At 72.7% G+C, this 112,655-nt stretch carries 112 protein-coding genes, 2 tRNA genes and 1 pseudogene (1 of these 115 running past the window's edge); 84 read left to right on the top strand and 31 right to left on the bottom strand.

Annotated features, from left to right (window positions below; genetic code table 11):
- Positions 1-552, bottom strand: partial view of a sulfatase family protein gene (locus tag DAE25_RS18815; protein ID WP_107767663.1) — the 5' end (the start) only. 1,149 nt of this gene lie to the left of the window's left edge; only the first 552 of its 1,701 coding nucleotides appear in the window; its start codon is at positions 550-552; its stop codon lies beyond the left edge, outside the window.
- Positions 553-672: 120 nt separating this feature from the next.
- Entirely contained in the window at positions 673-1,248 is a 576-nt protein-coding gene (locus DAE25_RS18810; protein ID WP_107767662.1) for a YdeI/OmpD-associated family protein, read from the bottom strand.
- A gap of 71 nt (positions 1,249-1,319) precedes the next feature.
- Here DAE25_RS18810 and DAE25_RS18805 point away from each other — a divergent pair, with 71 nt between their 5' ends.
- Together DAE25_RS18805 and DAE25_RS18800 are read left to right on the top strand one after the other, a co-directional pair.
- Positions 1,320-2,813, top strand: a complete 1,494-nt coding sequence (locus DAE25_RS18805) for a purine-cytosine permease family protein (RefSeq protein ID WP_107767661.1) — start codon at positions 1,320-1,322, stop codon at positions 2,811-2,813.
- 22 nt (positions 2,814-2,835) lie between these two features.
- Positions 2,836-3,495, top strand: coding sequence for an SDR family oxidoreductase (locus tag DAE25_RS18800; protein ID WP_107767702.1), 660 nt, complete (start codon positions 2,836-2,838; stop codon positions 3,493-3,495).
- On the opposite strand, the gene DAE25_RS18795 is transcribed toward DAE25_RS18800, so the two are convergent.
- On the bottom strand, positions 3,412-4,656 hold the full coding sequence (locus DAE25_RS18795; RefSeq protein ID WP_234411139.1) for an MFS transporter: 1,245 nt from the start codon (positions 4,654-4,656) through the stop codon (positions 3,412-3,414). The two genes, DAE25_RS18800 and DAE25_RS18795, sit on opposite strands and share 84 nt — an antisense overlap.
- 53 nt (positions 4,657-4,709) lie before the next feature.
- On the opposite strand from DAE25_RS18795, the gene DAE25_RS18790 reads away from it, so the two are divergent.
- Positions 4,710-5,258 (top strand): CGNR zinc finger domain-containing protein, encoded by a 549-nt coding sequence (locus DAE25_RS18790; RefSeq protein ID WP_234411138.1) that lies wholly within the window; start codon positions 4,710-4,712, stop codon positions 5,256-5,258.
- Positions 5,259-5,388: 130 nt separating this feature from the next.
- Positions 5,389-6,978, top strand: coding sequence for a phosphoglycerate dehydrogenase (gene serA / locus DAE25_RS18785; protein ID WP_107767659.1), 1,590 nt, complete (start codon positions 5,389-5,391; stop codon positions 6,976-6,978).
- Positions 6,979-7,057: 79 nt separating this feature from the next.
- On the opposite strand, the gene yczR is transcribed toward serA, so the two are convergent.
- Positions 7,058-8,500: a MocR-like transcription factor YczR gene (yczR, locus tag DAE25_RS18780; protein WP_107767658.1), complete on the bottom strand. Its 1,443-nt coding sequence runs from the start codon at positions 8,498-8,500 to the stop codon at positions 7,058-7,060.
- Positions 8,501-8,562: 62 nt separating this feature from the next.
- Between yczR and yczE the strand changes: the two genes are divergently transcribed.
- On the top strand, positions 8,563-9,240 hold the full coding sequence (gene yczE / locus DAE25_RS18775) for a membrane protein YczE (protein WP_107767657.1): 678 nt from the start codon (positions 8,563-8,565) through the stop codon (positions 9,238-9,240).
- On the opposite strand, the gene DAE25_RS18770 is transcribed toward yczE, so the two are convergent.
- A complete protein-coding gene (locus tag DAE25_RS18770) occupies positions 9,214-9,780 on the bottom strand; it encodes an O-methyltransferase (protein ID WP_107767656.1) in 567 nt (188 codons plus the stop codon). The genes yczE and DAE25_RS18770 overlap by 27 nt on opposite strands.
- Positions 9,781-10,150: 370 nt before the next feature.
- Between DAE25_RS18770 and DAE25_RS23275 the strand changes: the two genes are divergently transcribed.
- The 7 genes from DAE25_RS23275 (at position 10,151) to DAE25_RS18740 (ending at position 17,257) form a co-directional block, all read left to right on the top strand.
- Entirely contained in the window at positions 10,151-10,288 is a 138-nt protein-coding gene (locus DAE25_RS23275) for a hypothetical protein (protein ID WP_157559506.1), read from the top strand.
- Positions 10,289-10,298: 10 nt separating this feature from the next.
- Positions 10,299-11,369 (top strand): 3-isopropylmalate dehydrogenase, encoded by a 1,071-nt coding sequence (locus DAE25_RS18765; protein WP_056885675.1) that lies wholly within the window; start codon positions 10,299-10,301, stop codon positions 11,367-11,369.
- Positions 11,370-11,391: 22 nt separating this feature from the next.
- On the top strand, positions 11,392-12,471 hold the full coding sequence (locus tag DAE25_RS18760) for a branched-chain amino acid aminotransferase (RefSeq protein ID WP_107767655.1): 1,080 nt from the start codon (positions 11,392-11,394) through the stop codon (positions 12,469-12,471).
- A 45-nt stretch (positions 12,472-12,516) separates the two neighbouring features.
- Entirely contained in the window at positions 12,517-13,311 is a 795-nt protein-coding gene (locus DAE25_RS18755) for an AMP-binding protein (protein ID WP_159083839.1), read from the top strand.
- A gap of 62 nt (positions 13,312-13,373) precedes the next feature.
- On the top strand, positions 13,374-15,092 hold the full coding sequence (locus DAE25_RS18750) for a serine/threonine-protein kinase (RefSeq protein ID WP_107767653.1): 1,719 nt from the start codon (positions 13,374-13,376) through the stop codon (positions 15,090-15,092).
- A 212-nt stretch (positions 15,093-15,304) separates the two neighbouring features.
- The gene (gene cimA / locus DAE25_RS18745) at positions 15,305-16,885 is read left to right on the top strand and encodes a citramalate synthase (protein ID WP_107767652.1); all 1,581 of its coding nucleotides are present in this window, start codon (positions 15,305-15,307) and stop codon (positions 16,883-16,885) included.
- A 9-nt stretch (positions 16,886-16,894) separates the two neighbouring features.
- Positions 16,895-17,257: a hypothetical protein gene (locus DAE25_RS18740; RefSeq protein ID WP_107767651.1), complete on the top strand. Its 363-nt coding sequence runs from the start codon at positions 16,895-16,897 to the stop codon at positions 17,255-17,257.
- 7 nt (positions 17,258-17,264) lie between these two features.
- Here the strand turns inward: DAE25_RS18740 and DAE25_RS18735 are convergent, their stop codons facing one another.
- Complete coding sequence (locus DAE25_RS18735; protein ID WP_234411137.1) at positions 17,265-17,852, bottom strand: TetR/AcrR family transcriptional regulator; 588 nt, start codon at positions 17,850-17,852, stop codon at positions 17,265-17,267.
- Positions 17,853-17,943: 91 nt separating this feature from the next.
- Here DAE25_RS18735 and DAE25_RS18730 point away from each other — a divergent pair, with 91 nt between their 5' ends.
- The 3 genes from DAE25_RS18730 to DAE25_RS18720 are packed head-to-tail and all read left to right on the top strand — an operon-like array spanning position 17,944 to position 20,337.
- Positions 17,944-18,489: an NAD(P)H-dependent oxidoreductase gene (locus DAE25_RS18730; protein ID WP_107767650.1), complete on the top strand. Its 546-nt coding sequence runs from the start codon at positions 17,944-17,946 to the stop codon at positions 18,487-18,489.
- Between the two features lie 26 nt (positions 18,490-18,515).
- The gene (locus DAE25_RS18725) at positions 18,516-19,907 is read left to right on the top strand and encodes an amidase (protein WP_107767649.1); all 1,392 of its coding nucleotides are present in this window, start codon (positions 18,516-18,518) and stop codon (positions 19,905-19,907) included.
- Positions 19,908-19,950: 43 nt separating this feature from the next.
- Complete coding sequence (locus DAE25_RS18720) at positions 19,951-20,337, top strand: VOC family protein (RefSeq protein ID WP_107767648.1); 387 nt, start codon at positions 19,951-19,953, stop codon at positions 20,335-20,337.
- Between the two features lie 54 nt (positions 20,338-20,391).
- Here the strand turns inward: DAE25_RS18720 and DAE25_RS18715 are convergent, their stop codons facing one another.
- The 3 genes from DAE25_RS18715 to DAE25_RS18705 are packed head-to-tail and all read right to left on the bottom strand — an operon-like array spanning position 20,392 to position 22,300.
- Positions 20,392-21,006: an energy-coupling factor transporter transmembrane component T family protein gene (locus DAE25_RS18715; protein WP_107767647.1), complete on the bottom strand. Its 615-nt coding sequence runs from the start codon at positions 21,004-21,006 to the stop codon at positions 20,392-20,394.
- Positions 21,003-21,692, bottom strand: a complete 690-nt coding sequence (locus DAE25_RS18710; protein WP_107767646.1) for an energy-coupling factor ABC transporter ATP-binding protein — start codon at positions 21,690-21,692, stop codon at positions 21,003-21,005. Before DAE25_RS18710 ends, DAE25_RS18715 begins: the two co-directional genes overlap by 4 nt.
- Positions 21,689-22,300 (bottom strand): biotin transporter BioY, encoded by a 612-nt coding sequence (locus DAE25_RS18705; protein WP_107767645.1) that lies wholly within the window; start codon positions 22,298-22,300, stop codon positions 21,689-21,691. The genes DAE25_RS18710 and DAE25_RS18705 overlap by 4 nt, the downstream gene beginning before the upstream one ends.
- Before the next feature lie 108 nt (positions 22,301-22,408).
- Here DAE25_RS18705 and DAE25_RS18700 point away from each other — a divergent pair, with 108 nt between their 5' ends.
- On the top strand, positions 22,409-22,987 hold the full coding sequence (locus DAE25_RS18700; protein WP_107767644.1) for a TetR/AcrR family transcriptional regulator C-terminal domain-containing protein: 579 nt from the start codon (positions 22,409-22,411) through the stop codon (positions 22,985-22,987).
- Here DAE25_RS18700 and DAE25_RS18695 read toward each other — a convergent pair.
- Together DAE25_RS18695 and DAE25_RS18690 are read right to left on the bottom strand one after the other, a co-directional pair.
- Positions 22,977-23,585: a pentapeptide repeat-containing protein gene (locus tag DAE25_RS18695; protein WP_107767643.1), complete on the bottom strand. Its 609-nt coding sequence runs from the start codon at positions 23,583-23,585 to the stop codon at positions 22,977-22,979. The two genes, DAE25_RS18700 and DAE25_RS18695, sit on opposite strands and share 11 nt — an antisense overlap.
- The gene (locus tag DAE25_RS18690; protein ID WP_234411136.1) at positions 23,578-23,865 is read right to left on the bottom strand and encodes a DUF2087 domain-containing protein; all 288 of its coding nucleotides are present in this window, start codon (positions 23,863-23,865) and stop codon (positions 23,578-23,580) included. Before DAE25_RS18690 ends, DAE25_RS18695 begins: the two co-directional genes overlap by 8 nt.
- Before the next feature lie 52 nt (positions 23,866-23,917).
- Between DAE25_RS18690 and DAE25_RS18685 the strand changes: the two genes are divergently transcribed.
- Both DAE25_RS18685 and DAE25_RS18680 read left to right on the top strand, forming a co-directional pair.
- Complete coding sequence (locus DAE25_RS18685; protein WP_159083838.1) at positions 23,918-24,559, top strand: sulfotransferase family protein; 642 nt, start codon at positions 23,918-23,920, stop codon at positions 24,557-24,559.
- Positions 24,560-24,570: 11 nt separating this feature from the next.
- Complete coding sequence (locus tag DAE25_RS18680; RefSeq protein ID WP_159083837.1) at positions 24,571-26,079, top strand: CYTH and CHAD domain-containing protein; 1,509 nt, start codon at positions 24,571-24,573, stop codon at positions 26,077-26,079.
- Here DAE25_RS18680 and DAE25_RS18675 read toward each other — a convergent pair.
- On the bottom strand, positions 26,069-26,938 hold the full coding sequence (locus DAE25_RS18675) for a 3-methyladenine DNA glycosylase (RefSeq protein ID WP_234411135.1): 870 nt from the start codon (positions 26,936-26,938) through the stop codon (positions 26,069-26,071). The two genes, DAE25_RS18680 and DAE25_RS18675, sit on opposite strands and share 11 nt — an antisense overlap.
- A gap of 56 nt (positions 26,939-26,994) precedes the next feature.
- Between DAE25_RS18675 and DAE25_RS18670 the strand changes: the two genes are divergently transcribed.
- The 8 genes from DAE25_RS18670 to DAE25_RS18635 all read left to right on the top strand — a co-directional run bounded on the left by DAE25_RS18670 (position 26,995) and on the right by DAE25_RS18635 (position 33,993).
- Entirely contained in the window at positions 26,995-28,365 is a 1,371-nt protein-coding gene (locus tag DAE25_RS18670) for a pyridoxal phosphate-dependent decarboxylase family protein (RefSeq protein WP_107767640.1), read from the top strand.
- A gap of 9 nt (positions 28,366-28,374) precedes the next feature.
- Positions 28,375-29,184, top strand: coding sequence for a fumarylacetoacetate hydrolase family protein (locus tag DAE25_RS18665; protein ID WP_107767639.1), 810 nt, complete (start codon positions 28,375-28,377; stop codon positions 29,182-29,184).
- A complete protein-coding gene (gltX, locus tag DAE25_RS18660) occupies positions 29,181-30,632 on the top strand; it encodes a glutamate--tRNA ligase (RefSeq protein ID WP_107767638.1) in 1,452 nt (483 codons plus the stop codon). Before DAE25_RS18665 ends, gltX begins: the two co-directional genes overlap by 4 nt.
- A gap of 9 nt (positions 30,633-30,641) precedes the next feature.
- Positions 30,642-31,592, top strand: a complete 951-nt coding sequence (locus DAE25_RS18655; RefSeq protein ID WP_107767637.1) for a CPBP family intramembrane glutamic endopeptidase — start codon at positions 30,642-30,644, stop codon at positions 31,590-31,592.
- Between the two features lie 54 nt (positions 31,593-31,646).
- Positions 31,647-31,718: transfer RNA gene (locus DAE25_RS18650), tRNA-Gln, on the top strand.
- An 85-nt stretch (positions 31,719-31,803) separates the two neighbouring features.
- Positions 31,804-31,876 (top strand) — tRNA-Glu (locus tag DAE25_RS18645).
- Positions 31,877-32,003: 127 nt separating this feature from the next.
- Positions 32,004-33,509 carry an AlkA N-terminal domain-containing protein gene (locus DAE25_RS18640; RefSeq protein ID WP_325050378.1) on the top strand — a complete coding sequence of 502 codons (1,506 nt, stop codon included), beginning with the start codon at positions 32,004-32,006 and terminating at the stop codon, positions 33,507-33,509.
- A gap of 1 nt (position 33,510) precedes the next feature.
- Positions 33,511-33,993, top strand: coding sequence for a methylated-DNA--[protein]-cysteine S-methyltransferase (locus DAE25_RS18635; RefSeq protein WP_107767636.1), 483 nt, complete (start codon positions 33,511-33,513; stop codon positions 33,991-33,993).
- Between the two features lie 86 nt (positions 33,994-34,079).
- Here DAE25_RS18635 and DAE25_RS18630 read toward each other — a convergent pair whose 3' ends face one another.
- Positions 34,080-34,802, bottom strand: coding sequence for an IclR family transcriptional regulator (locus DAE25_RS18630; RefSeq protein WP_056885655.1), 723 nt, complete (start codon positions 34,800-34,802; stop codon positions 34,080-34,082).
- Between the two features lie 122 nt (positions 34,803-34,924).
- Here DAE25_RS18630 and leuC point away from each other — a divergent pair, with 122 nt between their 5' ends.
- From leuC to DAE25_RS18615, 3 genes are all read left to right on the top strand, one after another.
- On the top strand, positions 34,925-36,355 hold the full coding sequence (gene leuC / locus DAE25_RS18625) for a 3-isopropylmalate dehydratase large subunit (protein ID WP_107767635.1): 1,431 nt from the start codon (positions 34,925-34,927) through the stop codon (positions 36,353-36,355).
- A 3-nt stretch (positions 36,356-36,358) separates the two neighbouring features.
- Positions 36,359-36,964 carry a 3-isopropylmalate dehydratase small subunit gene (leuD, locus tag DAE25_RS18620; protein ID WP_107767634.1) on the top strand — a complete coding sequence of 202 codons (606 nt, stop codon included), beginning with the start codon at positions 36,359-36,361 and terminating at the stop codon, positions 36,962-36,964.
- Between the two features lie 154 nt (positions 36,965-37,118).
- Positions 37,119-37,865 (top strand): HU family DNA-binding protein, encoded by a 747-nt coding sequence (locus tag DAE25_RS18615; RefSeq protein ID WP_107767633.1) that lies wholly within the window; start codon positions 37,119-37,121, stop codon positions 37,863-37,865.
- A 22-nt stretch (positions 37,866-37,887) separates the two neighbouring features.
- Here the strand turns inward: DAE25_RS18615 and cofC are convergent, their stop codons facing one another.
- Positions 37,888-38,544: a 2-phospho-L-lactate guanylyltransferase gene (gene cofC, locus DAE25_RS18610; protein WP_107767632.1), complete on the bottom strand. Its 657-nt coding sequence runs from the start codon at positions 38,542-38,544 to the stop codon at positions 37,888-37,890.
- A 140-nt stretch (positions 38,545-38,684) separates the two neighbouring features.
- Here cofC and DAE25_RS18605 point away from each other — a divergent pair, with 140 nt between their 5' ends.
- Both DAE25_RS18605 and DAE25_RS18600 read left to right on the top strand, forming a co-directional pair.
- Complete coding sequence (locus DAE25_RS18605; protein ID WP_234411134.1) at positions 38,685-39,362, top strand: lysophospholipid acyltransferase family protein; 678 nt, start codon at positions 38,685-38,687, stop codon at positions 39,360-39,362.
- A complete protein-coding gene (locus DAE25_RS18600) occupies positions 39,359-40,360 on the top strand; it encodes an NAD(P)H-dependent glycerol-3-phosphate dehydrogenase (RefSeq protein ID WP_107767630.1) in 1,002 nt (333 codons plus the stop codon). The genes DAE25_RS18605 and DAE25_RS18600 overlap by 4 nt, the downstream gene beginning before the upstream one ends.
- On the opposite strand, the gene DAE25_RS18595 is transcribed toward DAE25_RS18600, so the two are convergent.
- Positions 40,361-41,458, bottom strand: coding sequence for a trans-sulfuration enzyme family protein (locus tag DAE25_RS18595; RefSeq protein WP_107767629.1), 1,098 nt, complete (start codon positions 41,456-41,458; stop codon positions 40,361-40,363).
- 32 nt (positions 41,459-41,490) lie between these two features.
- On the opposite strand from DAE25_RS18595, the gene DAE25_RS18590 reads away from it, so the two are divergent.
- Positions 41,491-42,606 (top strand): D-alanine--D-alanine ligase family protein, encoded by a 1,116-nt coding sequence (locus DAE25_RS18590; protein WP_107767628.1) that lies wholly within the window; start codon positions 41,491-41,493, stop codon positions 42,604-42,606.
- Positions 42,607-42,627: 21 nt separating this feature from the next.
- On the opposite strand, the gene DAE25_RS18585 is transcribed toward DAE25_RS18590, so the two are convergent.
- Together DAE25_RS18585 and DAE25_RS18580 are read right to left on the bottom strand one after the other, a co-directional pair.
- Positions 42,628-43,077: a DUF3515 family protein gene (locus DAE25_RS18585; protein ID WP_159083836.1), complete on the bottom strand. Its 450-nt coding sequence runs from the start codon at positions 43,075-43,077 to the stop codon at positions 42,628-42,630.
- A gap of 47 nt (positions 43,078-43,124) precedes the next feature.
- Complete coding sequence (locus DAE25_RS18580; protein WP_056885646.1) at positions 43,125-43,361, bottom strand: Lrp/AsnC ligand binding domain-containing protein; 237 nt, start codon at positions 43,359-43,361, stop codon at positions 43,125-43,127.
- A 66-nt stretch (positions 43,362-43,427) separates the two neighbouring features.
- Between DAE25_RS18580 and DAE25_RS18575 the strand changes: the two genes are divergently transcribed.
- Positions 43,428-44,390 carry a thiamine-phosphate kinase gene (locus DAE25_RS18575; protein WP_107767626.1) on the top strand — a complete coding sequence of 321 codons (963 nt, stop codon included), beginning with the start codon at positions 43,428-43,430 and terminating at the stop codon, positions 44,388-44,390.
- 79 nt (positions 44,391-44,469) lie between these two features.
- On the opposite strand, the gene rpmB is transcribed toward DAE25_RS18575, so the two are convergent.
- Positions 44,470-44,655, bottom strand: coding sequence for a 50S ribosomal protein L28 (rpmB, locus tag DAE25_RS18570; RefSeq protein WP_056885645.1), 186 nt, complete (start codon positions 44,653-44,655; stop codon positions 44,470-44,472).
- Between the two features lie 173 nt (positions 44,656-44,828).
- Between rpmB and DAE25_RS18565 the strand changes: the two genes are divergently transcribed.
- From DAE25_RS18565 to DAE25_RS18510, 12 genes are all read left to right on the top strand, one after another.
- A complete protein-coding gene (locus DAE25_RS18565) occupies positions 44,829-46,463 on the top strand; it encodes a DAK2 domain-containing protein (RefSeq protein ID WP_107767625.1) in 1,635 nt (544 codons plus the stop codon).
- Between the two features lie 3 nt (positions 46,464-46,466).
- Positions 46,467-48,674, top strand: a complete 2,208-nt coding sequence (locus DAE25_RS18560) for an ATP-dependent DNA helicase RecG (protein WP_107767624.1) — start codon at positions 46,467-46,469, stop codon at positions 48,672-48,674.
- Positions 48,671-49,270, top strand: coding sequence for a 16S rRNA (guanine(966)-N(2))-methyltransferase RsmD (gene rsmD, locus DAE25_RS18555; RefSeq protein ID WP_107767623.1), 600 nt, complete (start codon positions 48,671-48,673; stop codon positions 49,268-49,270). Before DAE25_RS18560 ends, rsmD begins: the two co-directional genes overlap by 4 nt.
- Positions 49,271-49,277: 7 nt before the next feature.
- A complete protein-coding gene (gene coaD, locus DAE25_RS18550) occupies positions 49,278-49,766 on the top strand; it encodes a pantetheine-phosphate adenylyltransferase (RefSeq protein ID WP_107767696.1) in 489 nt (162 codons plus the stop codon).
- Positions 49,767-49,860: 94 nt separating this feature from the next.
- The gene (locus DAE25_RS18545; protein ID WP_056885641.1) at positions 49,861-50,436 is read left to right on the top strand and encodes a YceD family protein; all 576 of its coding nucleotides are present in this window, start codon (positions 49,861-49,863) and stop codon (positions 50,434-50,436) included.
- Between the two features lie 43 nt (positions 50,437-50,479).
- On the top strand, positions 50,480-50,665 hold the full coding sequence (rpmF, locus tag DAE25_RS18540) for a 50S ribosomal protein L32 (protein WP_107767622.1): 186 nt from the start codon (positions 50,480-50,482) through the stop codon (positions 50,663-50,665).
- Complete coding sequence (gene rnc / locus DAE25_RS18535) at positions 50,586-51,398, top strand: ribonuclease III (protein WP_107767621.1); 813 nt, start codon at positions 50,586-50,588, stop codon at positions 51,396-51,398. Before rpmF ends, rnc begins: the two co-directional genes overlap by 80 nt.
- Positions 51,399-51,407: 9 nt before the next feature.
- On the top strand, positions 51,408-52,313 hold the full coding sequence (gene mutM / locus DAE25_RS18530) for a bifunctional DNA-formamidopyrimidine glycosylase/DNA-(apurinic or apyrimidinic site) lyase (RefSeq protein WP_107767620.1): 906 nt from the start codon (positions 51,408-51,410) through the stop codon (positions 52,311-52,313).
- Between the two features lie 70 nt (positions 52,314-52,383).
- On the top strand, positions 52,384-52,587 hold the full coding sequence (locus DAE25_RS18525) for a hypothetical protein (RefSeq protein WP_056885638.1): 204 nt from the start codon (positions 52,384-52,386) through the stop codon (positions 52,585-52,587).
- Positions 52,588-52,640: 53 nt separating this feature from the next.
- Entirely contained in the window at positions 52,641-53,897 is a 1,257-nt protein-coding gene (locus tag DAE25_RS18520) for an MFS transporter (RefSeq protein ID WP_199907675.1), read from the top strand.
- A 34-nt stretch (positions 53,898-53,931) separates the two neighbouring features.
- The gene (locus DAE25_RS18515) at positions 53,932-55,338 is read left to right on the top strand and encodes an FAD-binding oxidoreductase (RefSeq protein WP_107767619.1); all 1,407 of its coding nucleotides are present in this window, start codon (positions 53,932-53,934) and stop codon (positions 55,336-55,338) included.
- Between the two features lie 146 nt (positions 55,339-55,484).
- Positions 55,485-57,110 carry a vWA domain-containing protein gene (locus DAE25_RS18510; protein ID WP_107767618.1) on the top strand — a complete coding sequence of 542 codons (1,626 nt, stop codon included), beginning with the start codon at positions 55,485-55,487 and terminating at the stop codon, positions 57,108-57,110.
- A 31-nt stretch (positions 57,111-57,141) separates the two neighbouring features.
- On the opposite strand, the gene DAE25_RS18505 is transcribed toward DAE25_RS18510, so the two are convergent.
- Positions 57,142-57,969 (bottom strand): class I SAM-dependent methyltransferase, encoded by an 828-nt coding sequence (locus DAE25_RS18505; protein WP_107767617.1) that lies wholly within the window; start codon positions 57,967-57,969, stop codon positions 57,142-57,144.
- A 159-nt stretch (positions 57,970-58,128) separates the two neighbouring features.
- Between DAE25_RS18505 and smc the strand changes: the two genes are divergently transcribed.
- The 4 genes from smc (at position 58,129) to ftsY (ending at position 63,721) form a co-directional block, all read left to right on the top strand.
- Entirely contained in the window at positions 58,129-61,680 is a 3,552-nt protein-coding gene (gene smc, locus DAE25_RS18500; protein ID WP_107767616.1) for a chromosome segregation protein SMC, read from the top strand.
- A 93-nt stretch (positions 61,681-61,773) separates the two neighbouring features.
- The gene (locus tag DAE25_RS18495) at positions 61,774-62,226 is read left to right on the top strand and encodes an acyl-CoA thioesterase (protein WP_056886016.1); all 453 of its coding nucleotides are present in this window, start codon (positions 61,774-61,776) and stop codon (positions 62,224-62,226) included.
- Between the two features lie 114 nt (positions 62,227-62,340).
- Positions 62,341-62,520, top strand: coding sequence for a hypothetical protein (locus DAE25_RS18490; RefSeq protein WP_107767615.1), 180 nt, complete (start codon positions 62,341-62,343; stop codon positions 62,518-62,520).
- Between the two features lie 31 nt (positions 62,521-62,551).
- Positions 62,552-63,721 carry a signal recognition particle-docking protein FtsY gene (gene ftsY / locus DAE25_RS18485; protein WP_107767614.1) on the top strand — a complete coding sequence of 390 codons (1,170 nt, stop codon included), beginning with the start codon at positions 62,552-62,554 and terminating at the stop codon, positions 63,719-63,721.
- A 23-nt stretch (positions 63,722-63,744) separates the two neighbouring features.
- Here ftsY and DAE25_RS24175 read toward each other — a convergent pair whose 3' ends face one another.
- From DAE25_RS24175 to DAE25_RS18465, 4 genes are read right to left on the bottom strand one after another with little or no spacing between them, the layout of a single operon-like run.
- Positions 63,745-66,648 (bottom strand): glycosyltransferase, encoded by a 2,904-nt coding sequence (locus tag DAE25_RS24175; protein WP_107767613.1) that lies wholly within the window; start codon positions 66,646-66,648, stop codon positions 63,745-63,747.
- A 22-nt stretch (positions 66,649-66,670) separates the two neighbouring features.
- Positions 66,671-68,788 carry a glycosyltransferase gene (locus DAE25_RS18475; RefSeq protein WP_159083835.1) on the bottom strand — a complete coding sequence of 706 codons (2,118 nt, stop codon included), beginning with the start codon at positions 68,786-68,788 and terminating at the stop codon, positions 66,671-66,673.
- The gene (locus DAE25_RS18470) at positions 68,785-69,615 is read right to left on the bottom strand and encodes a hypothetical protein (protein WP_107767611.1); all 831 of its coding nucleotides are present in this window, start codon (positions 69,613-69,615) and stop codon (positions 68,785-68,787) included. The genes DAE25_RS18475 and DAE25_RS18470 overlap by 4 nt, the downstream gene beginning before the upstream one ends.
- Positions 69,612-70,613, bottom strand: coding sequence for a glycosyltransferase family 2 protein (locus DAE25_RS18465; protein ID WP_107767610.1), 1,002 nt, complete (start codon positions 70,611-70,613; stop codon positions 69,612-69,614). Before DAE25_RS18465 ends, DAE25_RS18470 begins: the two co-directional genes overlap by 4 nt.
- A 214-nt stretch (positions 70,614-70,827) precedes the next feature.
- Here DAE25_RS18465 and DAE25_RS18460 point away from each other — a divergent pair, with 214 nt between their 5' ends.
- From DAE25_RS18460 to DAE25_RS18450, 3 genes are all read left to right on the top strand, one after another.
- Positions 70,828-72,150, top strand: a complete 1,323-nt coding sequence (locus tag DAE25_RS18460) for an ammonium transporter (protein ID WP_056885626.1) — start codon at positions 70,828-70,830, stop codon at positions 72,148-72,150.
- Entirely contained in the window at positions 72,147-72,485 is a 339-nt protein-coding gene (locus tag DAE25_RS18455; protein ID WP_056885625.1) for a P-II family nitrogen regulator, read from the top strand. The genes DAE25_RS18460 and DAE25_RS18455 overlap by 4 nt, the downstream gene beginning before the upstream one ends.
- Positions 72,486-72,570: 85 nt before the next feature.
- Complete coding sequence (locus DAE25_RS18450) at positions 72,571-74,823, top strand: [protein-PII] uridylyltransferase (RefSeq protein ID WP_107767609.1); 2,253 nt, start codon at positions 72,571-72,573, stop codon at positions 74,821-74,823.
- A gap of 83 nt (positions 74,824-74,906) precedes the next feature.
- On the opposite strand, the gene DAE25_RS18445 is transcribed toward DAE25_RS18450, so the two are convergent.
- The 3 genes from DAE25_RS18445 to DAE25_RS18435 all read right to left on the bottom strand — a co-directional run bounded on the left by DAE25_RS18445 (position 74,907) and on the right by DAE25_RS18435 (position 79,035).
- Positions 74,907-76,277 carry an MFS transporter gene (locus tag DAE25_RS18445; RefSeq protein ID WP_107767608.1) on the bottom strand — a complete coding sequence of 457 codons (1,371 nt, stop codon included), beginning with the start codon at positions 76,275-76,277 and terminating at the stop codon, positions 74,907-74,909.
- A 42-nt stretch (positions 76,278-76,319) separates the two neighbouring features.
- Positions 76,320-77,111 carry a 3-hydroxybutyrate dehydrogenase gene (locus DAE25_RS18440; RefSeq protein ID WP_107767607.1) on the bottom strand — a complete coding sequence of 264 codons (792 nt, stop codon included), beginning with the start codon at positions 77,109-77,111 and terminating at the stop codon, positions 76,320-76,322.
- Positions 77,112-77,208: 97 nt separating this feature from the next.
- Positions 77,209-79,035, bottom strand: a complete 1,827-nt coding sequence (locus tag DAE25_RS18435; RefSeq protein WP_234411133.1) for a helix-turn-helix domain-containing protein — start codon at positions 79,033-79,035, stop codon at positions 77,209-77,211.
- 138 nt (positions 79,036-79,173) lie between these two features.
- On the opposite strand from DAE25_RS18435, the gene ffh reads away from it, so the two are divergent.
- Entirely contained in the window at positions 79,174-80,733 is a 1,560-nt protein-coding gene (gene ffh / locus DAE25_RS18430; protein WP_107767606.1) for a signal recognition particle protein, read from the top strand.
- An 11-nt stretch (positions 80,734-80,744) separates the two neighbouring features.
- A complete protein-coding gene (locus tag DAE25_RS18425) occupies positions 80,745-81,113 on the top strand; it encodes a hypothetical protein (protein WP_056885619.1) in 369 nt (122 codons plus the stop codon).
- Between the two features lie 6 nt (positions 81,114-81,119).
- Here DAE25_RS18425 and DAE25_RS18420 read toward each other — a convergent pair whose 3' ends face one another.
- Positions 81,120-82,268: a ScyD/ScyE family protein gene (locus DAE25_RS18420; protein WP_107767605.1), complete on the bottom strand. Its 1,149-nt coding sequence runs from the start codon at positions 82,266-82,268 to the stop codon at positions 81,120-81,122.
- A 122-nt stretch (positions 82,269-82,390) separates the two neighbouring features.
- Between DAE25_RS18420 and DAE25_RS18415 the strand changes: the two genes are divergently transcribed.
- The 14 genes and pseudogenes from DAE25_RS18415 (at position 82,391) to dprA (ending at position 92,768) form a co-directional block, all read left to right on the top strand.
- On the top strand, positions 82,391-83,476 hold the full coding sequence (locus tag DAE25_RS18415; protein WP_107767604.1) for an amidohydrolase family protein: 1,086 nt from the start codon (positions 82,391-82,393) through the stop codon (positions 83,474-83,476).
- Positions 83,477-83,519: 43 nt separating this feature from the next.
- Positions 83,520-84,176, top strand: coding sequence for a GNAT family N-acetyltransferase (locus tag DAE25_RS18410; RefSeq protein ID WP_107767603.1), 657 nt, complete (start codon positions 83,520-83,522; stop codon positions 84,174-84,176).
- A gap of 185 nt (positions 84,177-84,361) precedes the next feature.
- Positions 84,362-84,895, top strand: coding sequence for a 30S ribosomal protein S16 (gene rpsP / locus DAE25_RS18405; RefSeq protein ID WP_107767602.1), 534 nt, complete (start codon positions 84,362-84,364; stop codon positions 84,893-84,895).
- Between the two features lie 5 nt (positions 84,896-84,900).
- A complete protein-coding gene (locus DAE25_RS18400) occupies positions 84,901-85,143 on the top strand; it encodes an RNA-binding protein (protein WP_056885612.1) in 243 nt (80 codons plus the stop codon).
- A gap of 95 nt (positions 85,144-85,238) precedes the next feature.
- Positions 85,239-85,799, top strand: a complete 561-nt coding sequence (gene rimM / locus DAE25_RS18395) for a ribosome maturation factor RimM (protein WP_199907674.1) — start codon at positions 85,239-85,241, stop codon at positions 85,797-85,799.
- Positions 85,796-86,488 (top strand): annotated as a pseudogene (trmD, locus tag DAE25_RS24010) (tRNA (guanosine(37)-N1)-methyltransferase TrmD); the annotation flags it as partial. The gene rimM and the pseudogene trmD, both read left to right, overlap by 4 nt.
- The gene (locus DAE25_RS24005) at positions 86,465-86,947 is read left to right on the top strand and encodes a GNAT family N-acetyltransferase (protein ID WP_234411144.1); all 483 of its coding nucleotides are present in this window, start codon (positions 86,465-86,467) and stop codon (positions 86,945-86,947) included. The pseudogene trmD and the gene DAE25_RS24005, both read left to right, overlap by 24 nt.
- 226 nt (positions 86,948-87,173) lie before the next feature.
- Entirely contained in the window at positions 87,174-87,524 is a 351-nt protein-coding gene (gene rplS, locus DAE25_RS18385; protein ID WP_056885610.1) for a 50S ribosomal protein L19, read from the top strand.
- Positions 87,525-87,583: 59 nt separating this feature from the next.
- Entirely contained in the window at positions 87,584-88,402 is an 819-nt protein-coding gene (lepB, locus tag DAE25_RS18380; protein WP_234411132.1) for a signal peptidase I, read from the top strand.
- 29 nt (positions 88,403-88,431) lie between these two features.
- A complete protein-coding gene (locus DAE25_RS18375) occupies positions 88,432-89,169 on the top strand; it encodes a ribonuclease HII (protein ID WP_107767691.1) in 738 nt (245 codons plus the stop codon).
- Positions 89,166-89,474: a DUF2469 domain-containing protein gene (locus DAE25_RS18370; protein WP_056885608.1), complete on the top strand. Its 309-nt coding sequence runs from the start codon at positions 89,166-89,168 to the stop codon at positions 89,472-89,474. Before DAE25_RS18375 ends, DAE25_RS18370 begins: the two co-directional genes overlap by 4 nt.
- 140 nt (positions 89,475-89,614) lie before the next feature.
- Positions 89,615-90,001 carry a YraN family protein gene (locus DAE25_RS18365; RefSeq protein ID WP_107767599.1) on the top strand — a complete coding sequence of 129 codons (387 nt, stop codon included), beginning with the start codon at positions 89,615-89,617 and terminating at the stop codon, positions 89,999-90,001.
- Entirely contained in the window at positions 90,001-91,593 is a 1,593-nt protein-coding gene (locus DAE25_RS18360) for a YifB family Mg chelatase-like AAA ATPase (protein ID WP_107767598.1), read from the top strand. Before DAE25_RS18365 ends, DAE25_RS18360 begins: the two co-directional genes overlap by 1 nt.
- Positions 91,590-92,768, top strand: coding sequence for a DNA-processing protein DprA (dprA, locus tag DAE25_RS18355; protein WP_107767597.1), 1,179 nt, complete (start codon positions 91,590-91,592; stop codon positions 92,766-92,768). The genes DAE25_RS18360 and dprA overlap by 4 nt, the downstream gene beginning before the upstream one ends.
- A gap of 15 nt (positions 92,769-92,783) precedes the next feature.
- On the opposite strand, the gene DAE25_RS18350 is transcribed toward dprA, so the two are convergent.
- Positions 92,784-93,500: a hypothetical protein gene (locus DAE25_RS18350; protein WP_107767596.1), complete on the bottom strand. Its 717-nt coding sequence runs from the start codon at positions 93,498-93,500 to the stop codon at positions 92,784-92,786.
- Between the two features lie 176 nt (positions 93,501-93,676).
- On the opposite strand from DAE25_RS18350, the gene DAE25_RS18345 reads away from it, so the two are divergent.
- Positions 93,677-94,624, top strand: coding sequence for a tyrosine recombinase XerC (locus DAE25_RS18345; RefSeq protein WP_107767595.1), 948 nt, complete (start codon positions 93,677-93,679; stop codon positions 94,622-94,624).
- Between the two features lie 28 nt (positions 94,625-94,652).
- Here DAE25_RS18345 and DAE25_RS18340 read toward each other — a convergent pair whose 3' ends face one another.
- The gene (locus tag DAE25_RS18340) at positions 94,653-95,360 is read right to left on the bottom strand and encodes a M23 family metallopeptidase (protein WP_107767594.1); all 708 of its coding nucleotides are present in this window, start codon (positions 95,358-95,360) and stop codon (positions 94,653-94,655) included.
- A gap of 417 nt (positions 95,361-95,777) precedes the next feature.
- Here DAE25_RS18340 and rpsB point away from each other — a divergent pair, with 417 nt between their 5' ends.
- The 9 genes from rpsB (at position 95,778) to DAE25_RS18295 (ending at position 103,842) form a co-directional block, all read left to right on the top strand.
- Complete coding sequence (gene rpsB, locus DAE25_RS18335; RefSeq protein WP_107767593.1) at positions 95,778-96,983, top strand: 30S ribosomal protein S2, sunset domain variant; 1,206 nt, start codon at positions 95,778-95,780, stop codon at positions 96,981-96,983.
- 47 nt (positions 96,984-97,030) lie between these two features.
- The gene (gene tsf / locus DAE25_RS18330; protein ID WP_107767592.1) at positions 97,031-97,843 is read left to right on the top strand and encodes a translation elongation factor Ts; all 813 of its coding nucleotides are present in this window, start codon (positions 97,031-97,033) and stop codon (positions 97,841-97,843) included.
- Positions 97,844-98,018: 175 nt separating this feature from the next.
- A complete protein-coding gene (gene pyrH / locus DAE25_RS18325; RefSeq protein WP_107767591.1) occupies positions 98,019-98,735 on the top strand; it encodes a UMP kinase in 717 nt (238 codons plus the stop codon).
- Between the two features lie 79 nt (positions 98,736-98,814).
- Positions 98,815-99,369 carry a ribosome recycling factor gene (frr, locus tag DAE25_RS18320; RefSeq protein ID WP_199907678.1) on the top strand — a complete coding sequence of 185 codons (555 nt, stop codon included), beginning with the start codon at positions 98,815-98,817 and terminating at the stop codon, positions 99,367-99,369.
- Positions 99,369-100,250 (top strand): phosphatidate cytidylyltransferase, encoded by an 882-nt coding sequence (locus DAE25_RS18315; protein ID WP_107767590.1) that lies wholly within the window; start codon positions 99,369-99,371, stop codon positions 100,248-100,250. Before frr ends, DAE25_RS18315 begins: the two co-directional genes overlap by 1 nt.
- A 24-nt stretch (positions 100,251-100,274) precedes the next feature.
- On the top strand, positions 100,275-100,796 hold the full coding sequence (locus tag DAE25_RS18310; RefSeq protein WP_107767589.1) for a histidine phosphatase family protein: 522 nt from the start codon (positions 100,275-100,277) through the stop codon (positions 100,794-100,796).
- A gap of 4 nt (positions 100,797-100,800) precedes the next feature.
- Positions 100,801-101,163, top strand: a complete 363-nt coding sequence (locus DAE25_RS18305) for a hypothetical protein (RefSeq protein ID WP_107767588.1) — start codon at positions 100,801-100,803, stop codon at positions 101,161-101,163.
- Positions 101,164-101,219: 56 nt separating this feature from the next.
- The gene (rlmN, locus tag DAE25_RS18300) at positions 101,220-102,356 is read left to right on the top strand and encodes a 23S rRNA (adenine(2503)-C(2))-methyltransferase RlmN (protein WP_056885596.1); all 1,137 of its coding nucleotides are present in this window, start codon (positions 101,220-101,222) and stop codon (positions 102,354-102,356) included.
- A 253-nt stretch (positions 102,357-102,609) separates the two neighbouring features.
- Complete coding sequence (locus DAE25_RS18295; RefSeq protein ID WP_107767587.1) at positions 102,610-103,842, top strand: glycosyltransferase family 4 protein; 1,233 nt, start codon at positions 102,610-102,612, stop codon at positions 103,840-103,842.
- Between the two features lie 7 nt (positions 103,843-103,849).
- Here the strand turns inward: DAE25_RS18295 and DAE25_RS18290 are convergent, their stop codons facing one another.
- Entirely contained in the window at positions 103,850-104,938 is a 1,089-nt protein-coding gene (locus tag DAE25_RS18290; RefSeq protein WP_107767586.1) for an LOG family protein, read from the bottom strand.
- A gap of 30 nt (positions 104,939-104,968) precedes the next feature.
- Positions 104,969-105,850: a serine protein kinase RIO gene (locus tag DAE25_RS18285; protein WP_107767585.1), complete on the bottom strand. Its 882-nt coding sequence runs from the start codon at positions 105,848-105,850 to the stop codon at positions 104,969-104,971.
- Between the two features lie 182 nt (positions 105,851-106,032).
- Here DAE25_RS18285 and DAE25_RS18280 point away from each other — a divergent pair, with 182 nt between their 5' ends.
- From DAE25_RS18280 to DAE25_RS18255, 6 genes are read left to right on the top strand one after another with little or no spacing between them, the layout of a single operon-like run.
- Positions 106,033-107,457: a M1 family metallopeptidase gene (locus DAE25_RS18280; RefSeq protein WP_159083834.1), complete on the top strand. Its 1,425-nt coding sequence runs from the start codon at positions 106,033-106,035 to the stop codon at positions 107,455-107,457.
- Positions 107,454-108,086 (top strand): AMP-binding protein, encoded by a 633-nt coding sequence (locus tag DAE25_RS18275; RefSeq protein WP_107767583.1) that lies wholly within the window; start codon positions 107,454-107,456, stop codon positions 108,084-108,086. The genes DAE25_RS18280 and DAE25_RS18275 overlap by 4 nt, the downstream gene beginning before the upstream one ends.
- On the top strand, positions 108,083-109,189 hold the full coding sequence (gene dxr / locus DAE25_RS18270) for a 1-deoxy-D-xylulose-5-phosphate reductoisomerase (RefSeq protein WP_107767582.1): 1,107 nt from the start codon (positions 108,083-108,085) through the stop codon (positions 109,187-109,189). The genes DAE25_RS18275 and dxr overlap by 4 nt, the downstream gene beginning before the upstream one ends.
- Positions 109,186-110,538: a M50 family metallopeptidase gene (locus DAE25_RS18265; protein WP_107767581.1), complete on the top strand. Its 1,353-nt coding sequence runs from the start codon at positions 109,186-109,188 to the stop codon at positions 110,536-110,538. The genes dxr and DAE25_RS18265 overlap by 4 nt, the downstream gene beginning before the upstream one ends.
- 31 nt (positions 110,539-110,569) lie before the next feature.
- Positions 110,570-111,721, top strand: a complete 1,152-nt coding sequence (gene ispG, locus DAE25_RS18260) for a flavodoxin-dependent (E)-4-hydroxy-3-methylbut-2-enyl-diphosphate synthase (RefSeq protein ID WP_056885589.1) — start codon at positions 110,570-110,572, stop codon at positions 111,719-111,721.
- Positions 111,721-112,518, top strand: a complete 798-nt coding sequence (locus DAE25_RS18255) for a transglutaminase-like domain-containing protein (protein ID WP_107767580.1) — start codon at positions 111,721-111,723, stop codon at positions 112,516-112,518. Before ispG ends, DAE25_RS18255 begins: the two co-directional genes overlap by 1 nt.
- Positions 112,519-112,655 lie beyond the last annotated feature (137 nt).

Genomic DNA, 112,655 nt, shown 5'->3' with positions numbered 1-112,655 from the left:
CCCCGGGTCCTCGAAGGTCGCGTACCAGTCCGTCCACCCGTTCGGCACGTACCGGTGTGACGGGGTCCCGTGCACGCGCGACGGGTCGAGGCCGTACCGGTTGAGGTACTTGCCGACGAATCCCGTGCGGTAGCCGGCCTCCCCGACCGCGGTCGCCAGGGTGCGTGAGTCGTCGAACACGCGGTAGCCCTGCGGCTTGCCGTGCCAGAGGACGCCGTGGTTGTGGGGCAGCTGACCGGTCAGGAAGGAAGCGCGCGCGGGGCAGCAGAGCGGAAAGGAGGAGAAGGAGTTCTCGAACGTCACGCCGGTCCGGGCCAGCCTCCGGAGCCCGGGGGCGAAGCGCAGGTCGTCGAAGCGCATGTCGTCGGCCATCACCACGACGATGTTGGGCGCCGGTCCACCTGCGCCGGACAGCCTGGTCGTCGCGCCCGCGGTCTCGACCGCCAGCGGTAGCGGCCCGGCCGGCGAGCAGCCGAGGAGCAGGAGCGCCGAGAGTGCGCCGGGGAGGCAGCACCTGGCTGCCGTCCTCCTGAAGTGCGGATCGAGCCGCATGACTGCCCCCTGGCCGGGCGGCACGAGCGGGCGCTCAGTCCCGTACGACGCTACGCGCCGTCCGCCGTCGACGGTGCGTCCAGCGAGAACCTTCCCCTGTTGTGGGTGCGCCCGGGGTGCTCAGCCGACGGCCTTCTCGCCGCGGGCCGCGGCCTCGGCGATCGCCGTGACGCGCTGGGCCCGCGTCGCCGGCCGCTTGGCCATCACGACCCAGGCGAGCATCTGCTTCTGCGCCGACGGTGAGAAGGCGTCCCAGTGCTCGCGCGAGCCGGGACGGGCCTCGAACGCCGCAGCGAGGTCGTCCGGCACGACCCGGTCGTCGACGTCGTCCATGAGCGTCCAGTTGCCGTTGGCCTGCGCGGCCTCGACGGCCGCCCGCCCCGGAGCCTCCAGCCGTCCCTCGGTCTCGAGGCGGGCGACCCGTGCCTTGTTGGGTCGCGTCCAGATGCTCGTCGGACGACGCGGCGCGAACCACTGCTTCGTGCGGACGTCGTCGACCGGTTTCTGGGTCGAGTCGACCCACCCCCACCGCAGCGCCTCGATCACGCTGACCTCGTAGGAGACCGCGCGGTCGGCGGCCCGCCTCGGAGAGACGAGCCACACGCCGACACCCCCGTCGTGGTGCTCCGCGAGCCAGGCCGCCCACTCGTCCACGGTTCCCGGCTCGACGTGCTCCGCGTCGTCCTGCACACCCATGCGCGCAGCCTCGCACCGGGTGGGCGTGACGTCGAGCGCGCGACGTGCGCGGCGTACGGCACGATGAGCCCATGAGCGACCGCACGCTGGAGCAGACCCGCGCCCTCGGAGTCGAGACGACGGGCATCGAGATCATCGACGAGGCGGCCCGCACGGCCCGCCCGTCCGACCTCTTCTGGCCGTGGTTCGCGGCCAACGTCAGCGTCTTCGGCATCAGCTACGGCTCGTTCGTGCTCGGCTTCGGCATCTCCTTCTGGCAGGCGGCCGTCGTCAGCGTCGTCGGGATCGTGGTCTCGTTCGCGCTCTGCGGGGTCATCGCGATCGCCGGCAAGCGCGGCTCGGCGCCGACCATGGTCCTCAGCCGGGCGGCGTTCGGGGTCAACGGGCAGAAGGTGCCCGGCGTCGTCTCGTGGCTGGTCTCGATCGGTTGGGAGACGTTCCTCGCGATCCTCGCGGTCCTGGCCACGGCCACGATCTTCGACCAGCTCGGCTGGTCCGGAGGCACCACCACCAAGGTCGTGGCCACCGTGGTGGTGGCCCTGATGATCGTCTCTGCCAGCGTCGCGGGCTACCACATCATCATGCGGATGCAGTCGGTCCTGACCTGGATCACCGGCATCGCGACGGTCATCTACGTCGCCCTCACGCTCGACGAGATCGACTGGACGGCCGTGAGCGACCTGCCCGGCGGCAGCTCCCAGCAGATGGTGGGCGCGCTGGTCATGGTGATGACCGGCTTCGGCCTGGGCTGGATCAACATCGCGGCCGACTGGTCGCGCTACCAGCACCGTGACGCCCGGGGGGCGGCCATCGTCGGCTGGAACACCCTCGGCGGCGCGATCGCCCCGGTGCTGCTGGTGGTCTTCGGGCTCCTGCTCGCCGGCTCGTCGGAGGAGCTGTCCGCCGGCATCGTCTCCGACCCGATCGGCACCCTCGGCACGCTGCTGCCGACGTGGTTCCTCGTGCCATTCCTGCTGGCCGCGATCCTCGCCCTGGTCAGCGGCGCGGTGCTGGGCATCTACTCCAGCGGCCTCACCCTGCTCAGCCTCGGGGTCAGGATCCCGCGCCCCGCCGCCGCCCTGGTCGACGGCATCATCCTGACCCTGGGCACGATCTACGTCGTCTTCGTCGCGACCAGCTTCATCGAGCCGTTCCAGAGCTTCCTGATCACGCTCGGCGTCCCGCTGGCCGCGTGGGCGGGGATCATGATCGCCGACATCGCGTTGCGCAAGCGTGACTACGACGACGAGGCGCTGTTCGACGCCTCGGGCCGCTACGGCTCCTACGACTGGGTCTCCCTCGGCACCATGGTCGTGGCGTCCGTGCTGGGCTGGGGGCTCGTCGTCAACAACTTCGCCACCTCCGCCTCGTGGAACAACTGGCAGGGCTACCTGCTGGAGCCGCTCGGCCTCGGCACCTATGTGGAGTCCGAGGGCTTCTGGGAGGGCAACTGGCCCTACGCCAACCTCGGTGTGCTGCTCGCCCTGGTCCTCGGCTTCGCGGTCACCTACGTCGCCCGCCGCGGCACCGTCGCGCGCCAGGAGGAGCGGGTCGCGCGCGCTTGACCCCTCTGGCACGGTGGAGGGCATGAGTCGTATCGCCGTCGTCGGAGGCAACGGGCAGATCGCCCGGTTGCTGCACCCCCTGCTCGTGGAGCGGGGCCACACCCCCATTGCCCTGGTGCGCTCGGAGTCCTACCGGGCCGACCTGGAGGCCGCCGGGGCCGAGGTCCGCATGCTCGACATCGAGCAGGCCGACGAGGCCGGTTTCGCGGCCGCTTTCGAGGGTGCGCACGCGGTGGTCTTCGCCGCGGGCGGTGGCCCCGACGGCGACATCGAGCGCAAGCGGACCGTCGACCTCGAGGGTTCCCTCAAGTCGATCGCCGGGGCCAGGGCCGCGGGGATCACCCGCTTCGTCCAGGTGTCGGCGATCAACGTCGACGAGCCGGTCCCCGACGACACCGAGCCGGTCTGGGCGGCGTACGTCGAGGCCAAGCGCGACGCCGACGCGGCGCTGCGCGACAGCGGCCTGGACTGGACGATCGTGCGGCCGGGTCGACTGACCGACGACGAGCCCACCGGGCGCGTCGAGCTGGGGGAGCGGGTGTCCCGGGCCGAGGTGCCCCGCGCCGACGTCGCTGCCGTGCTCGCCGAGGTCGTCGACTCAGGTGCGGGCATCGGCGCCCAGTGGGACCTCGTCTCCGGAGACACCCCGGTCGCCGACGAGGTCGCCCGCGTCGGCGGCTGACGCCACCGCCCGACCGAGCAGGGGCTGCAGGACCGCGAGCGCCAGTGCCATCGCGGCCGAGCAGCCCCACAGCCACGCCGGGTCGATCGCGAGCAGTCGCGTCCCGACCAGGGGGGCGATGACCGAGGCGGCGCCCCAGCAGGTGCCGTACGCCGCGAGGTAGCGCGCGCTGCCTCCCTGCGGCGCGAGCCCCGCGACCACCGCGAAGGGGTGCCCGAGCAGGAGCAGGTCGCCCACGCTCCAGATCGCCACGGCCACCACGAAGCCGGCCGTGGCGTCGGCGACCCCGGCCAGGCCCATCCCGACCGCGAGCAGGGCGTATCCGACGGCCATCGCGCGGAACGGAGTCGGTGACCAGCCGCGGGTGGCCCGCTGGGCCAGCACCATGACCAGCGCGGAGACGGCCAGCAGCCACCCCATCCGCCCGGCGGGCAGGCCGCGCTCGAGCAGCGTCAGCGGGAGGCCCACCATCGCCTGCATGTAGAGCGTGGCGAAGGCGGTGCCGGCCAGCCACATGAGCAGCAGCCGGCGGTCGCGCCACGGGCTCCCGACCGCGGTGCCGCGGCCCGACGACGGGCGCCCCGACGGCACGACCACGGCGACGACCACGGCGGCGGCGAGGCACGAGACCGCGTCGGCCACCAGCAGCCAGCGCAGGTCGAAGGCGGCCAGGCCCGCGGCGAGCAACCCGGCGACGACGCCGGCCACGGCGAGCGCGGTGCCGAGCAGGGAGTAGGCCCGGGGGCGCTGCTCCGGGGGGCAGAGGTCCGCGACGATGGCCTGGCTGGGCGGTTCGTAGAGCTCGAAGACCAGGCCGAGGAGCGTGACCGACAGCGCGGCAGCGAGCAGCGTCGGCGAGGCGGCGAAGGCCAGCTGGGCGACCGCGCAGCCCACGAGCCCGAGCAGCATCGTCGGCCGCCGTCCCCACCGGTCGGCGAGCACCCCGCCGGCCAGCCGGGAGGGGATCGAGGCGAGGCCGAACGACGCCACGACCAGGCCGGCCGTCGTCACCGACGTGCCGAAGTCCTGCACCAGGATCGCCGCGGTGAAGGGCAGCGCGAAGGCGCCGAGCCGGTTGACCACCCGGGCTGCGACGAGGGCACGGACCGCACGGGGGAGTGGAGCGTCGTGACTGGTGTCTGGGTTATCGTCAGTCATCATGCGGTGACCGTACGACGACAGGAGTGACTGGTCAAATGTTGTTCGACAGTCATGTGACGGTTCTTCTCGATGCCGGGGTGGCGTTGGTCAACGCGACCACCCCGGGCCACGACGGCACCGACCCGGTCGGGGCACCGACGGGCCGGGAGCTGCAGGAGGCGGTCCGCGACGCGCTCACCCGCGACGACTATCGGCCTACCGTGTCGCCGGCCACGGCGGCACTGCTGGCCGGGGTCGCGGCCGACGTGCGCGCGGTGTACGTCGCGGCGGCGTCCGGGGACCTCGACGCCGCCGCCGCGCGGGTCAACGACCTGCTCGAGCGGACGGAGGCCCGCCCCCGGCTCATCCACACCGAGACAGGCTGGGACCTCCACTTCCACGGCCCCGACCAGACCGTCGCGCGGGGGTGGGCGGCCGGCCTCGCCGCCGGCCTCGCCCTCGCCCTCGGCAGCGACCGGGGCGGTCGGCTTGGGGTCTGCGAGGCCGCCCCCTGCGACCGCGTCTTCACCGACACGTCGCGCAACGGGGGCCGTCGTTTCTGCTCCACGCGGTGCCAGAACCGGGTCAAGGCCGCGGCCCACCGGGACCGCTCCCGGCCCTGAGCGCGATGGCCTCCGGCGCGACGTCCGATCGCCTCCGAGACGATGTCCGCACGTCACCGACGGTGGGTTAGGGTCGGAGACGCACAGCGTCGTGCAGGCCCTCCCGCACCGACCCACGAGGAACACAGCTGTGACTTCACGCCCCGTCGTACTCATCGCCGAAGAGCTGAGCCCCGCCACCGTCGAGGCGCTCGGCCCGGACTTCGAGATCCGCCACTGCAACGGTGCCGACCGCGCCGAGCTCATCCCCGCGATCGCCGACGTCGACGCGATCCTGGTGCGCTCCGCGACCAAGGTCGACGCCGAGGCGCTCGCCGCCGCGCGCAACCTCAAGGTCGTCGCCCGCGCCGGCGTGGGCCTCGACAACGTCGACGTCAAGGCCTCCACCCAGGCCGGCGTCATGGTCGTCAACGCGCCGACGTCCAACATCGTCTCCGCCGCCGAGCTCGCCGTCGCGCTGATGCTCGCCGCCGCCCGCCACGTCTCGCCCGCCCACGCGGCGCTCAAGAACGGCGAGTGGAAGCGCTCCAAGTACACCGGCATCGAGCTCTACGAGAAGACCGTCGGCATCGTCGGCCTGGGCCGCATCGGCGTCCTCGTCGCCCAGCGCCTCTCGGCCTTCGGCATGAAGGTCATCGCCTACGACCCCTACGTCCAGGCCGGCCGCGCCGCCCAGATGGGCGTGCGCCTGGTCGACCTCGACACCCTGCTCGCCGAGGCCGACTTCATGAGCGTCCACCTGCCCAAGACGCCCGAGACCGTCGGTCTCATCGGCGCCGAGCAGCTCGCCAAGGCCAAGGGCTCGCTCGTGCTCGTCAACGCCGCCCGCGGTGGCATCGTCGACGAGGCCGCGCTGTACGACGCGCTGAAGACCGGCCAGATCGCGGCCGCCGGGCTCGACGTCTTCGCCTCCGAGCCGTGCACCGACTCGCCGCTCTTCGAGCTCGAGAACGTCGTGGCCACCCCGCACCTCGGCGCGTCCACCGACGAGGCCCAGGAGAAGGCCGGCATCGCCGTCGCCAAGTCCGTGCGCCTCGCGCTCTCCGGCGAGCTCGTGCCCGACGCCGTCAACGTGCAGGGCGGCGTCATCGCCGAGGACGTGCGTCCCGGCATCCCTCTCACCGAGAAGCTCGGCCGCGTCTTCACCGCGCTGGCCGGCGAGGTCGCCCAGCAGCTCGACGTCGAGGTCCGCGGCGAGATCACCGAGTACGACGTCAAGGTGCTCGAGCTGGCCGCCCTCAAGGGCGTCTTCTCCGACATCGTCGAGGACCAGGTGTCCTACGTGAACGCGCCCCTCCTCGCGGCCGAGCGCGGCACCGCCGTCCGCCTCGTCACCGAGGCCGAGAGCCCCGACCACCGCAACCTCATCACGATCCGCGGCACCCTCGCCGACGGCTCGCAGGTGTCGGCGAGCGGCACGCTCATCGGCATCAACCAGAAGGAGCGGATCGTCGAGGTCAACGGCTTCGACATCGACATCGAGCCGACCGACCACCTGGCGTTCTTCACCTACGCCGACCGTCCCGGCATGATCGGCACCGTCGGCCGGATCCTCGGCGACGCCTCGGTCAACATCGCCGGGATGCAGGTCTCGCGCACCGACAAGGGCGGCGAGGCGCTGGTCGCGTTGTCCGTCGACTCGGCCATCCCGGCCGAGACCCTGGCCGAGATCGACGCCGCGATCGACGCGGTCTCGGTGCGCGCCGTCGACCTCGTCTGACCCGTTGCTGGGGTAGTCCGTGACGATCGGACCCCTCCGGAGCTCGTTCCGGGGTCCCCTCGTCACGGACTACCCCGCGTCAGGCCACGGTGAGGCGGTCCGCCGCCCCGCCGTCGCCCCCGCGGCCTTGGGCCACCACGTCCCACGCGCCCCGGAGCCGCTCCACCGCGACCTCCAGCTCGTCGGTCGACCGGGTCCAGGGGATCCGCACATGGTGCTCGAGCCCGCCCTCCACGGCGAAGACCCGGCCCGCGGCGACGACGACCCCGCGCCGCTCGGCCTCGGAGACCAGGGCCGACGCCCGGGGCTGCGGCAGCCGGCACCACACCGCGAGCCCACCCCCGGGCCGCACGAAGTCCCACTCCGGCAAGAGGTCGGACAGGCCGTCGAGCAGGGCCGCGCGCTGGGTCCGCAGCCGCTCGCGGTTGGCCGCCCACACGGCGTGCCGGTGCTCGAGCAGGTGCAGCAGCGCGAGCTGCTCGACCAGCGGGGCGCCCAGGTCCAGGCTCATCCGCGCGTGGAGCAGCTGCGGCACCATCGTCTCCGGCACCCGCAGCCACCCCAGCCGCAGGCCGCCCCAGAACTGCTTGCTGGCGCTGCCGATCGTCACCGTCCCGGGCAGGTACGCCGCGAACGGCGCCGGCATCTCCTGCCCGTCGAGGGCCAGGGCCTGGTGGGCCTCGTCGACCACCGGGACCACCCGGGCGCGGCGCAGCGCGGCGGCGTACTCCTCCCGCTGGGCATCGCTCATCAGGCCGCCCGTCGGGTTCTGGAAGTCCGGCACCAGGTAGGCGAGCCGCGGCGCGGCCTGGCGGATGATCGCGGCCGTGGCCGGGATGTCCCACCCGCCGGGGTCGACCGGCGCTGGCACGAGCCGGGCGCTGCGGTGGCTCAGCGCCTGCGTGGCGTTGGGGTAGACGGGGTCCTCGACGACCACCCGGTCGCCGGGGGCGGTGAGCGCCTGCGCGACGATCGCCGCGGCGCCCAGCGCGCCCGCCGTGATGATGATCTGCTCCGGCGTGGTGGGCAGCCCCCGCTCGTCGTACGTCGCCGCGACCGCGGCCTGGAGGCGGGGGAGACCGGCGGGGTAGTAGCCGTGGCTGGAGAGGTACGCCGGCAGCTCGCCGACCGCCGCGTCGTACGCCGCAGCGACGCCGGCCGGGGCGCTCGGTGCGGCGCAGTTGAGGTCGATGACGTCGGGGTCCTGCGACCACGGGGCGAAGACCCGGTCGGTGACCGACTCGGCCCGCAGCGGCAGCCGGGTGACGGTGCCGGAGCCGCGCCGCGACTCGGCATAGTCACGCTCGCGCAGCTCGGCGTACGCCCGGGTGATGGTCGTCCGGCTGACGCCCAGCGCCGCCGTGAGCTCGCGCTCGCTGGGCAGCCGGGTGGCCGCGGGGATCCGGCCCTCGCCGATGAGCAGCCGCAGCTGCTCGGCGAGCTCGACGTACAGCGGGCGGTCGTCCGACCCGAGGGTCCCGACGAGGGTGGCCACGCGGGCGGCGGTGATGGTCCGGCTCATGCAGGCCACTGTCCCACGATTGGCTATCGAGGAGAAGGCCAATTGTCGGCACACTGGTCCTCATGAGCAGCACCACCACGCCCCGGCTCCGGCCCGCCCTCGTCGACCTCGGTCCCGTCGCCCAGCTCCGCGCCGGGCGTCTCGGCCGTCGCCTCCCGCAGCTGTTCCTCGGCCTCGCGCTGTACGGCGCGTCGCTGGCCATGATGGTGCGCGGGGCGCTCGGCCTGGCGCCGTGGGACGTGCTGCACTCCGGCTTCATCCTGCACGTGCCGATGACGATCGGGCAGGCCGTCGTGTTGTTCAGCTTCCTGGTGCTGCTGCTGTGGATCCCGCTGCGTGAGAAGCCCGGCATCGGCACCGTCGCCAACGCGCTGATGGTCGGGGTCGCCGCCGACGCGACCCTCGCGGTGCTCGCGGAGCCCGACTCCCTCGGGCTGCGGGTGGCGCTGATGCTCGGCGGCATCGTCCTCAACGGACTGGCCACCGCGCTCTACATCGGCTCGCAGTTCGGCCGGGGCCCGCGCGACGGGCTGATGACCGGCCTCGCCCGGCGCACCGGGTGGTCGCTGCGCCTGGTGCGCACCGGCCTCGAGGTGACCGTGGTGGTCATCGGCCTGCTGCTCGGGGGAGCGCTCGGCGTGGGCACCGTGCTCTACGCGCTCGCCATCGGCCCGCTGGCCCAGCACATGCTGCCATGGTGCACGGTCGACGTGTCAGCGCCGCGTGGCGATCAGGGCTGACGCGTCTGGCGCGATCATCACCTCGACCGCGGTGAAGCGCTCGTCGGTGAGCCACTCCTCGCGCAGGGTGTCGACCCGCCCGTAGGTGATGGGCGGCCACATCTCGCAGGGGGTGAAGTCGTCGAGCACGACGATGCCGCCCGGCTCGAGGAGGTCGACCACGGCGTCCACGCGCACCGCCTCGGGCTCGCCGCTGTCGAGGAAGATGAGCGAGTAGGGGCCGCGCTCGTGCAGCAGCGACCAGTCGGCCTCGAGCACCTCGACGTGGTCGTCCTCGCGGAAGATCTCGGCCGCGGCGGTCGCCAGTCGCGGGTCGCGCTCGGCGGTGAGGATGTGGGCGCCGTTGCGCACGCCGCTCCGCAGCCAGGCGGTGCCGACGCCGCAACCGGTGCCGAACTCGGCGAGGGTGCCGCCCCGGGTGGCGGCCAGGGTCGCCAGCAGCCGGCCGGTCTCGTTGCGGCAGAAGGAGACGTAGCCCGCCTTGCGGGACACGTCGAAGGCACGGGACACGATCTCGGGAAGGTCGGGTGGGGCACTCATGAGGCCGCCGAGTCTGTCACGGCGACGCTGTCGTCTCGCATCGTGAGCGGTTCGCCATTTCCCGGTGCGCTCCCGCGGGGCGCGGCGTACGGTCGGTCTCACCATGCGGAGCCAGCTCGTACTCATCGACTGCCGCGGCGGGGCCTGACCGAGGCCACCTCGCCGCGGTGTTCGGCGTTGCAGTGGCCTCGGAACAGAAGTTCCAGGCCCTGACGCCCCGCGGCGGACTCGCTCCCAGCTCATCTCGCGCGATCCGCAGTCCGCTGGTCATCGCCCTCGTGTGATCCACGAGTCGTCGTCGCCCCCGCCCGGGGCGTCGGGCCGCACCACCCGACCCTGACGACTTCACGCGACCGACACGGAGACCGCCATGTACGACATGTACCCCGACTGGGGCCCCGCCAGCCACAACCCGGACAACCCGCGCAGCCTGGAGGCCACCACGGCCGCCGTCCAGGCCTCGCTTGACCTGCGAGACAACGGCGGGCGCCTGCCCGACGACAACTAGATTCGCGGGCATGAGCACCGACACCACCAGCACCCCGTCCGGCACCGTCACCCTCGCCGTCATCCCCGGCGACGGCATCGGCCAGGAGGTCGTGCCCGAGGCCCTCAAGGTCCTCGAGGCCGTCGACGTGCCGGTGAAGTTCGAGCAGACCCACTACTCCCTGGGCGCGGAGAACTACCTCGCCACCGGCGAGGTGCTGCCGGACACCGTCCTCGCGGAGATCCGCGAGCACGACGCGATCCTGCTCGGTGCCGTCGGTGGCAGGCCCAACGACCCGAACCTGCCGCCCGGCATCCTCGAGCGCGGCCTGCTGCTCCGGCTCCGCTTCGAGCTCGACCACTACGTCAACCTGCGGCCGTCACGGCTCTTCCCGGGCACCCCCAGCCCGCTGGCGGACCCGGGCGAGGTCGACTTCGTGGTGGTCCGCGAGGGCACCGAGGGCCCCTACACGGGCAACGGCGGCGTGCTGCGGGTCGGCACCCCGGCCGAGGTCGCCACCGAGGTCAGCGTCAACACGGCGTACGGCGTGGAGCGGGTCGTCCGCGACGCCTTCGCCCGCGCCCAGCGGCGCCCGCGGCAGCACCTCACGCTGGTCCACAAGACCAACGTGCTCGTGCACGCCGGCTCGGTGTGGTGGCGGATCTTCGACCAGGTCGCCACCGAGTTCCCCGACGTGACCACCGACTACATGCACGTCGACGCCGCGATGATCCACATGACGGTCAACCCGAGCCGCTTCGACGTGATCGTCACCGACAACCTCTTCGGCGACATCATCACCGACCTGGCCGCCGCCATCACCGGTGGCATCGGCCTGGCCGCCTCCGGCAACGTCAACCCCGACCGGACGGCGCCGTCGATGTTCGAGCCCGTGCACGGCTCCGCGCCCGACATCGCGGGCCAGCAGAAGGCCGACCCCACCGCCGCGATCCTCTCGACCTCGCTGCTGCTCGACCACCTCGGCCACCCCGAGGCCGCAGCGGCCGTCGAGGCGGCCGTGCTCGCCGACCTGGCCGAGCGCACGCCCGGCACCACCCGTCGTACCAGCGAGGTCGGCGACGCCGTCGCTGCCCGTCTCTGACCGATCCGGATAGCCTGACGCCATGGACATCAGCACGACCCCCACCGACCGGCCCGTCGACGACGGGCGGCTCGTCGAGATCCTCGCCAACCCCGGCTTCGGGACGCACTTCACCGACCACATGTTCACGGTCGAGTGGACGCCCGAGAAGGGCTGGTACGACGCCCGCATCACGCCCTACGGCCCCCTCACGCTGGACCCCGCGACCGCGGTGCTCCACTACGCGCAGGAGACCTTCGAGGGGATGAAGGCCTACCGCCACCCCGACGGCACGGTGTGGACGTTCCGCCCCGAGGAGAACGCCAAGCGGATGGTGCGCTCCAGCCGACGGCTGGCGTTCCCCGAGCTCGACCCCGACGACTTCGTCGCGGCCGTCGACGCGCTGGTGACCGTCGACCAGCGGTGGGTGCCCGACAACGCCGACGGCGGGGAGAAGAGCCTCTACCTGCGGCCGTTCATGTTCGCCTCGGAGGTCTTCCTCGGCGTGCGGCCCGCGCAGCACGTCACCTTCATGGTCATCGCCTCGCCCGCCGGCGCCTACTTCAAGGGCGGCGTCAAGCCGGTCACGTTGTGGCTGACCGAGGACTACACGCGCGCCGGCCGCGGCGGCATGGGTGCCGCCAAGACGGGCGGCAACTACGCCAGCTCGCTGGTCGCCCAGCAGCAGGCGACCGCCCACGGTTGCGACCAGGTCGTGTTCCTCGACGCCCAGGAGGGCCGCTACGTCGAGGAGCTCGGCGGGATGAACCTCTACTTCGTGCACGCCGACGGACGCATCGTGACGCCGGAGACCGGCACCATCCTCGAGGGGATCACCCGGGCCTCGATCATCGAGCTGGCCGGCAAGCTCGGCCACCAGGTCGAGGAGCGCCGGTTCTCCATCGATGAGTGGCGCGAGGGCGTGGCCAGCGGCGACATCGTCGAGATCTTCGCCTGCGGCACCGCCGCCGTGGTGACGCCCGTCGGCTCGCTCAAGTGGGACGGTGGCGAGGCACCCGCCCCGGCGTCGACCGACCTGACGATGCGCATCCGGACCGCGCTGGTCGACATCCAGCTGGGTCGCGCCGACGACACGTTCGGATGGATGCACCAGGTCTGCTGACGATCCGGTCCGAGGGCCGTGCCGGGGGGCACGAGGGAGCTGCACGTGGACGAGGTGGCGACGGGGACCACCGCTGGACCGGCCACGCTCGCACGCCTGTTCCGCGATCGCGCGGTCTCCTCGCCCGGCGACCTCGCCTTCCGCCACCGGGTGGGTGGCCCGGGGCGTGAGGCCTGGGAGGACGTGTCGTGGGAGCACGCCCGCGCCCTCGTCGAGCCCCTCGCGGCCGGGCTGACCGGGCTGGGGGTGGAGCCGGGCGACCGGGTCGTGGTCCTCTCCCGGACCCGCGTCGACTGGGTCCTCGCGCACCTCGCCGTCCTGTGCGCCGCGGCCACGACGGTCGCGGTCCACCCGGGCGGCACGCCCGAGGAGGTCGCCCGCCACATCGACGGGGCCGGCGCCGTCGTGGTGGTGGCCGAGGACGTCGACCAGGCGGACACGCTGCGCCGGGTGCGGGGCGACATCCGGACCGTCCGCAAGGTCGTGCTCCTCGACGGCTCCTACCCCGACCGCCGGGTGATGACGTTCGAGGCGCTGCTCGCGCACGGCGAGGACGCTCTCGACCGGGATCCGGGCACGATCGCGCGGCGCGTCGACGCGCTGCGTCCCGATGTCCTGGCCACCGTGCTCCACGCGCCCGGCGCGGGCCCGACGGCCGCGGGCGAGCGGCGTACGCATGCGGCGTGGGTCCTCGAGGGCAGGGCCGCGGAAGGCGGCGACGAGGGCCTGCGGCACCTCTTCACCCCGCTCCACGAGCACGAGGGCCATGCGCTGCTCGCCGCCCAGCTGGTCCACGGCTTCGGCGTGCGCGTGGACCGGAGCGGCGAGCCGGGGGAGTGACGCCCGGCACCCCGGGGCGCCGGATCCTCGGCCGACGGGGCTCGCGCGGGTAATCTCCCTGCGTGACCACGTCCCGCCCCGAGCAGGCGCCCCCCGGTCTGCGGGTGGGCGGCTACGAGCTGTTGACCCGACTCGGTGAGGGCGGCATGGGCGTCGTCCACCTCGCGCGTCGCCCCGGCGGGGAGCGGGTGGCGCTCAAGGTGCTGCGCCCGCACATCGTCGGCGACGACGAGGCCCGCCACCGCCTCGCGCGCGAGGTCAACAGCCTCAGCCGCATCAAGAGCCGTCGGGTCGCCGAGATCGTCGACGCCGACCCGTGGGGCGACATCCCCTTCGTGGCGACCCGCTACGTCCCCGGGCTCTCGCTGCACGACCACGTCCACGAGGAGGGCCCGCTCGCCGGCGCCGACCTCGTCTGGGCGGCGAGCTGCCTGGCCGAGGCGCTGGCCGCCGTGCACGAGGTCGGGGTGCTGCACCGCGACATCAAGCCCTCCAACGTGCTGATGGAGGGGCGCACGCCGATCCTCATCGACTTCGGCCTCGCCCGCGTCGCCGACGACCCCAAGCTCACCCACACCGGCTGGCTGCTGGGCACGCCCGGTTACCTCGCACCCGAGATCCTGTACGGCGACGACGCCACCGCGGCGTCCGACGTGCATTCGTGGGCCGCGACCGTCGCCTTCGCCGGCACCGGCCGCCCGCCCTTCGGCCGCGGCCCCTCGGTGGCCGTCATGGACCGCGTCCGCCGGGGCGAGCACGACCTGGCCGACCTCGACCCGGTGCTGCGACCGGCGATCGAGGAGGCCCTCGACCCCGACCCGTCCCGGCGGCCGTCACTGCCCGAGCTGCGCCAGTGGCTCGACCGGCTGCTGCCGTCCCGGGCGGTGCGCGAGCCGGACCCGTTCACGATGCCCATGGCGGTCGCCACGCTGGCGTCGACGCAGGACACCACGGAGGTCGTCGGCCGGGGCTCCGAGCCGCTCCCCGCGGACCGCTGGCGGAGCGGCTCGGACCGTCCGGCCGCGAGCGTGACCACCCCTCCGACCTCGCCCGTGCACGCTCCCGAGCCTCCGGCGCAGGACCGCGCTCCCTGGACCGAGCCCCGTCCGCGGGAGACCCGCGTGCTGCCCGAGGACGGGGCCACCGAGGCGATCCGCGAGCCCGGCACCGAGGCACCCCCGTGGGCGCCGCCGCCGCGCGCCGGCGGCCTCGAGCGCTTCCGTCGCGGCACCCTCGTCCTCGCGGGAGCAGCCGTGGTCGGCGCCGGCGTCGCGGTCGCGCCCTACGTCACCGCCCTGGTCGCCGTCGTCGTCACCTGGCTGCTGCGCAGCGGCTCGCTCGCGGGCAGCGCCGCCGGCGCCCGTCGCCAGCTCCGCGGCACCAAGTGGTACGACGCCCCGCAGCTGCTGCTCGCCACCCCGTGGCACGCACTGGCCGCCGTCCCCGGGGTGCTGCTGCTCGTGACGTGGAGCCTGGGGCTCGCGATGGCGGCGGCGCTCCTGTGCTTCGCCGCCGGCCTCTCGCTGACGCCCAGCCTCGGCGTCATCGGTCTCGCCCTGGCCCTCGCCATGTGGTGGGGACCGGGCAGCTCCCGCCTGCGCCGACCGGTCCAGCGACTCAGCCACCCCGTGGCCTCCCGGGGCGTGCCGTGGTTCCTCGCCATGCTGGTGCTGGTGGCCGCGGCCGCCGGCCTCGCCTCCGCGGCGTCGAGCAACGGCACCCAGTGGGCGCCGGCCGCCGACCGGCCGCTCGCCGACGTACGCCTGCCCGGCTGGCTGTGACCACGTCCGCCGCGCGGGGCCTGCCCGGTCGCGCGGGTGACCGGATGACGAGATCACTGTCCACGCCCGGGGACGCATGGCACAGTGGAGCCGTGAGCAGCACCACGATCATCATTGCCTAGCGCGACGGGACCCCCGCCGCGCCGACCTCCTGCACCCGGGAGGTTTTTTTGTACCCCCACACCGACGCTCCAGCCCGAGAGAAGAGATCGATGGACCTGCAGGGTTCCTTCCACGTCTACGACACGACGCTGCGCGACGGCGCGCAGCAGGAGGGCCTCAACCTCTCCGTCGCCGACAAGCTGACGATCGCGCGCCAGCTCGACGGACTGGGCGTGGGCTACATCGAGGGCGGCTGGCCGGGTGCCAACCCCAAGGACACCGAGTTCTTCCGCCGCGCCGCCCAGGAGCTCGACCTGCGGCACGCGCGGCTCGCGGCCTTCGGCGCCACCCGGCGGGCCGGCGTCGCCGCCGCCGACGACCCGCTGATCGCCGCGCTCCGCGACAGCGGCGCCTCGGTCGTCACGCTGGTCGCCAAGTCGCACGAGCGCCACGTCGAGCTCGCGCTGCGCACCACGCTGGAGGAGAACCTCGCGATGGTGCGCGACACCATCACCCACCTCCGCGACTCCGGGCAGACGGTGTTCCTCGACGCCGAGCACTTCTTCGACGGCTACCGCTCCAACCGCGCCTACGCGCTCGAGGTGCTGCGCACCGCTGCCGAGGCGGGGGCCGAGGTGGTCGCCCTGTGCGACACCAACGGCGGCATGCTCCCCGACTGGGTGAGCGACGTCGTGCACGACGTCATCGAGACCACCGGCGCGCGCGTCGGCATCCACTGCCACAACGACACCGGCTGCGCGGTCGCCAACACCCTCGCGGCGGTCGACGCGGGTGCCACGCACGTGCAGGGCACGATCAACGGGTACGGCGAGCGCACCGGCAACGCCGACCTCGTCTCGGTCGTGGCCAACCTCGAGCTCAAGCTGGACCGGCAGGTGCTGCCGGCCGGGCTGCTCAGCGAGGCCACCCGGATCGCGCACGCGGTCGCCGAGGTCACGAACGTTCCGCCGGCCTCGCGCCAGCCCTACGTCGGCACCTCGGCCTTCGCCCACAAGGCCGGCCTGCACGCGTCGGCGATCAAGGTCGACCCCAACCTCTACCAGCACATGGACCCCATCGGCGTCGGCAACGACATGAGGCTGCTCGTCTCCGACATGGCCGGCCGTGCCTCCATCGAGCTCAAGGGGCGCGAGCTGGGCTTCGACCTCTCCGGCGACCGCGAGCTGGTCACCCGCGTGACCGACCGGGTCAAGGAGCTCGAGCAGCGGGGCTACACCTTCGAGGCCGCCGACGCGTCCTTCGAGCTCCTGCTCGTGGAGGAGGTGGAGGGCCGGCGCCCGTCGTACTTCGACATCGAGTCCTGGCGCGTCATCACCGAGACCTCCCCGGCCGCGGAGGCGGTCTCCGAGGCGACGGTCAAGCTCCGCGCCGAGGGCGTGCGCTACGTCGTCACGGGGGAGGGCAACGGGCCGGTCAACGCGCTCGACGCGGCGCTGCGCACCGCCATCGGGCAGGCGTTCCCCGAGGTCGCGAAGTTCGAGCTGATCGACTACAAGGTCCGCATCCTCGACCAGGGCCACGGCACCGACGCCATCACCCGGGTGCTCATCGAGACGACCGACGGCGAGTCCTCGTGGGTCACCGTCGGGGTCGGCCACAACGTCATCGAGGCGTCCTGGGGCGCGCTGGTCGACGGGCTCACCTTCGGGCTGCGCCGGCACCAGCGCTAAGTTCGCGCGGTGACCGCGCCCGCGCCGTACGACGACCTCCCGCGCCAGACCTCGACGGTCGAGCGCGCCGTGACCGCGCTGCTCATGGTCGGCCTCGCCGTGCTGGTGCCGATCGCGTCGTTCTTCGGGATCTTCTTCGGAGTCGGCTACGACGGCTGCGTCGGCGACAACCCGTGCGACACCGGCCGGCTCGCCCTCGGCTCCGCGGTGGGCGCAGTCTCACCGCCGGTCGTCTTCCTGGCCACGCTGGTGTGGGTCATGGTCCGGATCGCTCGCCGACGCTCCGCCTGGTGGGTGCCCCTGGTCGGGCTGGCCGTCGGTACCGCGATCTGGGTGCTCGGCGCAATCCTCGCGTCCTCCGCCCTGGGCTAGGGCTGCGTCAGCCCACGACCCGGCGCACCAGGTCGTCCCAGGCCGCCTCCAGCCGCTCGACGGGGATCCGCTCCCGCTCGACCTGCTGCTCCAGCACGACCAGCTCGAGGGGAGCGAGGATGGCGGTCGCCAGCAGGGGCAGGTCGCCGTCGACGCCGAGCTCCCGGAGGAGGTAGCGCACGTGCATGTTGGCGAAGGACATCGCCGCGACCGACCGCTGGCCCGCCCGGCCGGCCGCCTCGATGAGCGAGGCGGACATGAGGTTGGCGTGCAGCCGTGAGTGCCCGAAGGCCAGCAGCCGCTCCATCGGTGGGGCCCCGGGTCCGAGGGGAGGCGGGCCGCTGATCACCGAGGCCTGCCACTGGGTCTCCGAGGTGTTGAGCACCGCGGCCATGAGCCCTTCCCGGCTCTCGAACCGCCGGAACAGCGTGCCCTTGCCGACGCCGGCCTCGGAGGCGACCGTGTCCATCGTGACGCAGTCGACCCCCCGGGTCTCCACCAGCCGCAGCGCCGCGGCGAGGATGCTCTCGCGGTTGCGTGCGGCGTCGGCCCGCTCGGGAGGCGGGCCGTCCGCCATCGGGAGGCTGATCGGCACGGGCTCAGGCTAGTGGGGAGCGCCACAGGGGTCCCGTGAAATACTTGTGTTGTGGGGGAATGAAAGCGGACTGCGGTCCGTTTAGACCTGCATGACTGACACCCGCGTCCTCGTCCTCGTCGGCAGCCTCCGCGCCGACTCCGTCAACCGCCGCCTCGCCGAGGTGCTCCAGGCGTCCGCCCCGGAGGGCGTGTCCCTCGAGATCGCGGAGGGCCTCGGTGCCATCCCGTTCTACAACGAGGAGATCGACGGCGAGACCCCGCCGGCCGCCGCGGTCAACCTGCGCCAGCAGGTCGCCGCCGCCGACCGCGTCCTCGTCATCACCCCGGAGTACAACGGCACCATGCCGGCCGTGCTCAACAACGCGATCGACTGGCTTTCGCGCCCCTACGGCGCGGGTGCCATCGTCGGCAAGCCCTTCGCGGCCGTCGGCACCACACCCACGCCGTACGGCGGCAAGTGGTCGCACGAGCACGCCCGCCACTCCGCGACGATCGCCGGCGCCAAGGTCATCGAGACCGTCGTGCTCTCGCAGCCCGGCGTCGAGGTGGACGTCCTCAACGACGACGAGGTGCTGGCCAAGTTCCGCGCCGCCGTCGCCGACCTGGTGGCCTACCGCGACGACGCCGCGGCCTGACCTGACGGGGGAGTACGGTCGCCTGCGTGGCCGCACTCCACGACCTGACCGCCCTCGAGCAGGGTGACCTCGTCCGCCAGGGGGAGGTCACCCCGCTCGAGCTCGTCGAGCACTACCTCGCGCGCGCCGACCACGTCGGCGCGTTCGTCACGCGTACCCCCGAGAGGGCGCGCGAGCACGCCGTGCACCTGGGCCGCCGGCCTGCGGACGCCGGCCCGCTGTGGGGCGTGCCGACGGCCATCAAGGACCTGCACCCGACCGCGGGCGTGCGCACGACCTTCGGCTCGGCGACCTACGCCGAGCACGTGCCGGACGCGTCCGACAACGTGGTGCTCACGATCGAGGCGGCGGGCATGCCCAGCCTCGGCAAGACGAACACCCCGGAGTTCGGCTCGCCCTGCTACACCGAGCCCGACGTCGCGCCCCCCGCCGTGACGCCGTGGGACCCCAGCCGGACGGCCGGTGGGTCGAGCGGTGGGGCGGCGGCAGCCGTGGCGGCGGGGCTGGTGCCCATGGCCCCGGGGTCGGACGGCGGTGGCTCCATCCGCATCCCGGCCTCGTGCTGCGGGCTCGTCGGCCTCAAGCCCACCCGCGGCCGGATCAGTGCCGCCCCGGCGTACGGCGACCCGACCGGCCTGGCCACCGCCGGGCCCCTCGCCCGCTCCGTGCGCGACGCCGCCGCGCTGCTCGACGTGCTGGCAGGCCGGCGACCCGGTGATCCCTCCTGGGCCCCACCTCCTCCGGTCCGTTTTCTCGACGCCTGCGACCGCGACCCGGGGCGTCTCCGGGTCGCTCGCTTCATCACACCAGTCATCACCGACAGCGACGTCGACACGAGCAGCGTCGAGGCGTGGGAGGCGACGTCCGCCCTGCTCTCCGGGCTGGGCCACGAGGTCGAGGACGTGCCGGTCCCGCTTCCCCGTGAGGCGGTCGCCACCTTCGAGACCTGCTGGGCGGTGCTGACCGCCCTCGCCGAGCCTCCTGCCGGCACCGAGCACCTGCTCCGGCCCCTGACCCGCTGGCTGGCCGACCGGGGCCGCGCGGTGAGCGGTCCGGAGTTCGGCATCGCGATCGCCCGGATGCGCCAGTACGCCGCCGACGCCCTCGTCGCGCTGGCGCCGTACGACCTGGTGCTCACCCCGACCCTGGCGACTCCGCCGCCGCTCGTCGGCGCCCTGCGCGACGACGCGGACCCGGCCGCGGACTTCGAGGCACAGAAGCGGTTCACGCCGTGGACCAGTGCCTGGAACGTCACCGGCATGCCGGCCGTCTCCCTGCCGCTGCACCGGACCGGCGACGGGCTGCCCGTCGGGGTCATGCTGGCGGCCCGGCCGGCCGAGGAGCACGTGCTCCTCGCCGCCGCGGCCCAGCTCGAGGAGGTCCGCCCGTGGGCACACCTCCGACCGCCGGGCTGGTGACCGAGCGGTGGACAGCAGGACGGGGGCGTGGTCCGCTGGTCCGGTGAGCGAGCTGACGCCGTACCTCTGCGTCCGCGACGCGCGGGCCGCCATCGACTGGTACGCAGACGTGCTGGGCGCCGAGGTGACCTACCCGCCGATCGTCATGGACGACGGTCGCATCGGGCACGTCGAGCTGGCCGTCGACGGCGCGGGCTGGATGATGTCCGAGGAGTTCGAGTCCTCCGGGGTGGCGGCCCCCGATGCGGCTCGTGGCGCGGCGGTGACGCTGCACCTGACGGTCGCTGACGTCGACGCGGTGTGCGAGCGCGTGCGCGCGGCCGGTACGACGCTCGACCGGGGCCCCGAGGACTCGCCACCGGCGGGGAGGGTGGCCGTCTTCCGCGACCCGTCCGGGCACCGGTGGTTCCTCACCCAGCCGTTGTCCTGAGCGAGTGTGCGTGCCGGCACCGGGGCGTCGGACGCCGTCGTGCTTCGTCGCGCTTCAGTGCTGGTCGCCGACGCCTCGGGCGTGCAGCGCGTCGCCGGTCTCACGGGCGCGGGCCACCACCCTGATGACCAGGGGGACCAACCGGGCCCGGGGTGAGCGCTCGAGCCCGCGGGCCAGGGCCGCGTCCCGCGCCTCCCCGGCGAGGGTGAGGGTCGAGGGGATCGCGCGCAGCATGAGCGAGAATGCGAGCCCCACCTGCTCCGGGTCGACCCCCAGTGGCCGCAGCGGGCGCAGCCCGTGGACCACGGCATCCATGACCTCGTCGACCGGGGTGGTGACGGTGAGAGTGGTCGCGAGGAGGAGCAGCGCCACCAGGTCGCCCACGACCTCGACCGACCGGGGCCACCCGCTCTGCCACACCGTCCAGGCGCCGAGCAGGACGGCCATGACCAGCAGCCCCCGCATCGCCCGCAGCGTCACGTCGAGCCGCGCGCCGGACCACGCCAGCAGTCCCAGGGCCACCGCCACGAAGACGACGGCCGAGACCGGGCCGTGGACGACCACGACCACGATGCTCGCGACCATCAGGCCCAGCAGCTTGGTCCCGGCGCGGCGCCGGTGCAGGAACGTGTCGCCCGGGCGGTAGATCCCGAGCAGCTCGGCGCTCACGCCGTGGCCCGGTAGTGCGAGACCACGTCGTCGGCCGCGCCGTCCTGCTCGACCCGCCCGTGGCGCACCAGCAGCGCACGGTCGCACCGCGCCGCCAGGTCGAGGTCGTGCGTCACGAGCACGAGCTGCTGGGGCAACGACAGCAGCAGGTCGCCGATGCGGCGGCTGTTGCCCAGGTCGAGCAGCGTGGTCGGCTCGTCGGCCACCAGCACGGACGGCTCCGTCGCCAGCACGCCGGCCAGGGCAAGGAGCTGGCGCTCGCCACCCGAGAGCCCGTGGACGCTGCGGTCGCCGAAGCCGTCGAGGCCGAAGTCGGCCAGGACCTTGTCGGCGGCGGCCATGCGGTCGGCCTTGTCGGGGTGCGTACGCCGCAGCGAGAGCGCCACGTCCTCGCGCGCGGTCGGCATCACGAGCTGGGCGGCGGGGTCGGTGAACATGAAGCCGACCCGTCGACGCACCTCCCGGCCGGACCGCCTGACGTCGAGATCGTCGACCAGCACCCGCCCGGTGGACGGCGTCACCAGCCCGTTGACGAGGCGCGCGAGCGTCGACTTGCCGGAGCCATTGGGACCGACGAGCGCGATCCGTTGCTCGGTCAGGGACAGTGACGTCTCGTGGAGGACGAGCAGGTCACCGTCGTGGGTCGGGACCCGGACGGTGACCTGCTCGAGGGAGATCGCACTCACGTGGTGAGGGTGCCCTCCGGCTGCTCCTGCGTCGAGCCCTCGTCGTCGCGACGACCCAGGAGGTCGGGGAAGGCGCGGTGCACGGCGGTGGCCACGAAGGCCATCGCGACGTTCTTGAGGACGTCGCCGATCCAGAAGATCTTGTCCACGTTAAAAGCCTGCGCCCACGTCATGTCGGCCCGCAGGACCAGGCCCGCCATGCCGAGGGTGTGGATGAAGACCGCCGAGCTGAACAGCCCGGCCGCGAAGATCGTGGGCACGCTGGCCAACGACCGGCGGGGGAGCCGCTCGACGATGAAGCCGCACATCCCCGCCGCCAGCGGGAAGCCCAGCAGGTAGCCGGCCGTGGGGCCGGTCAGCACGGCGAGGCCGGCCGCGCCTCCCGAGAAGATCGGCAGTCCGGCGGCGCCGGCGACGACGTACAGCAGGACGGCCAGGAAACCGCGCCGCATGCCGAGGACGGCGCCGGAGAGCAGCACCGCGAAGGTCTGGAGGGTGATCGGCACCGGGCCGCCCACCTTGAGTGCGGGGAGGAGGGCGCAGACCGCGATGAGGGCGGCGAAGGCCGCGATCAGGGCGATGTCGGTGCCGGTGCGACGTGGGTGCATGGGGGATCCTTCGCGTACCTGAACGGTGGTCAGTTGAACGGCGTTCAGGTTAGGGTGGCGCGCGAACGACGTCAATGCGGTCTCACCGCCGGACCAAGGGGGGAACCCGTGCGCCACCACCGGGAGGACATCGTCGAGCGGGCCGTGCAGGTGCTCGACGACTACGGGCTCGCCTCGCTGACCATGCGCCGGCTCGGCTCCGAGCTCGGTCTGCAGGCCAGCGCCATCTACCACCACTTCCCCAGCAAGCAGGCCCTGCTCGCCGCGGTCGCCGACGAGGTGCTGGCCCGTGGGCGGCGCCCTCGGGCCGGTGGCGCATGGGACGACCAGCTCGTCGAGGCCTGCTACGAGCTGCGCGACGCGATGCTCGCCTACCGCGACGGCGCCGACCTGGTGCCCACGGTCTACGCCTTCGGGCTGGGTGCGCAGGCGCCGGCCGACGAGCTCGAGGAGATCCTCGCCACGGCCGGCTTCACCGATCCGCTGGTGGGCGTGGGCGCGCGGACGCTGCTGCACTTCGTCTTCGGCCACACCTTCGAGGAGCAGACCGCGCTCCAGGCCGAGAGCGCGGGCGCCATCGACGGGCCCCCGGCCGGCGACCGGGCGTCCGACTTCGACGTCGGGCTCGGGCTGGTGCTCGACGGCCTCGGCGCCCATGCCCCGGCGGGACGGCGCGTCAGGGGCTGACGTCGACCTCGGCGCCGTGCAGCTCCGCGAGCAGCACCGCGCCGGACAGGTCCAGCCGCGTCCGGCGCAGCCGGGCCGAGCCCAGGTCGACCCCGTCGAGGGACGCCCCTCGCAGGTCGGCCTGGGTCAGCGTGGCCTCCCTGAGAGTGGCGCGGTCCAGCCTCGCGTCCTTCAGCGAGGCGCCGGTGAGGTCGCTCATCGACAGGTCCGCCTCGCGGAGGTCCACCCCGGAGAGGTCCAGCCGGGCCAGGTTGGTGCCGCGGATGGTCACGCCCTGCCACTGCCCGCCGCGCACCGTCATGGGGCGCATGACGCACTCGGAGAAGACGGTGCCGACCAGCTTGCAGCCGTCCAGCGTGACGTCGAACAGCTTCGTGCGGCGCAGGTCGCACGCCACGAACGCGGTGGAGGTGTGGGTCGACGAGCTGAGCCGGCACCCGTGGAAGGTGCACCTCTCGAAGACGGCGCCCGAGGTGGTGCACTCGCTGAGGTCCACGTCGGTGAAGGTGCAGTCGGTGAAGCGGGCGGCGCCCAGGTCCTCGGCGTACCAGTCCTCGTCGCGGAACTCCCGTCCCGCCTCCACCCGCGGCTCAGACATCGACGGTGCCGCCGCTGCGCCAGTAGTGGCCGTCCTCGCGGCTGAGGAACCGGTCCTCCACGAGGTAGCGCCGCAGGGCCGCGAAGTCCGGGTGGGACCGCGCGAGGATCTCGTTGACCTCGGACTCGGGATAGGTCCGCCCGAGCTCGAAGGACTGGGCCAGGTGGTCGAGCACCACCAGCAGCTTGGCCCGCCTGGACGGGATCGTCCGCAGCCGTCCGTCGGCGTCGAGGAAGTTGGCCACCACCCGCTGCGCAGCGGGATCCAGAGGACTCGTCACCTGCCTCACGCTAGCCAACGTGGGTCGCCGGGCCCGCCGGTAGGGTCGGGGCGTGATCGCGTCCCATGCCCACCGCTTCATCTTCCTCAAGACTCGCAAGACGGCGGGCACGAGCGTCGAGATCGCGTTGTCCAAGGTCTGCGGCCCGGACGACGTGATCACGCTCATCAGCCCCGAGGACGAGGAGCTGCGCACGGCCGCCGGGGGACGCGGCCCGCAGAACTTCCAGTCGCCGCCGCTGCCGCGCAAGGCGTTCAACCACATGAGCGCCCGGCTGGCGCGCGACACCCTCGGCCCGGACGCGTGGCGCGACTACTACAAGTTCGCGATCGAGCGGAACCCCTGGGACGCGGTGGTCTCGCTCTACTACTGGAAGTACAAGGACCGCGAGGAGCTCCCCGACTTCGACACCTACGTCGCGGAGGAGTGGATCGAGCAGCTGGCCAACAACCGGCGGATGTACCGCATCCGCGGTCGCCTCGTCGCCGACCGGGTGCTGCGCTACGAGCACCTCGACACCGAGCTCGCCGAGGTCTGGGAGCACCTGGGCCTCCCCGGCGGCCCCGACCTGCCCCGCGCCAAGGGCAACGCCCGCCCCGCCGGTCACTACCGCGAGCTCTACTCCGACGCCTCCCGCGAGCGCGTCGGCCTGGTCTTCGCCGACGCCATCGACGCCTTCGGCTACGAGTTCTGAGCGAGGGGCCGGTGGTCGATCAGCGCGAGGTCGAGCGCAAGTACGACGTGGGCCCGGACGCCGTCGTCCCCGACCTGCCGGGAGCGGTCGAGCCGGTCGAGCACGACCTCGTCGCCACCTACTACGACACCCCCGACCTCCGGCTGCAGGCCGCGGGGATCACGCTGCGCCGGCGCACGGGTGGGGTCGACGAGGGCTGGCACCTCAAGCTGCCCGGCAAGGACGACGCCCGGGTCGAGGTGCACGCGCCGATCGGGAGTGAGACGGTCCCGCCCCCGCTGCTCGACCGGGTGCGGGCGCACCTGCGCGACGTCGAGGTGGTGCCCGTGGCCCGCCTGAGCACCCGCAGGTCGGTGCGCCGGGTCGTCGAGGACGGCGTGGTCGTGGCCGAGCTGTGCGACGACCGGGTCCGGGCCGAGGCCCTGCCCGTGGTTGCCGGCGAGGGTCTCACCACCGACGCATGGCGCGAGTGGGAGCTCGAGCTGGTCGAGGGCGGGAGGGGCGTCTTCGATGCCCTCGACCCGGTGCTGCGGTCCGCCGGAGCGAGCCCCGCCACCCGGGCCTCCAAGGTAGCGCGCATCCTGGCCGACCGGTTGCCGGACGACGGCTGGAGGCGGCACTCGGCGATCGGTGCGACCACGGTCGGGGAGGTCTGCCTCGGCTACCTGGCCGCGCAGCTGGACCGGTTGCTGGAGCAGGACCGGGAGCTCCGGTCCGGCCGTCTCGACGAGCCCGTCCACCAGATCCGGGTGGCGGCCCGGCGACTCCGGTCCGCCCTCGCGACCTTCCGCCCGCTGGTGACGAAGGACGCGGCAGGGACGGCCGACTCGCTGCGTGAAGAGCTGCGCTGGCTGGGCTCCTCGCTGGGTGATGCCCGCGACCTGACCGTGCTGCGGGGGCGCCTCGACGCGCTGCTCAGGGACGACGACCCCACGACGGTGGCGACCCGCCGCCATGTCGACGCGGTGCTCACGGACGAGCACCGGGTCGCGCTGGCCGACGCCGCCCGTGTGCTCGACGACGTCCGCTACCTCCGGCTGCTGGACGGCCTCGAGGAGTTCCTCACCGCAGCGCCGTTCAGGTCCCGCGCCGAGCGCCCGGCGCGCCGGGCGCTCACCTCGATGCTGCGCGCCGAGGTGAAGCGCTTCCGCCGCCGCGCACGCCGTGTCGAGCAGGCCGCCGACGAGCCGTCGCAGGACCGCGCCCTGCACGACGTCCGCAAGGCGGCCAAGCGCCTGCGGTACGCCGCCGAGGCGGCCACGCCCGTCCTCGGTGCCGGTGCCGAGGAGCTCGCCGCCCGGGCCGAGGCGGTGCAGGAGGTGCTCGGGGAGCACCAGGACACCGTCGTCTCCCGGGCCGCCCTGGACGACCTGGCTCACCACCGCGAGGCGACGGGTCCGGTGGGCCTGGGACTGGGCCGCCTGCAGCAGCTCGAGGCCGAGCGGGCCGCCGAGCTCCGCGCCGGGAGTGCCGACGTCATCGCCGAGGCGGCGAGCAGGCCCGGCTGGCTCAGGAAGTGACGCGGCCGAGCCGCTCGCACTCCTCGACGAGCCGTCGCCGCAGGGGAGCCCCCCGCTCGGCGAAGGCCCGCTGCTCCCGGACGTACACGGCCTTGCCCTCGGCCGTCTCGATGCGCACCGGGTCGAAGCCGAGGTCCGCGAGGTCGTACGGCGCGGCCCGCATGTCGAGCTCGCGGATGTCGCGGGCCAGCTCGAAGCAGTCGGCGACGATGTCCGAGCTGATCATCGGCGTGAGCCGGAAGGCGTGCTTGTAGAGGTCCATCCCGGCGTGCAGGCACCCCGGCTGCTCGTACGACGCCCGGTCGTCGCGCCCGGGCTGCATCGCGTTGAGCGGCCGCGCCGGCCCCGTGAAGAAGCGGAACGCGTCGAAGTGCGAGCACTGGATGCGGTGCGACTCGACGACGGCGTCGGTGCCCGTCGCCCCGAGCCGCAGCGGCCAGTCGTGGTGCCGCACCTCGTCGGCGGACTGGCCGTAGACCATCGCCCACTCGTGCAGCCCGAAGCACCCCGTGTGGGCCGGGCGCGACTCGGTCGCCCGCAGCAGGTTCGCCAGCCCGCGCAGCAACGGCGCCTGCGACGCGACGTACGCCTCGGTGACGGCGCCGGAGTCGTAGCCCCGCAGCCCGTCGTACTCGGGGGCGTCGGCGAGCCGCACGCCGTACCCCGGGTGCCAGCGCCGCAGCTGGGCGGGCCGCTGGGAGTAGTAGGTGAACAGGAAGTCGTGGACCGGGTGCTTCACCCCGCCGGCCCGGCGCGACAGGTGCGGAGCCACGTGGGCGTCGATCCGCGCGGCGTGCGCCTCGGCGCGGGGGAGCCACTCCTCCCGCGCCAGCACCTGCTCCTGCACCACGACCTGCACGCAGGACAGGGTAGGTCGGGCGGTGCCACACTGGGGAACCCACGTGAGGAGCAGCCATGACCGGCACGCCCGAACACCCGGCGCTGGACCGCGCACACGCCCTCGCGTTGGACTGGCTGGCCTCGCTGGACGAGCGCCGCGTCCCCCCGTCCGCCACGCCGGAGCAGGTGGCCGCGAGCCTGGGCGCCGACCTCCCGCAGGGCCCGACGGCGCCGGAGGACGTCGTCGACCTGCTGGCGCGGGCCTGCGAGCCCGGGCTCACCGCGATGCCGTCGGGACGGTTCTTCGGCTTCGTGATCGGCGGCACCCACCCCGCCGCGCTGGCCGCCGACTGGCTCGTCAGTGCGTGGGACCAGAACGCGGGCCTCCGCTCCCTGACCCCGGCCCACACCGCCGTGGAGGAGATCACCGAGGCCTGGCTGCTGGACCTGCTGGGACTGCCGGGGGAGAGCGCCGTCGGCTTCGTCACCGGCGGCACGATGGCCAACTTCACCTGCCTGGCGGCCGGTCGCGACGAGGTGCTGCGCCGCGCCGGCTGGGACGTGGCGAGCCGCGGGCTGGTCGGCTCTCCCGGGGTGCGGGTCGTCGTGGGCGCGGAGCGGCACGACACCGTCGACCTGGCGCTGCGCTACCTGGGCCTGGGGCTCCCCGAGCCGGTCGCGGTGGACGACCAGGGACGTCTCGACCCCGCGGCCCTGCGGTCCGCGCTGGAGGACCACGACGGCCGACCCCTGGTCGTCGTCCTGCAGGCCGGCAACGTGCACTCGGGAGCCTTCGACCCGTTCGCCGAGGCCATCGCCGTGGCCCACGAGCACGGTGCCTGGGTGCACGTGGACGGGGCCTTCGGGCTCTTCGCCGGGGCCTCGCGCGCGCACCGCCACCTCGTCGACGGGGTGGCGGCCGCCGACTCCTGGGCCACCGACGCGCACAAGACCCTCAACGTCCCCTACGACTGCGGGCTGGCCATCGTCCGCTCCCGCCCGGCCCTGCGCGCCGCCATGGGGATGCACGGTGACTACCTGATCCACGACGAGGCCGGCGAGCCGTTCGACAAGGTGCCGGAGATCAGCCGGCGCGGGCGCGCCTTCACCGTGTGGGCGGTGCTGCGCGCCCTCGGGCGGGACGGGGTGGCGGACCTCGTCGACGGCCTGTGCGACCGGGCCGCCGAGCTCGCCCGCGGCATCGGGGCCATCGAGGGCGCCGAGGTGCTCAACGACGTCGACTTCACGCAGGTCTGTGCCGCCTTCGGCGACGACGAGCGGACCCGCACGGTGGTGGCGGGCGTGCTGGCCGACGGCACCGCGTGGATGTCGGGATCGCGCTGGCACGACCGGGCCGTGCTCCGGGTGTCGGTCAGCAACTGGTCGACGAGCGGGACGGACGTGGAGCGCAGCCTCGCCGCGCTGCGGGCGGTGGCCGCCGGATAGGGTCGGGCCGTGCGTATCGCCAGATTCACCACCGGAGACGAGCCCATGTACGGCGTCGTGACGGGCGAGGTCGACGAGTTCGGCCAGCCGTCCGACGACACGGTCGTCGTGGCACTCGCCGGGGACCCCCTGTACGTCGGCGTCAAGCTGCTCGACCAGCAGTACCGGCTCGAGGACGTCCGCCTCCTCGCCCCCGTGCTGCCCCGCAGCAAGGTGGTCGGCATCGGCCGCAACTACGCCGCGCACGCGGCCGAGATGGGCAACGACCTGCCCGCCGAGCCGCTCATGTTCCTCAAGCCCAACACCAGCGTCGTCGGGCCGAACGACCCGATCTTCTACCCCCGCCAGACGCAGGACCTGCACTACGAGGGCGAGCTGGCCGTGGTGATCGGCCGCATCTGCCGCGACGTGCCGCCGGAGCAGGCGACCGACGTCATCCACGGCTACACGATCGCCAACGACGTCACCGCCCGCGACCTGCAGAAGTCCGACGTGCAGTTCACCCGCGCCAAGGGCTTCGACTCGTTCTGCCCGCTCGGCCCGTGGATCGAGACCGACCTGGACCCGCAGACCTTCGTCGACGGGGTCCGGATCCAGACCCACGTCAACGGCGACGTCCGCCAGGACGGCACCACGGCCGACCTGATCTTCGACATTCCGACGCTGATCGCGCACGTGTCCAGCGTCATGACGTTGCTCCCCGGCGACGTGATCCTCACCGGCACCCCCGAGGGCGTCGGTCCCATGGAGGTCGGTGACGAGGTCGAGGTCTCGATCGCCGGCATCGGCACCCTCACCAACAAGGTGGCACAGCGATGAGCACCCCCGTCCGCGTCCGCATGGCCCCGTCCCCGACCGGGAGCCCGCACGTCGGCCTCGCCCGCACGGCCCTCTACAACTGGGCGTTCGCCCGCCACCACGGCGGCACGTTCGTGTTCCGCATCGAGGACACCGACAAGGAGCGCAACACCACCGAGTCCTACGACTCGCTCATCGACCTGATGCAGTGGCTCGGCCTCGACTGGGACGAGGGCCCGCTCAAGGGCGGTGACTTCGGTCCCTACCGCCAGTCCGAGCGCAGCGACATCTACGCCGACGTGCTCGATCGCCTGCGCGCGTCGTCGTACACCTATGACTGCTTCTGCACCACCGACGAGGTCACCGCGCGCCGCAAGGCCTCGGGCTCCAAGGTCATGGGGTACGACGGCTTCTGCCGCGAGCTGACCGACGAGCAGGTCGACGCCTTCCGGGCCGAGGGTCGCGCGCCGGTCGTCCGCTTCCGGATGCCCGACGGCGAGATCACCTTCACCGACCTGGTGCGAGGCGACATCACCTTCCGGACCGAGTTCGTCCCCGACTTCGCGCTCGCGCGTGCCAACGGCGACCCGCTCTACACGCTGACCGCGCCGGTCGACGACGCCACGATGCGGATCACCCACGTCCTGCGCGGCGAGGACCTGCTCTCCAGCACGCCCCGCCAGGTCGCGCTCTTCGAGGCCTTCAAGGCGATCGGCCTCGCCGAGGAGACCCCGCAGTACGGCCACCTGCCCTACGTCATGGGCCAGGGCAACAAGAAGCTCTCCAAGCGCGACCCCGAGGCGCACATGGAGCTCTACCGCGAGCAGGGCTTCCTCCCCGAGGGCCTGCTCAACTACCTCGCGCTGCTCGGCTGGTCGATCGCCCCGGACCGCGACGTCTTCACCCTCGAGGAGATGGTGCAGGCGTTCGACATCAAGGACGTCAACCCCAACCCGGCGCGCTTCGACCTCAAGAAGGCCGAGGCCATCAACACCTCGCAGCTGCGCCTGCTGCCGCTCGACGAGATCACCGAGCGCTGCCTGCCCTTCCTGGAGAAGGCCGGCGTCCTCGACCCCGCCGACCTGCCCGACCGGCAGCTGCTCGACCAGGCCATGCCGCTGGTGGGGGAGCGCATCAACAAGCTCACCGAGGTCGTCGACATGCTCGGCTTCCTCTTCGTCGACGACGCCGACTTCACCCGCACCGACGAGCTCGACGACACCGGCCGCGAGGTCGTCGCCGCGTCGTACGACGCCCTCTCGGCCATCGAGCACTGGAGCACCGCCGAGATCGACGAGGCGCTCCGCCGGGCCCTGGTGGAGGAGCGCGGCCTCAAGCCGCGGCACGCCTTCGGCCCCGTGCGGATCGCCGTGACGGGACGCAAGGTCAGCCCGCCGCTCTTCGAGTCGCTCGAGCTGCTGGGCCGTGAGCGCTCGCTGGCCCGGCTGCGCGACGCCATGTCTGCCTGACGGACGTCCGTGCCCGACCAGCGCCCCGACGACCTGGGCTACCACCTCGTCCACCGGCTCGGTCGCCAGGGCGCCTGGCGCCCGATCCTGGGCGTCGTGCTGCTCACCCTCGGTGTCTTCGCCGTGGCGCCACTCCTGTGGCAGCTGCCGTACGTCGTGTGGTTGCTGGCGACCGACCAGCCGGTGGGGGAGGGCGTCAACCGCGTCCTCGACCTGGGTGATCCCACCCCGCTGGGCCTGGCCTACGTCAACCTCGTGCTGGCCACCGCCATCCCGATCACCTGGCTGCTGACCTGGTGGCTGCACGGCCTGCGCCCCGGGTGGCTGTCCTCGGTCGCCGCCCGCATCCGCTGGCGCTTCCTGCTGGCCTGCCTGGGCATCTCGGTGGTGGCGCTGGTCGCGACCGTGGTCGTGAGCATGTTCGTGCCCCAGCAGGGCGGCACCGAGATGGCCACGGAGCCCAACGACTTCACCCGCACCACCCGCGACTTCCTGCTCGTCGTCCTCCTGCTGACGCCGCTCCAGGCGGCCGGCGAGGAGTACGCGTTCCGCGGCTACCTGCAGCAGGCCTTCGGCGGCCTCTTCGGTAGCAGGGCGTTCGCGGTCGGGTTCTCCGCCCTGCTCTTCGCCCTCGCGCACGGGCTGGGCCAGAGCTGGCCGATCTTCGTCGACCGGCTGGCCTTCGGCCTGGTTGCTGGCACGCTCGTCATCCTCACCGGTGGCCTCGAGGCAGGCATCGCCATGCACGTGCTCAACAACTTCCTGGCCTTCGGCCTGGCGCTCGCGTTCACCGACATGGCCAGCACCCTGAGTCCGACGGGCGGGTCGTGGTGGAGCCTGCCGGGAACGCTCACCCAGTCGCTCGTCTACCTCGTCCTGGCCACCTGGACGGCCCGCCGGATGGGGCTGTCGGCGACCGTGCGGGGGCCCGTTTTGGAAGCCTCGCGCGGTCCCGTGTAAGGTTTCTTCTCGGTCCGGACGACGAGTCGGAAGGGCCGAAAACCAGTAAGTCAGTGGGATATGGTGTAATTGGCAACACGACTGGTTCTGGTCCAGTTATTCTAGGTTCGAGTCCTAGTATCCCAGCGGAATCCCGGTCTGAGGCCGGGATTTTGGTAGGGGTCGGAGCGGTGGTTATAGTTCCGATCGCTTCGTGAGAAGCAAAAAGTATGCCCCCGTTGTGTAGCGGCCTAGCACGGCGCCCTCTCACGGCGTTAGCGCCGGTTCGAATCCGGTCGGGGGTACAACACAGATGAAGGCCGGTCCCTCTGGGGCCGGCCTTCGTCGTTGCCGGGGCCGCGTCCCGGCACGCCCGCCGCGGTGTCCGATTCCCGCTGGTAACCCGATCGGTCCTCCGCCAGAATCGTCCTCGTGAACACCGCGACGCGCATGGCCCTCCTCGACCCGGAGTCCTGCTACCGCGCCGTGAAGAGTAGGGACCGTCGCTTCGACGGGGTGTTCTGCACGGCCGTGCGCACGACGGGCATCTACTGCCGCCCGAGCTGTCCGGCCCGCACCCCCGCCTACGCCAACGTGACCTTCCACCCGACGGCCGCCGCCGCCCAGGCGGCCGGCTTCCGCGCGTGCAAGCGCTGCCTGCCGGACGCCACCCCGGGCAGCCCCGACTGGGACGTCGCAGCCGACGTGGCGGGGCGGGCGATGCGTCTCATCAGCGACGGCCTCGTCGACCGGGAGGGCGTCGACGGGCTGGCCCGGCGGATCGGCTACACCCCTCGCCACCTCGGTCGCCTGCTGACGCAGGAGCTGGGGGCCCCGCCCCTCGCCCTGGCCCGGGCCCGGCGGGCGCAGACCGCCCGGGTGCTCATCGAGACGACGTCGATGCCGCTCTCGGACGTCGCCTTCGCGGCGGGGTTCTCCAGCATCCGCCAGTTCAACGAGACCGTCCGTGAGGTCTACGCCCTCACTCCTACCGCGCTGCGCGGACGTCGTACGCGTGCGACCACCCGTGGCGCCGTGGTGATGCGGCTGGCGGTCCGCACGCCGTTCGCCGGTCGCCGCCTCCTCGACTTCCTCGCCTACCACCTCGTCCCGGGAGTCGAGGTCGCCGGACCGGGCTGGTACGCCCGCACCCTCGACCTCCCGCACGGCCCCGGCACCGTCCAGCTCGAGCTCGCCGACTCGGTCGTGGCGGGCGAGACCGCCTTCGTCACCGCGGAGTTCTCGCTGCGCGACCTGCGCGACACCTCGGCGGCCGTCGAGCGCGTACGGCGCCTTCTCGACGCCGACTGCGACCCGGTGGCGGTCGACGACCACCTCGCCGACGACCCGGTGCTGGGCAGGCTGGTCTGCGCGACCCCGGGTCTGCGCGTCCCCGGCCAGGTCGACGGCGACGAGACGGCGGTGCGCACGGTCATCGGGCAGCAGGTCAGCGTCACGGGGGCCCGCACGGTCACCGGTCGGGTCGTCGCCGAGCACGGGCGTCGCGTCGAGTCGGAGATCCCGGGTCTGACCCACCTCTTCCCGGACGCGGCGACCCTCGCCCGGGTCGATCCGGAGACCCTTCCCATGCCCCGTGCGCGCGGCCGCGCGCTGGTCGGCCTGGCGGCGGCGCTGGCCTCCGGCGACGTCGCGCTGGACCGCGGTCCGGACCGCGACGACGTACGCCGTGCGCTCCTCGAGCTGCCCGGCATCGGGCCGTGGACCGCCGACTACGTCGCGATGCGGGCGCTGGGCCACCCCGACGTCTTCCTGCCGACCGACCTGGCCGTCCGCAACGTGCTGCGCGACCTGGTCCCCGAGCCTGCCGGCCCGGCGGACCCCGAGCAGTGGCGGCCGTGGCGCTCGTACGCCCTCATGCACCTGTGGAACACCCTCATGCCCGACACCCCGGCCACGCCGGCACCCAAGGAGACCTGACATGTGGACCGTGATGTCCTCGCCGATCGGCGACCTGCGCATCATCGAGCGCGACGGCGCGATCAGCGCGATCGAGTTCACCCCGTTCCGCCAGCCCCCCGACGGCCGCCCCCTCGGGGCCCGCGGTGACGACCACCCGCTGCTGGCCGAGGCGGTGCGCCAGCTGACGGCGTACTTCGCGCGCGACCTCAAGGAGTTCGACCTCCCGCTCGACCCGCTGGGCAGCGACTTCCAGCGCCGGGTCTGGGACCAACTGCTCACCATCGGCTACGGCGACACCGCGTCGTACGGTGAGATCGCGGGTCGGCTGGGGATGACCAACGCCGCCTCGCGTGCGGTCGGGCTGGCCAACGGGCGCAACCCGATCCCCATCGTGATCCCGTGCCACCGGGTCATCGGCGCCAACGGCACGCTCACCGGGTACGCCGGAGGGCTGGAGCGCAAGCAGACGCTGCTCTCGCTCGAGCAGGACGCGCTCTTCTGAGACACGCAGCGGCGGGTCTGCGACCGGGGAAGATCGTCCTGCTCAGGGCGGGAGGATGTTCCCCGATCGCGCGGGCGTGACCTGACCTACTCGGCCGCCGCCCGGCGCAGCGACTCCGAGAGCCGCTCGGCCGCGGCGAGGACGGCGGGGGCGTGCATGCGACCGGGCTGGCGCGACAGCCGCTCGAGCGGCCCGGAGACCGACACGGCGGCGATGATCTTGCCGCCGGGGGAGCGGACCGGGGCGGAGACCGAGGCCACGCCCTGCTCGCGCTCACCGATCGACTGGGCCCAGCCACGGCGACGGATCCCCGACAGGGCGGTGGCGGAGAAGGCGGCGTTCTGGAGGCCGCGGTGCATGCGCTCGGGGTCCTCCCACGCGAGCAGCACCTGCGCCGCGGAGCCCGCACGCATGGTGAGCTGTGACCCCACGGGGATCGTGTCGCGCAGGCCGGAGGGCCGCTCGGCTGCGGCGACGCACACACGGTGCTCGCCCTGGCGACGCCAGAGCTGGGCGGACTCGCCGGTGATGTCGCGCAGGCGGGCGAGCACGGGCCCGGCGGCGGCGAGCAGCCGGTCCTCCCCGGCGGCCGCGGACAGCTCGGCGAGGCGGGGCCCGAGGACGAAGCGGCCCTGCATGTCGCGGGCCACGAGGCGGTGGTGCTCGAGGGCGACCGCGAGGCGGTGGGCGGTGGGTCGGGCGAGGCCGGTGCCGGCGACGAGGCCGGCGAGGGTGGCGGGTCCCGACTCGAGGGCCGAGAGCACGAGGGCCGCCTTGTCGAGCACGCCGACTCCGCTAGAGTTGTCCATATGGCAATACTGCCGTCTCAGATCATGGGATGCAAGCGGTAGTGTCGGAGACCACCAGCGAGGACCATCCACGCGTCGGCGCACCATCCGCGGGACGCGTTCACCACGAAGGAGAGATCGTCATGGGCAAGACCCTGGCCGAGAAGGTGTGGGACGAGCACGTCGTCCGCAGTGCCGCGGGAGAGCCCGACCTCCTCTTCATCGACCTGCACCTGATCCACGAGGTGACGTCGCCCCAGGCCTTCGACGGGCTGCGGCTCGCCGGCCGCCGGGTCCGGCGTCCCGACCTGACCCTGGCGACCGAGGACCACAACGTCCCGACGATCGACTGGGACAAGCCGATCGCCGACCCGGTGAGCAAGACCCAGGTCGACACGCTGCGCAAGAACGCCGCGGAGTTCGGCGTACGCCTGCACCCGCTCGGCGACGTGGAGCAGGGCATCGTCCACGTGGTCGGCCCGCAGCTCGGCCTGACCCAGCCCGGGATGACGATCGTGTGCGGCGACTCGCACACCTCGACGCACGGCGCCTTCGGCGCGATCGCCTTCGGCATCGGCACCTCCGAGGTCGAGCACGTGCTCGCCACCCAGACGCTCATGCAGGCGAAGCCGAAGACGATGGCCGTGACGATCAACGGCTCGCTGCCCGAGGGCGTCACCGCCAAGGACATGGTGCTGACGCTGATCGCGCACACCGGCACCGGCGGCGGGCAGGGCTACATCGTGGAGTACCGCGGGCCGGCCATCGAGGAGCTCTCCATGGAGGGCCGGATGACGGTCTGCAACATGTCGATCGAATGGGGCGCCAAGGCGGGCATGATCGCCCCCGACCAGACGACCTTCGACTACATCGAGGGCAAGCCCGAGGCGCCCACCGGCGCCGACTGGGACGCGGCCGTCGAGCACTGGCGCAGCCTGCGCACCGACGACGACGCGGAGTTCGACAAGGAGATCGTCCTCGACGCGAGCGAGATGACGCCGTTCGTCACGTGGGGCACCAACCCCGGCCAGGGCGTGCCGCTGGGTGCGAGCGTCCCCAGCCCGGACGACTTCGACGAGCCCAACGACAAGATCGCCACCGAGAAGGCCCTCGAGTACATGGGCCTCGAGGCCGGCACGCCGATGCGCGAGATCAGGGTCGACACCGTCTTCGTCGGCTCCTGCACCAACGGTCGCATCGAGGACCTCCGGCTCGCCGCCGAGATCATCAAGGGCCACACCGTCGCCGAGGGCACCCGCCTGCTGGTCGTCCCGGGCTCGGTCCGGGTCCGCCTGCAGGCGCAGGAGGAGGGGCTCGACCAGGTCTTCCTCGACGCCGGCGCCGAGTGGCGTGGCGCGGGCTGCTCGATGTGCCTCGGCATGAACCCCGACCAGCTCGCCCCCCAGGAGCGCAGCGCGTCCACGTCCAACCGCAACTTCGAGGGCCGCCAGGGCAAGGGGGGTCGCACCCACCTGGTGTCGATCCCGGTCGCCGCGGCCACCGCCGTGCGCGGCACCCTCTCGTCCCCGGCGGACCTCGTCCCCGCCGGCCACGTCGCCAGCCAGGAGGCCTGAGCCATGGAGCCCTTCACCACCCACACCGGCGTCGGCGTCCCGCTGCGGCGCAGCAACGTCGACACCGACCAGATCATCCCGGCCGTCTACCTCAAGCGGGTCACGCGCACCGGCTTCGAGGACGGGCTCTTCGCAGCCTGGCGGGGTGACGAGGCCTTCGTCCTCAACAAGCCGGAGTACGCCGCGGGCACGGTGCTGGTCGCCGGTCCCGACTTCGGCACCGGCTCGTCCCGCGAGCACGCCGTGTGGGCGCTGCAGAACTACGGCTTCAAGGCCGTCATCTCGGCCCGCTTCGCCGACATCTTCCGCGGCAACTCCGGCAAGTCCGGCCTGGTGGCGGCGCAGGTCGACGAGAAGGTCGTGCAGCGCCTGTGGGACCACCTCGAGCAGCACCCCGGCGCCACGGTGACCGTGGACCTCGAGTCCCGCACGGTGCGCGCCGGTGAGGGTCCCGAGGCGATCGAGGACTCCTTCGACATCGACGACTACACCCGCTGGCGACTGCTCGAGGGCCTCGACGACATCGGCATCACGCTCGGCAACGAGGCCGACATCACGGCGTACGAGGCGACCCGGCCCAGCTGGAAGCCGGCCACCCAGCACTCCTGACGACCTCGTCCTTTCGACGCCACGGGCCGGAAACCCCCAAAAAACAGGGGGAAACCGGCCCGCGGTGATTGTGACGCACGCCACGGATCCCTAGCGTGCCAAGGAACGGGTCGAGCACAGGCTCGGCGCCTTGAGTTCATTGGAAGGGAAGACAGTGAACAAGTCTCAGCTCATCGACGCGCTCGCCGCGCGTTACGAGGGGAACCGCAAGCAGGCGGCGCACGCGCTCGACTCCGTGCTCGACACCATCACGCGTGAGGTCGCCAAGGGCGAGAAGGTCGCCATCACCGGCTTCGGCTCGTTCGAGAAGACCGTCCGCAACGCCCGCTGGGTCCGCAACCCCCAGACCGGGGAGCGGATGAAGTCGAAGAAGAAGTCGGTGCCGAAGTTCTCACCCGGCCAGGACCTCAAGAACATCGTGTCCGGCGCCAAGAAGCTGCCCAAGCTGACTGCGGCCAACATGCCCAAGCCGCCGACCGTCCGCGCGGTCGCGTCGGTCGCCGTGGGCACGGCCTCGGCCGCCGTCGGCACCGCGGCCTCCGCAGCCAAGCGTGCGACCCCGGGCGCGAAGACCGCGGCGAAGTCGCCGGCCGCCAAGACGACCGCGGCCAAGAAGGCGCCGGCGAAGAAGGCGCCCGCCAAGAAGACGGCCACGAAGTCGACGGCTGCCAAGACCACGGCCGCCAAGACGACCGCGGCCAAGAAGGCTCCGGCGAAGAAGGCGCCCGCCAAGAAGACGGCCACGAAGTCGACGGCCGCCAAGTCGACCGCTGCGAAGTCGACGGCCTCGAAGTCGACCGCGACCAAGGCGACGGCGAAGAAGGCACCGGCCACCAAGTCGACGACGTCGACGACGGCCAAGAAGACCACCGCGAAGAAGGCGCCCGCCAAGAAGGCCTAGGCGCTGCTCGTACGACGGCGGGTCACCCCTGGGGTGGCCCGCCGTTCGCGTGCCCGGCTCCGTCCCCGCCCGACATCACCTGCTCGGTGTGCGGGCCCACGCCCAGCACCAGGGCGCCACCGAGGTCGCCGAGGTCGTCGACGTCGAGGCGCAGGGTGGTGACCGGTGCGGCCACCTCGTGCGCGCCCGCCTCGAGGTGGAGGGCGGCCGACCCGGGACCGAAGCGTGGTGCGAACCGGTCGGGGGGTGCGGCGTACACGGTCGTCCCGGTGCCGGCGGCGTCACGGACGAACGTCGGCCCGTCCACCTCGCGCAGGGCGGCAGCGAGGTCGTCGGGCACGAGGGCGGGCAGGTCGGCGCACAGGGTCACGGGGACGGCGCCCGGCCAGCGCCGCTCCGCCTCGGCGGCCGCCTGGCGCAGGGTCGCGTTGAGGTCCTGGCTGACCCCGTCGGGGATCACCTCGCAGCCGTCCTCGGCGAGCTCGCCGGCAAAGCTGAAGTCGTCGGTGACCGCGAGGACCGCGACGACCCCCGGCGTACGACGCGCGGCGGCAGCGGTGTCGCGGGCGAAGGCGGCGGCGAGGTCGCGTCGCTGGGTGTCGGGCAGGCCGCGCAGGCGCGACTTGCCGAGCGCGGGCGGCTTGACCGGGAGGATCACGACGAAGGACGCGGCAGACATCGCAGTGATCCTGTCACGGGGCGAGTAGCCTGCGGGTCGACGATCAGAGAGGCGGAGAAGTGGCGGTCAGGAAAGTGCAGGCCCGTCGCGGGTGGGCGGTCAACTTCGTCGCGACGGTGGTCAGGCCGACGCTCGACGTCATGACGTCCCACACGTGGATCGACGGCACCAGGATCCCGGCCGATGGTGGGTGCATCGTGGTGGCCAACCACATCTCGCACCTCGACCCGCTGCTCACCGCGCACTTCGTCTACGACCACGGACGGATCCCGCGCTACCTCGCGAAGTCGAGCCTCTTCCGCACCCGCTTCGTCGGCACCGTGCTGGGGTCCGCCGGCCAGATCCCCGTGGAGCGGCTGAGTCGCAACGCCATCGGTGCGTACGACGCCGCGGTGCGCGCCGTCCACGAGGGCGAGTGCGTCGTCGTCTACCCCGAGGGCACGCTGACGCGCGACCCCGACCTGTGGCCGATGACCGGCAAGTCGGGGGCTGCCCGGATCGCGCTGGCCACCGGGGTGCCGGTGATCCCGCTCGGTCACTGGGGCGCCCAGGACGTGCTGGCGCCGTACGCGAAGAGGCCGCACCTCTTCCCGCGCAAGCACGTGGTGATGAAGGCGGGGGACCCCGTGCCGATCGACGACCTGCGCGCCAAGAAGCAGACGCCCGAGGTCGTCACCGAGACCACCGAGCGGATCATGACGGCCATCACCGACATCGTCGCCGAGCTCCGCGGGGAGCAGCCCCCGGCCGAGCGCTTCGACCCTCGCATCCACGGCGTGAAGCCGATCGGCAACCCCAACAAGAAGGATCGTCGATGACCAAGGTCGCTGTCTTCAGTGCGGGCTCGTGGGGGACCGCGTTCTCCGTCGTGCTCGGTGACGCCGGCAACGACGTCGTGCTGTGGGCCCGTCGCGACGAGGTCGCCGACGCCATCAACACCAAGCGCGAGAACACCGAGTACCTCCCCGGCATCGAGCTGCCCGCGAGCGTGCGCGCCACGACCGACGCCGCCGAGGCGGCCGCCGACGCCGACGTCGTGGTGCTCACCGTGCCCTCGCAGACGCTGCGGGCCAACCTCACCGAGTGGGCGCCGCTCATCCCGGAGAAGGCCGTGATGGTCTCGCTGATGAAGGGCGTGGAGCTCGGCTCCCTCAAGCGGATGAGCGAGGTGATCGCCGAGGTGACCGGCGCCGGGCCCGAGCGGATCGCCGTCGTCAGCGGGCCCAACCTGGCCAAGGAGATCGCCCGCCGCGAGCCGGCCGCGTCGGTGGTGGCGTGCGCCGACGAGGACGTCGCCCGCCGCCTGCAGGGCCTGTTCCACACCGCCGCGTTCCGCCCGTACACGTCCACGGACGTGCTGGGCTGCGAGATCGGTGGCGCCTACAAGAACGTCGTCGGCCTCGCCGTCGGCATGGCGGTCGGGCTGGGCTTCGGCGACAACACGACCGCGTCCGTCATCACCCGCGGCCTCGCCGAGACGGCCCGCCTCGCGATGGCCCAGGGCGCCAACCCGCTGACGCTGATGGGCCTCGCCGGGCTCGGCGACCTCGTGGCCACGTGCTCGTCCCCGCTCTCGCGCAACCGCACCTTCGGCGAGAACCTCGGCAAGGGCATGACGACCGAGGAGATCTACGCCTCCACCCGTCAGGTCGCCGAGGGCGCCAAGTCCTGCAAGTCGCTGCTGGCCCTGGCCCGCGAGACCGGCGTCGACGCCCCGATCGCCGAGCACGTCGACGCGGTCGTCGACGGCCGGATCACGGCGCTGGAGATGATGAACGCCTTCATCGCGCGCGACACCAAGGCCGAGACGGACTGATCAGCCGACGCAGCCGTCGAGGGCGACGCGCAGGTCGTGCCAGAGGTCCTCGACGTCCTCGACGCCGACGGAGAGCCGCACCAGCCCCTCGGGCACGGTCGAGGACTCGGTCTTCCAGCGGCGTCGGCGCTCGAAGGTCGACTCGACGCCACCGAGCGAGGTGGCGTGCACCCACAGCGACGTCTTGCGGGTGAGCAGGTCGGCGGCCATCGCACCCTGGGCCAGCACGATCGACACGATCGCGCCGAAGCCGGGGTAGCGGACGTCGCCGACGGCCGGGTGCTCGCCGAGACGGCGTACGAGCTCCTGCGCGTTGGCCTGGGCGCGCTCGACACGGAGGTGCAGGGTGCGCAGGCCGCGCAGCACCAGCCATGCCTCGAGGGTGCCGGGCACTGCGCCGAGCAGGTCCCGCCGGCCCTTGAGCACGGCGAAGAGCTCGTCGTCGCGGGTGCAGATGGCGCCGAGGAGCGCGTCGCTGTGACCGGCGAGGAACTTGGTCGCCGAGTGCACGACGATGTCGACGTCGTCCTCGAGCGGGGTCTGGAGCAGGGGAGTGGCGAAGGTGTTGTCGACGACGACGTAGGCGCCCGCGTCGTGCGCGGCGGCCCGGATGGTCGGGATGTCCGCCAGCTCGAGACCGGGGTTGGTGGGCGACTCCAGCCACACCAGGGCGGCGTCGTCGCACGCGGCGACGACGGCCCCGGTGTCGGTGATGTCGACCAGCTCCGCGCGGATGCGACCGCGCGACTCGAGGTCGGCCAGCTGCATGATCGTGCCGTTGTAGGCGCCTCGCGGGGCCACCACCTTGGCGCCGTTGCCGACCAGGTCGAGGACCGTCGACACGGCCGCCAGCCCGGAGGAGAAGGTCAGGCACCGACCGCCCTCGAGGGCCCCGATCGCGTCCTCCAGCGCCGTCCACGTGGGGTTGCCGTAGCGGCCGTACTCGAGGTCGCCGCCGGCGACGTAGGTGCTCGCCATGGTGATCGGGGTGTTGAGCGGTGCGTCCGGGACGTGGTCGGGACGGCCCGCCGTCACGGCGATGGTGGCCGGGCTCAGGGAGCGCGCGGGGTTGGTCGGGGTGGGCGGGTCGACTGCCATGCGGGCCAGCGTAGGCCGATAGGGTCAGGACAATGAACGAGCCCCGCAAGCCCCGCGTCGCCGTCGTCTTCGGCGGCCGGTCCAGTGAGCACGGCATCTCCTGCGTCACCGCCGGCAGCGTGCTGGCGGCCATCGACCGGGAGCGGTACGACGTGGTGCCGGTCGGCATCGCCGCGGACGGCCGCTGGGTGCTCGAGGCCGACGACCCGGCCCGTCTCGCGATCAACGGGAAGGACCTCCCCGAGGTCGACGGCACCCGTGCCATGGTCGCGATGCTGGGAGCCGAGGGCGAGACCGACCTCGTCATCACCCGCGCCGCCCAGGTGCCCGAGGTCATCGGCGAGGTCGACGTGGTCTTCCCGCTGCTGCACGGGCCGTGGGGCGAGGACGGCACCCTGCAGGGGATGCTCGAGATGGCAGGAGTGCGCTACGTCGGCTCCGGGGTGCTGGCCTCGGCGGTCGGCATGGACAAGGCCTTCATGAAGGTCGTCCTGGCCGCTGCCGGGTTGCCCGTCACGCCGGGCACCACCATCACCCGGCGGGAGTGGGAGACCGACCCGGCCGGCGTGCTGGCGCGGATCGAGGCGTTGGGCTTCCCGGCGTTCGCCAAGCCCGCCCGCGGCGGGTCCAGCATCGGCATCAGCAAGATCCACGACGCCGCCGAGATCGGCGACTGCCTCGAGCTCGCCTTCGAGCACGACCCCAAGGTGCTCGTCGAGCAGGCGATGGTCGGTGGCCGTGAGGTGGAGTGCGGCGTGCTCGGCACCCGCGACGGCGAGCCCGAGACCAGCCGGCCGGCGGAGGTCCGCACGGGCGGCGACCACGAGTTCTACGACTTCGAGGCCAAGTACCTCGCCGACCAGCAGACCGAGATCGACCTGCCCGCCGACCTGCCGCCCGACGTGGAGCAGGAGCTGCGCCGGCTGGCGGTGCGTGCCTTCGACGCGTTGTCGTGCGAGGGCCTGGCACGGGTCGACTTCTTCGTCATGCCCGACCACTCGCTGGTGATCAACGAGCTCAACACGATGCCCGGCTTCACGCCGACCTCGATGTTCCCCCAGATGTGGGCCGAGTCCGGCGTGGACTACGCGACCCTGGTCGACCGGCTGCTCACCCTCGCGCTCGAGCGCGACACCGGCCTGCGCTGAGCAGCAGGCTCAGCACGGGGCTCAGCGGCAGGGGTCGCCGGCCTCCAGCTCGGCCTTCATCGGCCGCGCGAGCTGGGTGAGCATCAGGTCCACGCCGGCCCCGCGGAGCTCACCGGGCACGTGGAGGGCGACGTACGGCGTGGTGGTGAGGGCCGTCGCCGTTGCGTCGCCGGTGAGGTCCTCGAGCTCGCTGTCGGGGACGAACCAGCCGACCCGGCGGACCTGGATGCAGGCCGCGAACTCGTCGTACGCCTCCGGCTCCTCGACCCCGCAGGTGAGCTCGATCCCGCCCCAGGACGCCGTGCGGTCGTCGCTCCCGGTGAGCTCCTCGCCGGCGAGCGGGTCGGGCAGGGCGTCGACGAGGCGGGCGCAGGCAGCCGCCTCCTCCTCGCTGAGGTCCGGCAGGTCGTCGGAGCCCCCCGGCAGGGCGGAGCAGCCGCTCAGGGCCGCGGTCAGCAGCAGTGCCAGCACAGCGGCGCCCCGCGTCCGGGTGGACGCGGGGCGCGGGTGCGGCGGTGTCAGATGTGGACGACGGGGCACGTGAGCGTGCGCGTGATGCCGTCGAGGCTCTGCACCTTGGAGACGACCAGCTTGCCGAGCTCGTCGACGTTGCGTGCCTCGGCGCGGACGATCACGTCGTAGGGGCCCGTGACGTCCTCGGCAAGGGTGACGCCCTTGACCTGGGCGATCGCCGCGGCGACCTCGGCGGCCTTGCCGACGTCGGTCTGGATCAGGATGTAGGCCTGGACGACCATCTGGACTCCTTGCTGCTCGGATGTGTCGTCGGTCAACCTACCGCGTCGTCTGGTGTGATGGGAGGCATGTCTTCCCCAGCCTCGAACCCACCCGACGCGACCATCGCCGATGCCGGTGAGTTCGGCCTGATCGCGCAGCTCGAGGGCATCTTCTCCCAGGGCGAGCACGTGCTCATCGGGCCCGGTGACGACGCCGCCGTGCTGCGCATCCGCAACGGCCACGTGGTCGTCTCCACCGACCTGATGGTGGAGGGCCGGCACTTCCGACGCGACTGGGCCAGTGCCGAGGACGTGGGCCACCGTGCGGCCGCCCAGAACCTCTCCGACGTCAACGCGATGGGGGGTCGCGCCCACTCGCTCACCATCGGGATGGCCATGCCCGCCGACCTGCCGGTGCAGTGGGCGCTCGACTTCGCCCGCGGCTTCGCGGCCGAGGCGGCCCTGGTGGGCGCCAGCGTCGTGGGTGGCGACGTCACCCGCTCCGACGAGGTGGTCATCGCGGTCACCGTCCTCGGCGCGTGCACCCAGGCGCCCGTCGTGCGCAGCGGCGCCGAGCCGGGCGACGTGCTGGCGCTCCACGGCCGCCAGGGCTGGGCCGCGGGCGGGCTGGCCGTGCTCGGTCGTGGCTTCCGCTCGCCGCGCGTGCTGGTCGAGGCCTACCGCCGTCCCGAGCCGCCGTACGACGCGGGGCAGGTCGCCGCGGAGGCCGGCGCCACCTCGATGATCGACATCTCCGACGGACTGCTCGCCGAGGCCGGCCACCTGGCCCGCGAGAGCGGGGTCGCGATCGACGTGCACAGCGGTGCGTTCGAGATCGCCGAGCCGCTCACCGCCGTGGGCGCGGCGCTCGGTGCCGACCCGCTGGGCTTCATCCTCGGCGGCGGCGACGACCACGCCCTGCTGGCGACGTTCTCCGACCGTGCGTCGGTGCCCGAGGGGTGGCTCGTCGTCGGCGAGGTCAGCGAGGGGGAGGGCGTCACGGTCGACCGGGCGGCGTACGACGGCCCCACCGGCTGGACCCACTTCTGACCCGCCGTCGTCCCCCAACGACGCCGAAGGCCCCGTCCCAGCTGGGACGGGGCCTTCGGCGAAGAGGAAACTCAGCAGGTCAGCGCGAGACCTTGCCGGCCTTGAGGCAGCCGGTGCACACGTTCATGCGCTTGGGCGTGCCGTTGACGGTCGCCCGCACGCGCTGGATGTTGGGGTTGAAACGACGCTTGGTGATCTTGCGCGACCAGGGACGGTTGTTGCCGAAGCCCGGCTTCTTGGCGCAGATGTCGCAGACGGCAGCCACCGTGCACTCCGATCAGTTCGAGGATTCTCCAGATGGGGCCCGCGGAGATGTCAGCGGGCAACCGCGCCAGACTATCCGACGACCACGGAAGGCATGAAATCGAAGCAGTCGGTGACGGGCACTACCCTGTGGCACTCGCACCGGACCGTTCCAGACAGGGGAGGCACGCAGGGATGGAGACCGTACCCCACGGCATCTCGACCTCCTCGATCCTGCGCTTCGTCGACATCGCCTCCGACGCGCTCGGCGCGGCCCGCGAGGAGATCGACGCCCTCAACGTCTACCCGGTGCCCGACGGCGACACGGGTACCAACATGTTCCTCACCGTCGCCGCCGCCCGCGACGCGCTGCGCGAGGCCGTCGCGACTCGACCCGACCTCCCCCTCGGTGACGCGCTGGCGGTGCTGTCCCGCGGCGCGCTGCTGGGGGCGCGCGGCAACTCCGGCGTGATCCTGAGCCAGATGCTCGGTGCGTACGCCGCCCGCCTGGGGCGGGTGCCCAGCGGCGAGCGCAACGCGCGCATCGCGGCCGAGGCGATGCAGCAGGCGACCGACGCCAGCTACGCGGCCGTCGGACGTCCGGTCGAGGGCACCATCCTCACCGTCGCCCGCGCCGCCTCCGACGCCGCGATGCGGTGCGCCGACGGGGACGGAGCCCGGGCCCGCGACGTCTTCGTCGCGGCCGCGGCCGCGGCCCGCGAGGCCCTGCTGCACACGCCCGAGCAGCTCCAGCAGCTCGCCGACGCAGGCGTGGTCGACGCGGGCGGTCGCGGGCTGTGCGTGGTCCTCGACGCCGCCGAGACGGTCTCCACCGGCCGGCGGCCCGAGCCCGTGGCGCTCACCGGCCACCGGATCCCGGTGCCGCACCCCATCCCCGGCGACCACCTCACCGAGGACGGCCCGGCCTACGAGGTGATGTACCTCCTCGACGCCGACGACGAGGCCGTCGCGGTCCTGCGCACCGTGCTCGACACCCTCGGCGACAGCCTCGTCGTGGTCGGCGGGTCGGGCCTGTGGAACGTCCACGTCCACGTCGACGACGTGGGGGCGGCGATCGAGGCGGGCATCGACGCCGGACGACCGCACCGGGTGCGGGTCACGCACTTCGCCGAGCAGGTCGCCGACGCCCGTCGGGCGCCGGTCACCCGGCAGCGCGCCGTCGTCGCTGTCGCGGCCGGCCCGGGCCTCGCCGCCCTCTTCGAGGAGGCGGGAGCGGTCGTGGTCGCAGGCGGGCCGGGCCGGCGGCCCTCGACCGGGCAGCTGCTCGAGGCCATCCACTCCTGCGGGGCCACCGAGGTCGTCCTGCTGCCCAACGACGCCGACTCGGTGCGCGTCGCCGAGATCGCCGCCCGCACCGCCGAGCAGGAGGGCGGGCTCCGGGTCGAGGTGATCCCCAGCCAGGCCCAGGTCCAGGGCCTCGCCGCGATGGCCGTGCACGAGCCCGGGCGCACGTTCGACCAGGACGTCCGCGAGATGACCGCGACGGCCCGCCACGCCCGCCACGGCGCGATCACCGTCGCCGCCCGGCAGGCGATGACCATGGCCGGGCCCTGCGAGGTCGGCGACGTCCTCGGCGTCATCGCCGGTGACTTCGCGGTGGTCGGGGACGACCTCGACACCGTGGCCGCCGACGTGGTCGAGCGGCTGCTCGGTGGCGGTGGCGAGCTGGTGACCTTCGTGGCCGGCGAGGGCGGCGCCGAGGTCGCGGCCCGCGCCGCGGCGTACGTCGAGCGGATGCACCCGCACATCGACGTCACGGTCTACGACGGGGGCCAGGAGCGCTACCCGGTCCTGGTGAGCGTGGAGTAGCCGATGGTCGCGATCACCCCGGACTCGCCCGTGGCGGCGGTCTTCGGCCGGAGCCACGCCAAGCGCAAGCTGGTCGAGGAGGGCCTCGGCATCCGCACGGTCGGCGAGCTCCTCTTCCACCTGCCGCGTCGCTACGTCGTGTCCACCGAGCTGTCCGAGGTCGCCGAGCCGGTCGTCGGCCAGCTCATGTCGGTCGTCGGCGAGGTGTCCTCGTCGCGGATGACCCAGTTCTACGCCCGGGGCAAGCAGCAGTACCGCACCGAGGTCCGGATCCGCACCAACGGACCCGACTTCACGCTGTCGTTCTTCAGCCCCTACCCCGGCCAGGCCGAGAAGTACGTCGCCGAGATGCGCTCCGGCAGCCGCGGCCTCTTCACCGGCAAGGCCAAGCTCTTCAACGGCACCTGGCAGCTCGACGGGCCCCACCACCTGATGTTCGGTGAGGGCGGCGAGTCCGCCTCGCTGCCGCGGCTGCTGCCGGTCTACCCGCTCACGCACAAGCTCTACGTGTGGGACCTCATCCGGGTGATGGAGTCCGCACTCGACCTGGTGACCGGGGTGACCGACGTGCTCACCCCCGAGCTGCGCCGCGAGCACGACGTGCTCGACGTCATGACGGCGCTGCGCCTGGCCCACCGGCCCGACGACTACGCCCACGTCGGTGCCGCGCAGCGACGCTTCCGCTTCGAGGAGGCCCTCGTCCTCCAGCTGGTCCTGGCCCGGCGTCGCGCGGCGCAGCGCGCCCTGGGCGCCCGGTCCCGGGCGGGCGGTGGGAGCCTGCTCGAGGCGTTCGACGCGCGACTGCCCTTCGAGCTCACCGCCGGCCAGCGCGAGATCGGCGACCTCGTCGAGGAGGAGCTGGCCCGCGACCACCCGATGAACCGTCTCCTCCAGGGCGAGGTGGGCTCCGGCAAGACCCTGGTCGCGCTCCGGGCGATGCTGCGCGTCGTCGACTCCGGCGGCCAGGCGGTCCTCCTCGCGCCGACCGAGGTGCTCGCGCAGCAGCACCACCGCTCCATCAGCGCCATGCTCGGCGACCTCGCCCAGGGCGGCATGCTGGGTGGAGCGGCCGATGGCACATCGGTGGTGTTGCTGACCGGCTCGATGGGTAAGACTGCCCGGGACAGGGCGCTCCAGCAGATGTCATCGGGGGAGGCGGGGATCGTGATCGGCACCCACGCCTTGCTCGAGCAGTCGGTCGAGCTCGCCGACCTCGGCCTCGTCGTGGTCGACGAGCAGCACCGCTTCGGCGTCGAGCAGCGGGCCGCCCTGACCGACAAGGCGGGCACCCCGCCCCACGTCCTGGTCATGACGGCGACCCCGATCCCGCGGACCGTCGCGATGACCGTCTTCGGCGACCTGGAGACGTCCGTGCTCTCCGAGCTCCCCGCCGGTCGCGCCCCCATCCAGACCAACGTCGTGCCCCTGGCCGAGCAGCCCGCGTGGATCTCGCGGGTGTGGCAGCGGGTGCGCGAGGAGGTCGCCGCCGGCCACCAGGCGTACGTCGTGTGCCCCCGCATCAGCGGCGACACCCAGGAGGAGGGCGAGCAGGACCAGCTCGACGTCGACGAGGACGGCGAGGTCGTCACCGCTCGCCGCCGGCTCGCCGCCGTCGAGGACCTGCACGCCGAGCTCACCGCCGGTCCGCTCGCCGGCCTCCGGGTCGCGGTGCTGCACGGCCGGTTGCCGGCCGACGACAAGGACCGCACCATGCGGGCCTTCGCGGCGGGCGAGATCGACGTCCTGGTGTCCACCACCGTCATCGAGGTCGGCGTCGACGTGCACAACGCCACCACCATGGTGCTGATGGACGCCGACCGGTTCGGCGTCTCCCAGCTCCACCAGCTGCGCGGTCGCGTCGGTCGAGGCGGGCTCCCCGGCCTGTGCCTGCTGGTCTCCGGGGCCGAGCTGGGATCGCCGGCTCGCGACCGGCTGGACGCCGTCGCCTCGACCACCGACGGCTTCGAGCTGAGCCGCATCGACCTCGAGCAGCGGCGCGAGGGTGACGTGCTGGGCGCCAACCAGTCGGGTTTCCGCTCCAGCCTCGTCAGCCTGCGGGTGCTCCGCGACGCCGCCACCATCGACCGGGCCCGCGACGCCGCCGAGTCGCTGCTGGCCGCCGACCCGGACCTCGCCTCCACCCCCGACCTCGCGGCGGCGGTGCAGGAGATCGAGCGCTCCAGCGTCTCCGGGTTCCTGGAGAAGTCGTGACACGGATCATCGGGGGCAGCGCGGGAGGACGTCGCCTGGCGACGCCGCGGGGCTCGCTCACCCGGCCCACCAGCGACCGGGTGCGGGAGGCGCTGTTCTCCGCGGTGGAGGCGTGGTGCGGGTCGCTCGACGGCCTCCGCTTCCTCGACCTGTACGCCGGCTCGGGTGCCGTCGGCCTCGAGGCCTGGTCCCGCGGGGCCGGTGTGGTCACGCTGGTCGAGCAGGACCGGCGTACGGCCGCCCTCATCGCCCGCAACGCCGTGACCGTCGGCTTCGGTCGCGCGGACGTCCTGGCCCAGTCGGTCGGGGCCGTGCTGCGCAAGCCGCCGGCGGCGCCGTACGACGTGGTCTTCATGGATCCGCCCTATCCGATGCACGACGACGAGGTCGTCGCCGTGCTGCAGTCCCTGGTCGGCGGACACTGGCTGGTCCCCGGGGCGCTGGTGGTCGTCGAGCGGGGCTCGCGCGGCCCGGCGCTCGCCTGGCCCGACGGGCTGGTGGGGGAGCGGTCGAAGAGGTACGGCGAGACGATGCTTTGGTACGGTCACCGCGCCTCGCGGGACCCCGGGGCGGAGACCGATCCGGAGGAGGACTGACGTGCCGCTGCACCGCGCCGTGTGCCCCGGGTCGTTCGACCCCGTCACCCACGGCCACCTCGACATCGTCGAGCGGGCCGCGAGCCTCTTCGACGAGGTCGTCGTCGCCGTGGGCGTCAACGCCTCCAAGAACCGGCTCTTCTCCGCCGACGAGCGCATCGCCATGCTCACCGAGGCGTGCGCGGGCTGGGACAACGTCCGCGTCGACGGCTTCACCGGGCTCCTCACCGACTTCTGCCTGGCGAACGACGTCCACGCGATCGTCAAGGGGCTCCGGGCGGTCAGCGACTTCGACTACGAGCTCCAGATGGCCCAGATGAACTCCTCGCTGGCGCCCATCGAGACGGTCTTCGTGCCCACCAGCCCGGAGTGGTCATTCCTCGCGTCCTCGCTGGTCAAGGAGGTCGCGACCTTCGGCGGCGACGTGTCCGGCCTGGTCCCCGACTTCGTCCTGGCGCGGCTCACGGCCAGGCTGGCCGAGCGGCGGGACGGCTGACCCTCGCGGTTCGGACGGGTCGTTTTGCCCCACCCGACACGCGGCGGCTACGATTCCGAGGTTCTGTTTGTGTCCGGACACCGGAAGTGACTTCATGACCAGCCTGGACCCGAGAGCGCCGCTCGTGCTCGATACACGCGAGCTCGGCCGCCGCCCGGGGTCCCAGCGGGACGTCGTCATCACGGTCCCGGCCCCGGCAGAGCTTGGTATCGAAGTCCTCAGTGTCCCTGAGGGGTCGCCGGTCGAGCTTGACCTGCGCCTCGAGGCGGTCATGGAGGGAGTGCTGGTCACGGGCACGGCAACCGCCGGGCTCGAGGGCGAGTGCGCACGGTGCCTGGAGCCGATCGACGACGAGATCGACGTAAGGTTCCAGGAGCTGTACGTCTACGCCGACCAGCACGACAAGGCCGTGGAGCACGACGACCACGACCTCGACGACGAGACCAGCAGGCTCGAGGACGACATGCTCGACCTCGAGCCCCTGCTGCGGGACGCGGTGGTGCTCGCACTACCGTTCACCCCGTTGTGCGAGGACGACTGTCCGGGACTGTGCGCCGAGTGTGGCGCACGACTGGCGGACGACCCCGAGCACACGCACGATGCACCCATCGACCCGCGCTGGGCCGGGCTCACCGCCCTGACGCAGGACCAGAGCACCACCACAGACTGACCAACCGGACGACCGTCCGGCCAGTAGCAAACAGGAGATAACAGTGGCTGTCCCGAAGCGGAAGATGTCGCGCAGCAACACGCGCCACCGCCGGTCGCAGTGGAAGGCCGTGGCCCCCAGCCTGGCCACCTGCGCCAACCCCGCCTGCGGTGCCAAGCACCTCCCGCACCGCGCGTGCGGCACGTGCGGTCAGTACGGCGCTCGCGCCGACCGTCGCCAGGTCCTCTGAGACCACCACTCAGAGACCTGACGGTTCACTGACCACCGAGGACCTGCGCCGAGCGCTCGGTGATCCGATCCTGGATCCCGGGCTGCTCGACCGCGCCCTGACGCACCGGTCCTACGCGTACGAGAACGGCGGCATCCCCACCAACGAGCGCCTGGAGTTCCTGGGCGACTCGGTGCTGGGGGTCGTCGTGACCGAGACGCTCTACACCACCCACCCCGACCTCTCCGAGGGACGGCTGGCCAAGCTGCGCGCCGCGGTCGTCAACGCGCGCGCCCTGGCGGGCGTGGCCCGCGACCTCGGCCTCGGCCGGCACATCAAGCTGGGCCGTGGCGAGGAGACCACCGGCGGTCGCGACAAGGCGTCGATCCTGTCCGACACCGTCGAGGCGGTCATCGGCGCCATCCACCTGTCCGGTGGCATCGAGGCCTCCGCCGACGTGGTGCACCGGCTGTTCGACCCGCTCATGGAGGAGGCCGCCCTGATGGGCGCCGGCCTCGACTGGAAGACCTCCCTCCAGGAGCTGTCGGCGACCCTGGGCCTCGGCGTCCCGGAGTACGTCATCGAGGACGACGGGCCCGACCACATGAAGACCTTCGTCGCCCGGGTCCGGGTCGGCGCGGAGCTCTACGGACGCGGCACCGGCCGCTCCAAGAAGGAAGCCGAGCAGGGCGCCGCCAAGACGGCATACGGCGAGCTGACCGACGCCCACCCCGAGCTCGTCGCACAGCCCTGACGTCCTCCCGTGCCTGAGCTGCCCGAGGTCGAGGTCGTCCGTGCGGGCCTCCAGCGCCACGTGACCGGCGCCCGCATCGTCGCGGTCGAGGTGCTCCACCCCCGCCCCCTGCGGCGCGACCCCCGGGGCTCCGACGGCTTCGTGGCCGCCCTGGTCGGACGCCGGATCGAGGCGGTCCGGCGCCGGGGAAAGTACTTCTGGCTGGCCCTCGACGCCGACGCGCCCGAGCTCCCCGGGGACGCACTGCTCGGGCACCTCGGGATGAGCGGCCAGATGCTGCTGCACCACCCGGGCGCGCCGGACGAGCGCCACCTGCGCGTGCGGTTCACCCTCGCCACCGCCGACGGACCGCTCGAGATGCGCTTCGTCGACCAGCGGATGTTCGGCGGCCTGCTCGTCTCCGAGGGGGGAGCGGAGCTGCCCACCGAGATCACCCACATCGGCCGGGACCCGCTCGACCCGGACTTCGACGAGGCCGACTTCGTACGCCGCGTCCGCCGCCGAGCCAGCGCGATCAAGCGCCAGCTGCTCGACCAGTCGCTGGTGTCCGGGGTCGGCAACATCTACGCCGACGAGGCCCTGTGGCGCGCGTCGGTGCACGGTGAGCGTCCCGGCGACCGGCTCACCGCGGCCCAGGTGCGCGAGATCGTCGGGCACGCGCGCGACGTGATGACCGACGCGCTGGCGCAGGGCGGCACGTCCTTCGACGCGCTCTACGTCAACGTCAACGGCGAGTCCGGCTACTTCGACCGGTCCCTCCACGCCTACGGCCGCGAGGGTGAGGCATGCGAGCGCTGCGGCACCCCGATCCGGCGGGTCGCCTTCATGAACCGTTCGTCCTACTTCTGCCCGACCTGCCAGCGCCCGCCCCGCCGCTCCCCGGCGGGCACGACGCGACGCGCCGGTGCCCGTTGACCACCCGCCGCCGCGGTGGGACTCTTGTAGACGGCCCGCTTCCGGGCGCCCCCACCGAAAGGGCTGTTCCATGGCCAAGGCGTTGATCGGCCACCTGGCCGGCGACCCGCGTACCTCTGCCCGTCTCGCCACCGACAACCGTCGGCTCCGGCAACGTGTCACCGAGCTGGAGACCCTGGTCCTCCGGCTGCAGGCCGAGAACGACCAGCTCGAAGCACGCCTCCAGGGCGCGCGGACGGCAGACGTCCTCGACCCGGAGATGCTCCCGGCCTGACGCGGCAAAACCCGTAGGACCCCCGCCGGGTGCGGGGCTAGGCTCCTGCTCTTGTGAGCCCAGCCAGTCGCGTCGTCGAGACGGTCTTCCCATCGCGGCTGGGCACCTCGTTCCGCTGGCTGGTGGCGTCCTCGTGGACCACCAACCTCGGCGACGGCCTGATGATGGCCGCCGGACCGCTGCTGGTGGCCTCGCAGACCCGCAACCCGGTGCTCGTCGCCGCTGCCGCGGTCGCCTTCCAGCTGCCCTGGCTGCTCTTCGGGCTCGTCGCGGGAGCGATGGCCGACCGCCTCGACCGGCGGGTGCTGGTGATGGCGATGGACGGCGCGCGCGCCGTCGTGCTGGTCGGGCTCTGCGCCGTGATCCTCTCCGGGCAGGTCAACATCTGGCTGGTCATGGGCGCGATGTTCCTCGTCGGGGTGGCCGAGGTCTTCGCCGACTCGACGACCGGCACGCTGCTGCCGATGCTCGTCGACAAACCCGACCTGGGGATCGCCAACTCCCGGATCCAGTTCGGCTTCCTCACCACCAACCAGCTCATCGGGCCGGCCGTCGGTGCCGTGATCTTCGCGGCCGGCATGGCGCTCCCGTTCATCATCCAGGCCGTGTGCGTCGCGCTCGGCGTCGTCCTCGTGTCCCGCATCGGTACGCCGCGCGGTGCCGTCCGCGAGCACGTCGAGACCCACGTCCGCCAGGACATCGCCGAGGGCGTGCGCTGGCTGGGCGGCAACAAGCCGGTGCGGACCCTCGCCCTGGTGATCGTGGCCTTCAACGTCACCTGGGCCGCGCCGTGGTCGGTGCTGGTCCTGTGGTCGCTGGAGCGGGTGGGCATGGACGAGGCCGGCTTCGGCCTGCTCATCACCGCGTCGGCGCTCGGCGGGCTGCTCGGGACGGCGGCGTACGGGCGGGTCGAGAAGCGGGTGCCGCTCGCCGCCCTGATGCGGACGGTGCTGGCGTGCGAGGTGGTGTTCCACCTCGCCATGGCCCTGACGACGTCGCCGTGGGCGGCGTACCCGCTGATGTTCTTCTTCGGCGCCTACGCCTTCATCTGGGGCACGCTGTCCCAGACGGTGCGGCAGCGGGCGGTGCCCACGGAGTTCCAGGGACGCGTCGGCTCCGTCTACATGCTGTGCGTGATGGGCGGCATGCTGGTCGGCTCGCTGCTGGGCGGCCTCATCGCGCACCGGTGGGGCGTCACCGCGCCGTGGTGGTTCGCCTTCGTGGGGTCGGGGCTGACCCTGGCCCTCGTGTGGCGCCAGCTGGCCCACATCGCTCACGCCGACGAGGAGGCGACGCTCGCGGCGGGCTGATCCCGCCGGTGGCGGGGCGTGGTTGCATGAGGCCGTGTCCACTGCACCCACCACGGCAGCCACCGCGCGTCCCGCCGACGCGCTCCCGGCGCTGGTCGCCGCGCTCCCCGAGGACGTCGTCGTGACCGACGTCGCCCGCACCGAGAAGTACCGCTGGGACCGGTCCCAGGACCCGCACGCGGGTACGCCGCTCGCGGTCGTCCGTGCCGAGGACGCCGCCCAGGTGCAGACGGCCGTGCGCTGGGCTGCCGAGCACGGGGTCCCGGTGGTGCCGCGGGGGACGGGCACGGGTCTGTCGGGCGGTGCCAGCGCCGTCGACGGAGGCATCGTGCTGAGCCTCGAACGGATGACGGACGTCGAGGTGGACACCGCCTGCCAGGTCGTGGTCGTCGGGCCGGGCGCGCTCAACAAGGACGTGAAGGCGGCCGCCGCCCACCACGGGTTGTGGTACCCGCCGGACCCCTCGTCGTACGAGATCTGCTCCATCGGCGGCAACATCGCGACCAACGCGGGCGGACTGTGCTGCGTGAAGTACGGCGTGACCTCCGACTACGTGCTCGGGCTCGACGTGGTCCTCGCGGACGGCACGCTGGTGACCCTCGGAGGGCCGCGGATCAAGGACGTGGCGGGGTTGTCGCTGCTCCAGCTCTTCGTCGGCAGCGAGGGCACCCTGGGGGTCGTGACCCGGGCGATCCTCCGGCTCGAGCCGGAGCAGACGGTGGGCGCGACGATGGTCGCGGCCTTCCCGACCATGACCGCCGCCGCGGAGGCGGTGGTGGCGATCCGTCGTCGCCTGCGGCCCTCGATGCTCGAGCTGATGGACCAGCCCTCGATCCGGGCCGTCGAGGCGTTCCGGCCGATGGGCCTCGACACGGACGCCGGTGCCCTGCTCGTCGCGCAGAGCGACGCCCCCGGCACGGCGTGCGGGGTGGAGGTCGAGGCCATGCGGGCCGCCTGCGAGGCGGCGGGATCGACGGACGTCTTCGTCACCGAGGACGCCGACGAGGGCGAGCTCTTCGTCCAGGCGCGGCGGCTGGTGGTCCCCGCCGTCGAACCGCTCGGCGAGCTGATGCTGGAGGACGTCGGCGTGCCGGTGCCGCGGCTGCCCGAGCTGGTCGACGCCGTCGCGAGCGTCGCGGCCCGGTACGACCTGATCGTCCCGGTGGTCGCGCACGCCGGGGACGGCAACACCCATCCGCTCATCGTGGTGCCGCGGGGCGACGACGACGCCCGGCTCCGGGCGCTGGCCGCCTTCGACGAGATCATGCACACGGCCATCGGGCTGGGCGGCACCATCACCGGCGAGCACGGCGTGGGCCGCACCAAGAAGTCGGCGCTGCCCACCCAGCTCGGCGACGACGTCATGGCGCTGACCCGGCGGGTCAAGGACGCGCTCGACCCGGCCGGCATCCTCAACCCGGGCGCGATCCTCGAGGCATGAACCCAACGTCGGGCGGACGGTAAAGGACTAGTCCGGACGCACCATGCGCACCACGGGTTGCTGGGGAATGCCGGGGACTACCCAATGTTGATGAGTTCACCGTGGACGCGCCGCGCGATCGTGCCCCGACGGCGGACCGTTTGCCCATGGAGCAGCTCGAGAAGGCATCGCGTCGTCGTCGCACCACCGCAGCGGTCGCGGCCCTGGGGGTGATGTCCGCCTCGCTGGCGGTGCTGCTCCTCGCGAGCCCCGCGACCGCGTCGGTCACCATCGACCCGCCGCCGTCCCCGCGCGCGGGGACCGTCGACCTCACCGGCACGGTCGGCGTGGACAGGGGCGAGGTGACGAGCGTCCTCTACGTCTTCGACGCCACCCGCTCGACCATGTCTCCCACCGGCGCCGACTGCTCGGGCAACGGGGTCGCCGGAGCCGATGACGACTTCAACCGCGACGGCATCGCCGGGGACATCCTCGACTGCGAGATCGCCGGGGTGCAGGCGCTCAACGGCAGCCTCGCCGCGACGTCCGGGCTCCAGGTGGGACTGGTGGCCTTTGCCAACCAGGCCGCCGTCGCCGACCTGGATCCCGCCGGGTCCGCGACCTTCCTGCAGCCCGGCTTCACCGGCGGCGACCCCCGACCCAGGGTCGACACCGTGGCCGGCAGCGTCACGCGCGACGGCATCGGCCTCTACGACCCCAGGCCCTTCGGCCCGAGCGGCAGCGGCGACGCCTTCACCAGTGCGATCTCCGTGGCGCTCTCCACTCTGCGCGCGGCGCCCGCCGGCCCGAAGTGGATCATGCTCCTCTCCGACGGGGCGTCGGGCATCGACAACGGTGTGCTGGCCGAGCTCGGGCAGTCCGACGTCCGGCTGAGGAGCTTCGGGATCGGCGTCAACGCCACCTGCGAGCCGGCCAAGAGCCTCTACAAGATGGCCGCGATCACGGGGGAGAGCTGCCAGGTGGTGGCCAACCCGGCGTCGCTCAGCGCCGGCCTGACCGGATCGCGGCCCGACTCGCTCAACGGCGTGACCGTCTCCATCGGCTCCGTCTCGGTGGCGGCGACCGTGGACGCCGTCGGTGGCTGGAGGGCTCGCTTCACGCTGGGTGCCGGCACCTACACCGCCACCGTGCGGGCCGTGCTCGCCTCCGGCGTCACCCAGACGGCCCAGCGCACCTTCACCGTGGCAGGGGCCGCTGCCGGCCCCCCGCCGGGCACGGTGACACCAGGCCCCGGGGCGCTGGCCGCCACGGTGGTGAAGGTGACCCGCCCCAAGCCCACCCGTGACGCGCTCCCGGCCAAGGTCACCGGGCGGGTCGGCCGGCCGACTCCGGGTCTCACCCCCGCAGCAGCACTGTCGGGCTCCCGTGTGCTCCTGCAGGCCCGTCCGACCCTCGGTGCCCCGTGGACGACCGTCCGCAGCGGCACGGTGGACGGCGCCGGCAAGTTCGCCCTGAAGTGGAAGCCGAAGGCCAGCCTCCGCCTCCTCCAGGTCGTCCTCGAGCCCCCGTCGGGCTACGCCGGCAGCGCGGCCGCGGTGCCGACGCCCCCGATCTCGGCCTGCAAGGTGGCCAAGAGGGGTGGCGGCTGGTCGGTCAGGTGCGCGACCACCGTCAAGGCAGGCAGCGTCGTCCGTCTCCTCGACGGGAAGCGGACGGTCGACCGGGCCAAGGTCCGCAAGGGCAGCTTCCGCGTCGCCGGCAAGGGCAAGGTCGGGGCGCACAGGATCGACATCACGGTCGGCAAGCGCCGCCACGTCCGGCTCGCCCTCTGAGGGCTGACGGACCGGCACGGTGGCCCGTCCCTCAGGGGCGGGCCACCGTGCACCGCACGTCGGTCCACCAGCTCAGCGCGCCGTCGGCCGCGGCCCTCTCGTGCAGCATCGGGTCCACGACCTCGTGCAGGGCGTCGAGGGTGCCGTGGCGCTCGTGGGCCTCGAGCAGCGCCCGCTGGCCCTGCGACCACGTCCACGCCCACCACTGCTCGGCGTCGACGAAGTCGACCTCGAGGCGGACGTCGGTCGTGACGACGTCACCGAACCCGTGCTCGCCCAGGTGGCTCTCGAGCGCGTCCACGGACTCGAAGGGTCCGGACGACGTGACGTCGCGGGGTGGCCGGTCCTCCTCGGGCAGGGCGCCCACGATGGCGTCGTACACCGGTGCCCAGGACTCGTCGGCCGCGCCGAACCACGTGAAGCCGAGCCGGCCCCGCGGGGCGAGGGCGGCGCGGTAGCGGTCGAGCGCCGCATCGAGGTCCGGCAGGAAGAACAGCACCAGGCTCGCCTGGATGACGTGCCACGGTCCGGGCGGCGGGTGCTCCGCGTCCCCGAGCTCGACCTCCAGCCACGGCAGGTCGGAGGCGCGGGTGCGGAGGCCGCCGACCATCTGGGGCGCCAGGTCGGTGGCGAGCACCCGCCCGCTGGGGCCCACGGCGCGGGCGGCGAGCAGCGCGCTCGACCCGCGCCCGCAGCCGAGGTCGAGGACGCGCTCCCCGTGGCGGGGCGCCGTGCGGTCGACCAGCGAGCGGGCCACGGGCCCGAAGAACGTCACGCCCACCTGGTCATACGTCGAGGCGGCACGGTCGAAGACGCCGACGATGCCGGCCTTGCGGTCTCCCGCGATGGGCTCGGTCATCCACTCACTGTGACAGGTGGGTGCGCCGGGGGTCGAGGTCCCCGTCGCAGCGTCGTACGACGCGTACTGTGAGGGACCGTCGCTTCCCCCGGTGTCTGAGAGGATGCCGCGATCGCAGTACCACCCGACCGCGCCGACGCCGACAGCCAGGGGAGCACGTTGTACCTCAAGAGCCTGACGCTCAAGGGCTTCAAGTCCTTCGCGTCCTCCACGACGCTGCAGCTCGAACCCGGCATCACCTGCATCGTCGGACCCAACGGCTCGGGCAAGTCCAACGTCGTGGACGCATTGGCGTGGGTGATGGGCGAGCAGGGTGCCAAGTCCCTGCGCGGCGGCAAGATGGAGGACGTCATCTTCGCGGGCACCTCCGGCCGGCCCCCGCTGGGCCGGGCCGAGGTGCAGCTCACGATCGACAACTCCGACGGGGCGCTGCCGATCGACTACTCCGAGGTCACGATCAGCCGCACGATGTTCCGCAACGGCGGCTCGGAATACGCCATCAACGGCAGCTCGTGCCGCCTGCTCGACGTCCAGGAGCTGCTGAGCGACTCCGGCATCGGGCGCGAGATGCACGTCATCGTCGGGCAGGGCCAGCTCGACACCATCCTGCACGCGACGCCGGAGGACCGGCGTGGGTTCATCGAGGAGGCCGCCGGCGTCCTCAAGCACCGCAAGCGCAAGGAGAAGGCGCTCCGCAAGCTCGACTCCACCGACGGCAACCTGACCCGCCTCAACGACCTGCTCAGCGAGATCCGCCGCCAGCTCAAGCCGCTCGGACGCCAGGCCGAGGTCGCGCGCAAGGCCGCCACCGTCCAGGCCGACGTGCGCGACGCCCGCGCCCGCCTGATCGCCGACGACCTGGTCACCGCCCGCACCGCGCTCGAGCAGGAGATGGCCGACGAGACCGTGCTGGTCGAGCGACGCGAGCAGGTCGAGGCCGAGCTGGCCCGCGGCCGCGAGCGCGAGGCACAGCTCGAGGCCGCGCTCCGCGAGGACCTGCCCGCCCTGTCCGCCGCCCAGGAGACGTGGTTCGCCCTGTCCGGGCTCAAGGAGCGGCTGCGCGGCACCCAGTCCCTGGCGGGCGAGCGGATGCGCAACGCCGCCGGTGCCGCCGACGACTCCGTCGACTCCGGGCGCGACCCCGACCAGCTCGAGGCACAGGCCACGCGGGTGCGCGAGCAGGAGGCCGAGATCGGGGCGGAGGTGGAGGAGCAGCGCGCCGCGCTCGAGGCCGCGGTGACCACGCGTCGTACCGCCGAGGACGCGGCTGCCGAGGAGGACCGCCGCATCGCCGGGCTCCAGCGCGCCGCCGCCGACCGTCGCGAGGGCCTCGCCCGCCTGCACGGCCAGGTCAACGCCCTCCGCTCGCGGTCGGCCGCCGCCGACGAGGAGATCGGTCGCCTCCGGGCGGCGCGGGAGGAGGCGGTCGCGCGCGCCGACCGCGCCCAGCGCGACTTCACCGCGCTCGAGACCAAGGTCGCCGGGCTCGACGCCGGCGAGGAGGGACTCGACGCCGAGCACGAGGCCGCGGTGGCGGCCCTCGACGACATCGATGAGCGGCTCGCCACGGCCCGCGACGAGGCCCAGCAGGCCGACCGCGACCGGGCCGGGCTCGTCGCCCGGCGAGACGCCCTCGAGATCGGCCTCAACCGCAAGGACGGCGCAGGGGCGCTGCTGGCGGCGACCGACCGGGTCTCCGGGCTCCTCGGCTCCGTGGCAGCGGTGCTGTCGGTGCGCGCGGGCCACGAGACCGCGGTGGCCGCGGCGCTCGGGTCGGCCGCCGACGCGGTGGTGGTCACCGGTGCCGACGCCGCCGTCGACGCCATCACGCACCTCAAGGACGACGACCTCGGTCGTGCCGGGCTGCTCCTGGGGGGCGCGCCCGCGCAGACCCGCGACTGGCCCGGGCTCCCGGCCGGCGCGACGTACGCCCTCGACGTCGTCGAGGCCCCGGACGAGCTCTCCGGCGCGCTGACCCGGCTGCTGCACAAGGTCGTCGTGGTCGACGACCTCGACGCCGCACGTGCCCTCGTCACGGACCTGCCGGACCTCACCGCCGTCACGCTCGACGGCGACCTGATGGGGGCCCACTACGCAGCGGGCGGTTCGTCGAGCCAGCCGAGCCTGCTCGAGGTCCAGGCGGCCGTCGACGAGGCGACGCTGGCGCTCGGGGAGGCCACGGCCCGCACCGAGCGGCTCGGGTTCGTCATCTCGGGGCTCGAGGCCGAGCGGCACGACGCTCTCAAGCGGGCGGACGTCGCGCTGGCCAAGCTGCACGAGTCGGACGCCACGCTGGCCGCGGTGGCCGAGGAGCTCGGCCAGTACGGCTCGACGGCCCGGTCCGCCCGCGGCGAGGCCGACCGCCTCGAGCGCGCCATCGCCTCCGCCATCGAGGCCCGCGACAAGGACCTGGCCGGGCTCGGCGAGCTGGAGACCCGGCTGGCCACGGCGGAGGACGCCCCGGACGAGGAGCCGGACGCCAGCGAGCGCGAGCGCCTCGTCGAGGCCGCCCGCACGGCGCGCCAGGGCGAGATGGACGCGCGTCTCGCCCTGCGCACGGCCGAGGAGCGGGCCCGTGCGCTGCACGGTCGCGCCGACTCGCTCCTGCGCGCCGCGCAGGCCGAGCGCGACTCCCGCGCCCGCGCCGCCGAGCGCCGTCAGCGCCTCATCCGCGAAGGTCGGGCGGCCGAGGCCGTCGGGACCGCCGTCGGTGTCGTGCTGCACGCGCTCGAGCGCTCGGTGATGCTGGCTGCCGACAGGCGCGCCGAGGTCGAGCAGTCCCGGCAGGAGCGCGAGCAGCAGCTGCTGGCCGCCCGCGCCGCGCTGCGTGACCTCGGGCGCGAGCACGACGAGCTGGTCAACTCGGTCCACCGCGACGAGATGGCCCGCACCCAGCAGCGGATGCGCATCGAGCAGCTCGAGGAGCGTGCGCTCGAGGAGCTGGGCATGGACGTCGACGGCCTCGTGGCCGACTACGGCCCGGACAACCTGGTGCCCTTCAGCGGTGAGGTCGCCGAGGGCGAGGAAGCACCCGAGCCGGTGCCCTTCGTGCGCGAGGAGCAGCAGAAGCGGCTCAAGGCCGCCGAGCGGCAGCTGGCGATGCTCGGCCGGGTCAACCCGCTCGCGCTCGAGGAGTTCACCGCGATGGAGGAGCGGCACAAGTTCCTCACCGAGCAGCTGGAGGACCTGCGCCGGACCCGCAAGGACCTCCTCGACATCGTCCGCGAGGTCGACCAGCGGGTCGAGCAGGTCTTCACCGAGGCGTACGCCGACGTGTCCAAGGCGTTCGACGCGACCTTCGAGCGGTTGTTCCCGGGGGGTGAGGGGCGACTCGTCCTCACCGACCCCTCCGACATGCTCTCCACCGGGGTCGAGGTCGAGGCGCGACCGCCGGGCAAGAAGGTCAAGCGGCTCTCGCTGCTCTCCGGCGGTGAGCGCTCGCTCGTGGCCGTCGCCTTCCTGGTCGCTCTCTTCAAGGCCCGGCCCTCGCCGTTCTACATCCTCGACGAGGTCGAGGCGGCGCTGGACGACACCAACCTCGGTCGGTTGCTGCAGATCTACGAGGAGCTCCGGGAGAACTCCCAGCTCCTCGTCATCACCCACCAGAAGCGCACCATGGAGGTCGGCGACGCCCTGTACGGCGTCACCATGCGCGGCGACGGGGTGTCGGCGGTCATCTCGCAGCGGCTGGAGCGCGCCGCCAGCGCCTGAGTGTGCGTGACGGCACCTCCACGGGCAGCCGAGCGGTGCACCTGCGCACACTCGGTGCCGACGGCCGGGCAGCCACGACCTAGGGTGGCCGCCGTGAGCGAGCGAGCCCCCCTGCCGACCCGAGCCGACTACGTCGCCTGGCGCACCGTGACCACCCGCTGGCGCGACGACGACGCCTACGGCCACCTCAACAACGCGACGTACTACGAGCTCTTCGACACCGCCGTCAACGCGCACCTCTTCGAGGCGACCGGCACCAACGTGCGCCACCTGCCGCAGATCGGCGTGGTGGCCGAGACGTCGTGCCGCTACTTCCGCGAGATCGGATTCCCGGAGCCCATCGAGATGGGGCTCGTCGTCGACAAGGTGGGGACGTCATCGATCGTCTACCGGATCGGCCTCTTCCAGGGGGACTCCGACGAGGCCGCCGCCGAGGGTCGCTTCGTGCACGTGTACGTCGACAACGAGCACGGCGCCGGCAACCGGCCCGTCGTACCCATGCCGGATGCCATCCGTGCTGCGGTGGAGCCGCTGCTGCGCGCCTGACCTGCGGTGACGGTCGTCACGGTGCGACACGTGGAGGATCCCTCCGGAATGGGGATCCCTCGCCGGCTGTGCCACGCTGGAGGTCAGGTCCGCCGTACTCGGGAGATGAAATCCATGCTCGTGATCACCCTGGTGATGGTCTTCGTGCTCGTCGCAGCCGCTGCCGTCGTCCTGTACGTCGCCTACCCGCACCGCGGCGAGGACGTCCCGGTCGTGCCGCAGCTGGGCGACGCGATGCGCAAGGGTGTCGACGCCCTGCCGACCATCGGCGAGTTCGAGGACATCCGCGCCTGAGCGCATCCGCACCGTCTGGTTGGATTGCCCCATGGGTGACTGGCTGTATCTGATCATCGGCATCGCCGTCGTCGGCGTGCTCACGCTCGTGGGGCTCGTCACGTCGGGTCGCCGACGCAAGGGCGTCCCTCCGGCCGGAGGCACCGACGTCATCGCGCCGCCGACCGAGGCGCCCACCGCGCCGACCACCGAGGCCCCGACCGAGGCCCCGCCGGCCGCGACGGACCTCGACACTGCGCCGCCGGCCGAGGCAGCTCCCGAGGCCCCGGTCCTCGACCAGCCGGAGAGCACCGCCAGCCGGCTCGTCCGTCTGCGCCAGCGCCTGTCGCGCTCGCAGGGCACGCTGGGCCGCGGCCTGCTGGCCCTGCTCAGCCGGGACCGGCTCGACGAGGACACCTGGGAGTCCATCGAGGACACCCTGCTCACCGCCGACATCGGGGTGGCCCCGACCCAGCAGCTCGTCGACCGCCTGCGCACCCGCCTGCGCGTCGAGGGCAACACCGCCAGCGACGCCCGCGAGGTGCTCCGCGAGGAGCTCATCGCCCTCGTCGACCCCGACATGGACCGCCGCCTGCAGGTCAGTGGCGAGGACGGCAAGCCCGGCGTCGTCCTGGTCGTCGGCGTCAACGGCGCCGGCAAGACCACGACGGTCGGCAAGATCGCCCGTATCCTCGTCGCCGAGGACCGCACCGTGACGCTGGGGGCCGCCGACACGTTCCGCGCCGCCGCCGTCGACCAGCTCGCCACCTGGGGTGAGCGGGTGGGCGTCGAGGTCGTCCGCGGCCCCGAGGGTTCCGACCCCGCCAGCGTGGCCTTCGAGGCCGTCAAGCAGGGCGTCGAGCAGGGCATCGACACCGTCCTCGTCGACACCGCCGGTCGCCTCCAGAACAAGGCCGGCCTGATGGACGAGCTCGGCAAGGTCAAGCGTGTCATCGAGAAGCAGGCCCCGGTCACCGAGGTGCTGCTCGTCCTCGACGCCACCACCGGTCAGAACGGCATGGTCCAGGCCCGCGTCTTCAGCGAGATCGTCGACGTCACCGGCATCGTGCTCACCAAGCTCGACGGCTCGGCCAAGGGCGGCATCGTCGTCGCGGTCCAGCGCGAGCTCGGCGTCCCGGTCAAGCTCGTCGGGCTCGGTGAGGGGGCCGACGACCTCGCCCCCTTCGACGCCGCGGCCTTCGTCGACGCCCTCCTGGGCTGACTCGGACCCGGGCCCGCCCGGGGTCAGCGCTGGCGGGCGCGCAGCGCCGTGACCGCGTCCTCGACGAGCGTCGCGGCGCGCTGGTCGAAGGTGTGCTCGGCCACGATGCGCCTCGCCAGCTCGCGGCGGGTCTCGTTGTCCGGGAACGCGGTGTACGGCGGTCGCACCAGCCGGGCGAGGTCGTGCTCGTCCGCGAACGGCTGGACCAGGGCTCCGAAGGTCTCGTCGAGCCCGGACACCTCGTCGGTGGCGATCCGGGCTCCGCAGGCGGCCGCGTCGAAGAGCCGGTTGGACAGGAACGAGTCTCGCCGCATGTCGACGTGGTGGTCGTTGAGCACCACGCCGGCCGAGGCGTAGAGCACCCCGACCTCGTCGTTGGGGACGCCGCTGGAGGCCACCATCTGCGGGTCGAGGTACTCGTCCCAGTCGGCGCCGTGCACGGTGAGGTCGGCGTCGGCGGCCAGCGCGGTGCGTACGGCGTGCCGGAAGACCCCGCGGGAGTTGCCCACGAACAGCACGGCCGGGCCGGTGTCGGGCACCCCCCGGTCGGGGTGGAAGTAGCGCGGGTCGGTGCACTGCAGCAGCGGGCTCACCCGGAGGCCCCAGTCGCGACGGACCTGGGTGGGCCAGCTGACGCTGGCCGCGTAGACGAGGTCGAAGCCCTTGATCTCCTCGGCCGTGACCAGGTCGGGGTGGCTGATGATCCACTCCATGTTGAGGGCGTCGGGGTGGGGCGCCACCAGGTCCAGGCCGCGCAGGACGAGCACGACGTCGTCGTGCTCGCGCGAGGTGCGGTGCCGGGCGTCGCGGGAGTCGACCGAGACGTCCTGCCCACAGCGCTCGAGTGCGGCGGCCAGGGAGCGGGCGAAGTGCGTGTCACCCCAGCGCTCGCCCCGGGGGCCGGCCGGTGCTGCCGTGTCGATGGTCCAGCGCAGTCGCGGCGGGCTCTCGTCGATGCCGAGCACGCGGCGTACGACGTGCTGCTGGAGGAGCACCGAGTCGGACTCCGGGTCCTCCGGGTCGGCCGACACCCGCTGAGTCCGGACACCGGTGACCTCGAAGCCCGCCGCGCGCCAGAGGTGGGAGGTGCGGTCCTCGGGTATCTGGTGGCGTCGCGAGCGCAGCGCCGACATGGCGACCTTCAGGTCGGCCGGATCGGCGTACGCCGTGCGCGAGGTGACCGTCACGTCCGGCACGAGCAGGCTGTGACCGGCGCCGGTGGCGAGCGCGCGGAGCCCGAGGTCGGTCTCCGCGAGCGCGTCCTCGAAGTGCGGGTCCAGGCCGCGCAGGGCCGTCAACCGGCTGGCCTCGAGGGCGACGACGGGGGAGGCCGGCGCCGGGATCTCCGTGCGTCCGAGTCGACGTGCGTCGGACGTGGGGTGGCCCGAGAAGAGCAGGCCGAGGCGGTCGTCGGCCCGGGGGAAGCCGGCCCCGGCGGACAGGATGAGCCCGCGCCGGTCGAGCACCAGCGGCTGGACGAGGGCGACGCCCTCGTGGTGCACGGCGGCGGCGAGCGGACCGATGATCCCGGGCGCGGGCTGCGCCTCGGGCCGGACGAGCACCACCGTGTCGCCGGAGCTGTGGGCGATGCCGATGTTCATGGCCGAGGAGATCGAGGTCCCGGCCGGGACCGAGACGCTCGTGACCCCCGGCAGCAGGCCGGCGAGCGCGGAGGTGAGCAGGTGGGGGCCGCGACGATCTCGCGCGGTCACCACGACGACGTCGACGTCGGCACTGCCGGCCAGCAGCCAGTCGATCGTGCCGCGGCTGCCGGTGCCCATGGGCAGCACCACGCTCGTCTGCCCGACGACGCGGGCGGTCGCCTGGGCGGCCTCCCAGTTGACCGTCTCGGGGGCCTCCTCGGTGACCCCGCGCAGGAGCACGAGCGGGTTGGCCCACTCCAGGTCGCCGGAGCGCAGGCGGCGGACGAGGTCGGCGACCGTCTCCTCGGACTCGCCCTCGTCGAAGCCGCCGAGCCCGGTGAGGACCGAGCGCCGCAGCAGGGTGGTCCCGAGGTCGAACTGGGAGGTGGTCACCAGCTCGCCGGAGAGACGGGTCTCGCGCCCGGGGAAGGCGTGCACGGCCGAGCTGTCACCGGCCCGGAGCACCCCCACGCCGCGGGCGAGGTACTCGGGGTGCCACAGGTGCCCCGGCTCGAGGAAGGCCACGAACTCGCCGCGGGCCCGCTGGAGGCCGCGGTTGAAGGTCCGGCCCAGCTGCGTGCGGGAGCCCATGATGACCCGCACGCGGGAGTCCCGGGCCGCCACGTCGGAGGCGATGGACCCGGTCGCGTCGATCGATCCACGGTCGAGGACCAGCAGCTCCCACTGGTCGAGGGTCTGGGCCTGGAGCGCGGCGATCGTCGGCCCGAGCAGGGGCCCGACGTCCTGCGCGCTCATCAGGACGGTGACCACCGGGCCGGTGGTCTCGGGGGAGTGCTGGTGGGCGCCCGGGTTGGCGTCGAGGTAGGACAGAACCTGCCACTCGCGAGCGGCGCGCAGCGCGTTGTCGCGGAACTCGCCCCACGAGATGTGGGGGTAGCCGCGGCGCACCGGGAGCGGGGTGTCACGGGTGGCATGCGCGGCCCACCAGGCGAGCGGCCCGAACTCGTGGTCGCGGGCGGCGGCGTTCTCCTCGTGGATCCGCTCGGTGTTGATGAGCGGGTGCGGGGCCAGCCGGTTGCGCCGTGGCCCCTCGGTGACGTACCACAGCGACGGCGGCAGCTCGCCGGCCTGCCAGACACCCTTGCCGGGGAGCCAGGTGGCCTCGAAGAGCGGGTGCGGCGAGATGTCGGGGGTGTTGATCACGGCCCGGGCGGCGTCCTCGGCGGAGCCGGGCTCGGTGCCGAGCTGGGCGGCGATCCAGTCGAGGTCCAGCAGGCCGGACGCGACCAGGTCGCGTGCCGAGTGCCGGGCCGCGGAGCTCATGGGGGGTTCGATCACGGCCCGGTCACCCCGTCGCCCGTCGGGGAGCCCGCTCGCTGCCGAGCAGCGGCTCGATGAACGTCGCGAAGTCGTCGGCCATCTGCTGGGGCGGGCGGGACCGGGCGGTGGCGAGCGAGGCCGCACGGGCCGTCGCGGCGTTGTCCTCGTCCTCGACGAGGTCGTGGACGGCGGCCCGCAGGGTCTCCTTGAGCGAGCGGTCGTCGCGCGGGTTGAAGAGGCGCACGTGCGGCTCGTCGGCCAGGTCGAGCAGCGCGCCGGTGCGCGGGCCGACGATCGGCAGCCCGAAGGTCTGGGCCAGCCAGAAGACCCCGGAGTTGAGGATGCGGGAGTAGGGCAGCACGGCCAGGTCGGCGGCGCCGAACCAGACCTGGAGCTGGTCGTCGGGCACGTGGGAGAACTCCGAGATCACCCGCGGTGACTGCTCGCAGCGTCGCTTGAGCCCGGCCGTCTCCTGCGTCTGCGCCGGCTTGCCGGCGACCAGCAGCTGGAGCGTGGGGTCGTCGTCGGCGAGCTCGTGGAAGACGTCGAGCAGCCGGCCGAGGCCCTTGTAGGGACGGATGCCGCCGAGGGCGACCAGCACCTTGTCGTCGGGGCCGAAGCCGAGCTGGGCACGGGCGGCCTCGCGGCTGATCCACTGCGGGTAGCGGCCGAGGTAGCTCGAGTGCTCGATGACGACCACCTTGCGGGGGTCGAGGCGCAGCACCTCGGAGGCTTGCCGGGCGGTGATCTCGGCCAGTGCGTGGATGGTGTCGGCCCGGTCGGCGAGCAGCTGGGCGAGCTGCGTCTCGGCCCACACGTGCTTGGCCTCGTGCGGCAGCACGTTGTGCAGCGTCCAGACCAACCGACCACCGGCGGCGCGGAACTTGTGCAGCGCCGCACTGAAGCGGTCGAGCTCGATCGCCGCGCGGTAGGGGCCCGCGGCGTACTGGAGGATCGGCGTGGTCCAGTGGATGTTGATGGTGCCGGGCACCGCCGAGACCGCGCGGTTCTCGAGGTGGCTGATCACGTCGGTGACCGCGACGGGGTAGGCGTCGACGGAGTCGAGCCCGGCGAAGAGCATGCCCTGGTAGGGGTTGGCCCGGTTGTAGTCGGGGAAGTAGTGCAGCGCCTTGGCCGGTGGCGGCACCTGCTCGGCACGCAGCCGCCCGCGCACGAGGCCGTCGAGCTGCGCGGCCCGGTGGTCCCACGTGTGGGCGGCGAGCACGTCCTCGCGGAGCGCGGCGGCCCGCGCCGCAGTGCCCTCGGAGTCTGCACGCAGTGCGGTGATGACCTCACCCAGCTCCTCGGACGTGGTGTAGGTCGGGAGGTCCAGGCCGACCTCGACCGCACCGAGCCGGGAGTTGAGCACGGGCAGGGCGCCGGAGGCGAGGCCCTCGTAGACCAGCGCGGACAGGGTGCCGTGCCCCACCGCGGACTCCGGCATCTCGCTGACGCTGAGCAGGGCGGTGCTGAGCACCTCGGGGGCACGCAGCCAGGCGACCGGCGCCTCGAGCCGGCCCAGGAGCCCGCCACGCATGTTGCGCACGGGCTCGGCGTGGACCGCGAGCGGCACCTCGAGCGCCAGGTCGGTGATCAGCGGCTCGATGCTGCGTCCGCGGTCGACGTGCACGCCGATGCTGACGACCTCCTCGCGCGGACCGGCGGCGGGGACGAACAGCTCCGCGTCGGCCCCGGTGCGCAGCACGTCGGTCGCCCGCGGCGTCCGGCGCAGCAGCGTCACCCGGCCGATCTCGGACCCACACAGGACGCGGTCGAAGGCCACGAGGTGGTCCAGGGCGGCCCACTCGTCGATGTTGTCGTGGGCCCAGGCGACCTTCCAGGCATCGGCCGGCGCCAGCGACGGGTCCACCTCGGGGGTGGCCGCCACCCAGACGTCGGTCGAGCCACCGAGGTGCCAGCGGTGCTGCGGGACGAGGCGGACGCCGTGCCCGCGCTCGACGAGGGCGAGCCCCAGGCCGGCGGCGGCGACCAGGTCGGCACCGGGGTTGCGCAGGTCCACCGAGCGCACCAGGAACGTGTAGCGGTCACCGTCCCCGGACGCCAGCTCGCCGTCCACGAGCTGGCGGTAGCCGGCGCGCCGGCGGTCGAGGGCGCTCTGCTCGTCGGCGTCGCCCGTCGTCACGGGGACCGCCTGCGGCGCGCCCGCTCGACCATCGACGCCACCGTGCGGACCGCACGGGAGTCGTGGGTCAGGAAGAGCTCGTCCGCGAGCTCCGCGGCGCGGGCCTCGGCGAGGTCGCGCTCGCGCGCCACCTGGGCGACGCGGGCACGGAGCAGGACGTTCTTGTGGCGCAGTCGCTGGAGGCGGTCCTGGAGCTCGGCGACCTGGCGGTCCATGGCGAGCAGCTCGTCCTTGCCCAGCTGCATCTCACGGGCGATGGTGGCCCGCTCGCGACCCAGCAGCTCGCGGGTGCGCTCCAGCTCGTGCGCGAGGCGACGGTTCTCGGCCGCACTCGCCTCGTCGGCCTCGGGGGAGAGCGGCCGGGCGGTGGTGAAGGAGGGGAAGCGGGCCACCGTCACGTGGCGGCCGTCCTCGGTGGCGGCCTCGCTCTCGAGGGTGAAGCCCGCGGACTGCAGCGGCGTCGTCAGGTCACGCGCCCCCGAGACGACCACCAGCCCGCCCGGGACCAGGGCGCCGGACCCCAGCGTGCGCAGGAAGGCGTCGGGGGAGGGCCCCTCGTCGAGGACGCCCTCGACCACCACGACGTCCACGGGCGCCACGAGGAAGGGCTGGACCCACTCGTCGGCGCGCTCGGCGAGGTCGACCTCGGGCCCCCACTGCTCGTCGGCGCCGCCGTCGAGGGGCCAGCGCAAGCACTCGACCTCGCGGTCGTGCTCCTGGGCGAGGCGACGCGGCACGGTGGAGGGCTCCACGCCGATGTGCAGCACCCGCGGACCGCCGGCCAGCGTGCTGTCGATGACCGCCGTCGTGTCGTCCCTGGCCCTCATCGAGCGTCTCCCTGGTCGTCGGGCCACGGCACGTGCGAGACCTCGTCGTTGCGTCCGTCCCGACCGGCGCGGGCGTCCTGGGCCGCCCGCTCCACCAGGGCGTCGAACTCGTCGAGCCACTCCGGCGCGGCCTTGCGCACCGTCCGGCGCCAGTTGCGCACCCACTTGCCGCGCAGGTGCGTCAGCGCCGCCTCGGGATCCCCACCGAGGGCGCGCTCGACGAAGAGGTAGCGGTTCCGTGTCATGTAGTACAGATGGTAGGGCGAGGGCAGGGCCCCGCTCGACCGCTTGTGGTGCACCATCCGGGCCCGCTGGTCGACCATGACCCGCCACCCGGCCCGGTGGGCGCGTCGGCACCAGTCGGTCTCCTCGAAGTAGAGGAAGTAGTCCTCCGGCAGCGGACCGACCGTCTCGAGCGTGGTGCGGCGGGCCAGCAGGGAGGCCCCGGTGACGTAGTCGACCTCGATCCGGCGCGGGGCGGGCGCGTCGTCGACGGCCCGGCCCTGGTGCACGTGCCGGGTCTCGCCGTGCTTGTCCTCGTCGACCACGCCGCCGTCGAACCAGATGGTGGCGGGCTCGCCGGGGTGCACGATCCGGGGGCCGACCACGCCGCAGTCGGGCACGTCGTCGAAGACCTGCAGCAGCCGGGGGAGGGTCTCGGGCTCGACCCGCGTGTCCGGGTTGAGCAGCCAGACGTACTCGTTGCCGCGCTCGAGGCAGCGGGCGATGCCGACGTTGCTGCCACCGGCGTACCCGAGGTTGCCGCCGCTGCTGACCACCTCGGCGCGACGGCCCAGGAGGGTGCGCAGCTCGTCGGCGGACTCGGGGGAGTCGGAGTTGTCGACCACGACGATGTCGAGGTCGAGGTCGCGCGAGGCCTCCAGCGACTCGACGCAGGCGACGGCGTCGTCCGCGCTGTCGTGGTTGACGAGCACGACTCCGGTGCGGCCGGGCTGGTGCGCGGGCGCAGCCGGAGCGTCCCGTGGGCTCCCGGTCATGCGGCGCAGTGTAGACGGCGGCGACCCGCCGTCCCGCGGTCACCCGCGTTCACACGGACGTAACACGGCGGGCGGATCTGTTGCCTCGCCGCAACACGAGGCGGCGTACGAGGAAACCTCGCCCGAGCAGGGTTCTGGCCAACAGGTGGTCCGCTGCGTGACACCGTCGTCACGCCGACGCGGACCACCCCCTCGAACGTTCCCTGGAGGTTCTGTGGACGGCTACTACGCCTTCATGCTGGTGGCGACTGCCTTCGTCCTGATGATGACGGTGCCCGCGCTGGCCCTGTTCTACGGCGGCATGTCGCGATCCAAGTCCGTGCTCAACATGATGATGATGTCGTTCATCGCGGCGGCGATCGTCGGCATCCTGTACGTCGCAGTCGGCTGGTCGATGGGCTTCGGCGGTGAGGGGACCTTCTTCGCCAACCCCTTCGAGCTGCTCTGGCTCGACGGCGTCACCACCGACAACTACATCTACGTGATGTTCCAGATGACCTTCGCGATCATCACCGCCGCGCTGATCAGCGGTGCGGTCGCCGACCGGCTGAAGTTCTCGGCCTGGGTCGTGTTCCTGCCCCTGTGGGCGATCATCGTCTACTTCCCGATGGCGCACATGGTGTTCAGCTGCACCGACGACTCGCTCATCTGCGGCCGCATCGGCGCGCAGGACTACGCCGGTGGCACGGCGGTCCACATCAACGCGGGTGTCGCGGCCCTGGTGCTCGTGCTGCTGCTCGGCAAGCGCATCGGCTGGCCCAAGGACCAGATGCGTCCGCACAACCTGACGCTGACCATGCTCGGCGCGGGCATGCTGTGGCTCGGCTGGTACGGCTTCAACGTCGGCTCCATCGTCTTCGGCACCACCTTCGACGAGGACCCCGACGCCTTCCTCGCGCAGTTCTACTCCGAGACCGGTCGCACCTTCGCCAACACCACGTTGGCGACCTTCGCGGCCATCCTCGGCTGGCTGCTCATCGAGCGGCTGCTGCACGGCAAGGCCACCTCGCTGGGTGCCGCGTCCGGCATCGTGGCGGGCCTCGTCGCCATCACCCCGGCGGCCGGTGCCGTCGACATCGAGGGCGCCGTGGCCATCGGCCTCATCGCGGGTGGCGTCTGCGCCTGGGCCGTCAGCCTGAAGTACAAGCTCGGGTACGACGACTCGCTCGACGTGGTCGGCGTCCACCTGGTCGGCGGCATCATCGGCACGGTGCTCATCGGGTTCTTCTCCACCTCCGACGGAGCCGGCGGCATCGACGGCCTGTTCTACGGTGGGGGTGCGGGGTCGCTGGGTGACCAGACCCTCGGTGTCCTGGTGGCCGTCGCCTACTCCGGCGTGCTGACGGCGATCATCGCGCTGGCCATCAAGTACACGATCGGTCTCCGTCTCGACGAGGAGGACGAGGTCAACGGCATCGACCTCGCCGCCCACGGCGAGTCCGCCTACGACCTGCACAGCGGCACCAGCGGTGGCGGCACCGGCATCCTGGCCGCGAGCACCACCAGCACCTCGAGCACCGAAGGAGCCAACGCATGAAGCTCGTGACCGCAGTCATCAAGCCCCACAAGTGGGAGGACGTCCGCGAGGCGCTGGAGACCTTCGGTGTCACCGGCATGACCGTCTCGGAGGTCAGCGGCTACGGCCGCCAGAAGGGCCACACCGAGGTCTACCGCGGTGCCGAGTACGACATCGCCCTCGTGCCCAAGATCCGGATCGAGATCGTCGTCGACAGCGCGGACGCCGAGGACGTGGTCGGCATCATCGTCAAGACGGCGCAGACCGGCCGGATCGGCGACGGCAAGGTCTGGGTCAGCCCGGTCGAGACCGTCGTCCGGGTCCGCACCGGGGACACCGACGAAGCTGCCCTCTGAGCTGACCCGTCCACTGGCCCGTCGGGACTCGTCCCGGCGGGCCAGTGGCGTACCCGGACGACCCCCGAGGAGGATCCGACCCACGATGACTGCCCCCGAGAGAGCCGCCCGGACCGAGGCCGCCGACGAGCTGTGCCGCGCGGCGTACGAAGCCTGCGACGGCCCGGAGGTCGGTGTCGCGCTGGTCGCGGTCGGCGGCTACGGCCGCAGCGAGCTCGCGCCGCACTCCGACCTGGACGTCGTCCTCGTGCACGACGCGGGCATCGACCCGGGGGCGGTGGCCGAGAAGGTCTGGTACCCGCTGTGGGACTCCGGCTCCCGCCTGGACCACTCGGTGCGCTCGCTGCCGCAGATGGTCGCGGCGGCCGAGGACGACCTCAAGGTCGCGCTGGGACTGCTGGACGTCCGGCACCTGGCCGGTGACCCCAACCTCACCCTGCGGCTGCGCACGACCATGCTCGCCTCGTGGCGGCGCGAGGCGCGCGACCGGCTCCCCGCGCTGCGCGAGCTGGTGCACAAGCGCCACGAGGTCGTCGGGGAGCTCGCCCACGTCTCGGTGCCGGACATCAAGGAGGCCGAGGGCGGCCTGCGCGACGCGACGGTCCTCAAGGCCCTCGAGGCGACCTGGCTGGTCGACGTGTCGAGCCCCGAGCTGGAGCGCTCCCGCCAGTCGCTGCTCGACTTCCGCGACCTCCTCCACGCGGAGACGCGGCGTCCCACCGACCGGGTCGCCCCCGAGCTCTGGGAGGTCCTGGCGACCCACCTGGGCCTCCACGACGCGGCAGCGGCCCAGCGCCACGTGCGCGAGATCGGCCGCCGCGTCACCCACCTCTCCCGCCTCACCTGGCGTCGGGTGGCATCGGTGCTGGCCCCGCCCGGCTCGCCCCGCGACGCGCGTCGTCCGGCCCTGGAGCCCATCGCACCGGGCGTCGCGCTGTCCCGCGGCGAGGTGGTGCTGGACGCCCGGGCCCGCCCCGAGCGCGACCCGGTCCTGCTGCTGCGCGCGGCGGCCGAGGCGGCCGAGCGGGACGTCGTCCTGGCCCCGGCGACCGCGGCCCGCCTGGTGCGGGAGTGTGCGCCCCTCCCGACGCCGTGGCCGGCGGAGGCCCGCGACGCTCTGGTCAGCCTGCTCGCCTCGGGTGACGGGCTGCTGCCGGTGTGGGAGACCCTCGAGGAGACCGGGGCGCTCGCCGGCTTCCTGCCCGAGTGGGAGCGGATCCGGTTGCTGCCGCACGCGTCGGCGATCCACCGCTTCACCGTCGACCGGCACGTCATCGAGACCTGCGTCGAGGCGTCGCGCCTCATCCGCAAGGTCGCGCGCCCCGACGTGCTCCTGGTCGCCGCGCTCCTGCACGACATCGGCAAGGGTGGGCTCACCGAGCACTCGGTGGCCGGCGAGCCGGTCGCCCGGGAGATCGCCCGGCGGATGGGCTTCGACGACGACGCCGTGGACCTCGTCGCCCTGCTCGTCCGGTGGCACCTGCTGCTGTCCGAGACCGCCACGTCGCGCGACCCCGACGACCCGGCCACCATCGACGCGCTGCTCGACAAGGTGCCCTCCGCCGAGGCGCTGACGCTGCTCCTGGCGCTCACCGAGGCGGACGGCCGCGCGGCCTCGGCCAAGGCGTGGTCGTCGTGGCGGGCCAGCCTCATCACCCGGCTCGCCACGCACGCGCTGGCCCGGGCGGGGGGAGGGGAGCCGCCGGACGAGGTCGACCAGGCGGTGCCCGTGCCCGACGTCGTACGCCGCGGCGGGTCCTGGGTGGGCGTCGAGCCGGACGACGGCGGCGCCCGGGTGACGGTCGTGGCACCGGACCGGATCGGGCTGCTGGCCGACGCTGCCGCGGTGCTCGCCCTGCAGCGGGTCTCCGTGCGCTCCGCGCGGGCGTGGGCGCAGGACCCGGTCGACAGGCAGGACACCGGCCCCGTGGGCGTCTCGGTGTGGGAGGTCGCCGAGCCCGACCTCGACCCGGCGGTGCTCCGCGAGCGACTGATCGCGATCAGCGAGGGGCGGCTCGACGCGACGGGCCGCCTGTCGCGACCGGCGCCGAGCCGCCTGGAGCCCGTCGTCGCCGTGCGGTACGGCGAGTCGCGCCGGGCCACGGTGCTCGAGGTGCGCATGGACGACCGCCCCGGGGTGGTGCACCTCGTGTGCGCGGCCCTGGCCTCGTGCGACATCTCGGTGCGCTCGGCGCACGTGTCCACGGTCGGGCCGCAGGCCGTCGACGTGTTCTACCTGCAGGAGCAGGGGGCCGGCCGGCTGTCCGACGAGCGGGCCGCCGAGGCCGCGCACGCGGTGCGCGACGCCCTGCTCGGCACGGTCGCCGACCCGGCCTGACCCTCGTTCCGACCTCCGTCGCCCGGACAGACGGACGCCCTGCCCGGCACGTGGCCGAGCAGGGCGTCCGGGGACGGGGCTGGTTACTTGTGGGCGTTGTCGAGCACCCGGTCGTGGCGCAGCGAGGAGCGCGCGGTCTCCTTGGCGAAGAACACCGCGACCAGCGTGATGACCGAGGCGATCGTCATGTAGATCGCGACGCTGTCCACGTTCATCGCGCCGTTGGTGGCCGGGCCGAGCAGCTTGATGGCGATGATCGGGGCCAGCGCGCCGGCGAAGATCGAGGCCAGCTGGTAGCCCACCGAGGCGCCGGTGTAGCGCACCGAGGTGCCGAACAGCTCGGAGAAGAACGCCGCCTGCGGGGCGTACATCAGCGCGTGCAGGACCAGGCCGACGACCACGGCGAGCAGGATCTTGGTCTCGGACTTGCTGGCGATGAGGTCGAAGAAGATCCACGACCACGCCGCGACGCCGACGGCACCGGCGACGTACAGCGGCCGGCGGCCGACCTTGTCGCTCAGCGCCCCGATGAGCGGGATGGTCACGAAGTGCACGACGGCACCGATGAGCAGCGCCTTGAGGATGATGCCCTTGTCGCCGGTGGTGCCGACGTACGTCGTCAGGAAGGTGATCGAGATGACGGTGAACAGGTAGTAGGAGATGTTCTCGGCCATCCGCATGCCCATGGCGACCAGGACCTCGCGGGGGTACTTCTTGATGACCTCGAAGAGCGGGACGTGCTGCTTCTCGGAGGTCGACAGCTCGGAGTGGGCCTCCTTGAAGACCGGCGACTCCTCGATCGAGAGGCGGACCCACAGGCCGATGATGACGAGCACGGCGCTGAGGAGGAACGGGATGCGCCAGCCCCACGCGAGGAACGCGTCGTCGGACTGGAAGGCCGCGAGCAGCCACAGCACGCCGGTGGCGAACAGGTTGCCCAGCGCCACGCCGGCCTGCGGCCACGAGGACCAGAACCCGCGACGCGAGTCCTCGCCGTGCTCGGCGGCCATCAGCACCGCGCCGCCCCACTCGCCGCCCACGGCGAAGCCCTGGACCAGGCGGCACGCGAGCAGCAGGATCGGGGCGCCGAGGCCGATGGTCGCGTACGTCGGGAGGAGACCGATCGCAAAGGTCGCGACACCCATGAGGAGCAGCGAGGTCACCAGCATCTTCTTGCGGCCGACCCGGTCACCGAAGTGGCCGAAGACGATGCCACCGAGGGGACGCGCCACGAAGCCGAGCGCATAGGTGCCGAACGCCAGCATGGTGGCGGCGGCCGGCTCGCTCTCCGGGAAGAACAGGGTGCCGAAGACGAGCGCCGCGGCCGACCCGTAGAGGAAGAAGTCGTACCACTCGACGGCGGTGCCGATCAGGGACGCGAAGACGACCTTGACGATGTTGGTCTCGCCGGGCCCCTGCTCCGCTTGGGTGGGGTGGGTGACGGGGGATGTCATGTGCTGGGTGTTCCTTTCAGGCGGATCACGCGAGGTGCGTGGTCAGGCGGCGGTCCAGCCGCCGTCGATGAGGAGGGAGGACCCGGTCATCGAGTCGCTCCCGGGGAGGCAGAAGCCGGCGACGGCACGCGCGACCTCGTCGGGCTCGACGAGGCGGCGTACGGGGGTGCGGGCGAGCAGGACGGTGTCGAGGACCTCCGACTCGTCGATGCCGTGGGCCCGGGCCTGGTCGGTGACCTGGCCCTCGACCAGCGGCGTCCGGACGTAGCCCGGGCACACCGTGTTGCTCGTGACGCCCTTGCCGGCCGCCTCGAGCGCGATGACCTTGGAGAGGCCCTCGAGGCCGTGCTTGGCGCTGACGTACGCCGCCTTGTACGGCGAGGCGCGGTGCCCGTGGACGCTCGAGACGTGGACGATGCGACCCCAGCCGCGGTCGTACATGCCGGGCAGCAGCTTGCGGGCCAGCAGGAACGGGGCCTCGAGCATGAGGCGCTGGATCAGCCGGAACCGCTCGGGGTCGAAGTCCTCGACGGGCGCGACGTGCTGGATGCCGGCGTTGTTGACGAGGATGTCGGCGTCCAGGGCGGCGGAGTCGATCGCGTCGGCGTCGGTGAGGTCGAGGCCGAGGGCGTCGCCGCCGAGGACGGAGGCGACCTCCTTGGCGGCGGTCTCGTCGAGGTCCAGGACGGTGACGTGCGCTCCGAGGGCGGCGAGGTGGCCGGCGACGGCGGCGCCGATGCCGCTCGCACCGCCGGTCACCAGTGCTCGGCGTCCCTCCAGGGGGGTGGGCCCGGGGCTGAGGACAGCGCCGGGCGCGGGGGAGTTCGGGGACATGGCCCTGACGTTAGGCCCGCCTGTGACGGTCGGCACATGGTCCGCGTCCATACAACATTGCCCGCGAGATGTGTTGTAGGACCATCTCAGGCGGCCGTCATGCCTGGAGCCGCGCCACCCGGAGGGCCAGCTGGAGGTCCAGGGCACGCTCGGGGGCCCGCCACGCATCGCCCAGCAGGCCGGTGACCCGCTCGAGGCGCTGGGTCACCGTGTTGGGGTGCACGTGGAGGGCCGCGGCGGTGTCCTTGAGGCTCCCGCCGCTGGCGAACCACGCGTCGAGGGTCGCCACGAGGCTGGTGCCGCGCTGGGCGTCGTAGGCCGCGATCGGACCCAGCTCCCGGTCGACGAACTCGGCGAGCTGGCCGGGACCGTTGGCCCCGAGGAGCAGCCGCGCCACCCCCAGCCCGGCGGGGTCGGTGACCTCCCCGACCCGGCCGAGGGTCAGCAGCGTCTCGAGGCACCCGCGGGCCTCGCCGTAGGTCACGGCGACCTCGGCGGCCGGCGCCGGACCCGCCACCCCGACCGTGGCCGCCGCCCCCGCGCGGGTCACCGCGGCGGCCAGCTGGTCGCCGACGCCACGGGCGTCCCCCTCCGGCACGACGAGGACCACGGCGCCCTCGTGCTCGCCGGCCACGCCGTGCAGGGTGTCCGCGAGCCGGGCAGCCGCCCGGGTGGTCGCCGGGCGGTCACCCTCGGCGGGGCCGGCCACGGCGACGACCAGGGGACCGTCGAGCTGGGCGCCGTGCCGGCGGGCACGCTCGCGCACCAGCGCCGCGTCGTACGGCGTGGGGGAGAGGAGGTCGCGCAGCAGCTCGCCGCCGATGCGCTCCTCCGCCTCGGCGACCGTGCGCGCCAGCAGCACCACCAGGGCGGTCACCAGGGCGCCGCGCTCCAGCGTGCGCTGCTCGGCGCTGGACAGCGGCGGCCCCTCGATGACGACCGTCGAGACGTGCTCGCTGCCCGCCGTCGCGGCCGCGACGTAGCCGCGGGGAGTGGGGACGCAGTGCCCGGACGCCACGGACTCGGCGACCGCCTCGCGCCAGGTGTCCAGGTCGCCGTCGCCGGCCACCCGCTCGCCCGAGGGGTCGAGCACCGCCACGCGGCCGCCGAGGAGGTCCCCGAGGGCCAGGGCGATCTCGTCGGTTCCGCCGCCGTGCAGCAGCAGGTCGGTGAGCCGGTCGTGCGCCGTTGCCGCCGACTCGACCGCCGACGTGTGCTCGGTGAGGTTGCGGTTGGCGGTGTCGAGCTCGGCGAAGAGGCGGGCGTTCTCCAGGGCCACGGAGGCGTGCGCGGCGAAGGACGTGAGCAGCGAGACCTCGGCCGGGGGGAACTTGCGGACCGTGCGGTGCACCGCCAGGAGGGCGCCGATGACCCGTCCGTCGAGCACCAGCGGGACGCCGAGGATGGCGCGGATCCGCTCACCGTCGACCGCCTCGTCGATGTAGGTGCGGTGCACGAAGCGGGAGTCGGCCTGGTAGTCCTCGGTGAAGTAGGGCGCTCCGGTCTGCGCCACCAGGCCGAGGAGCCCGGTGCCGAGCGGGAGCCGCAGCCGCCTGAACTCCGGGGTGAGGGCGCCGTCGGTGACCTTCATGTACGACGCCCCGTCGAGCTCGTCGTTGAGCGAGAGGTAGGTCATGTCGGCGTTGAGCAGCTGCCGGGCCCGGCGCACGATCGCGGCCAGGATGGCGTCGACGTCGCGGATCGCGGTGAGATCGCTGGCGGTCTCGTAGAGCGCGGACAGCTCGGCCTCGCGGGAGCGCTGGCGAGAGATCAGCTCGCGCAGCCGCAGGGCGACGTCGTAGTCCGCCCGCAGCCGGGCGCGCTCCTCCTCGTCGGTCGCCGCCGCGGTCGCCGAGGCGAGCAGCTCGTCGAAGTGCGAGCGGGCCGCCTCGTCGTACAGGAGGTCGAGGAAGGAGCGGGACACGGCGACATCATGGCCCAGCACGGCGGGGCCGCGCCGGGGCGTCCTCGCCGACGACCCGACCGCGGGGGGTGACCGTTAGGCTGGGCCCTCGTTCGACACCCATCGTCACCGCTTCCGAATCCCAGGGGATCTCCCACCGTGTTCGCCACTCTCTCCGACCGGCTCGCCGACACCTTCAAGAACCTCCGCGGCAAGGGCAAGCTGTCCGAGGCCGACATCGACGCCACCGCCCGCGAGATCCGCATCGCGCTCCTCGAGGCCGACGTGGCGCTGCCCGTGGTGAAGGAGTTCGTCGCGGCGGTCAAGGACCGCGCCCGCGGCGAGGAGGTCAGCGGGGCCCTCAACCCGGCCCAGCAGGTCGTCAAGATCGTCAACGACGAGCTCGTCGCGATCCTCGGCGGCGAGACCCGCCGGCTGCGCTACGCCAAGACCGGCCCGACCGTCATCATGCTCGCCGGCCTCCAGGGCGCGGGCAAGACGACGCTGGCCGCCAAGCTGGCGCTGTGGCTCAAGGAGCAGGGCAAGACCCCGATGCTGGTCGCCGCCGACCTGCAGCGGCCCAACGCCGTCCAGCAGCTCCAGGTCAACGGTGAGCGCGTCGGCGTACCCGTCTTCGCTCCCGAGGCCGGCAACGGCGTCGGCGACCCGGTGGCCGTGGCCCGCGCCTCGGTCGAGGAGGCCAAGCGCAAGGTCCACGACGTCGTCATCATCGACACCGCCGGTCGCCTCGGTGTCGACGCCGAGCTGATGCGCCAGGCCGCGGACATCCGCGACGCCGTGCAGCCCGACGAGGTGCTCTTCGTCGTCGACGCGATGATCGGCCAGGACGCCGTCACCACGGCCCAGATGTTCCTCGACGGCGTCGGCTACGACGGCGTGGTGCTCACCAAGCTCGACGGTGACGCGCGCGGTGGTGCCGCCCTGTCGATCGCCTCGATCACCGGCAAGCCGGTCATGTTCGCCTCCAACGGCGAGAAGATGACCGACTTCGACCTCTTCCACCCCGACCGGATGGCCTCGCGCATCCTCGACATGGGCGACATGCTCACCCTGATCGAGCAGGCCGAGAAGGCCTTCGACCAGGAGGAGGCCCTCAAGGCCGCCGAGAAGCTCGGCACCAAGGGCGGCTTCACGCTGGAGGACTTCCTCCAGCAGATGCAGCAGATCCGCAAGCTCGGCTCGATGTCCAAGATCATGGGGATGCTGCCCGGGATGGGGCAGTTCCGCGACCAGCTCGACAACTTCGACGAGCGGGAGATCGACCGCATCCAGGCGATCATCCAGTCGATGACGCCGGCCGAGCGCGACAACCCCAAGATCATCGACGGGTCGCGCCGGGCGCGCATCGCCCGCGGCTCCGGTCGGCAGGTCTCCGACGTCAACCAGCTCGTCGACCGCTTCTTCGAGGCGCGCAAGATGATGGAGCAGATGGCCCGCGGTGGCGGCATGCCCGGGATGCCGGGCATGCCCGCGATGCCCGGTGCGGGCAAGCGCGGCAAGACCAAGGCCCAGCCCAAGAAGGGCAAGGGCAAGCGCACCTCCGGCAACCCCGCCAAGGCGGCGCAGGAGGCCGCGGCCGCGAAGGCCGCAGCCGCTGAGCGCCCCGCCAACCCCTTCGGCAACAACGACGAGGTCGACTACGAGAAGGCCGCCGCGGCCCTCGACCTGCCGAAGGACTTCTCCAAGTTCCTCAAGTGAGGGTCCGTCCGGTGAGGTCCGTGCTGGTGGTCGACGCCGCCAACGTCGTCGGGTCGGTGCCCGACGGCTGGTGGAAGGACCGCGCCGGCGCGGCCCGGAGGCTGCACGAGCGGCTGCTCGTCGGCGACACGGCGTACGACGTCATCGTGCTGGTGCTCGAGGGCGGCGCCAAGGCCGGCGTGCGCCCCGGGCGCGACCAGCACGTCGTCACCGTGCACGCGCCGAAGGACGGCGACTCCGCCATCATCGCGGAGGTCGCCGCCCGTCGGGAGCGGGGTGACCAGGTCGTCCTGATCAGCGCCGACCACGTGCTGCGCGGCCGTTGCGAGGGTCTCGGCGCGCGGGCGATGAGTCCCTCGTGGCTGCTCGACCAGGTCTGATCCCTCTCAGTCCAGCTCGATCGACACCACCGACCCGCCGTCGGGGCACACCGCGCACGTCGTCACGAAGGCCTTGCCACCACGCAGGGCCACGCCGTACGGCGCGGGCAGACCCTCCGCGACGGGGGTGGGTGCCGCGCCGGGCGCCACCTTCACGAGCGAGCCGGTCGGGAGCGCCTCGGGCGGCTCGTTGAGGAGACCGGCCGACGAGAGCTGCACCGCGTAGAGCGAGCCCTTGTGCCACGCCAGGTCGGTGACGTTGGTGAGCCCGGTCGCGTAGACGGTCGGCTCCTCGCCGCGGACGACCCGCCAGATGCTCGACCCGCCCGCCGGGAAGGGGAAGCCGGTCAGCTGGCTGACGTAGTAGGCGCCGTCGGGACCCCGGACCACCGAGGTGGGCACGGCCTGCATCGGGACCACCTCGCCCGGTACGAACGGGTTGGGCACCTCCGTGTTCGGGAACACCGCGAGCGTCCTGGTGCTCCGGTGGTGACGTACGCGCAGCAGGGAGTTGCCACCGGAGTCCGTGACCACCACGGACCCGCCGTCTCGCATCAGCCCGGTCGGGTTGGAGTCGGGACCGTTGCCGTCGGGGTCGCGCTTCTCCTCGTACGCCGCGAGGTCGCCGACGATGTGGACGGGACCTCCCTTGAGGCTGCCCGTGACGACGGTGCCCAGCGCACGTCCCGCGTCGCCGAACGTGTCGCGCACCTCGGGGGCGTTGCCGAGCCCGATCGTGGCCGCGAAGTGGTGCTTCGAGCCCCGGCGATGGCCGGGGACGACGACGTCGGAGGGACCGATCGCCCCGCCGCCCTCGGGTGAGGCCAGGGACGGCAGGCCCGTCACGACCCGCCGCGAGCCGTGGTGGGTGATGCGGGTGATCGCCCCCGAGAGGCCGAAGCAGGACTCGCCCTCGGGGCCCTCGACGCAGGGGCCGGATCCACCGACCCCGGCCTCGGCGACGTAGAGCGCGCGGCCGGAGAAGGAGAGGAGCCGGGGGTTGTCGAGGCCGGTCGCCACCGTCTTCCAGGGCGGGGCGCCGGCCGGTCCGCCCGAGTCGTCGGCCTGCACGGGTACGGCGAGCATCGTGGTGGCCAGGGCGGTCGACGCGACGGCGGCAGCGGCGGCGGCGAGCGGGGCACGGGTTCTGAGCATGGATCACACCTCCGGGAAGTAAAGGACCTTTCCGACTGTCGTCCTCGACCCGGTGCCTGTCATCGCCCAAATGGGAACTTCGGGGGCACCCCGTTCCCGGCGCACCCGCTACGGTCTGGCCCATGACTGCACTGCGCTTCTCGGGACCGGTCCTCCCCGACGGGGAGGTGCGCGACGTGTACGTCGTGGGCGACACCATCACCTACGAGCCCCAGCCCGGCGCCACGACCGAGGCACGCGGGTGGATCGTGCCGGGGCTCGTCGACGCGCACTGCCACATCGGGCTGGACGACCACGGTGCCGTCGACGAGGCGGCGACCGAGGCGCAGGCCGTCGAGGACCGCGACGCGGGGGCGCTGCTGATCCGCGACTGCGGGTCGGCGGCCGACACGTCGTGGGTCCACGACCGCGACGACCTTCCGCGGTTGATCCGCGCCGGGCGGCACATCGCGCGCTCGCGTCGCTACATCCGCAACTACGCCCACGAGGTCGAGCCCGAGTCGCTGGTGGAGACGGTGGCCCGCGAGGCGCGCGCCGGGGACGGCTGGGTCAAGCTCGTCGGGGACTGGATCTCCCGCGACGAGGGCGACCTCGCACCGAGCTTCCCGGCCGAGGACTTCGCGGCCGCGATCGCCGTGGCGCACGAGCACGGCGCCAAGGTGACCGCGCACTGCTTCGGCGAGCGGGTGCTGCCGGGACTGGTCGAGGCCGGGATCGACTGCATCGAGCACGGCACCGGGTTGTCGACCGAGCTCGCGCAGACCATGGCCGAGCGGGGCATCGCGCTGGTGCCGACCGTCATGCAGATCGACAAGTTCCCCCAGTACGCCGACGCGGGTCGCGACAAGTTCCCCCAGTACGCCGACCACATGACCGACCTGCACGCCCGCCAGCGCGACACCATCATGGCGGCGTACGAGCTCGGGGTGGCGCTCTACGCCGGCTCCGACGGCGGGGGAGTGAGCCGGCACGGCAACATCGCCGGTGAGGTGGTCGCGATGGCCGGGTTGGGCCTGCCGGCCGACTACGCCCTCGGTGCCGCGTCCTGGCGGGCGCGGGAGTGGCTCGGGTGGAACCCCCACCTGTCCGAAGGGGCGCCGGCGGACTTCGTCGTCTACCCCCGCGACCCGCTCGCCGACCTCACCGTGCTGCGCGAGCCGTCGTACGTCGTCCTGCGCGGACGCCTGGTCGCGGGACGCGCGGCCTGAAACGCGTTTGCCGTGGTGCCCGTGTGACGTGTGGGATGACGCCATGACGACCGTTGCCGACGCCCTGCCCGCCCTCGGCCTCCGGGTGGTCGCGGGAGACCTCGAGCTGCGGGGCGTCACCGACGACCTCGTCGTCGAGCTGGGGGACCTCGCCGCCCGCGGTGTCCACGACCCGGCCCGGATGCCCTTCTCGTTCCCGTGGACCGACGCCGCCCCCGAGGACTTCCTGCGCAGCTTCGCGCAGTACCACTGGCGCTGCCGCGCGGACTTCTCGCCGGCCTCCTGGGTGCTCAACCTGGCCGTGCTGCACCGCGGCGAGGTCGTCGGTGTCCAGGGCGTCAACACCTCCGACTTCCTCGTCACCCGCACCGGGGAGACCGGCTCGTGGCTCGGTCGCGGTCACCAGGGCCGCGGGCTCGGCACCGCGATGCGCCAGGTCATGTGCGCGTTCCTCTTCGACCACCTCGGCTTCACCGAGATCACCTCGGGGGCCTTCACCGACAACCCGGCGTCGCTCACCGTGAGCGCCAAGGTCGGCTACGTCGCCAACGGCACCTTCCGATACCGCCGCCGCGACGAGCAGGCCGACATGACCCAGCTCCTGCTGACCCCTGAGGCCTTCCGCCGCGGGCCGCAGCGCCTCGAGGTGGAGGGCGTGGAGGCGTTCCGGCGCTCGATCGGGCTCGACGTCGAGGGGTGAGCGCCGGGCGTGCCGTGCCGGATTGGGCGGCGTACACGTGCTCTGGCACAATGTCTCGCTGAGTCGCGCCAGCGGACGGACCCTCTATCCCGGTCGTCGGCGCGCCCCCCGAGGAAGTCCGACCCGGTCCCCACCTGGTCTGCGGGCCCCTCACCACCTTCCACTCGCAAGGAGACACCACAGACGTGGCCGTCAAGATCCGTTTGAAGCGCCTGGGCAAGATCCGGGTGCCGCAGTACCGCATCGTCGTCGTCGACTCGCGCAAGAAGCGCGATGGTCGCGTCATCGAGGAGATCGGCAAGTACCACCCCAAGGAGGACCCCTCGTACATCGAGGTCGTCTCCGAGCGGGCGCAGTACTGGCTCGGCGTGGGCGCGCAGCCCAGCGAGGCCGTCGCCGCCATCCTCAAGGTGACCGGTGACCTGCAGAAGTTCCGGGGCGAGCCCGGCGCCGAGGGCACCCTGAAGGTCAAGGAGCCCAAGCGCGACAAGCTCGAGATCTTCAACGAGGCCCTCAAGGAGGCCGCCAAGGAGCCCAAGGGCGCCGCGACGACCTCCAAGAAGAAGGCCGACAAGGCCGAGGAGCCCAAGGTCGAGGAGCCCAAGGCCGCGGCCGCTCCCGCCGAGGTCCCCGCCTCCGAGACGCCTGCGGGTGCCGCGGAGGAGGCTGAGACGGCCGAGACCGTCACGGCCGAGGACGCCGGCAAGAGCGAGGCCTGAGCAGCATGCTCGCCGAGGCGCTCGAGCACCTGGTCCGCGGCGTCGTCGACAATCCCGACGACGTCTCGGTGCGCGACAAGCAGCTGCGTCGCGGGTCGATCCTCGAGGTCCGGGTGCACCCCGACGACCTCGGCAAGGTGATCGGCCGCAACGGCCGCACCGCCACGGCGTTCCGCACCGTCGTCTCGGCCCTCGCGGGTCGGGCCGGCGCGCGCGTGGACTTCGTGGACGTCGACCGCCGACGCTGAGCAGCACTCACCTGCACCACCGGAAGGCGCCCCTCCCCGCTCGGGGAGGGGCGCCTCCTGCATGTCCGGGGTCCGGTGCTCGATACCCTGACGCCGTGGAAGACATCGAGGTCGTCGTGGGTCGCATCGGCAAGCCGCACGGCATCCGGGGCGACGTGACGATCGACGTACGCACCGACGAGCCGGAGCGTCGGTTCGCGCCCGGTACGACGCTGCGGGCCCAGCCGCCGCAGGGGTCCCACAGCCCGCTGCGGACGCTCACCGTGGTCCGGTCCAAGTGGCACACCAACGTCCTGCTCGCCACCTTCGCGGAGATCGGCGACCGCAGTGCCGCCGAGGCCGCGCGCGGCATCGTCCTGCACACCACCATCGCCCCGGACGAGGCCCCCGAGGACCCCGACGAGTACTACGACCACCAGCTGATCGGTCTCGCGGCCGAGGACCTCGACGGCACCCACCTCGGCGAGGTCACCGGCCTGCAGCACGGGTCCGCGCAGGACCTGCTGGCCATCCGCACCCCCGACGGGCGCAACACCCTGGTCCCGTTCGTCGCCGCGCTGGTCCCCGAGGTCGACCTCGCCGCAGGCCGGGTCGTCATCGCCGACCGTCCCGGGCTGGTGGCGCCCTTCCCGGACGAGGACGAGGCCCGGCAGTGAGGATCGACGTCCTGTCGATCTTCCCCGACTACCTCGCGCCGCTGTCGCTGAGCCTGCCCGGCAAGGCCCGGGACAAGGGGCTGCTCGACCTCCACGTCCACGACCTCCGGTCCTGGACGACCGACCGGCACCACACGGTCGACGACACGCCGTACGGCGGCGGCGCCGGCATGGTGATGAAGCCCGAGCCGTGGGGCGCGGCCCTCGACGAGGTCGCCACCGACCGGCCGACCATCGTCTTCACCACCCCCAGCGGCGAGCCGTTCAGCCAGGCGCTGGCCCGGGAGCTCTCGACGCGCGAGCACCTGGTCTTCGCGTGCGGGCGCTACGAGGGGATCGACCAGCGCGTCATCGACCACGCCGGCACCCTCGGCGAGGTCCGCGAGGTCTCCCTGGGTGACTACGTCCTCAACGGGGGAGAAGTGGCCGCGCTGGCCATCACCGAGGCCGTCGTCCGGCTGCTCCCGGGCTTCATGGGCAACGCCGAGTCCCTCGTCGAGGAGTCCCACGAGGACGGCCTGCTCGAGTACCCCGTCTACACCAAGCCCGCCAGCTGGCGCGGCCTCGACGTCCCCGACGTGCTGCTCTCGGGCGACCACGGCCGGATCGCCACGTGGCGCCGCGAGCAGGCCGTCCGCCGCACGGCCGAGCGTCGTCCCGACCTCGTGTCCCCCTCGTCCGTGCCGGGCGACGAGGAGGTCCGCCCGGCCGTGCCGGCGGACGCGGGGGAGCTCTACACGTTGCAGCGGGCCTGCTGGCTCCAGGAGCTCGAGGCCAACCCGGGCGTCGTCATCCCCGCGCTGACCGAGTCCCTGGACGACGTGCGGGCCGGACTCGAGGCCCACCAAACCTGGGTCGTACGCCGCGCCGGCCGGCTGGTCGGCTCGGTCCGGGCCCGCCTCACCAGCCGGGCCGGGTGGGACATCGGCCGGCTGATGGTGGCCCCCGACCTCCAGGGCCAGGGGATCGGCCGGTTCCTCCTCGAGCACGCCGAGGCGGCGGCGCCGCCGGACGCGACGTCGTACCTGCTCTTCACGGGCGCCCGGAGCGCGGGCAACCTGCGGATGTACAAGAAGGCGGGCTACCGGATGCGGCCCGACCTGAAGGCGCCGCCGGGCGCGGTCGTGCTCACCAAGCGTCGCGGCTGAGTCCGGCCTCAGCGGTGTGGACGCCCGATTTCGCGGCGCGCGCGGCGATCTGGCAAACTCGACCCTTGGTCACGCCGGCCAAACGATCGCCCCGATGCACGCACCCGGGGGATCCGCGACGAACACCTGCCACAGGGGGTGCGCGACGCCGCCGGCCAGCACGGCGCGACCACCCGATCAACCATCCGATTCCGCGGTTGGCCTGTGGCACTCGTGAGGAGCAAGCATGACCAACGTTCTCAATGAGCTCGTCAGCGACAAGCTGCGCAGCGACGTCCCGGCCTTCCGCGCCGGCGACACCATCAAGGTCCACGTGAAGGTCGTCGAGGGCAGCCGCTCGCGCGTCCAGGTCTTCCAGGGCGTCGTCATCCGCATCCACGGCTCGGGCGTCGGTCGCACCTTCACCGTGCGCAAGATCTCGTTCGGTGTCGGCGTCGAGCGCACCTTCCCGATCCACTCCCCGATCTTCGAGACGATCGAGGTCGTGACCCGCGGTGACGTGCGCCGCGCCAAGCTCTACTACCTGCGCAACCTGCGCGGCAAGAAGGCGAAGATCAAGGAGCGCCGCGAGTTCTGAGCGAGACCGCTCCGCGACGCGAACGCGGAGATCAGCCAAGCTCTGGTTAGTCTCTGCGAGTGACTTCACCCGACCGCGGCTCCACCCCGACCGACATGGGCGAGGAGGGGCCGCGGTCGTCGTCTGCCCGGACCACGTCGAGGTCCGGGGCGGGCAAGCCGGCCCGGCGCCAGCTCCCGTTGTGGCAGGAGACGATCCTGCTCCTCGGCGTCGCGCTGGTGCTCGCGATCGTCATCAAGGCGCTCTTCCTCCAGGCGTTCTACATCCCCTCGGAGTCGATGGAGCCCGGCCTGGTCCGCAACGACCGGATCCTCGTGCAGAAGGTCTCCTACTGGGGCGGCGGTGCCCCCCAGCGCGGCGATGTCGTCGTCTTCAAGGACCCGGGCGGCTGGCTCCCGGCCTCCGAGGCGGCCGGCCCCACCGGCACGATCCCGAAGGTCATGGCCAGGGTCGGCCTGTACCCGACCGGCGGGCACCTGGTGAAGCGGGTGATCGGCGTCGAGGGCGACGTCATCAGCTGCTGCGACGAGCAGGGCCGACTGATGGTCAACGGCCAGCCGCTCGACGAGGGCGACTACGTCAAGCAGGACCCGTCGGTGGAGTGCGCCGGCCCGATGGTCAACCAGTGCTCCAAGGACTGGACGTCCGAGCCGGTGCCCGACGGGCACGTCTTCGTGATGGGCGACAACCGCGCCCACTCGGCCGACTCGAGCCTGCGCATGTGCAACCTCGAGAAGGAGACCGACTGCGTCCCCGGCCCCGAGTTCGTCCCCGTCGACCTCGTCGTCGGCAAGGTCTTCGTGCTGCTCTGGCCGCGCGACCGCTTCGAGTGGGTCACCCGGCCGGGCACGTTCGAGGACGTGCCCGACCCCGCGTGAGCGGTCAGGCGAGCGGTCAGGCGAGCGCCATGGTCGAGCCGGTCCCGCACCTGCCCAGCGGAGCGGCCGTACGCCGTGACGCCGGGCTCTACGGCTACGAGCGCGCGCTGCGCCGCGCCGGGATCGACCCGATCGCCGGCGTCGACGAGGCGGGGCGGGGCGCCTGCGCCGGTCCGCTCGTCGCGGGCGCCTGCATCCTGCCGGCGGGCAGGGCCGGCATCGTGCCCGGGCTGGCCGACTCCAAGCTGCTGACCGAGGCTGCGCGGGAGCGGGTCTACGCCCAGGTCGTGCGCCGTGCCGTCGCCTGGTCGGTGGTCGTGATCGACAACGAGGACTGCGACCGGCTCGGGATGCACGTCGCCAACGTCGAGGCCCTGCGCCGGGCCGTGGCGCTGCTCGAGACCAGGCCGGCCTACGTCCTCACCGACGGGTTCCCGGTCGACGGGCTCGAGGTGCCGGGGCTGGCGGTCTGGAAGGGCGACCGGGTGGCGGCGTGCATCTCCGCCGCCTCGGTGCTCGCGAAGGTGACCCGGGACCGCCTCATGGTGGCGATGGACGCCGACTACCCGGCGTACGACTTCAAGACCCACAAGGGCTACATCACCGACGCCCACACGGCGGCCCTGACCGCGCACGGGCCGGCTCCCGTGCACCGGATGCGGTTCGTCAACGTACGCCGCGCGGCGGGGCTGGAGCCGGCGCTGGAGCCTGCCACTAGTGTCGACCTGCAGGCCGGCAGCAGGGCAGACACGGAGGAGGACGCATGAGCGCGGAGGACCTCGAGAAGTACGAGACCGAGATGGAGCTCACCCTCTACCGGGAGTACCGCGACGTCGTCTCGATCTTCAAGTACGTCGTGGAGACCGACCGCCGCTTCTACCTCTGCAACCAGGTCGACGTGAAGGCGCGCACGGAGAACGGTGACGTGTTCTTCGAGGTGTCGATGGCCGACGCGTGGGTGTGGGACATGTACCGCCCGGCCCGCTTCGCCAAGAACGTCAAGGTGCTGACCTTCAAGGACGTCAACGTCGAGGAGCTCGCCCCGCAGGAGATCGACCCGCCCAAGGGCTGAGCCGGGTCCGAGCGGGCCCGGTCACGGGCCACCTGCCGTCCCCAGCCCCCGGGCCGGACGACTCCCTCCACAGATGCGCGGCCGGGCCTCCCGGTCGTCCGCGCCCACCGCTGTGCTGGTCTCCACGAAGGAGGCCCGCCATGACCACATTCCCCCCACCCGCCCCGCGGCCGACCGCCAAGCAGCGCCTCGGAGCGTACGGCGAGGAGCTCGCCGCCCGGCACCTGTCCCGGCAGGGGATGACCGTGCTCGACCGCAACTGGCGCTGTGACCTCGGCGAGATCGACCTGGTGCTGCGCGACGGCACCACCCTGGTGATCTGCGAGGTCAAGACGCGCTCCAGCACGGCGTTCGGCACGCCCCACGAGGCGGTGACCGAGCGCAAGGTGGCCCGCATGCGCGCCCTCGCGGCCCGGTGGCTGCGCGTCCACGAGGTCCGGCCCATGGACATTCGGCTCGACATGGTCTGCGTGATCTCCCCGCGCCGGGGACCGGTCGAGATCGACCACGTCCCGGGCCTGGGCTGATGCAGGTCGCGACCGCCTGCTCGATCGCCCTGGTCGGCGCCGAGGGGCACCTGATCGACGTGCAGGTGGCCGTCTCCAAGGGGGTGGTCGGCACCTTCGTGGTGGGCCGGCCCGACGCATCGCTGCACGAGGCACGCGACCGGGTCCGGATGGCCATCAACAACTGTGCGCCGACGCCCGACGACACCTGGCCGGCGACCTTCCGGGTGACCATCCTGCTGGCCCCGGCCGACCTCCCCAAGAGCGGCACCCACTTCGACCTGGCCATCGCCGTCGGGGTCAGGGCGGCGTGCGGTGCCGTGCCGGCCGCGTCCCTGCATGCCACCGTCTTCATCGGCGAGCTGTCGCTCTCCGGCAGCCTGCGTCCCGTGACCGGGGTGCTCCCCATGGTGATCGCCGCGGCGGCCCGCGGGATCCGTCGGGTCTTCGTGCCGGAGACGCAGGCCGCCGAGGCCGCGATGGTCCCCGGCATGGAGGTGCTCGGCATGCGGTCCCTCGCCCAGGTCGTCGCCGAGCTCAACGGTGAGGAGGTGCCCGACGCGGCCCCGGTCGCCGGGCCGGTCCGCACCTCGCTGCTGCCTCCCGGGCGAGGGGCGGTGGAGCCACTCGACCTCGACGACCTCGATGGCATGGAGGACGCCAAGTACGCCCTCGAGGTCGCCGCCGCGGGCGGGCACCACCTCATGCTCAACGGCCCCCGCGGGGCCGGCAAGACCAGCCTCGCCGAGCGGTTGCCGACGATCCTGCCCGACCTCACCACCCAGCAGGCCCTCGAGGTGACCGCGCTGCACTCGCTGGCCGGGCTCCTGCGCGACGGCGACGGACTCGTGCACCGGCCGCCCTACTTCGCTCCCCACCACGACGCGAGCAAGGCGAGCGTGGTGGGCGGCGGCACCGGCCGGGTGCGACCCGGTGGCATCAGTCGCGCCCACCACGGGGTGCTCTTCCTCGACGAGTTCCCGCTGTTCCGCGCCGACGTGGTCGACGCCCTGCGCCAGCCCCTCGAGAGCGGAGAGATCACCTTGGCGCGGGGGGAGGAGTCGGCGACCTTCCCGGCCCGCTCGATGGTGGTGCTGGCGGCCAACCCGTGCCCGTGCGGCAACTTCAGCGCATCGGTCACCACGGCCTGCACCTGCCTCGAGCCGGCCCGACACGCCTACCGTCGCAAGCTGGTGGGACCCATCGTCGATCGCATCGACATCTGGCGCGACGTGGAGCCGGTCAGCGCGGAGGCCGCCCACGACAGGTTCGCGCCGCGGGTCGACTCGGCCACCGTCCGGTCCCGGGTCGAGCGGGCCCGGGCTGCCCAGGCCGAGCGCTATGCCGGTCGGTCCTGGCTGCTCAACGGCGTCGTCCCGGGACCGGTGCTGGCGCGTGAGTGGCCGCTCGAGCTGGACGGGCAGCGCCTGCTCGACGACCGCCTGCGCGACGGGTCCCTCACCCGCCGCGGGGTGACCCGTGTGCAGCGGGTCGCATGGACCGTGGCGGACCTGCGTGGCGTGCCGCGGCCCGGGCCCTCCGAGGTGGGTCTCGCGCTGCGGCTGCGCACCGCCGAGCCGCTCTCCAGCGACGACCTGAGGATGGCCGGATGAGCCGCCTCCCGGACCGGTTGTCGCGGGTGGTGCTCAGCCGCATCGGCGAGCCCGGTGACCCGCGCCTGTGCGGTCTGGTCCGCGACCTCGGGGCCGGGGCCGTGCTCGACAGCCTGCTGGCGCAGGCCACCCTGGACGAGGCGCAGCGCGACCTCGCCGAGCGCCTGGGATCGGTCGACCCGGTGCGCGAGCTCGAGCAGGCCGAGCGGCTCGGCATCCGGTTCGTCGTCCCGGGCGACACCGAGTGGCCGGCCCGCCTCGACGACCTGGCCCGTCCTGAGGTATCCCACTCGGGCCTCGGCGGCGTCCCGGTCGGGCTCTGGCTACGCGGGCCGTGCCGCCTCGACGGGCTGCCGCCGATGGTCGCCGTGGTCGGGTCACGCTCCGCCACGACGTACGGCGAGCGGGTCGCCGCGGATGTCTCCGCGGGCGCCGCGCGGGCCGGGATGGTGGTGATCTCCGGGGCGGCGGCCGGGATCGACCAGGCCGCCCACCGGGGCGCGCTGGCGGCCGGGGGGACCACCGTGGCGGTGCTGGCCTGCGGCCCCGAGCGCGCCTACCCCACGGCCCACCGCCCGCTCATCGACCACATCGGCGCGACCGGGCTCATCGTGTCGGAGGTGCCACCGGGCAGTGCGCCCCTGCGATCGCGCTTCCTCGGCCGCAACCGGCTCATCGCCGCCCTGTCGGTCGGCACGGTAGTCGTCGAGGCCGCCATCCGCAGCGGGGCGTTGAGCTCGTCGCGCTGGGCCGAGGTCCTCAACCGCGTGGTGATGGGCGTCCCGGGCCCGGTCACCAGCATCACCTCGCAAGGCGTGCACGAGCAGATCCGCAAGGGCTCGATGCACCTGGTCACCTCCGGGGCCGAGGTGCTCGAGCTGGTGGGAGCGGCGGGGGACCACCTCGTCGAGGTGCCGCGGGCCCCGACCCGCCCGCGTGACCGTCTCGACCGGCGCGACCAGCGGGTGCTCGACGCCGTCCCGGTGGGCCGACTGGCCGGGGCCGACAGCATCGCGGTCGCGGCCGGGATAGCCCTCCAGCACGTGCAGGGAGCGCTCGAGCGGCTGGCGTCCGCCGGCTGGGTCCGGCGCACCGAGGACGGGTGGCGGCTGGCCCGCGACGAGCCTGTCGACCCCGAGCCCGGGTTGCGCGACCTCCGGTCGGCAGGTGATTAGGAGTGGTGCCTCTGGCTACTGCGCGAGGGCGGCCCGCGAGGCGAAGGCCTCGAGGCCGAGCTCGAGGTCGGCGTTCTCGAGCACCACCTCACCGGTCAGCCGCACCCAGCCGGCACGGAACTCCCGCTCCTCCTCCGACGTCAACACGGCGGTGCGACGGTGGTAGGTCCCGTCGCAGGGCACGTCCTCCACCACCCGGGAGGCGAAGGAGGCGCCCTGCCGCTGGTCCGCGGACACGAAGGACGCGTAGTTGGCCCACGGCCGGTCGCACCTGATCCGGACGCGGACCGCGAGGACCCCGTCCGGGCGGATCTCGGCGGTCCTGGGGAGCACCACCTTGGCCGCCGGACGCACGTAGACGCTCTCGGAGACGGTGACCTCACCCCGCGGAGCGCCGGTCACCGCATCGACCAGGACCATGCGCACGTGGACCACCGCCTTGCCGGGGTGGAAGCCCTCGTCGCTGCGATAGTCCTGGCGCCGCAACGTGCCGGTGCAGGCGGGCCCGGTGGAGATCTCGCGCTCCGGGGAGGTCTTCCCGCCCTGGCTGAAGGACACGTGCACCCCGTCGGCCGCCAGCCCGGGCCGGCAACCGAGGCGGATGGTGCCGGTGAAGGTGTCGTCCCAGCCCTCGAAGGCCCGGGCCTGGACATGGACCTCACCGCCGGGACCGGTGGCGCTGCCCGCAGGGGAGACGATGCCGACCAGGCCCCCGGCGACCGTGGTGAGCATGACGCACGCACTGACAAGGACTCTTCGCACGGTGGACCTCCGAGGGATGGCTGGTCAGCCCACCCTGCACACCGACGACCTCCTCGAGCCGTCGCGGCGCCGGACGTGACCACTTCTGAGGACGGCCCGCGACGAGCCTCACCGGCCCGACCTGCCCGCGGACCTACGATCGGCAGGTGAGCGAGCAGCCGGAGGTCTCCGAGCCCGACGGGCTCCCCGAGGGGTTCGTGCGGTTGCTGGGGGAGTACGAGCGCCACCTCGTGTCCGAGCGGGACCTCACCGCCCACACGGTGCGCGCCTACCTCGGGGACATCTCCTCCCTGCTCGACCACGCCCACCGGCTCGGCTTCTCCGACGTCGCCGAGCTCGACCTGCGGTCCCTGCGCTCCTGGCTGGCCAAGCAGCAGTCCTTGGGCCTGTCGCGCACGACCCTCGCCCGTCGCGCGACGGCGGCGCGCGTCTTCACCGCGTGGCTCCAGCGCACCGGGAGGGCCCCCACCGACGCGGGTGCCTCGCTCGGCTCGCCCAAGCAGCACAAGAGCCTCCCGCCGGTGCTGCGTGCCGACGAGGCTGCCGACCTGATCCGCTCCGCCGCCGCGATCGCCGACGACGGCAGCCCGGTCGGGCTGCGCGACGTCGCCATGCTCGAGCTCCTCTACGCCACCGGGATCCGGGTCGGTGAGCTGGTCGGCCTGGACATCGACGACCTCGACGACGACCGCCAGGTGGTGAGGGTGTTCGGCAAGGGTCGCAAGGAGCGCTCGGTCCCCTACGGCCGGCCGGCCGCGCGGGCCCTGAAGTTCTGGCTCGAGCTCGGCCGACCGGTGCTTCGGGCCGAGGGCGCCGGCGCGGCGGTCTTCCTCGGCGCCCGGGGTCGACGGATCGACCAGCGCGCGGTCCGTGACCTCGTGCACCGTCGCATCGCCGACGTGCCCGGGGCCCCCGACATCGGACCCCACGGGCTCCGCCACACCGCCGCGACCCACCTGCTGGAGGGCGGCGCCGACCTCCGCTCGGTCCAGGAGCTGCTGGGCCACGCCTCGCTGGCCACCACCCAGCTCTACACGCACGTGACCACCGACCGGCTGCGGGCGGCGTACCGGCAGGCGCACCCGCGCGCCTGACCCCGACGCGGGACGCGGGGCCAGCAACTCAGGGGAGGGCCTCGAGCGGGCGACCGCCCGGGGGAGGGTCGTCCCGACCGCGACCGGCGGGGCCCCGGGCGACGGGGGAGGAGCCGACGTGGTCGGAGGCGTCGTGCACGAGCGGTGACCACGCGGCGTACGGGTGCACGGGAGGACGCCAGGCACCACCGGCGGCCGGCTCGTCGCGCCACAGCGGCAACAGCCGCACCGGTCCGCCCCCGACGAGGTCGAGCGGGTCGAGGTAGGTCTCCCCGCGCCGCCACCCCCAGTGCAGACAGGCCCGGGGGAAGCAGTGGCTGGCCGCCAGGTCGAGGACCCCGAGGACGTCCCCGGCCGCCACCCGGGCGCCGACGGCGACGGAGGCGACGACGGGTTCGTACGTCGTCCGGGTGTCGCCGTGCGACACGGTCACCACCGGCTTGCCCGCGATGCTTCCGGCGAAGGCGACCTCCCCGGGGAGCGCCGACCGCACCGGCTGCCCGATCCGTCCGGCCAGGTCGACGCCGCGGTGCCCGGCTCCCCACGGGTCGTCCGGCGGGTCGAACGTCGCCACCACGTCGGGTCGCGGATCGAGCGGCCAGACCCCCACCGGGTCGGGGTCCTCGGCACCGGCCGAGGAGGCCGGCCAGGCCAGCACCACGAGCACGGCCAGCACCGCGGGCAGGGCGGAAGCCACCATGCGGCGCGCGTCCGGACGTGGAGCGAGGGAGGTCATCCGGACAGCGTCCGCGGCGGGCACGACGGGCGCGACAAAGGGGCGTCGTACTGTGGAGGAGCACCGGCCGCCGACACCCTGTGGACCGCTCCGGGACCGCGCCAGTCCTTCGATTGGCCCGCCGCCGGGGCGGTGGCCTACGATTCGCAGAGCAGCCCGGCACCACCAGATCGACCATGGGCTGACTTCGCACGCTCACAGACCGCGACGGGCTCTCTCCGTGGAGGCCGACCACCCGTGGGCGCGAGTCCCTGAGTTCCGCACCTGCACCACGAGGGCGGATGGGATCGCGCGCGAGCGTCAGGGCAACCGACACCCGTCGGGTGCAGCAACTGAAACCAACCGGAGCACGCTCCCGGTCCGGCCTGCCAGAAGGCCGGGCACAACGCGAGCGCCTCCATCACACAGGAGATACACATGGCAGTCGTCACCATGCGCCAGCTGCTCGAGAGCGGCGTCCACTTCGGTCACCAGACCCGTCGTTGGAACCCCAAGATGAAGCGCTTCATCATGACCGAGCGCAACGGCATCTACATCATCGACCTGCAGCAGTCGCTGGCCTACATCGACCGGTCCTACGCCTTCGTCAAGGAGACCGTCGCCAAGGGCGGTGTCGTGATGTTCGTGGGCACCAAGAAGCAGGCCCAGGAGGCCATCGCCGAGCAGGCGACGCGCGTCGGGATGCCCTACGTCAACCAGCGCTGGCTCGGTGGCATGCTCACCAACTTCCAGACGGTGCACCAGCGGATCAACCGCCTCAAGGAGCTCGACGAGATCGACTTCGACGACGTCGCGGGCTCCAACCGCACCAAGAAGGAACTGCTTCAGATGAAGCGCGAGCGTGACAAGCTCGACAGGACCCTCGGCGGCATCCGCGACATGTCGAAGGTCCCCTCCGCGGTGTGGATCGTCGACACCAACAAGGAGCACCTCGCCGTCGAGGAGGCCCGCAAGCTGCACATCCCGATCATCGGCATCCTGGACTCCAACTGCGACCCCGACCTCGTCGACTTCCCGATCCCGGGCAACGACGACGCCATCCGCGCCGTCGGCCTGCTGACCCGCGTGGTCGCCGACGCCGTGGCCGAGGGCCTCATGTCCCGCTCGGGCGCCAAGACCGCCGACGCCACGGCCGCCGAGCCGCTGGCCGAGTGGGAGCGCGAGCTCCTCGCCGGTGACGCCGAGAAGGCGGCCGTCGAGGCCACCGGCGGCGACGCCAAGACCGACGACACCCCGGCCGCCGAGGCCACCGGTGCCGCGTCCGAGGCCCCCGCCGCCGAGGCTGCGACCGAGGCCCCCGCCGCGGACGCCGAGACCAAGACCGAGGCCAAGGCCGACGAGAAGGTCGAGACCGAGGCCAAGGCCGACGAGAAGGTCGAGACCGAGGTCAAGGCTGACGAGAAGGCCGACGAGAAGACCGACGCCCCCTACGGCGCCGACTCCGCCGCCGCGCTCGAGGACGGCTCGGCCCCCGAGGGCTTCGAGATCAAGGGCAACGAGAACTCCAAGAAGTTCCACGCCCCGACCAGCCCCTGGTTCGACCGCACCAACGCCGACGTGTGGTTCCGCACCGCCGACGCCGCCGAGGCCGCGGGCTTCGTCAACGCCGAGACCAAGGACTGACCTCCTCCCGGCTCCCACCCACCTTTCTACTTCGAGGAAGAAGGAACATGGCGAACATCTCCGCCGCTGACGTCAAGAAGCTCCGCGAGCTCACCGGCGCCGGCATGATGGACTGCAAGAAGGCCCTCACCGAGGCCGACGGCGACTTCGACAAGGCCTCCGAGCTCATCCGCATCAAGCTGGGCAAGAAGATGGCCGAGCGCGGCGCCGAGCGCGAGGCCTCGGCCGGCCTGGTCGCCCGCTCCGGCGGCGCCCTCGTCGAGCTCAAGTGCGAGACCGACTTCGTGGCCAAGGGTGACGACTTCGTGTCCGCCGCGCAGCAGATCGCCGACGCGGCGGCCGAGGCCAAGGCCGGCGACACCGAGGCCCTCAAGGCCGTCCAGCTCGGTGACAAGACCGTCGGCGAGGTCGTCGACGGCCTGGCCATGACGATCGGCGAGAAGATCGAGCTCGGTCGCGTCGCGTACTTCGAGGGCGAGACCGTCGCCTACATGCACAAGCGGTCCGCCGACCTGCCGCCCGCCATCGGCGTGCTGGTGGAGTACGACGGCAACGAGGCCGGCGCCGACGGTGCCGCCAAGCAGATCGCCGCGATGCGCCCGACGTACCTCTCCCGTGACGAGGTCCCCGCGGACGTCGTCGCCAAGGAGCGCGAGATCGCCGAGGCCACCTCCCGCGAGGAGGGCAAGCCGGAGGCTGCCATCGCCAAGATCACCGAGGGTCGCCTCAACGGCTTCTACAAGGAGGTCGCCCTCCTCGACCAGCCGTCGGTGACCGAGAACAAGAAGTCGGTCAAGGCCGTCCTCGACGCGGCCGGCACCACCGTGAAGCGCTTCGTGCGCTTCGAGGTCGGCGCCTGACCCGCTGACACAGCACCGCCACGGCGACATCGCCGAGGCACCCCGACGGGGCCGGTACGACGAGAGTCGTGCCGGCCCCGTCGTCGTACACCCGCAGGGGGACCACCGCGTTCGCCGGGAGGGGTGACCCACCGGTAGGTTTGCCCCGACCCACCAGTCGTCGAAGGGAACACCTGTGGCCGCCTACAACCGAGTCCTGCTCAAGCTGTCGGGAGAGGTGTTCGGCGGAGGCCAGGTCGGGCTCGACCTCGACGTGATCAGCGCCATCGCCAAGGAGATCGCCGACGTGGCCCGCGACGGCGTCCAGGTCGCGATCGTGGTCGGCGGCGGCAACTTCTTCCGGGGTGCCGAGCTGCAGCAGCGCGGGATGGAGCGGGCGCGTGCCGACTACATGGGCATGCTCGGCACGGTGATGAACTGCCTGGCGCTGCAGGACCTGATCGAGCAGCAGGGCGTGGAGACGCGCGTGCAGACCGCCATCGCGATGGGGCAGGTCGCGGAGCCCTACATCCCGCGGCGCGCCATCCGGCACATGGAGAAGGGCCGCGTCGTCATCTTCGGCGCCGGTGCCGGCATGCCGTTCTTCTCCACCGACACGGTCGCCGCGCAGCGGGCGCTGGAGACCCGTTGCGAGGTCATCCTGATGGGCAAGCAGGGCGTCGACGGGGTCTACGACTCCGACCCCAAGACCAACCCGGACGCCGTCAAGTTCGACGACCTGAGCTACGACGAGTACCTCGCCCGCAACCTCAAGGTCGCCGATGCGACGGCCATCAGCCTCGCCCGCGACAACAACATGTCGATGGTGTTCTTCAACCTCTCGACCCCCGGCACGATCGCCCGGTCCGTCCAGGGTGAGAAGATTGGCACGCTCGTGAGCCGCGACGGCTGAGCGGGCACGAGACCCCCACACGATCCCAGTCCCAGAAGCACGCCGACGCACGAGACAACCCGGTAGGAGCAAGCACGTGATCAACGATGTCCTCAACGAGGCCGACCAGAAGATGGCCAAGTCGGTCGAGGCGACCCGCGAGGAGTTCGCCGCGATCCGTGCCGGCCGCGCCCACCCGAGCATGTTCAACAAGATCGTGGTCGACTACTACGGCACGCCGACGCCCATCCAGCAGCTCGCGTCCTTCACCTCGCAGGACGCGCGGACGATCCTGATCTCCCCCTACGACATCGGCGTGATGGGCAACCTGGAGCGGGCCATCCGCGACTCCGACCTGGGCGTCAACCCGGCCAACGACGGCAAGGTGCTGCGCTGCGGCTTCCCCGAGCTGACCGAGGAGCGCCGCAAGGAGTACATCAAGCTCGCGCGCGCCAAGGCCGAGGACGGCCGGGTCGCGGTCCGCAACCTGCGCCGCACGGCCAAGCAGGGCATGGAGCGGCTCGAGAAGGACGGCGAGGTCGGCAAGGACGACGTCACAGGCGGCGAGAAGAAGCTCGACGTCACCACCAAGAAGCACACCGACGCGATCGACGAGATGCTCAAGAACAAGGAAGCCGAGCTTCTCGAGGTCTGATGGCGTCCCCGACCATGCCCGCCCCGACGGCACCCCAGAAGGACCACGGCCGCGCCGGTCGCAACCTCCCGGCCGCGATCGGCTCTGCCGTGGTGCTCCTCGGCGCCATCGCCGCGTCCCTCGCGGTGTGGAAGACCGCCTTCATGGTGATCGTCGCGGCGGCCGTCGTGGTGGCCGTGTGGGAGCTCCGCAAGGGGATGCTCGCCAAGGACATCGACCTGCCCGAGCAGCCGCTGATGGTGGGCGGCGTGGTCATGGTCGTCGTCGCCTACTTCTGGGGCGCGCCGGCGCTGGTGACCGCGACCGCGGTCACCGGCCTGGTGATCATGCTGTGGCTCCTGCGGCGCGGCATCGACGGCTACGTCAAGAACGCCACCGCCTCCATCTTCACCCTCGTCTACGTGCCGTTCCTCGGCTCCTTCGTGGCGCTGATGCTGGCCGAGGGCGGGGCCACCGGCTTCGAGCGCTTCGACGAGGGCGTCAAGGGGATCATCACCTTCATCGTGGTCACCATCGCCTCCGACATCGGCGGCTACATAGCCGGCGTGCTCTTCGGCAAGCACCCGATGGCCCCGGTCATCTCGCCCAAGAAGTCGTGGGAGGGCTTCGTCGGCTCGCTGGTCTTCTGCGTCGCGGCCGGCGTCGCCCTGGTGGTCTACCTCCTCGAGGGCGACTGGTGGGTGGGCGTGGTCCTCGGTCTGATCGCCGCGGTGATGGCGACCCTGGGCGACCTGTGCGAGTCGGTCATCAAGCGCGACCTGGGCATCAAGGACATGAGCCAGGTCATCCCCGGCCACGGCGGCCTCATGGACCGGCTCGACTCGCTGCTGGCCACCATCGCGCCGATCTGGCTGCTCCTGCACTACCTCGTCTTCACCTGATGCGCCTGTGACACGGTTGCGTCCATGACCTTGTTCCTCGTCCGGCACGGCCGCTCCCTCGTCGACCCCGACCGGCCGGCCAGCGAGTGGGATCTCGACCCGGCGGGCTTCGACGCCGTCTGGGAGCTGCGCGGGTCCGGCCGCCTGCCGGCCCGGGCGGCGTGGTTCTGCTCGCCCGAGCCCAAGGCCCAGCAGACCGCCCAGCTGCTCACCGACGGCGACGTCGGCATCGTCGACGAGCTCCGCGAGCACGAGCGCGCGGCCGGTCTGCTCGACGACTTCCCCGACCGGGTCCGGGCCGCCTTCGCCGAGCCGGCGGAGCCCGCAGCACCGGGTTGGGAGCCCCTCGCCGCCACCCGCGAGCGGCTGCTGCCCGCCGTACGCCGGATCCTCGACGTGCACGGTGACGACGACGTCGTGATGGTGGGCCACGGCACCGCGTGGACCCTGCTCGTCGCCGCGCTGACCGGCCGCGAGCCGGACCTGGTGAGGTGGGCGTCACTCGGCATGCCCGACGTGATCGAGGTCCCCGCCGCCCTACGATGAGGCCATGAGCACGCCGGAGACGACCGAGACCCAGCAACGGGTCGAGCCGACCGCCGAGCCCAGCTGGTGGCACCAGAGCCACCCCACCTTCGCGGGCATCACGGGCTTCTTCGCCGGCATGCTCTTCGTGACCGCCCTGCCCGGGGGCTTCGCCGGCGTGCTGCGGCTGTTCTTCCCCTACGAGCGTGCCCAGGACCTGTTCCCGCTGGTCCTGATCGCCCTCGTGCTCCCCATCGTGCTGCTCGCCAAGCGCAAGACCCGGCGGTTCGGTGTCTTCATGGTGATCGGGATGGTCGTCACCGCCCTGGTGGTGCTCGGGGTGGCCTCCCTGGTCCTCTACTTCATGGTCCAGTACGACGTGAGCTGAGTGCTCGTCCCGCCGGTTCGCCGCGAGCGGGGGAGCGGTGGGAGGATCGTGGCCTGATGTCTGCTCCCGAGACCGAACCCATCAAGACCCTGCCCCTCGTCTTCAACGAGCCCAAGGGCCGCAAGAAGCCGCCGCGCCACCTCGCCGACCTCGACGAGGCGGGCCGCAAGGACCTGCTCACCGAGATGGGCCTCCCGGGCTTCCGCGCCAAGCAGCTGTCGACGCACTACTTCGGCCGCCTCGTCGACGACCCCGCCGAGATGACCGACCTCCCGGCCGGCCAGCGCGACGAGCTCGTGTCCGCGCTGCTGCCGCACCTGATGACGCCGCTGCGCACCCAGGAGGCCGACAAGGGCACCACCCGCAAGACGCTGTGGAAGCTCTTCGACGGTGCGCTCGTCGAGTCGGTGCTGATGCGCTACCCCGACCGGGCCACGGTCTGCGTCTCCAGCCAGGCCGGCTGCGGGATGGCCTGCCCGTTCTGCGCGACCGGACAGGGCGGTCTCCAGCGCAACATGTCCACCGCCGAGATCGTCGAGCAGGTCGTCGCCGGGGCCCGGTCGATGGCCCGCGGCGAGGTGCCCGGCGGTCCGGGTCGCGTCTCCAACGTCGTCTTCATGGGGATGGGGGAGCCGCTGGCCAACTACAAGGCCGTCATCGGCGCCGTACGCCGTCTCACCGACCCCTCGCCGGCCGGGCTCGGCATGAGCGCCCGCGGCGTCACCGTCTCCACCGTCGGCCTGGTGCCCCGGATCAAGCAGCTCACCGAGGAGGGCATCCCGGTCACCCTCGCGCTGAGCCTGCACGCCCCCGACGACGAGCTGCGCAACGAGCTGGTGCCGATCAACACCCGCTTCTCGGTCGCCGAGACCGTGCAGGCGGCGTGGGACTACGCCCGCGTCACCAAGCGTCGCGTCTCCATCGAGTACGCCATGATGCGCGGCATCAACGACCAGGCCGAGCGTGCCGACCTGCTCGGCGACGTCCTCAACTCGTACGGCGACTGGGGCTGGGTGCACGTCAACCTGATCCCGCTCAACCCGACGCCGGGCTCGAAGTGGACGGCGAGCGACCCCAAGGACGAGCGCGAGTTCGTCCGCCGGCTCGAGGCCAAGGGGATCCCGACGACGGTCCGCGACACGCGCGGCCGCGAGATCGACGGAGCCTGCGGGCAGCTCGCCGCCGAAGCCTGAGCGCGCGGAGCGCCAGCGGAGCGGGCGAGGTGCGAGGTGGCAGTCAGCACCGCCGCCGAAGCCTGAGCGCGCGGAGCGCCAGCGGAGCGGGCGAGGTGCGAGGTGGCAGTCAGCACCGCCGCCGAAGCCTGAGCGCGTGCTGAACCCCGTGTGACCGGCGGGTGGACGGGCCGGGAGTCCGGTCGGCCAGTGTTCACGTGTCGTCCGCGTCGGCCTCCCGGTCCGTTGCGCGACCCGGCGCATCGTCCGGGGCATGGCCACCGTGCAGCTGCGCCGACGCCCCCGTGCCTCCGCCACCTCCAACGCGACGTTCGGTCGCTCCAACGTCACCCCGATCCAGCGGCTGCGGGCCGACTCCGGCCGCCTCCGGGTGCTGGTCGCGAGCGAGTCGTTCCTGCCGCAGGTCAACGGGGTCACCAACTCCGTACGCCGCGTGCTCGAGCACCTCGCCGCGCAGGGCCACGTCGCCGAGCTCGTGGCTCCCACCGGTCCGGAGACCTACGCCGGCTTCCCCGTCACGATCGCGAGGGGCGCGAGCCTGCCGTTCTACCGGGACTTCCGCATCGGCCTGGAGACGCGGCGCCGCCTGCGTGGGGTGATGCTCCGCTTCCAGCCCGACGTCGTCCACATCGCCTCACCCGCCACGCTGGGCTACCAGGCGGCCCGCGCCGCGCGTGAGCTCGGCATCCCGACGGTGGCGATCTACCAGACGGACCTGGTCGGCTTCGCCGAGCGCTACGGCATCGCCGGAGGCATGGCGGCGATGACCGCCCTGACCCGCCGCATCCACCTCGTGGTCGACCGCACGCTCGCCCCGTCCACGGCGTCCCTGGCCCAGCTCGAGGAGATGCGGCTGCCCGGCCTCGCCCGCTGGCCGCGGGGCGTCGACCTCGAGATGTTCTCGCCGTCCTTCCGCGACGAGGCGCTCCACCGCGAGCTGGCCCCGGACGGGCAGCTGCTCGTGGGGTACGTCGGTCGCCTCGCCCCGGAGAAGGAGCTCGAGCTGCTGACCCACGTGGACCGCCTCCCGGGCGTCCGGGTGGTCGTCGTCGGCGGCGGTCCCGACGAGCAGCGGCTGCGGGCGCTGCTGCCCGACGCGGCCTTCCTCGGCGTGCTCCACGGCGACGAGCTGGGCCGCGCCCACGCCACCCTCGACGTCTTCGTGCACACCGGGCGCCACGAGACCTACTGCCAGGCCGCCCAGGAGGCCCTCGCGTCGGGGGTCCCGGTCGTGGCGCCCCGCGCCGGCGGGCCGATCGACGTCGTGGACGACGGTTCCGCCGGCTTCCTCTACCGGCCCGGCGACGGCAACGAGCTGGCGTCGTACGTGCGCAGGCTCGTCGAGGACGACGACCTGCGCGCCCGCGTCTCCCGAGCGGCCGCGCGCAGCGTGCAGGGGCGCTCCTGGGACGCCGTGAACGAGCGACTGCTCGAGCACTACCGGGACGTGATCGGCATCCGCACCGCCGCCCGGCGCGCGGGCTGAGGGTGCGTCACTCGTACGACGCGACCAGCGCGGCCGCCTCGGCGACCGTGTCGACGAGGTGCACGTGGTCCTCCATCGCCCGGCCCCGGGCGAGGGACTGGAGCAGCGGCCAGGCCGGCAGCGTCTCCGTCCAGTGCTCCCGCCCCACGAGCACCATCGGGGCGATCGAGGTCTCGTCGGCGTAGTAGTTCTCGCAGGCGTCCTGGAAGACCTCCTGCACGGTCCCGCCGGCGCCGGGGAGGAAGACGATCCCGGCGGTGCACACCTCGAGCAGGACCGCCTCCCGGGTCGCGTTGCGGAAGTATTTGGCGATGGCGGTCGCGAACGCGTTGGGCGGCTCGTGCCCGTAGTGCCAGGTCGGGATCCCGAGGGACTCGACGGGGTCCTTGACGGAGGACACCACGGCGAAGGCGGCGTCCGCCCAGGCACCGATGTCGGGAGTGAAGGACGGCACCACCGCGAGCCTGTCCAGCGCCTCGTCGAGCGAGGACGAGTCGGCCGCAGAGAGCAGGGCCCCCAGGTTGGCGGCCTCCATGGCACCGGGCCCGCCGCCGGTGGCGACGGTGACCGAGCGACCGACCGCGTGCCCGAGCCGGGCGGCGTCGGCGTAGCCACCGGACCCGCGTGGGAGCGCGTGGCCGCCCATGACGCCGAGCGTCCGCCGACCGGCGATCCATGCGGTCAGGGCCTGGTCGATCGCGTGGTCGTGCAGGGCCTGCGCGAGCGCCGCGTCCTGGTCGGGACGGTGCTGGGACCAGGCGTAGGCCCGGGCGTCGAGCGAGGCCGCGTACCGGGGCGTGTCGTAGAGGTCGCGCGGGGAGTACAGCGCCGTGCGGTAGGTGTCGACCGGGCTGCCGGGCAGGTCAGGCAGGACCACCGCGCCCCGGCGGCGTACCTCGTCCTCGTCCCCGTCGGCGAACGTGCAGCCGAGGAAGAGCGTCGACGCCACCGAGCGCGACAGCAGCACGCTGCCACGCTCGGTGAGGTCCAGCCCCACCACCCGCCAGCCCTCCAGCGACCTTGCGCCCGCCGCGAGGCGGGCGTCGAGGTCGCGAAGGGTGGTGATGTCGACGATGCGTCCGTGGGTGTGCCTCACGGGCCACAGCCAACCAGAGGCACCCTCGGCTCAGAACGCGTGCGCCATCAGGTCCCCGAAGAGCTCCTGCTCGTCCACCTCGAGCCCACGCGCCCGGAACCACTGGCACATGTTGGCGCAGTCGCGGAGCAGGAAGTCCATCCCCTGCGGATTGCCCACCAGGTCGACGATCTGGGGGAGGTCGATGATGACGAGGCGGTCACCGGCCGCGAGGGTGTTGTACGGCGAGAGGTCGCCGTGCACGATCCCGGCCTGCGCCATCGTGCCCAGCGAGTCGCGCAGCTGCTCGTAGTAGGACTCGAGCAGGTCCCGGTCGGGGCGGACCTGGGCGAGGCGGGGCGCGGTCTCACCGTCATGGGTGATCCACTCCATCATGATCTCGGTCTCGTCGATCTGGACCGGGTAGGGGACCGGCACCCCGAGCTCCCAGAGGCGCCGCAGCGCCCCCCACTCGGAGACGGCCCACTCACCGGCCGCCACGATCCGGCCCCACGACGACTTGCGCTTGAGGGCGCGGTTGTCGCGGGACCGCTTCATGGAGCGCCCCTCGGTGTAGGCCGCGGCGCGGTGGAAGGTGCGGTGGTCGGTGTCGCGGTAGCGCTTGGCGGCCATCACGACAGCCTCGTCAGGGCGGTGCGGGTCGACGCGCTCGACGAGGAAGACGTCGGCCTCCTTGCCCGTCTTGAGGATGCCGAGCTCGGTGTCGATCGCACCGCTGGAGGTGACGACCCAGTCGGGGCGCGGCTCGGGGCCCTTCATCAGGGCCTCGAGGTCGTCCCAGGGGGACCAGCTCTGGCCGGGACCGAGGTCGTCGGCGTAGCTGCTGTAGTCGAAGACGAACCGTTCGTCGACGTCGACGAGGCGGTCGGTGGTGCTAGGGGTGAGGAACCCCTCGGGAAAGTCGTGCGTCATCTGTGCTCCGTGGGAGAGAGGATCGGTCTGGGGACAGGCCGAGGACAGTCATCGTCATGTCACGGCTCCTCTCGGGCTCCCTGCACAGCAGGTGGCGTCGGGCGACGCCTCGGGGACAACGGTGCCCGACGGGGATCACGCTGCGCAACGGGTTTTCCGGATCGGGCGGGTACCTTGCACGGGTGAACCGCTCCCTTCGTCGTACGTCGGCCGCGCTGCTCGCCACCGTCGTGGTCGCGCCCGTCCTCCTCACCCAGGCCGCCTCCGGCGAGGAGTCCGCGCCGGCCGGCAGCCCCGGCATCGGCGACGCCTACTGGCCGCTGGACGGCAACGGGGGCATCGACGTCGCGTCGTACCGCATCAAGAACCGCTACGACCTCGCCTCCCAGCGCCTCGAGGGCCGGACCGTCCTCGAGCTGACCGCGACCGCCGAGCTCGGCAGCTTCAACCTCGACTTCCTGCTGCCGACGACGAAGGTGACCGTCGACGGCCGGCGCGCCCGGCACTCCCGACCCGACAAGCACGAGCTGCGGATCACCCCCGCCTCGCCGTTGGCGGCGGGGTCCACGCACCGGGTCGTCGTCCACTACGCCGGCAACCCCGACGACAAGCGCTATGCCGGGGAGCGCAACTGGCTGGCCAACGACCGCGAGGTCGTCGCGATGAACCAGCCGCACATGGCGCCGTGGTGGTTCCCGGGCAACGACCACCCCAGCGACAAGGCGACCTTCGACATCTCCACCACCGTCGACCGCGGTCGTGAGGTGGTCGCCAACGGCACGCTGGTCAGCAAGACGAGGACCAAGCGCACCGTCACGTGGCGCTGGCGCGCCGAGGACCCGATGGCGACGTACCTCGCGTTCTTCGCCGCCGGCGACTTCGAGATCGAGCGCGGCACCACCGGCGGGCTGCCGTGGGTCAACGCCGTCTCGCGCCTCCAGGACGACCGGACCCGCGCCGGCTCGATGCGCGCCCTGCGGACCAGCGCGTCCGTGGTGAAGGGGCTCGAGAAGGACCTCGGGCCGTATCCCTTCGAGGTCACCGGCGGCATCAGCACCGGCCTCCCGGTCGGCTTCGCGCTGGAGAACCAGACCCGGCCGACCTACCCCACGCTCGGCGGGCCGGCGGAGAGCCTGATCGTGCACGAGCTGGCGCACCAGTGGTTCGGCGACGACGTGGCGATCGCGCGCTGGAGCGACATCTGGCTCAACGAGGGCGCTGCGACGTTCATGGAGTGGCGCTGGGTCGAGCGCAAGGGCAGCCGGTCCGCGGCCGACATCCTGCGCGGCTCCTACGACAACATCGCGGCGGACGACCCGTTCTGGGACCTGACCATCGGTGACCCGGGCAAGGACCGGATCTTCGACAACGCCGTCTACGAGCGCGGCGCGATGACCCTGCAGGCCCTGCGCCAGCGCATCGGGGAGGACGCCTTCTGGCTGCTGCTGCGCACCTGGCTCCAGCAGAAGGCCGGGGGCAACGCGACCACGCAGGACTTCGAGGCGCTGGCCGCCTCGGTCAGCGGGCAGGACCTCACGTCCTTCTTCACCGCCTGGCTGCGCACCCCGGGCAAGCCGGCCCGGACGGCCGACAACGGGCTGTCATGACCACCAGCACCACGATCGACTGGTTCCGCAAGCCGGTCGACTCACCGTCCGACGGCACGCTCAACGCCTGCTACAACGCCCTCGACCGGCACGTGATCCGCGGGCGCGCCGAGGACGTCGCGCTGACGCTCGACGCGCGCTCCTGGACGTACGCCGAGCTGCTCACGCACGTCGGAGCGTTCGCCGGGGTGCTGCGCGCCTTCGGCACCGGCGTGGGTGACACGGTCGCCCTCGGCCCGGTGCCTGCCTTCGAGGCAGCCGTGGTGACCCTGGCCGTGGCCCGGCTGGGTGCGGTCGTCGAGCACACCGACGACCTCGCACCGCACGTCGGCACCGCCCGGGTCCTCGTCGCCGGCACCGATCCGTCGCTGGACACCGGCGACGTCCCGGTCGTGACGGTGGACGACAGCACGGAGCTGTCCTGGGCCATGGTGATGCGGGCCGGGCGCACCGACCCGGCGGGCTGCGCCGACGTGCCCGGCGACGCCGTGCTCGCCCGGGTGGGCGACGCGGAGCTGACCGTCCTCGCCGCGCTCGGCGCCGAGGAGCCCCCTGCACCTGTGGGCACCTCCGTGCTGGTCGTCGGCGGACTCGCGCTCTGGTCGTTCGACGCGGAGGAGGCCCGATGACCCGGCGCGACGTCGTCGTCCTCGGGTCCACCGGCTCGGTCGGCACCCAGGCCCTCGACCTCGTCAGGGCCCACCCCGACCGCTTCCGCGTGGTCGGTCTCACCGCCGGCGGGTCCCAGCCGGACCTCTTCGAGCAGCAGGTCGCCGAGTTCGCCCCGGCGTACTCCGGGGTCGGCGAGCAGGCCTCCACCGAGGCCGCCGCGATGCCCTGCGACGTCGTCCTCAACGGCATCACCGGCGCCGTCGGGCTGCGCCCGACGCTCGCCGCCCTCGACGCCGGCACCACGCTGGCGTTGGCCAACAAGGAGTCGCTGATCGTCGGCGGCCCGCTGGTGCGCGACCGGGCCCGTCCCGGCCAGATCGTGCCCGTCGACTCCGAGCACAGTGCGATCGCCCAGAGCCTGCGGGCCGGCTCCGCCGAGGAGGTACGCCGCCTGGTGCTGACCGCGAGCGGCGGCCCGTTCCGCGGCCGGTCGCGCGAGCAGCTCGCCGTGGTGACGCCCGACCAGGCGCTGGCCCACCCCAACTTCGCGATGGGCAAGGTGATCACCACCAACTCCGCGACCCTGGTCAACAAGGGGCTCGAGGTGATCGAGGCGCACCTCCTCTTCGACGTCCCGTTCGAGCGGATCGACGTGGTGGTGCACCCGCAGCAGCTGATCCACTCGATGGTGGAGTTCGTCGACGGCGCCGTCGTCGCCCAGCTCGGCCTGCCCACCATGTTGGTCCCGATCGCCATGGGGATGGGCTGGCCCGACCGGGTCCCCGACGCCGAGACGCCGATCGACTGGACGAAGGCCGCCGACTGGCGCTTCGAGCCCCTCGACGACGACGTCTTCCCCGCGGTCCGCCTGGCCCGCGAGGCGGGGGAGCGGGGCTCCACCGCGCCGGCCGTCTACAACGCGGCCAACGAGGTGTGCGTCGAGGCGTTCCACGCCGGCCGGATCGGGTTCACCGACATCGTCGACACAGTTGCCCGCGTGGTTGCCCACCACGACGTACCCTCGAAGGAGCACCTCGTCGTCGACGACGTCCTCGCGGCCGATGCCTGGGCCCGCGTGGAGGCTGCCCGCACCATCTCGAACCGCAACGGAGAATCGTGACCGCGCTCTTCTACACCCTCGGCGTGCTGATCTTCGTGGTGGCGATCCTCGCGTCGATCGGCCTCCACGAGTTCGGCCACCTGATCCCGGCCAAGAGGTTCGGCGGGAAGGTCACCCAGTGGTTCGTGGGCTTCGGCCCGACGGTCTTCAGCCGCAGGATCGGTGAGACCGAGTACGGCGTCAAGGCGATCCCGCTCGGCGGCTACGTCAAGATCGTCGGCATGCTCCCGCCGGGCAAGGGCGAGGAGACCGTGGTCGACGAGAACGGCGAGACCCGCGTCCGGCAGTCCAACACCGGCATGTTCACCCAGCTCATCTCCGACGCCCGCGCGGCGGAGTGGGAGCACGTCAAGCCCGAGGACTCCGACCGGCTGTTCTACAAGTTCAAGTCGTGGCAGAAGGTCGTCGTGATGGCCGGCGGCCCGATGGTCAACATCGCGATCGCCTTCTTCCTCTTCTGGGGTGTCTTCGCCACCGTCGGCCAGGTCGTCGACGCGAAGGTCGAGCCGGTCGTCGCCGAGGTGGTGCCGTGCATCGTCCCGGCGGACCAGGACGGTCGGGCCTGCACCGCGGAGGAGCTGCGCGACAACCCCAGCCCCGCCGCCGCGGCCGGGCTCGAGCCCGGTGACGAGTTCATCAGCTTCAACGGCACCCCGGTCACCGGGTGGGAGCAGGTCCAGCAGGCCATCCGCGACAACGGCGCCGGCACCGCCACCATCGTGGTCGAGCGTGACGGCGAGCAGGTCGAGCTCCAGGCCACGACGCAGGTCGAGCCCCGCCCGATCGACGCCTCCTCGCCCGAGGAGCTCACCCCGGTCGGCTTCCTCGGCGTGATGCCGGTGGCGACGCCGATCTACGAGACCGGCGGCCCGGTCTACACGCTCCAGCAGATGGGCCGCATGGCCGTCGACACCTTCCAGGCCCTCGCCCAGCTGCCGGCCAAGGTGTGGGACGTCGCGCAGGCGATCGTCGGCCTCGAGCCCCGCGACCCCAACGGCCCCGTGAGCGTGGTCGGTGGCGGCCGCCTCGCCGGGGAGGTCGCCTCGCACGAGACCTTCCCGATGCAGGACAAGATCGTCTCCCTGGTGATGCTCATCGCCGGCTTCAACTTCTTCATCGGCATGTTCAATTTCCTGCCGCTGCTCCCGCTCGACGGCGGCCACATCGCCGGTGCGATGTGGGAGGCGCTGCGGCGCGGGTTCGCACGCCTGCGTGGTCGGCCCGACCCCGGCTACGTCGACGTGGCCCGGTTGCTGCCGGTCGCGTACGTCGTGGGCGCGGCCATGCTGGTCATGGGCGTCGTCCTCATCGTCGGCGACCTCGTGGTGCCGCTCCACCTGCAGGTCTGAGCGGCACCGCTCCCCACGTAGGCTGGGGCCCATGACCTCCGTCGGCCTCGGCATGCCCGCTCTTCCTCCTCCGGTCCTGAGCCCGAGGCGCCCCACCCGCCAGATCAAGGTCGGCTCGGTCGGCGTCGGCAGCGACAGCCCGATCTCGGTGCAGTCGATGACCACGACGCTCACCTCCGACGTCAACAGCACGCTCCAGCAGATCGCCGAGCTCACCGCGACCGGCTGCGACATCGTGCGGGTGGCCTGCCCCAGCCAGGACGACGCCGACGCGCTCGCCGAGATCGCCCAGCACTCGCAGATCCCGGTCATCGCCGACATCCACTTCCAGCCCAAGTACGTCTTCGCCGCCATCGACGCCGGCTGTGCCGCCGTACGCGTCAACCCGGGCAACATCCGCAAGTTCGACGACCAGGTCAAGGAGATCGCGAAGGCCGCCCAGGACCGCGGCACCTCGATCCGGATCGGCGTCAACGCCGGCTCCCTCGACAAGCGGATCATGGACAAGTACGGCAAGGCGACGCCCGAGGCGCTCGTGGAGTCGGCCGTGTGGGAGGCGTCGCTCTTCGAGGAGCACGGCTTCCGCGACTTCAAGATCTCGGTCAAGCACAACGACCCCGTCGTGATGGTGCGTGCCTACGAGCTGCTCGCCGAGGCCGGCGACTGGCCGCTGCACCTCGGCGTGACCGAGGCCGGCCCCGCCTTCCAGGGCACCATCAAGTCCAGCGTGGCGTTCGGCCACCTGCTCAGCCAGGGCATCGGCGACACCATCCGGGTCTCGCTGAGCGCCCCGCCGGTCGAGGAGGTCAAGGTCGGCCTCCAGATCCTGGAGTCGCTCAACCTCAAGCCGCGTCGCCTCGAGATCGTCTCCTGCCCCAGCTGCGGCCGGGCCCAGGTCGACGTCTACAAGCTGGCCGAGGAGGTCACCGCCGGGCTCGAGGGCATGGAGGTGCCGTTGCGCGTCGCGGTCATGGGTTGCGTCGTCAACGGCCCTGGCGAGGCCCGCGAGGCCGACCTCGGTGTCGCCTCCGGCAACGGCAAGGGTCAGATCTTCGTCAAGGGCGAGGTCATCAAGACCGTCCCCGAGTCGCAGATCGTGGAGACCCTCATCGAGGAGGCCATGCGGATCGCCGAGGGCATGGAGCCCGTGGAGGGCGCCGAGGCCAGCGTCAGCGTCAGCTGATGCGGCGTACCGTCAGCAGCCGGCTCGACCTCACCGTCACGGAGCCGGCCGACCTGGTGTTCTCCGTCGCGGTCGCCGCCGACCTCGGCCCGACCGAGGAGACGCTCGCCGTGACGGTCGACGGTGAGCCCGTCGAGACCACCGAGATCGTCGACGGCACCACCCGCCTCCACCGCATCGCGTCCGCCCCCGTCGGGCGTCTCACGCTCGCGTACGACGCCGTCGTGCCGGAGGGCGAGCCGACCGGCCCGGTCACCGACCTCGAGGCGATCGTCTTCACCCGGCCGAGCCGCTACTGCGACTCCGACCGGCTCTCGGCCGTGGCCCACGCGCACTTCGGCGACCTCGCCGGGGAGGAGCTCGTGCAGGCCGTGGTGTCGTGGGCGCTCACCCACATCACCTACGCCCCGGGCGCCAGCGGCCCGGTCGACGGCGCACTGGAGACCTACCTCAGCCGCCTCGGCGTGTGCCGGGACACCTCGCAGCTGGTGATCACGTTCCTGCGGGCCCTCGGCGTGCCCGCCCGGCTCGTCAGCGTCTACGCCCCCGGCCTGGTGCCGATGGACTTCCACGCGGTCACCGAGGTCGCCCTGGACGGGCGCTGGTACGTCGTCGACGGCACCGGCCTCGCGCCCCGCTCCTCGCTGGTGCGCATCGCCACCGGCCGCGACGCCGCCGACACGGCGTTCCTCACGGTCAACTCCGGTCGCGCCTCGATGGGCCCGATGACCGTCACCGCCACCGCGGACCCCGGGCTGCCGGCCGACGACGGCCTCGCGCTCACCCGCCTGCGCTGACAATCTCGGGGTAGTCCGTGACGAACGGACCCCGGATCTCGAGGCGGAATCTAGGCAGTCACGCAACACCGTCTTCGTGTGTGTCTTTGGACAGTAGTTGGTCCAGGACTTCGGCCGGGGTCTGGAAGCCGTGGCGT

The sequence above is a fragment of the Nocardioides terrigena genome (assembly GCF_003047265.1).
Classification (GTDB): domain Bacteria; phylum Actinomycetota; class Actinomycetes; order Propionibacteriales; family Nocardioidaceae; genus Nocardioides; species Nocardioides terrigena.
The sequence above is the reverse complement of the archived record's forward strand: the minus strand, read 5'-3'. Positions and strand labels throughout refer to the sequence as shown.

What these genes read in the sequence shown, in the direction of transcription:
- DAE25_RS18695 (WP_107767643.1), bottom strand. Translation starts at nt 23,585, where the DNA reads ATGTCTGAGCCGCGGGTGGAGGCGGGACGGGAGTTCCGCGACGAGGAC.
- DAE25_RS18410 (WP_107767603.1), top strand. Translation starts at nt 83,520, where the DNA reads ATGACGACCGTTGCCGACGCCCTGCCCGCCCTCGGCCTCCGGGTGGTC.
- DAE25_RS18505 (WP_107767617.1), bottom strand. Translation starts at nt 57,969, where the DNA reads ATGACCGAGCCCATCGCGGGAGACCGCAAGGCCGGCATCGTCGGCGTC.
- DAE25_RS18465 (WP_107767610.1), bottom strand. Translation starts at nt 70,613, where the DNA reads ATGACCGGGAGCCCACGGGACGCTCCGGCTGCGCCCGCGCACCAGCCC.
- DAE25_RS18630 (WP_056885655.1), bottom strand. Translation starts at nt 34,802, where the DNA reads ATGGACAACTCTAGCGGAGTCGGCGTGCTCGACAAGGCGGCCCTCGTG.
- rplS (WP_056885610.1), top strand. Translation starts at nt 87,174, where the DNA reads ATGACCAACGTTCTCAATGAGCTCGTCAGCGACAAGCTGCGCAGCGAC.
- DAE25_RS18810 (WP_107767662.1), bottom strand. Translation starts at nt 1,248, where the DNA reads ATGGGTGTGCAGGACGACGCGGAGCACGTCGAGCCGGGAACCGTGGAC.
- DAE25_RS18595 (WP_107767629.1), bottom strand. Translation starts at nt 41,458, where the DNA reads ATGGCAGTCGACCCGCCCACCCCGACCAACCCCGCGCGCTCCCTGAGC.
- ftsY (WP_107767614.1), top strand. Translation starts at nt 62,552, where the DNA reads ATGGGTGACTGGCTGTATCTGATCATCGGCATCGCCGTCGTCGGCGTG.
- DAE25_RS18670 (WP_107767640.1), top strand. Translation starts at nt 26,995, where the DNA reads ATGACCGGCACGCCCGAACACCCGGCGCTGGACCGCGCACACGCCCTC.
- DAE25_RS18730 (WP_107767650.1), top strand. Translation starts at nt 17,944, where the DNA reads ATGACTGACACCCGCGTCCTCGTCCTCGTCGGCAGCCTCCGCGCCGAC.
- DAE25_RS18805 (WP_107767661.1), top strand. Translation starts at nt 1,320, where the DNA reads ATGAGCGACCGCACGCTGGAGCAGACCCGCGCCCTCGGAGTCGAGACG.
- DAE25_RS18350 (WP_107767596.1), bottom strand. Translation starts at nt 93,500, where the DNA reads ATGCTCACCACGGTCGCCGGGGGCCTGGTCGGCATCGTCTCCCCTGCG.
- DAE25_RS18560 (WP_107767624.1), top strand. Translation starts at nt 46,467, where the DNA reads ATGGTCGCGATCACCCCGGACTCGCCCGTGGCGGCGGTCTTCGGCCGG.
- DAE25_RS23275 (WP_157559506.1), top strand. Translation starts at nt 10,151, where the DNA reads ATGTACGACATGTACCCCGACTGGGGCCCCGCCAGCCACAACCCGGAC.
- DAE25_RS18420 (WP_107767605.1), bottom strand. Translation starts at nt 82,268, where the DNA reads ATGCTCAGAACCCGTGCCCCGCTCGCCGCCGCCGCTGCCGCCGTCGCG.
- DAE25_RS18565 (WP_107767625.1), top strand. Translation starts at nt 44,829, where the DNA reads ATGGAGACCGTACCCCACGGCATCTCGACCTCCTCGATCCTGCGCTTC.
- dxr (WP_107767582.1), top strand. Translation starts at nt 108,083, where the DNA reads ATGACCCGGCGCGACGTCGTCGTCCTCGGGTCCACCGGCTCGGTCGGC.
- DAE25_RS18580 (WP_056885646.1), bottom strand. Translation starts at nt 43,361, where the DNA reads ATGGTCGTCCAGGCCTACATCCTGATCCAGACCGACGTCGGCAAGGCC.
- DAE25_RS18510 (WP_107767618.1), top strand. Translation starts at nt 55,485, where the DNA reads ATGGAGCAGCTCGAGAAGGCATCGCGTCGTCGTCGCACCACCGCAGCG.
- leuC (WP_107767635.1), top strand. Translation starts at nt 34,925, where the DNA reads ATGGGCAAGACCCTGGCCGAGAAGGTGTGGGACGAGCACGTCGTCCGC.
- DAE25_RS18445 (WP_107767608.1), bottom strand. Translation starts at nt 76,277, where the DNA reads ATGACATCCCCCGTCACCCACCCCACCCAAGCGGAGCAGGGGCCCGGC.
- rlmN (WP_056885596.1), top strand. Translation starts at nt 101,220, where the DNA reads ATGTCTGCTCCCGAGACCGAACCCATCAAGACCCTGCCCCTCGTCTTC.
- DAE25_RS18470 (WP_107767611.1), bottom strand. Translation starts at nt 69,615, where the DNA reads ATGAGGGCCAGGGACGACACGACGGCGGTCATCGACAGCACGCTGGCC.
- tsf (WP_107767592.1), top strand. Translation starts at nt 97,031, where the DNA reads ATGGCGAACATCTCCGCCGCTGACGTCAAGAAGCTCCGCGAGCTCACC.
- gltX (WP_107767638.1), top strand. Translation starts at nt 29,181, where the DNA reads ATGAGCACCCCCGTCCGCGTCCGCATGGCCCCGTCCCCGACCGGGAGC.
- DAE25_RS18440 (WP_107767607.1), bottom strand. Translation starts at nt 77,111, where the DNA reads ATGTCCCCGAACTCCCCCGCGCCCGGCGCTGTCCTCAGCCCCGGGCCC.
- DAE25_RS18605 (WP_234411134.1), top strand. Translation starts at nt 38,685, where the DNA reads ATGACGTCCCACACGTGGATCGACGGCACCAGGATCCCGGCCGATGGT.
- DAE25_RS18455 (WP_056885625.1), top strand. Translation starts at nt 72,147, where the DNA reads ATGAAGCTCGTGACCGCAGTCATCAAGCCCCACAAGTGGGAGGACGTC.
- leuD (WP_107767634.1), top strand. Translation starts at nt 36,359, where the DNA reads ATGGAGCCCTTCACCACCCACACCGGCGTCGGCGTCCCGCTGCGGCGC.
- DAE25_RS18770 (WP_107767656.1), bottom strand. Translation starts at nt 9,780, where the DNA reads ATGAGTGCCCCACCCGACCTTCCCGAGATCGTGTCCCGTGCCTTCGAC.
- DAE25_RS18370 (WP_056885608.1), top strand. Translation starts at nt 89,166, where the DNA reads ATGAGCGCGGAGGACCTCGAGAAGTACGAGACCGAGATGGAGCTCACC.
- DAE25_RS18450 (WP_107767609.1), top strand. Translation starts at nt 72,571, where the DNA reads ATGACTGCCCCCGAGAGAGCCGCCCGGACCGAGGCCGCCGACGAGCTG.
- DAE25_RS24175 (WP_107767613.1), bottom strand. Translation starts at nt 66,648, where the DNA reads ATGAGCTCCGCGGCCCGGCACTCGGCACGCGACCTGGTCGCGTCCGGC.
- DAE25_RS18285 (WP_107767585.1), bottom strand. Translation starts at nt 105,850, where the DNA reads ATGACGCACGACTTTCCCGAGGGGTTCCTCACCCCTAGCACCACCGAC.
- DAE25_RS18600 (WP_107767630.1), top strand. Translation starts at nt 39,359, where the DNA reads ATGACCAAGGTCGCTGTCTTCAGTGCGGGCTCGTGGGGGACCGCGTTC.
- DAE25_RS18545 (WP_056885641.1), top strand. Translation starts at nt 49,861, where the DNA reads ATGACCAGCCTGGACCCGAGAGCGCCGCTCGTGCTCGATACACGCGAG.
- DAE25_RS18635 (WP_107767636.1), top strand. Translation starts at nt 33,511, where the DNA reads ATGTGGACCGTGATGTCCTCGCCGATCGGCGACCTGCGCATCATCGAG.
- rpsB (WP_107767593.1), top strand. Translation starts at nt 95,778, where the DNA reads ATGGCAGTCGTCACCATGCGCCAGCTGCTCGAGAGCGGCGTCCACTTC.
- DAE25_RS18760 (WP_107767655.1), top strand. Translation starts at nt 11,392, where the DNA reads ATGGACATCAGCACGACCCCCACCGACCGGCCCGTCGACGACGGGCGG.
- DAE25_RS18525 (WP_056885638.1), top strand. Translation starts at nt 52,384, where the DNA reads ATGGCCAAGGCGTTGATCGGCCACCTGGCCGGCGACCCGCGTACCTCT.
- DAE25_RS18795 (WP_234411139.1), bottom strand. Translation starts at nt 4,656, where the DNA reads ATGATGACTGACGATAACCCAGACACCAGTCACGACGCTCCACTCCCC.
- yczR (WP_107767658.1), bottom strand. Translation starts at nt 8,500, where the DNA reads ATGAGCCGGACCATCACCGCCGCCCGCGTGGCCACCCTCGTCGGGACC.
- DAE25_RS18360 (WP_107767598.1), top strand. Translation starts at nt 90,001, where the DNA reads ATGCAGGTCGCGACCGCCTGCTCGATCGCCCTGGTCGGCGCCGAGGGG.
- cofC (WP_107767632.1), bottom strand. Translation starts at nt 38,544, where the DNA reads ATGTCTGCCGCGTCCTTCGTCGTGATCCTCCCGGTCAAGCCGCCCGCG.
- dprA (WP_107767597.1), top strand. Translation starts at nt 91,590, where the DNA reads ATGAGCCGCCTCCCGGACCGGTTGTCGCGGGTGGTGCTCAGCCGCATC.
- DAE25_RS18275 (WP_107767583.1), top strand. Translation starts at nt 107,454, where the DNA reads ATGACCACCAGCACCACGATCGACTGGTTCCGCAAGCCGGTCGACTCA.
- DAE25_RS18415 (WP_107767604.1), top strand. Translation starts at nt 82,391, where the DNA reads ATGACTGCACTGCGCTTCTCGGGACCGGTCCTCCCCGACGGGGAGGTG.
- DAE25_RS18765 (WP_056885675.1), top strand. Translation starts at nt 10,299, where the DNA reads ATGAGCACCGACACCACCAGCACCCCGTCCGGCACCGTCACCCTCGCC.
- DAE25_RS18575 (WP_107767626.1), top strand. Translation starts at nt 43,428, where the DNA reads ATGTCTTCCCCAGCCTCGAACCCACCCGACGCGACCATCGCCGATGCC.
- DAE25_RS18365 (WP_107767599.1), top strand. Translation starts at nt 89,615, where the DNA reads ATGACCACATTCCCCCCACCCGCCCCGCGGCCGACCGCCAAGCAGCGC.
- cimA (WP_107767652.1), top strand. Translation starts at nt 15,305, where the DNA reads ATGGACCTGCAGGGTTCCTTCCACGTCTACGACACGACGCTGCGCGAC.
- DAE25_RS18375 (WP_107767691.1), top strand. Translation starts at nt 88,432, where the DNA reads ATGGTCGAGCCGGTCCCGCACCTGCCCAGCGGAGCGGCCGTACGCCGT.
- DAE25_RS18490 (WP_107767615.1), top strand. Translation starts at nt 62,341, where the DNA reads ATGCTCGTGATCACCCTGGTGATGGTCTTCGTGCTCGTCGCAGCCGCT.
- DAE25_RS18590 (WP_107767628.1), top strand. Translation starts at nt 41,491, where the DNA reads ATGAACGAGCCCCGCAAGCCCCGCGTCGCCGTCGTCTTCGGCGGCCGG.
- DAE25_RS18340 (WP_107767594.1), bottom strand. Translation starts at nt 95,360, where the DNA reads ATGACCTCCCTCGCTCCACGTCCGGACGCGCGCCGCATGGTGGCTTCC.
- DAE25_RS18800 (WP_107767702.1), top strand. Translation starts at nt 2,836, where the DNA reads ATGAGTCGTATCGCCGTCGTCGGAGGCAACGGGCAGATCGCCCGGTTG.
- ispG (WP_056885589.1), top strand. Translation starts at nt 110,570, where the DNA reads ATGACCTCCGTCGGCCTCGGCATGCCCGCTCTTCCTCCTCCGGTCCTG.
- DAE25_RS18295 (WP_107767587.1), top strand. Translation starts at nt 102,610, where the DNA reads ATGGCCACCGTGCAGCTGCGCCGACGCCCCCGTGCCTCCGCCACCTCC.
- DAE25_RS18400 (WP_056885612.1), top strand. Translation starts at nt 84,901, where the DNA reads ATGCTCGCCGAGGCGCTCGAGCACCTGGTCCGCGGCGTCGTCGACAAT.
- DAE25_RS18310 (WP_107767589.1), top strand. Translation starts at nt 100,275, where the DNA reads ATGACCTTGTTCCTCGTCCGGCACGGCCGCTCCCTCGTCGACCCCGAC.
- DAE25_RS18705 (WP_107767645.1), bottom strand. Translation starts at nt 22,300, where the DNA reads ATGCACCCACGTCGCACCGGCACCGACATCGCCCTGATCGCGGCCTTC.
- DAE25_RS18315 (WP_107767590.1), top strand. Translation starts at nt 99,369, where the DNA reads ATGGCGTCCCCGACCATGCCCGCCCCGACGGCACCCCAGAAGGACCAC.
- DAE25_RS18305 (WP_107767588.1), top strand. Translation starts at nt 100,801, where the DNA reads ATGAGCACGCCGGAGACGACCGAGACCCAGCAACGGGTCGAGCCGACC.
- yczE (WP_107767657.1), top strand. Translation starts at nt 8,563, where the DNA reads ATGAGCAGCACCACCACGCCCCGGCTCCGGCCCGCCCTCGTCGACCTC.
- DAE25_RS18255 (WP_107767580.1), top strand. Translation starts at nt 111,721, where the DNA reads ATGCGGCGTACCGTCAGCAGCCGGCTCGACCTCACCGTCACGGAGCCG.